Below are 98468 nucleotides of genomic sequence, written 5' to 3'. Positions count from 1 at the left end.
GATTGCAAGAGGACGACCTCGTTTATACAACTAGTGAAAGTGTTCGTTTTGAAGTTTATCCTGGGAGCAAGCAACAATCTCCTTATGATTTCATTGTAAAATTTAGAGAACCAAAAAAGCGGGAGAGAACGCCGGCTCATGTTCACTTGATCGTAGAAATGTATGTTAAACACGCTTACAATCCATCATTGACTCTAAAATTAAAAGAGCACATTCTGACAGTGCTCAGTCAGATTAGGCCTGTGAATTCATTCCCGCCAGCTCTCCAGTTTTTCAAACCTGAACACGTTGAGCCATTCAAAGAATTAGATAAAGTTGGAGAATTTACAGTTGAATTCTTGCTTATTGCAATAGAACTTGTGGCAATACAGGAAAAGACCAATTATCCAACAGGAACTGTAACTGAGAATTTGTATAAGAATTTTGGGGTTAAAGATAGGTTTTCAGTAATTCAAAGCTCGGTATGGAAAGGTAAAAAGTAATAAAGGAAGTAATGTTATTTCTAATAAGAAAAGCCCACCGCATCGCCTAACAGCGGATAAAAGGCTTCGCTATGCTTCGCCCAAATTGCCTTCGGCAACTTCTTTTATCCGCAAAACGTTAGGCGCAATGCCGTGCCGAAATAAAAAAGAGATTTCATGAGAAGGAGCAATAAATACCAAATGAAAAGTTCTGAACCTCAGAAATGGCATCATTCTGGTGGCAAACTTAGAGAACTTGGTCCTGAAAACCTTTCAGATGCTGAACTTCTCGCAATCTTAATTTCCACTGGTATAAAAGGAAAGACCGCGGAAAAGATTGCCGAAGAAGTTCTGGAAAAATTTGGCTCGTTTAAGGGAATGGCGAATCAGCCTTTAAGAAAATTCCTTGAGATAAAAGGATTAGGAGATGTGAAAATCATAAGGCTTGCCGCCGCCTTTGAGATTGCACAAAGAATTTTAAATATAGTTTTAGAAAGTCATTTAGAAGATTATGAAGAGTGGAAAAATGAAAGATTAAAGAATAAAGAGTGAAATATAACAACAAACCAAAAAAGAATCGTAGGGCAATCATTAAGGAATATGACTATGAAAAGTAAAAAATCAGGCGAAATTTCAGACAAAACCACAATAAAAATTATTAAGGCATCTGCATTTGATGTAGATGTCCATAAAACCGAACGCACAGCGGTAGCGGTTCTAATGCACTGGATGAGGGAGATTATTGAGCGTAAACATCTTGACCTCGGCTTGCCTGATGTTGAAACTTCTGGTACGGATAGGAAAATGCCTGATACAGTCATCTATGAGTCCAGGAGAGGTCAAAATATCCTTTGCGTTATTGAAGCAAAGCCTCCGTATTACGATGCCTTTGATGAGAAAGATTTGAAAGAACCTGCCAGAGAGAAGGCATCTCAGAGAAAGGCAAAATACTTCTGCTTAACCAACTTTAAAAAACTTATCTGGTACAACACAGAGAAAGTAAATGCACTAAAACCAGAAGAAGAACAAATCGTTGAAAAATACACTTTCTCAGAACTTGAGAACCTGGATGATATTGAACAGACAAGATACAGTGAGCCAACAAAAAAGGGACTTGAGAATTTTCTTACCAAACTCTATTCTGTGCATTCGGGCAAAGAGCCTGAGCCCAAGCAAGCAATAGATGAGTTTTTAATCTTCAGGATTCAGGAGAAGATAAGGATTCTATCTACCTACTACAGAAGGATTATTGATGACCAATGCCACAAGGATTCTGCTTTCGCTTTAAAACTCAAAAACTGGTTTGTGGACCAGGGGTGGAATTTTGCCTGGCAGCCTCAAGACTTTGATAAGGCGGCAAGACAGACCGCCTATCTCCTCGTCAATAAAATTCTCTTCTATAACCTCCTTCAAGCAAAAAGACCACAGGATCTTGACCCTCTCGAAATTCCAGAGGGGCTCACAAAAGGTGCGATGCTTCAGATAACACTTCAAGGCTATTTCAACCAGGTTCTGAAAATAGACTACGAGACTATATACACCACAGATTTCATAGATAGTATCGCTTTCCCTGAGGTAAAAGAGGTCGTCAAAGAGATAAAAGGACTAATCAATGTCCTCAAAAGATATGACTTTTCCAAGCTTGGCTATGATGTAATCGGCAGAATTTTTGAACGTCTCATTCCGCAGGATGAGCGGCATAATTTAGGTCAGTATTTCACAAGCCCGGATGTGGTGGATTTAATCCTCAGATTCTCTTTGCACAATGAGGACGACAAAATCCTTGACCCTGCCTGTGGGGCTGGAACTTTTCTTGTAAGAGCTTACAAACACAAAAAGGTAATGAACGATAGATTGGAACATGAAAAGATTCTGGAAACTCTGTGGGGCGTTGATATTGCCAAGTTCCCAGCTCACCTTGCCACGATTAACCTTGCAATCAATGACCTGGGCGTGGATAAGAATTATCCTAATATCCTTCAGGAAGATTTCTTTGCCTTTCTTGTTGGAGACGAAGGATTTGACCCTGAAAAATGGAGAAAGACAAGAGCAAAAACCCTTGGGCTTAAGGAAAGGGAAGTTACATATCCCCGATGGTTTGATGTTGTGGTGGGTAATCCTCCTTACACAAGGCAGGAGGAGATTAGTGAAATTTTCACCGAGGACATAGAATACAAAAGCAAACTCATTGGCAAAGCACTTTTAGATTTAAGGGGCAAAAAGGTTGCTGAAATTGGTAAACGGGCTGGAATCCATGCCTACTTTTTTGTTCACGGGGCAAAGCTTTTAAAAGATGGCGGCTACTTTGGCTTTATCGTTTCCAATTCCTGGCTGGATGTGGACTACGGCAAAGGGCTTCAGGAGTTCTTTCTGAAAAACTATAAAATTATTGCCATCATTGAATCCAAAGTGGAACGCTGGTTTGAAGAGGCAGACATAAACACCTGTATTATTATTCTTCAAAAGTGTAAGGATAAAAGGGAGCGAGACCAAAACCCGGTTCGCTTTGTCTATCTCAAAAAACCCTTACGTCACTTTATCCCACCCGCACAAGATATGTGGGAAAAGCAGGTTGAAAGAATAAACTACATAGACAGACTCAAAAAGACCATCCTCGCCCACAGCAATCTTTATGAAAACGATGAATTGAGAATCTATCCCAAAAGCCAGAAAGAATTGTGGGATGAAGGATTTGACTCAACAGAGAAGAGATATGTTGGGGCAAAATGGGGGAAATATTTAAGAGCACCGGAGATTTTCTTTAAGATTCTGGAGAAGGGAAAAAGCAAACTTGTGCCATTGAAAGAGGTGGCAGAAGTTCGCTTTGGAATAAAGACTGGAGCCAATGAGTTCTTCTATCTGACCGAAGAAGAGATACAACGAAAAGGAATCGAGAAAGAGTTTTGGATGCATAAGGAAGCTAATAAATGGGTGCCGAATTATGTAATAAAGAGCCCGAGGGAATGCAAATCTATTGTTGTTAAACCAGAATATTTGAAATATCGAGTGCTTATGATTCATAAAGATAAAAAAGAATTGAAAGGAACTAAAGTTTTGAAATATATTGAGGCAGGTGAAAGAAAAAAATTTAGTAAGAGACCAACTTGTGCGAGTAGGGAAAGATGGTATGAATTATCTGAAATAAAAGCGCCAATACTTTCAAAAAGGTTTGTAGATATGGCATTCGGATACTTTCTCAATCTCCAAAACTTATTTGTAGGTGATACATTTTTTGTTATCACCCCAAAAGATAAAACCAATATATTAAGAATTGTAACCTTTTTAAATTCCACATTGGGTTCTTTTTTTACAGAAGTTTACGGTAGAACTGTTATGGGTGAAGGTGTTTTACTGATATACGGGCCAGAAATTGTCCCTATGCCTGTGGTCCACCCAAAACTTGTTTCAGATGGAAGAGCAAAAACCATTAAAGACTTTTTGTCAGATAAGGTTGTGTCTATTTTTGAAGAACTCGGGTCATCTTCGCCCGAAGAAGTTTCTCTTGACAAAGTCAAACCAGACCGCAGGGAACTGGACAAAATCATTATGGGTGAAATTCTTGGGCTAACGGATGAGGAGCAACTTGAGGTTTACCGGGCGGTAGTGGATTTGGTCAAATCCCGAATTGAGAAGGCAAAGAGTTTTGGGAAAAAGAAGAAGACGAAAGAAAGGATTGATGTAGATGCCTTTAAGAACGCAATTGTTGAAAATATTAAAAAATAAAAATGGCAAATAAAGAAATAAAGATAATTGGTGAATTTTATAAAGTGAAAGTGCTTACTCTGCCTAAGAAATCACTTGTTAAAAGAGAACTGCCCAATAATTCTGGCGAGATTAAAATAGACCGAGATTTATTTGGGTGGAAGCTTTATTCCGGGAAAGATTTTATTGAATGCCGTTCAGAAGAAGAGGCTCGTTATCTAAAGGTCTTTCTTGATGCCGGATTGAGGGAGATTCGTATTCCCAAAGATGATGAATATCTAAAAAATATTCTCCCGGAATTAGAAAAATTGAAAGCAAGGACTGACAAAATAATTAATTCCTATCTTGAAACTGTATTAGACCGTAAAATTAGAGCGCGGGTAAGACATGAAGTCTACATGGAGATTACAAAATGAAAGGCACGGCACAGCGCCTAACACAGTATAAAAGGTTTGTGCTTAGCGGCACTTATTCAAATTTTTGCTTTGTAAAAACTTCTTTTATGCTGAGAACAAAATAACCGAAACCTTGCCACGACTTTAATCGGGGCGGGCTTTATTTTTACACTGAATAAAGATCTAAAAAATCTTATGGAGGAAAAAATGTGCCAGGGAAGTATTTATTTAACTCCGGAAGGATATGGGAAATTAACAGAAGAATTGGGATACTTAAAGAGGGTTCGCCGTAGAGAATTATCTAATGAGATAGAGCAAGCAAGGTCACACGGAGATATAAGCGAAAACGCTGAGTACAGTGCAGCCAAGGAAGCGCAAGTATTAAACGAGAAAAGAATTATGGAACTGGAGGAAAAGTTGTCCCGTGCCCAAATCCTTGATGGCCAAAATATTTCTAAAAGTAAGGCCCTGATAGGCGCAACTGTCAGGATAAAGGATTTAAACTCAGGAGAAGAATTACAGTATACATTAGTCTCAGAGTTAGAAGCTGATTTCTCGCATGGTAAGATTTCTATTGTTTCTCCAGTAGGCAAAGGTTTATTGGGACATAAGCAAAATGAAGTAATTGACATTAAAACCCCTGCGGGTATTTTAAGATATAAAATATTAAAAATATCAAGATGAGGACAGAAATTATAACAGTTAATCCTGATAATATAAATCCGGTTTACATTAAGACTGCGGCCGAAAAAATAAAAGGCGGCGGTCTGGTAGCCTTTCCTACGGAAACGGTTTATGGACTGGGCGCAGATGCATTCAATACACAAGCAATAGCTAAAATATTTGAGACTAAAAAAAGACCCCTGGAAGATCCCTTAATTGTCCATATTGCCCAAAAAGAGAAATTGCATACATTGGCTATAAATATTCCTGATATAGTGGCAAGGTTAACCGATACATTTTGGCCCGGGCCTCTCACACTGGTTCTTAAAAAAGCAGAAAATATTCCTGATATACTTACTGCTGGGCTTGATACCGTAGCAATTAGAATGCCGGCTAATAAAATTGCTTTAAGTTTTATTGAATTTTGCCAAACACCGATTGCCGCCCCGAGCGCTAATCTCTTTGGTAGCCCATCTCCTACTTGTGCTCAGCATGTATTAGATGATTTAACAGGCAGAATTGACCTAATTATTGACGGAGGAAAAACTGAAATAGGAGTAGAGTCAACGGTTTTAGATTTAACCCATAATGAGCCTTCTATACTGCGTCCAGGCGGGGTAAGTATTGAGAGGCTAAACGAAGTAATTAAAACAGTAATAAATTCCAGTTCAAAAAATAAAGTTTTATCACCTGGTATGTATCCCCGCCACTATTCACCCAGGGCGAGACTAATACTTGTTGAATTAGAGGGCAGGGAGCAGGTGGAAAAAGTTAAAAATTTGGCTTTAGAATTTAGTCACAAGGGACAACATATCGGAATAATGGCAAAAGATGAGAACAAAAATAGATATCGTCCATTCAATGTCAAACTGTTAGGACCAGGGGACAATTTAGCCACCTGTGCGGCTAATCTCTTTTCTATCTTAAGAGAGTTTGACAGGCTCGGGGTAAGCGTCATTATTGCCGAAGGTGTTAAAAAAGAGGGATTAGGTTTGGCAATTATGGATAGATTAAGAAAAGCAGCAGGAGAATGAATGTTTTCTCCTCTACTGGAATATGGTAAGAACTAAAATAATCTGTACGCTCGGGCCGGCATCCTCAAACGAAACTGTGGTTAGAAAAATGATGCAAGCTGGAATGGATGTTGCGCGCCTTAACTTTTCACATGGAAAGCCGCAGGAATTACTTCACAGGATAAATCTCATAAGGCTTTTAAATGTAAAATACCGCAGACGCATCAATCTTCTTGGCGATCTTCAAGGCCGCCGGATAAGAATAGGTGGCCTTGTCTCTGCGTTAGAACTTAAAAAGCGCCAGATAGTTTGGCTTGCCCAGCAAAAGATAAAAGGCAAGAATGTCTGCATACTGTTTGATTACCGGGGGCCTCTGAGCGGTATTAAGGTTGGCCAGCAAATATTCATAGACGACGGCAATATCGCCTTAGAGGTCATTGGCCGGTCTGTGCAAGTCTTAAAGACCAAAGTAATATCAGGCGGCATATTAAAAGAGCACAAGGGCGTAAATATTCCGGGGGCAAGGCTTGAATTTGGAGGGATGAGCCAAAAAGATGTACAGGATATATCTTTTTGTGAAAAGTATGGTTTTGCATATATCGCACAGTCATTTGTGCGTACGAAAAGCGATATTTTAGAGGTAAGAAGAATGTTAAAACCAGGTTCGCCATGTCAGGTCATTGCCAAAATTGAGTGCAGAGAAGGGATAAAGAATATTGATGAGATAATCAAGATTTCAGACGGGGTCATGATAGCACGCGGAGATATGGGCATATCTGTGCCTATTTATGAGATCCCCATTATTCAAAAGATGATTATCAAGAAATGTAATCGCTCTCAAAAATTTGTCATAACCGCAACGCAAATGCTTGAGAATATGACTGAAAATCCCCGTCCTACCCGCGCAGAGGTGACAGATGTGGCCAACGCTATAATAGACGGCACCGATTTTGTTATGCTTTCAGCAGAGTCTGCTGTGGGCAAATATCCCGTTTCTGCGGTTGTCATGATGAATAATATAATAAAATTTACTGAAAAGTTTTTATATTCCCACTCTGACCAATCAAAGAAATATCAAATATCAAGTATCTAACGCAGTTGCACCTTAAAGGGGACCTCAATATCAAAAATTTTGGTTTCCGAACTTTTTACAGGAGGTTAGCAAATATGAATAAGAAAATTTTAGTAGGAATAATAATGGGAAGTGATTCTGATTTAGAGACGATGAAAGAGGCTGCCAGGGTTCTTGCGGAATTTGATATACCATATGAGATGACCATTGTTTCTGCTCATCGCACGCCTCAGAGGATGCATGAGTATGCAGCTTCTGCCGCCAGGCGAGGTTTAGAGGTAATTATTGCCGGGGCCGGAGGAGCGGCACATCTTCCTGGAATGACTGCTGCAAGTACCACTCTTGCAGTCATCGGAGTCCCTATTGAATCCGGGGTGCTTAAAGGAGTGGATGCGCTTTTATCTATTGTGCAAATGCCCAAGGGGGTTCCTGTCGCTACAATGGCTATTGGTAAAGATGGGGCGAGAAACGCCGGTATTTTAGCTGCTCAAGTTTTGGGTGTGAAATATCCAGAAATAAGAACAAAAGTCCAAAATTATAAAGAGGGCTTATCTAAAGAAGTTGAGGAAAAGGCAAAAGGATTAATGGAAAATGTATAAAAAAATATATCCTCCTTCAACTATAGGCATCCTTGGGGGAGGGCAATTGGGAAGGATGCTTGCTCAGGAGGCCAAGAAGATGGGCTATAGAGTAATAACCTTGGATCCTACCTTAGGGTGTCCCTGCGCTCAGGTGTGCGATGAGCAGATTGTGGCTGAATTTAGCAACAAAACTCAAGCCCTGAAATTAGCTAAAAAAGTAGATGTTTTGACATATGAGTTTGAGAATATCCCCGCAGAAACAGTTGAGTATTTAGAGAAGCATGGGTTTTCTGTTTTTCCTTGCTCAAAGGCCTTAAAACTTACACAAAATAGAATAAAGGAGAAGGAATTCTTAAGAAGTCAAGGCATTCTGACCGCTGATTTTTATGCTGTAGAAAGGACTTCTGATTTGGAAAAGGCTTTTTTAGAACTTGGGCTGCCGGCTGTGCTTAAAACCTCTACCGGTGGCTATGACGGGAAAGGACAGGTAGTCTTAAAAAACAGGAAGGAGCTAGAAAACGTTTTTTCCAGGTCTTCTTTTGGTCCTTTGATATGGGAGAAGTTTATTCCCTTTGTTAAAGAGATTTCCGTTATCTGCGCCCGAGGAAAGAATGGACAGATAAAGACTTTTCCTGTACCTGAAAATACCCATTGCAACAATATCCTTCATATGTCTATTGTTCCTGCCAGGATACCTGCTGAGGTAGAAAAAAAAGCAGCTAATATTGCTAAAAGGGTTGCGGAAAGGTTAGGGGTAATAGGGGTTATAGGAGTGGAGATGTTTTTACTTAAAGACAGAACAATTTTAGTTAATGAAATTGCCCCGCGGGTGCATAATTCTGGACACTACACCATTGAAGCCTGTTATACTTCTCAATTTGAACAGCACATAAGGGCAATTTGTGGCTTGCCCTTGGGCTCAACCGATCTACTATCGCCAGCAGTAATGGTTAACATTTTGGGAGACGGCCTAATGTGCAAAAAGGATATATTCTCACTGATAGATGGAGTTTTGAAAATTGCAGGAGTAAACCTGCATCTCTATGGCAAAAATGAGATTCGTCCAGGAAGGAAGATGGGACACATTACCGTGTTGGCAAAGTCTGTCTCGGATGCCATTCGGAAAGCAGGAATAGCTCTCAAGAGTTCTTCTTAAAAAAAGGAGAAAACGATCGGAAAAAAAGTTAAAATATTGCTGGGGCTTATGAAGATATCATCATAAATAAAGTTAAAATGTCCTCTTTTTTTTACAGGACATTGTTATATTGGGATCACATAATCTCCTTCTTATGAGTTTCTCAATCTCAACAGCAAAAAAACCAGCTGGTGCAACCAAAAGTATGACCAACCACCACTGTGCAGGAAAAGGTACTGTTTTAAATGGGCTGATTCCAAACAAGGGCAACGAATAAACCATTATAATTTGCAATCCCAAGGTTGTGACAGCGCCTGCGAGTGCCCATTTATTTGAGAACGGACTAAATGTAAATGCCGACTCCTTTATTGATCTAGCAGTAAACAGATAGCAGACCTGTACAAAGATTAGCGTGGTGAATGCAGCTGTTCCTGCCTGTGCCAGGTAGTTTCCCGAACCAGAATCACGCAGCGCTAAATAAACAAGACCAAATATGGTAAATACTGTGGTTACCGTTACAAGAGACACCAATCCAACCCTCTGGAGGAGAAATGTATTAGCCAACGGTTCGTTGATATCACGCGGGGGTCTATCAAGCAGACCCTTTTCCTTGGCCTCTGCAATCAAAGGTATAGCACAGGCTATGGCTATAATTAGATTTACCCACAAGATTTGTATCGGTTCCAAGGGAAGACGCTCGACAAAAATAGGTATAAATGGCGAAAGTAGCACTGCTCCTACCATTACCATCATCTGACCGCCATTTGTAGGAAGCAGATACAAGATAGCCTTCCAGATATTGTTGAAGATATGTCTGCCTTCCTCCACTGCGGCAACGATGCTGGCGAAGTTATCATCAGTCAGGACCATATCAGAAGCCTCCTTGCTTACCTCGGTGCCGGCTATCCCCATAGATATTCCTATGTCAGCTCTTTTTAATGCCGGAGCATCGTTCACCCCATCTCCAGTAACAGCAACAACCTCGCCTTTTTTATGCAATTGCTCTACTATCCTGAACTTATGTTCCGGGGCAACTCTGGCATACACCGATACTTCATTCACCACTTCAGATAATTCCCTGTCGTCCATTCTCTGGACATCTTCCCCTGTTAATGCCTTATCCTTGCCACTGCCTATTTCTAATTGTCTGGCAATAGCCTTTGCTGTCTGTAGATGATCGCCGGTTATCATCGCCACTCTTATCCCGGCTGCCTTACATTGCTTAACTGCTGCTATTGCTTCCTCTCTCGGTGGGTCTATCATTCCCTGGAGCCCAAGGAAAATTAGCCCATCCAATTCTTTTTCGGTAAAAGAGTTTTTCTTTTCATCCACAACCTTATACGCCATACCAAGCACACGCAAGGCGTCTTTGGCCATCTTATCCGAGCTGTCTAATATTTCCCCAGTTCTTAGCCCTTCAATATTTCCATCCACTAACTGATGCCGGCACATTTCTAAAACTTTCTCTGGCGAGCCCTTCACATAGATAATATTTTCCCCTTTACTCTTGTGCAAAGTAGCCATATATTGTTGGTCTGGTTCAAAAGGTATCTCATCTAATTTAGGAAATTTTTCGGTAACATTTGCCTTAGTTGCCGAGACAATCAAGGCTCCTTCTGTAGGATCTCCTTTAATGCTATATAACTTTTGCTCATCTTCCACCAGAGCAGAGTTGCTGCACAGGTAGCCTGCTCGTAGGGTTTCAATCAACTCCTTGTCTTGTGAGATAACTTTTTGTATTTCATGGGACTTTTCTTTTGCCGGTAAAGCATTAAGTCTATTATTAGTTAGAATAAACTCCCCTTTGGGCTCATAACCAACCCCGCTTATCTGATAGTTCTTCCCCCCGCAATATATCTTAGTCACTGTCATCTCGTTTCTGGTAAGAGTGCCAGTCTTATCTGAGCATATAACTGTGGTGCACCCTAATGTCTCTGCTGCTGGGAGCCTGCGTATAAGCGCGTGTCGGCGTGCCATAGCCATAGCACCAAAGGCAAAAGTGGAGATTACTATTGCGGGCAACCCTTCCGGTATTCCAGCAACAATCAGCCCGACCGCGACAAGGAGCATATACCCAACTTCATAGCCAAATATTAATCCTATTATAAAATTAACCACACCAAGCGAGAGGATGATAATGATTAAGAACCTGGTGAAACTATTTATTTTCTTCATTATTGGTGGTGTAATTCTTTCAGTTTCTCGCATCATTCCTGCGATTTTACCTATCTCTGTCTGCTCTCCAGTTCCCACTACAACTCCTTCTCCACGACCTCGTTTAATGAAAGTACCACTGAAGGACATACAGTGTTGTCTCTCAGGGCCCAAATTTGGTTTTGGGGTAGGGTCAACATTTTTATTTACCGGCACCGATTCTCCCGTAAGCATTGATTCATCCGCACTCAGGTTCTTTGCTAAAAATAGACGCAAGTCAGCAGGCACTCTATTGCCGCTTTCAAGTAGAACCACATCACCGGGAACTAATTCCCTCGCAAGAATGACCTCTTTTTCACCATTCCTCCGCACAGTGCATTGCGGTACCATCATTTTTTTTAAGGACTCTAAAGAGGCTTCGGCCTTTCCCTCTTGAATAAAACCTATTATCACTGTGCCAAGAACTACGCCCATAATAACTCCCATATCCATAAATTTACCTAAAAAGATAGAAACAATGGCAGCAAGTATCAAGATATAAAGCAAAGGATTATGGAACTGTAGCAAGAATCTAATAAGAGGACTCTGCTTTTTGACCTCCAGCTCGTTATACCCATATTTTTCCAGCCTTGCTTTTGCATCCATTGGGGTAAGCCCTGTTTGGCCAGATCTTAGGATTTCAAAAACCTGTTCACTTGGCAGATGATACCAATTTTCATCAGTATAACCCATAACTTAATTCTCCTTTTTGAGAGTCTGTGAGCACAGATCCCTGATTATCCGTCAATTCACCCGGTCCTTTGTAGAGCTCTCAGGTGATAAGGTTCACTGTTTATCCGCCACTGTCTGTTGTAGAGGATGAATCGGCTACCCAACTGATCATCTGTCCCCACATCTTAAGTCTTAGGGCAGAGACAGGCGGCAGGTTACCGCATCCGCCTCTTTCTTTTCAACGCAACAGGTGGGCGGGTGATAAGCGTATTATATCTTACAGGGCTAAATTTATCAAATACTTGTTTAATCCTTATTTCGGAATTTCTGATTGGGCTTAATAATCAAGTCTTCTGCATTGCAACACAGTTTCTCTGGTGGGGCGAGGTAACTTATTGCCCAAAATCCGAATTCTGAAAATTGGCGGTGCCTTTTGGTTAAAATTCGAACCTATTTTAACGAAAATCCGGAAATTGATTTCTAAAAAACTTTTCCGCTCGGGCGGGCAAAAATTCCTTCCCCCCGAACCCCCTTTCCACCCGCCTCGCCTTGCCTGCCCGACCGAAGCTGAAAAGTGAAGGCGGGAAGCGGAAGCGAAAAGCCTGCCCCGTAGTGTCCGCCCAAGGCGGACTACTTCGGGGGACGATTTCAAGTTTTTCGCGGGCGGTAGCCCGCAAGGAAAATCATAAATGATTTTCCTCTTTGGCGGCAAATCCTTAAAATTCCTGTTCAGGATTTATCTGCACTTTTATCTCACCTTGATATACAAATTGTCCAACTAACTTCTGTGGTTCAGGTCTCGCCATATATATCATTGTTTTTCGAGTAGTAAGCGTCTAATGTCCCGTGAGGCGTAATCGCGTAATGTAAAACGTGGTGGGGACTACCGGATAACCCTTTTGGCCCTAAATGTTTTGGCGAGTAAACTACAAGCAATTCTTCGTCTTTAACCATAGCCGCCAATTTTGGTTCATCAAATACGCTTGCGGCAAGGAGAAAATCATCACGATGAATAATAGGCAATTTTACACGATTATTCAAAATTGGCGATTCTGCGAGCAAATACCCGTACGGTTGGAGCCGGCTCTTGGCTTTTACCTGATTATTTTCATCAATAGTTGTTTCGTTTCTGTCAAAATCCAAAACGCGGAATGTATGATTTACAATATCTGCCCATGAAATCTCCTTGCCGATTTCTGGGACAATGCTTTTTGGATTAACGCCTGTAACTTCTTTATATTTTGCCTTAGCGCGTTCTTGCGCTGAAGCAAGTATTTTCTCTACCGCTTTATCATTGCCTTTCTGTTTTTCTTTTAGCATTGCAGAAAATTCTTCATCAGTAAGTCCAGAATCTTTTTGAAGTTTCTTGGCGAGACCCTCGTGTTTCCCCATTACCCAAAGAAGCGATATTACCCAAATAAACAAAACGAAGGTAACTATTTTGATTGGAGCCGAAACGTATACAAGAGAAACTAAAGACAATACAAGAAACAAAACGGCAGTAACTTTTTGTGGTTTCCATAATCGGACTACTGCCATAATCGTGAATACCAGCGTTGCCAATGCCGACACCACAATTAAAGCTGTTGGAGCCGTATAATTTCCAGCGAGATCTTTAGCCAAAGACGCAACCGAAAGTATCCAAGTTACTACTCCAAATATTGCGAGTGTTTTGCTTTTTATAGTTTTCATTTTAATAACTCCTCAATCGAAACACCCAACGCTTTGGCAATTTTCGCCATAGTTTGAACGTTTGGTTTATTTCGAAAATAATGTCGTTTGTTCTTGTAAAAATTGTTTTATTCTTCGTTCCGCCAAATCACAATATTGTTTATCAATATCATAACCCACATATTTTCTATTGGTTTTTAGTGCCGCAATGCAAGTAGTTCCGGCGCCAACAAATGGGTCAAGGACAACATCGCCTTCAAAAGTATAAAGTTGGATTAAGCGATAAGGTAGTTCAACTGGAAAAGGAGCGGGGTGGCCTACTTTTGAAGCTCGCTCTGCGGAAAATTTCCAAACACTCTTTGTAAATTCTAAAAATTCTTCTTTTGAAATGGTACTTTTTCTTTTATGCGGATTTAAACGAGTGAATGTATCTTTACAAAAAACAAGAATATATTCATGGACATCCCGCAATACCGGATTGTTTGCTTTTAGATAAGTTCCCCAAGCTGTTGAAGAACTTGCGCTACTTCCTTTGTCCCAAAGCAACTCGCCCCTCATCAAAAAACCAAGAGCGTGCATATCTTCTATGATATAACTGTGAAGTGGCAAATATGGTTTTCTGCCTAAATTTGCTATATTTATACAAGCTCTACCGCCGGGGACCAAAACCCTGTATGTTTCTTTGAATACTCGTTTTAGCAACTCTCTATATTCTTTGAGGGATAAATTTTCATCATACATTTTACCAACATTATAAGGTGGTGAAGTGACCATCAAATGAACACTGTTATCTGGAAGTTCTATCATTGCCTCACTGCTCTTGCAAAAAACTTTGTTTATATTTTGCGGTTCAATTGGATTTTCAACATACTCAACATCTTTTCCATTATTTAACCCCTCATAAAGCTTGCTGTTATAAAATTTTGACGAGTCATGGTTAATTCGACCTGGTGCACCAAAGGCGCTGGTTTGCGTTCCATTTTTTCTTTTATAATTATGGTATATCATACTAATCTTCTTTCCAGTAATCTACCCATCTTTTATATGGGTTAAACTCTATTGTTGTCTTTTTCCATAGTATTTCTATGGTCTTGGCATCTTTGTCTCTAACTAAACTTGATAGCGCTTCTTTAGTAATCTCCGCTCCTCTCGGGTTTGTTCCCGGTTTTGGAAGTTGAATATAATTTTCTCTCCCTATTCGATCGAACAACCTTCGCTGAGATTCCAATGGAATATAGTAAAATCCCCCTACGCTTCCCCAATTAATTTGTATAAACAATATATCGTAACTGGGCTCATAATTTTTACGAAATTCGTCTGCTTTTTTGGCATCAACCGTCCAAACTAGTTTAACTCCTCCGAATCTAGTACCGGTTATTGTTTTAATAGAGATGGGGGCTCCAAAAAGGTTAGCATCAATTTCTGATTCGGTTATGGGGATTTCTGTCTCAACATTTTCTTTCCCAAATTTATAAATAAGCAGTGCAGTAATAATCTTTTCGCGCAAAGAACCGACCTCCATTCCAATTTTCCCAGCTCTTGAGCTTTCTAATTCCGCTAACTGAAATAAATGTGGCAGGCGATTCTTAATTTTATCTATCAACTTTTCATCGTTAAAAATTTCTATTATTTTACTTGACATATTTTTTATTTTATTAAATCCTCAATCGAAACACCCAGTGCTTTGGCGATTTTCGCCATAACAAGCACGGACGGCTTTTTTATTACATTGCTCTCAATTTTAGTCAGGGTAGTATATTTTACGCCTGATTTCTTAGCAAAATCCTCTTGAGATAATCCTTGTTTATTTCGGTATTTCTTTATATTTTCGCCTATGTTGATTTCTGTTGCCATATTTTCAATAATTTGATAGTATGTAAGTGATATATTATCTTTTCAATATAATGATAACAAATATTATAAAAACAATCAAACAAAAAATGAGAAAAAGCCTGCTTCTGGCCAAAATAAAGTTTGAGCCGACATTTTTTCAGGTTTTTCGGCGGTTTGCGCCTCGCACAGCGAGGCGACGATTTCAAGTTTTTCTAATCCGCCTTTGGCGGATTGTTCGGCCCTGCCGATTCTGGTGTCATATTTATTTAAAAAATATTTTTAAAACTTTACACAATTTTTAGTGTTGAAATATCAATAATCGTTGTCTTTGTTTCTGCCCATTTACCAAATTTAAATCATCAATACCAAATCTCTCGATAAAACTTTTAGCGAAAGATTTATAATTATTTTGATAGTTTCTACTAATATGGTTAATGTAAAACTCCATATCTTTTGAGTTTAGATGTTTAGCTAAAAGTTTTAGATCTCCATCGAATTTAATGCAATATCCGGCATAAAAAGTATATTCTTCTTTTTCCCAAACAATAAAATTTGGTTTTAGATTTATTGGCGATGTTAATATTTTTTTACCAAATGAAGTATCAAGACCCTGTGACCTTCCAAATGCATACCAATCAACAGGATTCGGTTTTCCTTTATCGCGATTATCAAGAACTTCTTTTATTGCCTCAAAATATTTATATGTAAAAGGATATTTTTCTTTCAGATCCTTTTCTGGAATAATAGAATGCCTGCTGTTCACTTTTTTATAAGGGAAAATTATAAAACGATTTTGGTTCTCATTAGGATTTTTAAGCACAGAGGCTTTTATTATCGGTTTTAAAATTTCCCGTTCGACTTGGAATACTCTTCCATCTTTTAATTTAATTTCTGCGAAATCGCCATCGATTACAGGGTCCTTAAAAATATAATAATCATCTGCAAGCGTGGTTATCCCGACGTGAATTTTTGCAATTTCATTCAGATGCAATCCTCTTTTTTCAATTTTATTTAATTTTTCAAGAATATCGTTTGAAGTTAAAATCCAATTATCTTTGTTTAAATTTTCAATATTTATCTCATCAATATAATTTATATTTTCTTTATTGCCCTTAAATAAAAAAAAGGTGTTTTTCTTGTGGTTTTTATCTAAAATAGTTATCAAAGAATAAGTCGTAGCGTTATCAAATAATTGATTATGCTCAAAATCAATCAGTGTTTTTAATATTTGGTGGAATTTTATAAAGTTTCTTAAACCTTCGCCTGCTTTTGTTTTAAGATAAGTGTTTGGCGCAATATAACCCAATTTCCCGGTTTTTTTTAACAAATAATAACCGAGCTCAAAAAAGGTAATAAAAATGTCCGTTGACCCCTTTTTACATAATTGCCATTCATTCTGAATTTTTTCCCTTCTTTTTAGACCAAGATGTTGAATCCTAATATATGGTGGATTGCCAACAACGAAATCGAATGAACCAAAAAATCTACTAACGAAAAATTTATCTAAACTATCCGTCTTTAAGATATTCCATTTAATATTTTTTAAGTCATATTTTTTGGCAATACCTTCCAGTATTAAAATACATTTTTTTATAGCATTTTCGTCGATATCAAAGCCGAATATATTGTTTTCTATTTTTTCTTTTATAATCTTATTTTCTATTTTTGCTTTTTTAGCATCTTTAAGAAATCTAACAAGCACTTCGCTTAAAAATGCCCCATCTCCGCAAGCCGGATCAATAATCTTTTTTTGGTAAATATTATTTTTATAATCGAGATTGTCCAAAATTAACTCAACAATCCATTGAGGAGTATAAACAATGCCATTTAATTTTTTTTCGCTAATTTTCATAGTCTAGGATTTTAATTTACACAACGCTATTACTTTCCCAATGAAATTTTCTACTGATAATTGACTTTCTAAAATATTTTTTGTTTCTTCTGTCAGCCCTAAATTTTTTAAGTTTTCAAAATAAGCACATCCTCGTTTATCAAAATCTATTATAGCCATACCTAACACTTCTGGTTTGTGCGGGAAATCCAAATCATTAAAAAGTTTAACATATTTTACTAAATCATTTTCGTTTAAAATTTCTATCTTCTTTTCTTTTCCTCTCAGGCTGCCTTTATTTTTATCATAATAGGGGGTGCGAGCTCGCAAAACTAGAAAATGGGCGAAGCCAACATTTACTCGTCTTATATTTGCGGTTTCTCCAAGTAAGTTTTCGAAATAATTATTTGAGTTCTGTTTATAATTTGAGGTAACAAACTTAAAACTAATTGTCGTAATTATTCTTTGATTTTTAAAAATAGAAATGTCTAGTGTTTTTGGATAGTATTTTCCATCTATTTTAAATTCTCCGTCTTTCCCTAAACTTTTAACCGAATATCCTTTCCCTAATTTATTTTCTATGACCTCGGCAAACCATTTATGTACAGGAATTAATTTTTTATTACTTCTAGCACCGAAAGTATTGTAAGCTCGAAATGTTTTTGAGATTGCTCTTAAAAATGAATTTTTCATAGTTTTATTTTATTAAATCCTCAATCGAAACACCCAGTGCTTTGGCGATTTTTGCCATAACAAAAACCGATGGCTTCTTAATAACGCCGGTTTCAATTTTAGTTAGCGTGGTGTAAGGAATATCAGCTTTTCTGGCAAATTCGTCCTGTGAAAGTTCAAGTTTAAGCCGAAATGATTTTATCTTTTTTCCCAGTTTATTTTCTTGATTATTTTCCATAATTTGATAACATTAAATTGTTCTGCTATAATTCTATACAAGTATATGATAACAAATAAAAACAAAACAATCAAGAAAAAGAAAAGCCCGCTTCTGACGTTCTGCTTTGCGGGACAAAGACAAAAAATTCATCCCGCCCTCTATGCTCATGATAAAGTTTTATAGAATTTATTTCAGAAATATTAAAAACAATAAAGCAACCAATTTTTGTGATGGGCTTAGAGGGCGGGACGGGTGGCGAGCCAAACTTCGCTTTTACCAACTGGCGGTGCCTGTTTGAAAATATCCGAACTGATTTTGTGACAGATTGGCTCCGCCGGGCAGAAAAGCAAAGACCAAACCCTTTTCTGCCTGCCTCGCCTTGCCTGCCCGACCGAAGCAGTGCGTAGGTGGGAAGCGGAGGCGAGAAGGACGATTTTCCGCCAGAGGCGGATCTGCCTCAGGCATGACAAGTTTTTCTTTGGCGGCAAATTTTCTTCTATATTTAATAATACCCTCTTGCTATTATTTTTTCAATTGTGTATACTAAAGTTATCAGAAAAAATATGCCATCGAAACATTATCCACAATCGAAATTGAATTTGTTTCCTTCAGACCCTGTAAAAAATTTAGACTTACAGAGCCCATTTTTTACTTCCCATCTTATTACCTATATTGGCAATAAACGACGGCTACTGCCTTTTCTGTATAAAGGATTTCTGAAAATCAGGGAAAAGTTAGGGAAGCAAAAAATGGTTATACTAGATGGCTTCGTCGGAAGTGGTGCGGCGGCTCGCTTGTTAAAAGCATTTGCGAGCGAACTTCATGTAAACGATTTGGAAGATTACGCCGAAACATTAAATCATGCTTATCTTGCTAATAAATCAGAAATAGATATAAAAGAATTAGAAAAATATATAAATTGGCTCAACGAAAATAAATTAAAACTTAAAGCTAATGATATTGGATTTATAGAAAAAAATTATGCTCCAAAAAATGATAATAATGTCCAACAAGGAGAAAGAGTATTTTACACAAACAAAAACGCAAAAATTATAGATAACTTACGGGAACTGATTGATGAAGTGCCAAGAAAATATAAACATTTTTGTCTCGCCTCGCTTTTGGTAAAAGCGTCTATCCACACAAACACATCAGGCGTGTTTAAGGGATTTCATAAGCACAACGGCAATGGACATTTTGGCGGACGGGGGGAAAACGCTCTTTCTCGTATTAAAAAAGAAATTTCGCTTGATGTGCCTGAATTTTCTGATTTTGAGTGTCCTGTGTTTGTTTGCAAACGAGATGTAAATGAACTGGTGAAAGACAAAAATATTCCATTCTTTGATTTAGTCTATTATGACCCACCCTATAATCAACATCCTTATGGCTCGAATTACTTTATGCTTAATATTATCAATGGCGGTAAGCCAGTGGGAATACAAGATGGTGTAAGCGGTATAGCAAAAGAATGGAACAGATCGGCGTATAACAAAAGAAAGATTGCCGAAGATGCGATGGATCAACTCTTGGCCGGTACTCGGGCAAAATTTATTGCGATTTCCTATAACGACGAGGGAATAATTCCAATTGATGTCTTCAAAAAAATTCTCTCGCAATACGGGAAATGGGAACTAATGGAGCAAGATTATAACACTTATCGCGGCTCAAGAAATCTGCGCGATAGGGATATAAAAGTCAAAGAATTGCTTTGGATTCTTGAAAAGAAAACTGCTTAAATCTCATCAAGTTTGCGTAGACGCGCAAGAGATTTATCGATAACTACTAACATAATTTTCGCGATTTCCTCTGCGCTCCATTTTGACATTCGAGCAAAAATTGTCGCTGGGCAGATTTGGGTATTACCGTGCTGCAAGCAATCAACATATACCCTATTGAGCGGAAGCCAATCATTTCCAGCTATCAACCTCATAAGAATCGAAGAATCTCTGTTTTTGAAACGGGAAGAATGCGGTTGTTTTTCAAAAATCTTGAAATCATCTTTAAGGAAAAAGTCAAACCCTTCAGTAAAAACAATATAAGGATTGTAGCCATAAAAACTGGTTAGTGTTTTTATGGCATTGGCGTTTTTAGCAAATCTCTCTATCGCATTACCTTGTGCTTGAGGCGGTCTTTTCTCTCTTGGAATTGAAGGGTCGCCGCCTTTCTTCTTCCAATCGGCGTCACTAATTGGCGTATATCCGTCATATTCTCCTTGATGTTTTACTTCAAGCGCGCCAATAATATGGTTAAAATTATCTTTTTTTGATTGAACAAAAAATATACCGCCATCAGGTTTAATTCCGTCTGCGGAGTCGAAGGCTTGTAATTCTTTGGGTTTTCTTTCTGGCAAACCGACTAATTTTGTGCCTCGGTTTATATACGCAATAGCATATCCAGCTTTCAAGTCTTTAAGACCCAGTGTCTCAAGATTATTAAAATCTAAGTGTGGGTATTTTTTAAGTATTGTTTCCCACACAATATTCGAAGCCACTTTTGCCGTATCCTCTTGTCCCTTGGATAAAAGGTTAAAGGGCGGACTTTTTCGTGTTTTTAGATGTTGTCGATGTCTCTTTTCCATAAAAGCATTTTTAAAATTTCATAAGGTTGTCTAACGAGATTTCTAGTGCCTTAGCGATTTTTTCAATATTCTCGAGTGTTATATTTTTTTCTGCCCTTTCAATCATTCCGATGTATGTTCTATGAACGCCGGCACGAGAAGATAACTCTTCCTGAGATAAACCTAATTTAAGCCGTCGTCCACGGACTTTATTACCAAACTTTAATAGTATTTCTCGTTTCACATTAGATACTTCTATTATATACACTTGCTATTTTTAGTTCTACATACTATAGTTAGCATAGAGATATTAGAATGAAAATAAAGAAAAGCTCGCTTCTGGCCAAAATAAAGTTCGAGCCGACCCCGAACAAATTTACTTCGCAAATTTAACGGGGCAAGCATTTTTTCAGGCCTGCCCCGTAGGGAAACGAAGTTTCTCCTTCGGGGTTCTTTGGCGGAGGGGAAGGGATTTGAACCCCCGATCCGTTTTAAGACGGATAACGGTTTTCGAGACCGCCGCATTCGTCCACTCTGCCACCCCTCCGAAAATATAGTAGGTAGTAGAGGTGAGGAATTTTTAATTTCCAATTTTGAATAAATTTTAAATTATAAAGATTTAATAAAAAGGTCTCCTATATAATACACAGGACACCTCCACATCACAGAACCTTATGTGTAATGATATTTAATATTTGATATTTGATATTTGACATTTCTATTCTTAAATTACCATATCTTTTATAAGGAGCATTCCAGACAATGTAACAGTGTTATGAAGAGAATGTGCAAATATTGAGGGAAATATAGAACCGGTGTTTTCATAAAGCCAGGCAAATAATATTCCTAAAACAAATATCGGCAATATTGAAGAGATGTTCAGGTGAAGGATAGAAAAAAAACAGGCGCTTAACAAAATACCTAAAACTTTTCCGTTTCTTACTTTTAAAGCAGGATATAAAAATCCTCTAAAAAACAATTCCTCAGAAACAGGCGCTATAATTCCTGCAATTATCCATATATATATAATAACAAAAAAATTTTTTTCTTTAACAAGAAATATGCTGATAGGATGGGGTTCTACATAAAATCCTAATAAGGTTGTAATAATTGCACCAACGATAGCTGCTGCAATAAACAAGGGCAAAGCCGCAATATAAGCCAGAACGGTAAAAACGATTTTTTTTGCCAATCCCTGTTTTATAAAACCCAGTGTCTTATAATGTTCTCTGTATATGAAAACAACATAGTAAATAACAAGCACCAGCAAAACACAAGCAAGGATAGAAGACTGACCAATCTTAAACCATTCTGTATTGGTTGATTTTAGAATTGAAGATTTACTTAAAAGGGCCGTTAAAACCGCCGTTCCTATTATACTGATAGACATTATCTTAAATGAATCAAAAACCTTCCACTTTATATCAAGATTTAAGGCAGGAAATTTTAAAGGCACATCTTTTTTTATAAGAAAACCCCCGATATATGTTGCAAGCAGTATAATGCCTGTTATTATTCCTAAAAACACACCTGCCAAAACTATTGAAATCCTTAAAAGTTGTGAGGATGTCAAATTTTTCCAATTTAATACAAAACTATCTTTTTCAAAAAAACCATTTACATTTGTATCTACATAAGGCAGGATTAAAACAGATGCCGCTATCAGAACAATAACAAGCCAGAATCTTTGTTTTTGAATAAAATTTTTTATTCTATCCCACTTCATCGTATTCTCTTACTCTGAAAACTGTCCCTAATTGGTGAGCAATTTCTTTGCATTTTTCAACATCCACTGTTGGAATTCTAACGACTGTTAGTTCTACATCTATATTAAGTTCAAGGCACCTTTTTGCAAACTCAAGTATTGCATCAAATGTTTTTTCGCCCCAGACAGGTTTGCATATTTTATTGTATGTGATAGAATCGTGAGCATCAAGGCTTATGCTTACCTTGTCAACCCTGCCTGCAATCTCAGGCACTATATCCTTCCCGGCAATAAGGCTGCCATGCCCATTGGTATTCAGTCGGACAGGAACACCCATCTTTTTTAATCTTTCTGCAACCCTTACAACAATATCAAGTCTTAGCGTTGGTTCCCCATATCCACAGAATACAACCTCTTTATATGATTTTGCATCCGCTATAGCATCTATAATCTGTTCTATTGCGGGTTCAGTTTCAAGTCTTAAAAAATGTCCTTTTATAAAATCGGTTTTTGCCCTTATACAAAATGAACAAACATTTGTGCATCTGTTTGTTATATTAAGATACAATGAATCTCTTATTGGATATGCAATGTTTTGTTTTGATTTTTCTTCTCCTATACTGAACAACTGTATTGCATTCAAACTTGTGATTCTTTCAACATCCTGCAGGGATAATTTCTTGATCTCTGTAAGAACCTTTCCAACCTCTATAACATAGCAGGGTTCATTTCTTTTTCCTCGGATACCTTGCGGAGCAAGAAAAGGGGCATCGGTTTCTACCATCATTTTTTCTATTGGAACATAAGAAACAACCTCTCTTAAATGTTTTGCTTTGGGATATGTTATATTTCCGGTAAACGATATATAAAGTCCTAAATCAAGAATAGATTCTGCCTGTTTTATATTTCCTGAAAAACAATGGACAACCCCTTTTACTTTATTTTTTGCGCCAGATTCTGCCCTGCGGGATAGTATAGATATTGCATCCTCAAATGCATCTCTTATGTGGATTATTAACGGAAGGTCAAGGTGTCCAGCAATCTCAATGTGTGCGTTAAAACTTTTTATTTGTTTCCCCTTTTTTGTCTCGGTTCTGTAATAATCAAGACCTGTTTCACCTATTGCAATAACTTTTTCAGATTTTGCAAGATCTTTAATAATCTTAAAATTCAGGGGCGTCCATTCATCTGCATCTATTGGATGGATGCCTATGGCTGCAAACACATTTTTATATCTTGCAGATATATCAATAGCATTCCTGCTGGATTGGATTGATGCTGCCGGATTTATAACTTTCTTTACACCACAAGAAAAAGCTTTTTCAAGAACACCATCCCTGTCCTTGTTGAAATTTTTAAAATCCAAATGACAGTGAGTATCTATCCACATATTACCATATCACCAGAGCACTGGTATTTCGTATCCCGTCGTCTGTTTTTTATGGAATACGATATACGGAATATGGACGACGAAATACGAAATACGGGCGACGGCTTTTACCTGTCACCTATTTTTTATGAAAGAGGAGACATTTCTCTTAATCTTTTTATTATCGGCGGGATTACCTTAATACAGTATTTGATATCTTTTTCTGTGTTCATTCTGCCGACAGAAAATCTTACAGAACCCTGGGATATAACAGGGTCAACGCCCATTGCCGTTAACACATGGGAAGGCTCCAGTGAACCTGATGTGCAGGCACTCCCTGTTGATGCACAAATCCCTTTCATATCAAAATTAAGTATTATAGATTCGCCTTCCACATATTCAAATCCAATATTTAAAACACCCGGGAGTCTTTGCGTGGGATGTCCATTCAAGTGAAGATGTGTAAGACTGGACAAAAGTCCCTGATGTAGCATATCCCTTAAATTTCTTATCCTGTCGGGTTCTTCGCTCATATTCTTCACTGCAATCTCAACTGCTTTACCAAAACCAACTATTAAGGGCACATTTTCTGTTCCAGCCCTTAATTTTCTTTCATGTGGGCCCCCATGCATCATCGGTATAAGGTCTACTTTTTTTCTTACATACAGGATACCTATTCCTTTGGGCCCATAAATCTTATGGGCAGAAAGAGAAAGCAAGTCCACGCCCATTTTTTCAACATCTAGGGGGATTTTACCGAAACTCTGAACAGCATCTGTATGGAATAGGACACCTTTTTCTTTGCAGATATCTGCTATTGCCTGTATTGGCTGGACTGTCCCTACCTCATTATTAGAATGCATAACTGTTGCAAGTATTGTCCTGTCGGTTATTGCATTTTTTACATCTTCAGGACTGACCAACCCGGTTTTATCAACATCTAAATATGTTACGGAAAAACCGTTCTTTTCAAGATACTGACAGGTTTTCAATACTGCAGAATGTTCAACCTTTGTTGTAATGATATGTCTGCCCTTATTCTGGTATGAGTATGCAACACCTTTTATTGCAAAATTATCAGCCTCTGTACCCCCTGAAACAAATATTATATCAACCGGTTCTGTTCCAAGTGCTTCACCTATAACGGTTCTTGCCTTTTCAATTGCAATTTTTGCAGATTGTCCTTTTGAGTATATACCTGATGCGTTGCCGTATTCCTGTTTATAATAGGGAAGCATTGCCTCAAGCACCAGTGGATCTACAGGTGTTGTTGCATTATTATCAAGATATACAATTCTTTTCATAGCCTCCTTCCTACCTGCTTACCTGCCAAGCTCGACAGGTGAACTATTAAATATGTTATCAAATCATAGTTTTTTGTCAAATTACGCCTGCATTAAAAACTTCTTGATAAATTTATTTTTTTATTTAGAATAAAACCTATGGATTTTATTTACGCAATACTTGCAAGTCTGTTGGTAAGTATAATCTCACTGGTTGGGATCTGTACTTTGATTTTTAAAAAAGAACTCTTAGAAAGAATTCTTATATCTCTGGTTGGCCTTTCAGCAGGAGGACTTATAGGTGGGGCTTTCTTTCATCTGCTTCCAGAAGCAATTAAAAATCTGAATTTATTTAAGGTTTTTGTTATTACACTTTTCGGTTTTCTTCTTTTCTTTGTCATTGAAAAATATCTTTTCTGGAGACACTGCCACCGCGGGCAGTGTGATGTTCATATATTTAGATACCTTAACCTGCTCGGTGATGCTGTGCACAATTTTATAGACGGTGTTATAATAGGAACAGGTTTTAGAATAGGGCCTTATATAGGCATTCCAGCAACTGTTTCTATCATTATGCATGAAATTCCGCAGGAAATAGGAGACTTTGGAGTTCTTGTATATGGTGGATTCGGTAAATTTAAGGCTCTTTTCTATAATTTTCTTTCGGCACTAACCTCAGTGCTTGGCACAATATTAGGATTTTATCTATCATCTCACATCCAAGCATTTTCATTCTTTCTCCTGCCATTTGCAGGTGGAGGATTTTTATATATTGCAATCTGCGACCTTATACCAGAAATTTATAAACAAAAAGATACAAAAAGAACTAACACAGCCATGCTGTTTTTTGTGCTCGGCATTTTGGTGATGTTTCTTTTAAGATTTTTTTTCCATATCTGTCCTTAAAGATAATAAAGAAAAAAATGAAAACAGGAAAACAGGTTGAGAAAGATTCTGTATTAGATATCGCAGGATTTATTTTATGCTCCGCAAGGACGGCACCAAAAACAAAGGGGTTGGACAATATAGAAACCATACTCATAGACGATGAACAGACAAGAAGTAAGATTGTAGAAAAAATGAGACAGATCTCAAAGAGTGAACACAGACCTTCTTTTGAAAGAGACGCTAATTCTATTCAGTCTGTTCCTGCTATTGTTGTAATAGGTGTGAAAGCAAATCCTGCGGGACTAAACTGTGGATACTGCGGATATCCGACCTGTGAGGAACTAAAAAAGACAAAGGGTGTCTGTGCATATAATTCAATTGACCTTGGGCTGGCGACTTCTTCTTCTGCAATAATTGCAAACAAGTTCAATGTAGACAACAGAATTATGTTTTCAATAGGAAGAGCCGCACTTGACCTGGGACTTTTTGAAAAAACCTCAGAGACTTCACCATCAGGTAAGGTTGTTCAGGCGCTTGGAATTCCTTTAAGTGTAAGCGGTAAAAATCCATTTTTTGACAGGAAATAACCTTTTTTCTTCTTCCATTCTCCCCTTTCAAACCATATTACCGTAATAATTCCGTTCACGACTGTTGTAAGGACAATTGACCACCATATTCCGTTTGTCCCCCATATTTTGGAAAAAAAGAATGCAAGGGGTATCTGTAGCCCCCAGAGTGAAAAAACCGTAATAACCATTGTTGCAAGTGTATCGCCCGCACCCTGTAAAGCCCTTCCAAGAACAACGCCAAGCGCCGTGAACACATAGGATAGGGGGACTATCCTTAAATAATCGGAACCTATTTGTATAACATCTGTTTCTTTGTTAAATACGGCTATGATAAAAGGAATAACGATTGACCCACAACATGGTTTGCAAAATCATAATTTTTTGAACCGATGTATCTTGAAACAATGGCAATTGTCCCCGATGATATTCCCACAACAATGGGAAATAAAATCATAAGGATTGTTCCGCTTGTCGCAACGGATGCAATTGCAATACTTCCTAATTTCCCTACCCAAAAAAGGTCTATGAGGGTTTGTATATTCTGCAATACGGCGTTTATAAGCATGGGTATAGAAAGGTTTATAAGTGCCCGGACGGTATTTCCGCTTGTTATGGTATCGTTATTGTATTTTAATTGTACTATCTTCAAGTGGTGGTAACAAATCTTTGTTTTACCTGCCCAAAATTTGCTCTTAAATAAGCAAAATTTTGGGCAGGAAAACAATGAAAAAGATTTCTTTGACGCCTACCAGAACCTCCAGTAGAATACCAACAAAAAGGAGGTTCGGGTATAGGAGAAAGAGAGTGTCTTTATAGAATGAGAATGAGGATATTCGAAGAGGCAGATAAAAACCGGGAACCAATAACCTCCCTCTGCAAAAGATATGGAGTGAGCAGAAAGTGGTTCTATAAGTGGAAGAAGAGAAGAGATAAAGAAGGAGATGAAGGTTTAAGATCAAGGACAAGAAGAGCTCCCAGGATGCCCAATAGAGTGCCAGAAGAAATAGAAGAGCAGATTCTAAACTTCATAAATGTTGACTAACGATACATTAAGTATACAACTTAATGTATCGTTAGTCAACACATAAGAATATAAGTGTGCCCTGAAACTGTATACGTTTTTTCATATTAAATCTTTCTTCTCAACGGCCGAACTTAAACGTTATTATATCTCAAGATAGCACGCCTACTAAAAATAGTCAATGAAGTGTATAAGTTATGTCAACAGTTTGATTATATGCTTGGCAAGATAGTCGTCAATTTCATTGTGTCTTGGTACAGGTTGTCTTTTGCCGGTTTTGGGATTCACGTAAAGATCATGATTTCTTCCGTGTCTGACAAAAACGCATCCTGCTTCACCTATCTTTTTGATGAGTTCTTTCAGTCTCATACGGTAAGGGCAAGTTCTTTGATTTGGTGTTCTTTAGGGACTTCGTCCATTGCCATAAGCAGATAGGCGTCCCTTAAGTTTTCTTCCAATTCCTTAAGAGTCTTGCCCTGAGTCATTATCTCCGGATGTTCGAGAAGTTTGCCAACCCAAAACTTTTTCCCTTTCCAATATATCATCTTCATTTTTGTCCTTCTTGCGGTTCTAATGATAGATCTCACCTGCCCGAAAACGCTACTGCGTTTGAGGGTCAGGTGCAGCGCCTTGTTAGACACATTTGTTCACACAACTTGATAGATCAATGGTCGAAAATGAGGGATTGGTATCGGTTTTCCATTAGTACGTGCTGCCTCAAGCCATGCTTCTTTTGCTTTCAATACCTCTTCCAGTGCCTCTTCTGGCGTTTTGCCAAAAGCGGAGCAATGTTTTAAGTCGGGTATATCTGCAATGTACCCCTCGTCTTCGTCACTGTAAAATACATTGACATGGTAATCTTTCATGCTTCATCCTCCATTTGAAGATTATATCGTTCAACAATCTGCAATAATTGTTTCACCTGGTATGACTTTGCTTTTCCTTTAACATCTTGGAGATTTACCAATTCTGGCACGTCGGGATGTACAAAAATATGATGGCTGCTGTTGATACGGTCCAACCGAAATCCAAACATCTTAGCACCCGCTACTGCCTCTGAAAATCTGATATTTTTTGAACCGGAAAGTAGCTTTTGTAGCAGTTTACTTTTATTCATAATCTTTCTCGTGTGTCTAACAATTAATATACGAATTCGTTTTTTATAGTTTTCTGTACTGCCATAAGCATTATTGTAGCAGATTCACTTAATCTTTCAATATAAATTGGTTGACCGCATTTCGTAATTTGCCAGAGTAGAAATGGAGCTGTGCAACAGGCTCACAATACACTTACAGGATCTACATCTATAAAAAAGCGCATCTTTGTTGAATGTTCACATCTTTTTATACATTCCCATATACCGGTTTTTGCACTTTCCCACAATTCTTCTGGAATCCTTACTGTAACAGTCCATCTGTATTTGCTTTTCAAAAAAGATAAAGGCATAGGAGCAGGTCCTACAACGGATGCACCTGTCTTTCTTAAAAATGTCTGGAGTTCATAACAGACTGTATCAGCCGCATCTTTTGCTTTCTGCTCTTTATTCGCTTTTGATATAATCTGAAGAAGTTTTGAAAAAGGAGGCAGGAAAAGTTCTTTTCTGCTTTCTATTTCCCTGCTATAAAAATCTTTATAAGAATGTATTTTTATATCGCGTATTACATAGTGCTGTGGATGATATGTCTGTATAACAACCCTTCCGGGTATAATACCCCTTCCGGCACGGCCTGAGACCTGTGTAAGAAGATGAAATGTTTTTTCAGATGACCGAAAGTCTGCAAAGTTTAGTGCCGTGTCAGCAGATATTATACCGACAAGAGTTACATTCGGAAAATCAAGTCCTTTTGCTATCATCTGTGTTCCTATCAAAACATCAATATTACATTTTGCAAATTCACCCAATATCCTTGAATGTATTCCTTTTGTCTTTGTTATATCAGTGTCCATCCTTTCAACTCTTATATCTTGAAAAACCCTGGCAACCTCTTTTTCAACTCTTTGCGTGCCGACCCCCTGAAATTGTAGATAATCCATTTTGCACTCAGGACAAATTCTTGGCGCTTTCATATTAAAATTACAATAATGGCATATAAGTTTTTTTTCTGTGCTATGAAAAATCAAAGATACATTACATCTTTTGCATTTTATTACACATCCGCACTTCCTGCAAAAAAGATATGTTGAATGGCCTCTTCTGTTTAAAAAAAGAACTACCTGCTGGCGTTTGTCAAGAGTTTCTTCCATTCTTAATATTAAATAATCTGACAGTACAGGGCTTCTGTTTCCTTTTACAATCTCTTTCTTCATATCAACAATATCAATTGCAGGTAGCGGTCTTGATTCAACCCTGTGTGAAAGTGTCAGATGATGGATTTGACCCTGGGATGCCCTATAAAATGTTTCAAGTGAAGGGGTGGCACTACATAGAATAAGAACAGCACCGTGCTGTATTGCTCTGCGTCTTGCAACATCTCTGGCATTATACCTCGGTATATCATCCTGTTTATAAGAATTTTCCTGTTCTTCATCAACTATAATAACCTTAAGATTTTGGACAGGAGCAAATATTGCAGAACGGGCCCCTACAACTATTTTTGCATCTCCTTTGACTATCCTTTCCCATTCTAATCTTCTTTCTGCACAGGTAAGATGACTGTGCAAGACTGCAACATTTCTTTCAAACCTTGACCTGAACCATCCGACCATCTGAGGGGTAAGTGAAATTTCGGGAACAAGGATTATACTTGAAAATCCATTTTCAAGAGCAAATCCGACAGAACGCATTGCCACTTCTGTCTTACCGCTTCCTGTTACACCATAAAGTAAAAACTCGGTATATGATTTTCCTATGCTGTCTGTTATAGATTTAAAAGCAGCATACTGCTCTTCATTTAACTGAACAGATGTTGCTATGGGGTTCCATTCTTCTTTTTTAGTCTTGCGAGTTTTTACTTTTCTTTCAGGAAGTATAGTCCAGGAAGGAACACAGGATAAAAGTGCTTCGCCGATAGAACAGAAATAGTTTTGGGAAATCCATTCTGCAAGTTGCAGGACATTATCATCTAGCACCTTTTTGTTATCCAGAACCTTTTCAATCTGAAGAACCTTTTGTTCCGGAATATTACAGGATATATCCATCCCAACAACAAAACCAATCTTTTTTTTATGTCCGAATGTGACCTTAACCCTGTAACCTGTAAGGTCTCTGCCCATGTCCTCATCTTTGATTTTATAATGATACAATCCTCGCAATGGTAGAGGGATTGCAACTATTGCATATGGTTTTATTTCCATATTTTTCCCGTCTTAACCTGTTTTATTTTCCCTGCCTGTTATATAAAGCAAAAAGTTCTCAAATTTTAATTAGATAGAAAGTCTTATCTAAAGGGGTTTATTTTTTTACTGCCTTATTATATCATACCAGTATGCTCGTAGTCTCTGCCTCTGTATCTTTTAATTATAATAAGGAAAAATTTTTTTCTTGACACCATTAGAAGTTTATGATAAAATTTTTATTGGAGATGGTCGTGTGTGACAAGATTTTGTTGCGTCCCCGACAGAGGGTTCACTTATAATAATTAGCCTCCTGGGAACTGACTGTTTTTAAGGCTTTCGGGGACAATTTAGGATAATTTTATGAGAAAAAAAAGAAATTTCCTGGTGTTATACGGTGGAGCCTATCTCTTTCTTCTGCCTAACCTTTTAGGGTTTCTTGTTTTTACGATAGGGCCCGCCCTCTGGTCCTTGTTCCTTGCTTTTACCGAATGGGATATTCTTACTCCATTGAGGTTTGTCGGTTTTTCCAATTTTGTCGAACTGTTAGGGTTTCATAGTACTCCCACCGGCCTGGTCGCCAATGATCCTCACTTCTGGTATTACCTCTGGAATACCATTTTCTACATGCTCTTTATTCCGGTGGGCATGGCTCTATCTCTGATAATGGCGCTTCTTTTGAATCAGAAAATAAAGGGGATTACCATCTACCGCACCATCTATTTTCTGCCCACGGTATGTTCCGGGGTGGCACTTGCTATTCTATGGCGATGGCTCTATAACCCCGACTTTGGTTTGATCAACACCTTTTTAGCCCGGGTCGGCATCCAGGGACCGGGATGGTTATCCAGTATCGAATGGGCAAAACCGGCTATTGCTTTTATGGGGTTGTGGGCAGGCCTTGGTGGATTTAACACCATCCTTTATCTTGCCGCTTTACAGGGGGTGCCGCGGCATCTCTACGAGGCAGCGGACGTGGACGGTGCCAACTTCTGGCAAAAGTTTCTATACATCACTCTGCCCTGCATTACTCCCACTACATTTTTTATCTTTGTGATGAGCGTCATTGGCGGATTCCAGGGCGGGTTTATGTCCGCCTATATGATGACCGGTGGTGGACCAGCCGGCGCCACCACCACCATCGATTACTATATTTATATTAATGCATACCAGTGGTTTAAGATGGGCTATGCTTCTTCTATCGCATGGGTACTCTTTGCCCTTGTTTTCATCGCCACACTACTGAACTGGAAGTACGGAGGAAAAGGGGTAAAGTATGTTTAAGGGGCAGAATGAAAAACATCTAAGTCGGGCAGAATCCAAGCGTCGGAAGAAAAAGAGGGATATAACCTGGAAAGCCCTGTGGATTTTCATCTTAAGTTTAGGTGCGATAACAATGTTAGTGCCTTTTCTGTGGATGCTTTCCACGTCCTTAAAGGAAGCAGGTGCGGTCTTTACCTTCCCGCCTCAGTGGATTCCCAGTCCCATTGTCTGGAGAAATTACATTGATGCCTGGCGCGCAGTGCCTTTTGGCCGGTTTTATCTTAACTCCATCTTTATTGCTCTCTGTCAGACCGTGGGTGTTCTTCTCACCAGTTCTTTAGCTGCCTTTGCTTTTGCGCGCCTAAAATTCCCAGGCCGGGATAAACTTTTCTTCCTTTATTTGGCTACAATGATGCTGCCGGGCGCGGTTACAATGATTCCCACCTTTATTCTTATGAGACTTTTCGGCTGGATTGACACCTATAAGGCTTTAATTATCCCGGGATTGTTTACTGCTTTCGGAACGTTTCTTTTAAGGCAGTTTTTTATGTCAATTTCCAGCAATTTAGAGGACGCAGCGCGAATTGACGGATGCAATAAATTGGGCATTTACCGCCATGTGGTTATTCCTCTTTCTAAACCCGCACTAGCCACACTCGGCACGGTAACCTTTATTGGTTCCTGGAATAATTTTATGTGGCCCTTAATCGTTACCAACAGTATGGAGATGAGGACTTTGCCGATAGGAGTGGCTTCTTTCCAGGGGCTTCATACGACCGACTGGACTCTCCTGATGGCTGCCTCCATAATTGTGATGCTGCCCACACTGATTGTCTTTATATTTAACCAGCGGTTCTTTGTGGAAGGGATAAAACTGACGGGAACCAAATATTAACCTTAATGAAGAATTGAGTTTTCGGTATCTAAATCAAAGAGTTGTATCTGTTTGGGGTCAAAGGAAATCTTAATTTCCTCCTGTATTTTTCTTATCTCTCCGCTTACAAACCGGCGGCACAAGAGCAAATTTTCTCCGCAACGCAGGTGCAGCAGGGTTTCGTTGCCCAGAGGCTCCACCACTTCAACCTGAACCGAAATCTGGCCATTTTCACCAATGGAAATGTGTTCAGGTCTGATTCCTAAATAGATCTTTTTCTCCCGGTAAGGACTTACCTTTTCTGTAATTTCAGGTGCAAGCAAAATCTTAAACACCTCTGTTTTAAAAAAGAAGCGGACTTCTTCTTTGACAATCTTACCCTCAAAGAAGTTCATTGGGGGTGAACCGATAAAACCGGCCACAAATTTGTTGACCGGGAATTCATACAGGTCCAGGGGTGCGGCAATCTGATGAACCAGGCCGTCTTTCATAACCACAATCCGCTCACCCATGGTCATTGCTTCTACCTGGTCATGAGTGACGTAAATCATAGTTGCCTGAAGCCGCTGATGAAGTTTGATAATTTCCAGCCTCATCTGTACCCGCATCTTGGCATCAAGGTTGCTCAAGGGTTCGTCAAAGAGAAATACCTTGGGTTTGCGGACAATGGCTCTGCCTACCGCCGCTCTTTGTTGTTGTCCTCCGGACAATTCTTTGGGAATGCGGTGGAGCAGGTCATAAATACCTAACATCTGTGCTGCATCCTTAACGCGCTGTTTAATCTCAGGGGCCGGCAATTTTCTTAACCTTAAGCCAAAAGAGAGGTTATCATAGATAGACATATGGGGGTAGAGGGCGTAATTTTGGAAAACCATTGCGATGTCCCTGTCTTTGGCTGGCAGGTCATTAACCAGAAGATTATCAATGTGAATTTCTCCTTCGGTAATGTCCTCCAGACCCGCAATCATCCTTAAAGTGGTAGACTTCCCGCAGCCAGAAGGACCTACCAGGACCACAAACTCTTTATCTTTGACCTCCAGGTTAAAATCCTTGACCGCGATTACTTTACTGCCGTAAGTTTTACCTACTTTCTTCAAAATTACTTTTGCCATTTTACTCCAATGGAAGTATGTGATATGTTATATAAAAAACGCATTAAACACTTAGGTAAATAGACCATAGGTTATTTAGACTGTAAGTATAAACAAAAAATACTAACAGCCTATAGCCCACAGCCTAAATAACCTGAATAGCAACTTAAACAATTATTTATTACACTGCACATATCATATATCATACAAATCCCCACTTGTTATAAGTTTATCATATAACTTAAATTTTGTCAATACTTTTTTATCTTTGTTTGAGAATGGGAAAAACATCCCTGCCTGCGGTACCTGCCCTTAACCTGTCTTGTAGACAGGGATTTTTGAATTTTCTACCCTGTTGTTGAAAATTTATTGTAATATTTCTTCCATAAAATATAATAAATATTGTGAAAGATGTGTTTACTCAACCGAATTTTATTACACAAAAACTATGCCTTAAATGCAGGGTATGTTGTAGATTTTCAAGCCCTGATACACCGATAAGACCATATCTTGATGCAGAAGAGGTCCTTAATCTTTCCCCGTACATACAGGATATATATCTTCCGCATATTGACAATAGAAGGGGAACAAGAATCGGATTGGTTCAAAAAAAAGATGTGTGTGTATGCCCGTTTTTTGACACTGATAAAAGTTCCTGTAATGTCTATAAGAGAAGACCTTTTGATTGCCAGTTGTACCCTTTTGTTGTTATGGAAAATAAACATCGCAATGCCATTGTGGTCGGCGCAGATTTTTCCTGTCCAATCATAAGAAGTATGTGGGGAAAGGAAAGCTTTAAGAAATATGTAGAATACCTTGAAGAATATTTTAATAAAAATCTTACGGAATACCTTGAAAAAAATCATTGTTTCATTATGGAATATCAGGCGTCTGTGCAGAAACTTTTTTCTGTTAAACGCTCAACAGAGAGATTTTTACCCATAGGGTTAAAAAAAATTTGCATCAGAGACAAAGATATTATACAGAACTTTTTTAATAAATATAACTCCTTTTTAAGTTCATATTCTTTTCTGTCCATATTTATATGGAAAGATATTTTGCATATTGCATGGAAAATTATTGAGGACCACCTTTTTATATTTGCAAAAACAGGAGGCTGGTTTTTGCTTTTGCCGCCGATAGGCAACGGCCATCAATTAAGCACAGGGATGGACATTCTTAAGCAGTTAAACGGCAAAGATTCAGCCGTTTCAAGAATAGAAAACCTTGCTCTGCAGGATTGCGAGGAACCTTATTTGGATTTTAAAAAATCTGATTTAGAATATATCTGCCTTACAAAAGAACTTGTAGAATTAAAAGGAGATAGATATAAATCAAAAAGAGCTAACTGTAATTATTTTAATAACAGGTATAAATATACATATAGAAATTTTTCAAGGCATCAAACACAAGAAGCCATTGCTCTGTACTTAAGATGGGCAAAAAAAAGAATAAGAAACAATCAGTCGCAGGACAAATACAATGAGGATGAATACTATAACATGCTTATATCGGATTCTGCTCTGGCACACCAAACAGGAATGCTATATGCAGAAAGGTTAGGGCTTGAAGGAAGGGTTATATATATCAACAATAAAATAGAAGGGTATACATTTGGTTTTCCTTTAAGACAGGATACATTCTGTATTCTTTTTGAAATTGCAGAACCGGAAATAAAAGGACTTGCACAATGGATGTTCAGGGAATTTTGCAAAGAACATATTTCTTATAGATATATAAGTTTGATGGGAGACAGCGGCCTGGAAAATTTAAAAAAAGTAAAAACTTCTTACCGTCCCATAGTAAAAATACCGGTTTTTACAACCTCATATTTTATTTGAAAGAAGTATCATTTTTTACACCCTTTTTAAGCCTTAAAAGATACTCTATAGATAAATCAAGGTCTCTAAATAATTTACTTAAACGTGTCAATGACCTTACCCTTGCAATAAGTTCAAGTCTGTCTATGGGTTTGGTAAGAAATTCATCACAACCGTTTTCTATTGCCCTTTCTCTTTCTTGCGGAAGGGCCGTAATCATTACAACAGGTATAGGAGAGGTTGCATCGCTTCCTTTTAATGCTTTCAAGACTTCAATTCCATCCATAACGGGCATTCTTATATCAAGAAGTATAATATCCGGTTTTTCATTCTGTGCAAGCATAAGTCCCTGTTTTCCATCAACGGCGGTAGATATCTCGTGCCCTTCTTTTTTAAGAATGATACTTATAATCTCTCTTGTAGATTCTTCGTCATCTATTATAAGAACCCTTCCCATGTCCCTCCTTTTTAATAGTTTAAGACAGCTGCACAACCCCAATCCCACTAATTTCAAATGCACCAGTGCACCAGCGCACCAGAGCACCAGGGCACCTGACCTTTGTAGCCTTTTCTAATCTTTTCTAATCTTTCGTATACTTTTTTTTAATTTTTTTTGGGGGATGGAAAAAGACATCCCTCCCCGACAAGTCGGGGCAGGCCCCATTAGAAACTTAAGGAGCAACTGGTGCTCTGGTGACTGGTGCTCTGGTGCTCTGTCCTACCCGACCTTCATTTTTTGAATTTGTTTTTACCTTTACATACACACAATCTTCATTTCTTGCCCTTTTACATTTATATTTTACAAATTTCTTGCCATAAATCAATCTTTTAAACTATAATATTATACATGATTTATGACGAATTTCAAAAAAAGGCAATTGAACATCTCAATAGCGGTTTATCTGTTATAGTTTCTGCACCAACAGGGGCCGGTAAGACTGCTATTGCAGAACATCTTATCTCAAAATGTCTTCAGGATAGAACAGGTATAATATATACAGCCCCATTGAAGGCTCTTTCAAACCAGAAATTCAGGGATTTTAAATCCCAGTTCCCAGGACACGTAGGCATACTTACAGGGGATGTTTCAATAAACCCTCAATCGCTTGTTATGATAATGACAACAGAGATATTCAGGAACAAAGTTCTTGAAGAAGCACATGCGCTTAAACAATATTCCTGGATAATATTTGATGAGGTCCATTACATAGACAATCCTGAAAGAGGAACTGTGTGGGAAGAATCTTTTATATTCCTTCCGGAACATATGAACATACTTGCACTTTCTGCAACAATTCCCAATGTCCACCATCTTGCAAGGTGGATACAAACTATTCATAAAAAAGAAGTAAAAGTTGTAATAGAACATAAGAGGCCTGTTCCTCTTCATTTTTATTTCTATTGTCACAATAAAATATATAACAACATTGAGGTCTTAAAAAAAAGTACAAACAGAGAAGCACCAAACAGGCTTAACTCACTGATTGAATATATACAGAAGGTTGAAGGATTTCCTTGTATATATTTTGTATTCGGAAGAAACAGAGCTGAAAGTCTTGCACTTGAACTTATTCACCATAATTTTCTTAAAACCGATGAAAGCCAGAAGATATCTTCAATGTATAATTTACTGTGTGAAAAATTTTCACTACAAGATGAACCATCGGCAAAACAGATTTATCCGCTTATTCAGAAAGGCATAGCATACCATCATGCAGGGATGCTTCCGACACTTAAAGAAACCATAGAAAGATTATTCACAAGCAGGCTTCTTAAAATAATATTTACAACAGAAACATTTGCACTTGGTATAAATATGCCCAGCAGAACGGTTATATTTGATGAGCTTAAAAAGTTTTACGGCAACAGAATAGAGAACCTGAAAACAAGGGACTTTTATCAGATGGCCGGAAGAGCAGGAAGAAGAGGCATGGACAAACAAGGGTCTGTGTACTGCAGAATAAATCCTCGCTATACAACCCCTGACAATATAAAACGGATAATTTACGGAAATCCCGAAGAGGTAAAAAGCCAGTTTAACGCATCCTATTCAACACTTCTTAACCTTTATCAGAGATATGGAGAAAATTTTTTGAATATATATCCATCTTCGCTTCATTATTTTCAAACCAAAAAATACCAACACAAGGAGACAACCCGCCTTATGAAAGATAAAATAAACTGCCTTAAAGAAAGTCTGAATATAAAAAACGGCACTCTTACCGATAAAGGTATATTTGCCAAAAGTGTTCCGAGTTATGAGATTTTACTTTCTGAATTGTATGAAAAAGGTGCACTTGAAAAATTAGATAAACTCTCTCTCGGGATATTAGCCAATGCCATTGTATTTGAACCAAGAAAACATCAAAAAGAAAAACCTCTATCAAAAAAAATAAACGCCCTAAAACAGATGTGCGATAATTTTTATAAAAAAATAAACTATCTTGAATCAAAATACAGGATCTATCCGAAAAGCAAACAAGCACATTTTCACCTTGCAGAGGCAACACATATGTGGCTTCAAGGGGCAGGATTTCAAAATCTTTTTCAATGGACAGATACAGATGAAGGGGATGTAATAAGATATTTCAGGATGAGTATTCAAGTTTTAAGAGAAATCCATAATTCTCCGATACTTTCAGATGGACTAAAACAAAGATTGAAAGATACAATACACTATTTTAACAGGGATGTTGTGGATGCGGAAAAACAACTTTGTGAGTAAGTCCCTGAATAGAACAGGCGGACATGTGCCTGGGAAAACCTTTGTTCGTATATCGTCGTAAGTATCTTTTATAGAATGCGGTATACGGAATATGGTCCACGGACTATTGGGGCGAGTATAATGTGCTCTTAAGTTTTTATTTCTGGAAGGATAATGGAAAGTTTCTCTGCAAAAACTGTGCCTCTAAATGCCTTCCCTTCTGGATATAAACTTATTGTTGAGTGTAGAAGTGTACCCACAGGAGACCAAAAATACATCGCCTAAATTTATAAAAGGCACACCTAGTTTTTCTCCTCCATTTTATATATTACCTCATTTTTATCAAGAATCTTTAACTCTTCTTTTGCAACACCAATCCTGTAAGAAGGGTCATTTTTAAATTTATCAATATCTTCTTGAAGTTTTCTGTTTTGTTCTTTTATTCTTATGTTTTCCTCAGACAGATGTGTTATAGATTCTTGCATTTTTCTTAGCCTTAAATAACCGGGAAGAAGCATAAGAAGAATAATAAAAAAACATACTGCAACAGTTATTACTACTTTTTTTGCTTCCATAAGATACCGCCGTATATTGCCGAAGAACCAAGCGATTCTTCTATCCTTATCAACTCATTATACTTGGCAACCCTGTCTGTCCTTGAAACAGAGCCAGCCTTTATCTGTCCTGAATTTGTGGCAACTGCAAGATGTGATATTGTTGTATCTTCTGTTTCACCCGAACGATGGGAAATAATTGATGTATAATGATGCTTGTGTGCCATCTCTATTGTATCAAGTGTTTCTGTAAGTGTGCCTATCTGATTTACTTTTACAAGCACTGAATTTGCAACTCCCTTTTCTATTCCCTGTATAAGTCTTTTTGTGTTTGTTACAAAAAGGTCATCCCCGACAATCTGTATCTTACTCTTAAGTTTTTCCGTTAACATCTTCCATCCGTCCCAATCATCTTCTGCAAGTCCGTCTTCTATAGATACTATCGGATACTGTTTCACAAGTGCCTCATAAAAGGCAATCATCTCTTCCGATGTTTTTACGGATTTTTTTTCTGCTTTTAATATATATTTTCCCGGCACCTTGGTTGCACATGTTTTATCTGCGCCATAGAAACTGCTTGCTGCAGGGTCAAGTGCAATGGATATATCTTTGCCGGGCTTATATCCTGCAGAACCTATTGCCTCAACTATTATATCCAATGCCTCGGTGTTAGAAGAAAGATTGGGTGCAAATCCGCCCTCATCACCGACTGCTGTACTTAACGACTTTTTCTTTAATATATTTTTCAGGCAATGAAATGTTTCAGCACCCATCCTTAGGGCATCACCGAAAGATATAGCGCCTATGGGCATAATCATAAACTCCTGTAAGTCCACATTGTTATCTGCATGTTTCCCGCCGTTTAATATATTCATCATAGGTATAGGTATTACCTTTGCATTTAAACCCCCGATATATTTATACAAAGGGATGTCAAGGGAAATTGAAACCGCCTTTGCACAGGCAAGAGATACACTCAGAATTGCATTGCTCCCAAGTTTTTCCTTGTTAGAAGTGCCGTCAAGGTTTTTCATAACCCTGTCAACAGCGACCTGATCTGCGGCATCCATTCCTACAACATGTTTTTTTATAAATATATTAACGCCTGAAACTGCTTTTGTGACCCCCATCCCAAGGTATCTTTCCTTATCGTTGTCCCTTAACTCAACTGCTTCATGCTCACCTGTGGATGCACCACTTGGAACGGATGCTCTCCCCACTGTTCCGTCTTCAAGAATAACATCTGCTTCCACAGTGGGGTTACCTCTTGAATCAAGGATTTCTCTTCCTGCTATATTTACAATGATCTTCTTCATCTGTTCCTTCCGACTGCTCAATTATATACTTAAAACCTTATCTGTCAGTCTATTTTTTGTTCTACTAATGGTGCAGGTGTATTTTCTTCCTGTGCCGCAGAAACAAATTCTGTTTCTTCGCTGTAGCGGAAAATCTTCCCCTCGTAATTTCTTAATGTATACACACCATTAGACTCAGATACAATATAGTTTGGAGCAATAGGTATCTTCCCCCCTCCACCGGGGGCATCAATAACGTATGTAGGGACCGCATAACCTGTGGTATGTCCTCTTAATTTTTCCATCAATTGAATACCCACTGAAACAGGAGCTCTAAAATGACTTGTCCCTCTTGCCAGGTCGCATTGATACATATAGTAAGGTCTTACCCTTATTGCTAAAAGATCATGCATAAGTTTTTTCATTATGTATAGCCTTTCATTAATACCTTTAAGAAGGACGGTCTGGCTTCCCATAGGAATACCCGCATCAACAACATCTGAACAGGCTCTTTTACATCTTTTTGTAATCTCTTTCGGATGATTAAAATGTATGGACATCCACAACAGATTATATTTTTTAAGTATTGAAATTAAATTTCCTGTTATACGCATCGGAAGCGTAACAGGAACACGGCTTCCAATCCTTACAATCTCAACACTTGATATTGAACGGATACCTTTCAGTATTGTTTCTATCCTCTCATCTGGCAGCATAAGAGGGTCTCCACCTGATATAAGAACATCTCTTATCTTTTTATTTGCTCTTATATATTCAAAAGCCTTTTCAAGGTGTTCCGAGATAGAAAAATCACCTTCTCCTACAAGCCTTCTTCTTGTGCAGTGTCTGCAATACATTGCACACTGGTCCGTTGCAAGAAGAAGGACCCTGTCAGGGTATCTGTGGACAAGCCCCGGCACCGGAGAATCCTCATCCTCAGAAAGAGGGTCTGTTGTTTCCTGTGCTGTAACATATGATTCAAGAACGGTAGGGACCGCCTGCCTTCTTATCGGACAGTATGGTTTTTCTTTGTCCATAAGGCTTGCCCAGTATGGAGTAATTGCCATTGCAAGTCTTCCCTTTGACTGCAGTATCCCCTTTTCTTCTTCTTCTGTTACATCAATAACCTTTTTTAATTGTTCAACCGTTGTAATTCTATTTCTTATCTGCCAACCCCAATCCTCCCACTGTTCTTCTTGGACATCTTTCCAGAGTTCACACCGCCTGTAGTCTGTGTACAATTTTCTCCTCCTCCTTCTTATCAGAGCCCGTCAGGTTATACCTTTTACAAGCAAGCTCCAATATTGTATTTATCAGATCCTTATATTTTATGCCGCAGGAATTTGTTATCTTTGTAAAATTACTTTCATCAGGGTCAAGCCCCGGTAACGGATTTATTTCAAGAACATATGGAACACCATTCTTGCTTAAACGAATATCTGTCCTTGATATATCCACACATCCTATTGCCTGGTGAGATTTTAGCGCCACTTCTTTTAATTTTCTTTCCTCTTGTTTTGTTATACTTGCAGGGCATTCAAATTCGGGAACGAGGTATTGTTTTTCATCACCCTGGTATTCCTTTACCCTCCATGAATAAAATGATTCTCCGCCGGCCTTGCATTTTGAAAAATCTATCAACATAGGCGGAAACACATAAGGCTGGCCGTTTCCAAGAACTCCAACAGTAAATTCTTCCCCCTCTATGAACTCTTCAACAAGGGCAGGCTGTTTATATGTTTCTATTACTTCTCTTACCCGGTTAGGCAACTCTTTTTCATTACAAACAACACTTTTTGCAGATATACCCTTTGCCGAACCTTCACAATTGGGTTTTACTATTAAAGGAAATTTTAGTCCAGTATCAAGGGCTTCATCCGCGAGAGTAAAAACCTGAAATTTTGGGGTTGGAATTCCCTCTGTGATAAATATTTTCTTTGACTTAGCCTTATCAAGTGCAAGCGCAAGTGCAAGGACACCTGAGCCGGTATATGGAATACCGAGAAATTCAAGTATAGAGGGAACCTGCGCCTCTCTGCTGGAGCCGCCAACCCCCTCTGAAATATTAAAAACTATGTCCGGCTTTTTCTTTAAAAGATGGGGAAGAAGAACACCGTTTGCCTCCATAACATCAACCCTGTTCCCTCCGTCTTTTAGTGCCTCTGCTATTGAATTAACCGTTTTTATAGAATCAAATTCCGATTCATAATCCTTTGGTTTTGTAGAATCATAGTGTTTTATATTGCATACTAGCGCAACTTTTCTTTTCATATTCTCCTTATATTGTATCTTTCCAATGCCTCATCCAATATCTTCATAATCAAATCCTCGTAACTACATCCTGCTGCTTTTGCAACAACAGGAAAAACATCCTGCGAAGACAAACTCGGAAGAGGATTAATCTCAAGCACATACAAACGGTTATCCTTATCAAGCCTGATATCAACCCTTCCAAAGTCTCTGCACTCTACAGAATGATAAGCAGCAAGGGCAACCTTCTTGATGTCCTCTTCCATCTCAGATGATATTTGAGCAGGACAAACATAATCAAGCGTGGTTGAGTGTATTCTTGAAAATGTATAACACCTGTTCCCAAGTTCAAGTTCTCCGTCTATTTTAATCTGAACAACAGGTAGAGCCCATGCATCATCGTTTCCTATTATTACAACAGTGAATTCTTTTCCTTCAATAAACTCCTCTGCAAGAGCAGGCTGTTTATATGTATCTATAAGCCACTGACATTGCTTTACCAAACCCTGTCTATCTATAAAGATGGAATTATCGTTTATCCCTTTACTTGACCCCTCAAATCTCGGTTTTACAATAATAGGAAATTTCAAGTCTATGCCGTCCAACTTACAGGGATTTTTAACAGAGATAAACTTAGGCGTTGGGATATCATTGGCAATAAATATCTTCTTTGCAAACATCTTATCAAGTGTAAGTCCCAGAGTAAGGGCATCAGAACCAACAAAAGGAATGCCCCTCATTTCAAGCAGGATGGGCACCTGCGATTCCCTGTTTCTTCCACACAAGCCTTCTGCTATATTAAACACAATGTCCACCCCAAGGTTATCAATGGATGAAAGAAGGTTTTTCACATTTCCAATTCTTACAACCTTATAACCAGCGGATGTAAAAACCTTGCTTAATGCATTTATCGTCTGTCCATGATCAAACTCTGCATTTAGATCTTCAGGATCTTCCTTTTTTAAGATATAGTCTGACCTTAAATCGTAAGTTAAACCAATCCTTATAGACATACTGCTTTCTCCTTAAAAACACAAAAAGGGACCTTATAAAAGCCCCTTTTCCATTCCTCTTAGAATACAAAAACCCTGAATATAGTTAAATAGCTTAAAACAGTGCGAAGGCAAGAACAACCCATTTGCAGCGGGAAAACATCCTCCATTATTCATCCTTCAAAATCTGATAATGGATTCTACATTTTAATTTTCAAATACTGTATCCCAAGAGGAAATCTTAAAATCAGTTTGGTTCCACTGTTCTGGGTTTCTCCCTCCATCCCATTATGTTTATTAAAATGATAACTACTACCTATTGTGTCTCTTCTGAATTTCAAATGTACCACATAAATTAAATCTTGTCAAGTACTTTTTTTGGAGATGTAATTAAATAGTCAAGATGTCCGCTTTTTCTAACAAGTGATGTGTCCGCTTTTGGTTAATGTTAGTAGTAGTCCTTTTTCTTTTGGCTACCTTTTCTTTTTGTGAATTGTATGGATATGTGGATAAGCCTTTGGGCGGATAATAACCAAGCGTATGAGGGCCGTATCCTATAGTCACAGAGCCATCTATATGTTCATAGACAGTAACTCTGCATTTGGCGAACGATACCCTAAGTTCTGATGGGCCTATTTGGAGTATCCGGTTGTTAAACGATATGGTGTTATCGTTGTTGACGGTCCTTTCGTGTTTGAAGCAAAAAATCTTGTCTAAATCCGTTGTCTTAGGTACCGGGATAAAGGCGCTGCCTTCGCCTTCTGGCTTTATTGCGAATCTTCTGTTGTGTTCTTTGAGATATTCTGTCTTTAGGTATCTATTGGCGGCTTCCTTTGTTTTTATGCCTCTTAGCCTTAGTTCTTGAGGAATTCTGCCTTGTAGGGTCTCGTTAAGTCTTTCTGATCTGCCTCTTGCCTGCGGCGAATAAGAAGGGATATGCTGGGCGCCTAATTCCTGCAAGGCCCTTCCTATTTGGGTAAGGTTGTCTTTGGAGACGTCTTCTCCTGCCTTTTTAGTAAGGAAGAAGTGGCTTGCCCTGTCTGTGTATAACGAGCAGAATATGCCTTTCTTCTCGATGAGGTTCCTGATAAGAGACATGCAGGTAAGAGAATCCTCCTCGTCTGCCAGTTCTATGCCGTAGAGCTCATTATTTGCGTCATCCGATATAGTGACGATATCATATTCTAAGCCGTTACCGAACCAGTCATGAGGAGAACCGTCCATGTGGAGCATCATGCCTATTAGGGGCTTCCTTGCTCGGCGTTTTCTGTGGGGAGAGCGTCTTTGGCGTCTTTCAACGAGTCCGGCGCCTTGTAAGGCAAGCCTTATCCAGTTATAACTTAATTTTATATTGTGCTCTTTTCGTAACTTATCGTAAAAATGGGACATATTAAAATCGAAGTATTTTTCCCTGTATAAACGCAGGACCTTTTCCACGGTCTCTAAAGGCACTCTTTTGGGGCTTGGTATCTTCCTGCGCCTGTCATATAGGCCGTCATAACCGTGTTTTTCGTAGCGCCATTTCCACCGGCGCATCTGCCGGTCTGATATGCCTAATATCTCTGCCGCTTGAATCCAGTGAATCTGTCCGCTTATAGCCCGTAATATGACCTCCTGAACCTTCATTGCCCGCTCCAGTGCGGGTTTTGGATAATATGTCTGCATACCTAACCTCCTTGATTAGGCCAAACATATTATCATTCCCCGCTTTGAAAGCGGACATTTCATTTGTTAAGAAATAGGACATATCACTATTTTATAACAGTACTTTTTTTGGAGAAATAGAAAAAGACATGGTATAAACTGGTGCCCTGGTGCCCTGGTGCCCTGGTGCACTGGTGCCCTGGTGCTCATTCTTTCGTAACCCCCTCTTGCGATGCTATAACATCAATTTCAAGAAGAGCACCCCTAGGTATGTTTGAAACTTCAATGCAACTTCTTGCCGGATAAGGAGGCTTGAAATATTTTTGATAGATAGTATTTACGGTCGGAAAAAAGGAAAGGGTTTTTAAGTATATCGTGGTTTTAACAACATTTCCTAAACCTAAACCGACTTCTTTTAGTATTGAATGGATATTCTGAAAAACCTGTTCTGCCTGTTCTTCTATATCCTTACCAATAATATCTCCTGTTTTTGGGTCTACTGGGATCTGCCCTGAAACAAATACAAATCCCCCGGACTCTACTGCCTGTGAGTATGGTCCTATGGGCTTTGGTGCATTGGAGTTAAAATTTCTTTTTATCATTCTATCATCTCCAGTGCCTGATTTATAATATTTAAAGATGTGAACCCGAATTTTTCTGCCAGGATTTGGTGTGGCGCACTTTTCCCGAAGCCTTTTATTCCTATTATCTTTCCTTTTTCTCCTGCATATCTTTCCCAGCCGAATGGTGTTGCCGCTTCAACTATAATCCTTGATTTAATAGAAGAAGGCAAAACCTGTTCTTTATATTCTTTGCTCTGCTCTTCAAAAAGTTCCCAGCAGGGCATATTCACAAGCCTTACACTTTTGCCCTGTGCATTAAGTGTTTCTGTTGCTTTTAATGCAATCTCAACCTCAGAGCCTGTTGCGATAATAATCACTTTCGGGCCTTCACAGTCAACCCCGCTTAGAAATTCTTTATTTCTGACGGGGTCAACCATTATATAGGCGCCTTTCTTGAGGTTTTCTGCAGAAGGATATTTTGTTCTATCATACACCGGAAGGTTTTGTCTTGTAAGAAGAAGTGCAACAGGACCTTTTCTCCTTAAAGACACATCCCATGCAACAGCAGTCTCGTTTGCATCAGCAGGTCTTATTACTGTAAGTCCGGGAATTGTCCTCAGTGCCGCATATTGTTCTATCGGTTGATGTGTAGGACCATCTTCGCCTACAAATATGGAGTCATGTGTAAATACATATATTATCTTGATACCCATAATTGCTGCAAGTCTAATAGGAGGCCTCATGTAGTCGGAGAATACAAAAAATGTAGAACCAAAAGGTATGAGCCCTCTGTGAACAGATATACCATTAAGTATTGAACCCATTGCATGTTCTCGGACACCAAAATGGAAATTTCTACCCGAAGGATTATCCTTCTTGAAACAACCCACCTCTTTTATATATGTTTTTGTAGAAGGCGCAAGGTCAGCAGAGCCCCCTACAAGATTTTTTATATAAGGCATAACCTTTGATAAAACCTCGCCGCTTGCATTTCTTGTTGCAATGGCTTTTGATGTATCAAACCTTGGAAGGATGGATGAAAGATCGGGAATCTGTCCACCGAACCAGATGTCCCATTCTTTTGCAATGTCAGGATAAGAGTGTCTATATTTTTGGAATTTCTCATTCCAGAGTTTTTCTTCTTGCAGTGCCTTTTTTTTAAATCTTGCAAAAACTTTCTGGACAATATTGGGCACTATAAACGGTTCAGAGGGACAGGCAAGAAACTGTTTTGTTGCTGCGACCTCTTCTGTGCCTAATGGTTCGCCGTGTGATGCGGAGGTTCCTTGTTTTTTAGGGCTTCCTTTTCCTATTATTGTTCTTCCGATAATAAGTGTAGGCTTCTCGGGTACCCTTTGAGTGCGAGACCTCGCTTTTTTAATTGCCCTTCTTATCTGGTTATGGTTATGCCCGTCTATAATAATCACATTCCAGTTATAACTTTTAAATCTTTTTGCAACATCTTCGGTAAAGGCAAGTTCGGTTGAGCCTTCTATTGTAATCTTGTTGTCATCATAAAAATATATAATTTTTCCAAGCCCAAGATGCCCTGCTAAAGACGCCGCCTCGCAGGATACACCCTCCATTAAATCTCCGTCGCTTACGATGCCATATGTGTGGTGGTCAATTATTTTAAAATCAGGGGTGTTGAATTTTGAGGCAAGAATTTTTTCAGCAATTGCCATTCCGACACCATTTGCAAAACCCTGTCCTAAAGGGCCTGTCGTGGTTTCAACGCCTTGCGTAAGACCATATTCAGGATGACCGGGGGTTTTACTCTCCCATTGACGGAAGTTCTTCAGGTCTTCAATTGTAAGAGAATATCCGAAAAGATAAAGAAGTGAATAAAGAAGCATAGAACCATGACCAGCAGATAGAACAAAGCGGTCTCTGTCTTCCCAGTTTGGATTTAAGGGGCTATGCCTTAAAAATCTTGTCCATAGTATATATGCAAAATCAGCAGTTCCCATAGGCATACCGGGATGCCCTGACCCTGCTTTTTGAACAGCATCCATAGCAAGACACCTTATGGTATTTACCGCAAGTGCCTGTTTTTCTTTTCCTTTTAAGTCCTTACCGAATTCTTTTTCAATATCCATTCTTCTCCAACAGTCTCCAGGGTCCACAGTCCATTGTCCGTAGATTATGGACTATTGACTATGGACTAAATATGTTACCGGTCACCTATATTTTCAGCCACTCTGTATAGCATGTTCTTTTAAAAATGCATGGTATCTTTCTACATAGTATGCATAATTTTTTTCTAAAAGTAAAACCTAAAAATTTAGTCCTCATCAGGAATGAGAAAAAACATTCTGCCCGTTGCGCACGCTGGCGACTACCCAGATTTGTATTAGGAGCAGACAGGAATTTTTACATTTCTAATTGAAATGTTTTAGAAATCATATTATCCCATAATAAGATACCAAGGTGTCCCCATATGTTTTTAATTTAATAAGGAAAATTTTTCCTTCATTTTCAGGAAGTTTTAACCTTTTATAATGTTCAATAATCAATGTCCCGCTTGTTTTTAATATATCTGTTGTTGATACCTGTTTTAGTATTCTTACTGCAAGATCTGTCTGATACGGAGGATCAGCAATAATAAAATCAAAACACTCGGTACTTTTCTTTATATAAGACACAACATCTTTATTAACCAGCACCGAATATTCAATAAGACCAATGTCTGAAAGATGCTTTTTTAATCTTAAAATCCTGTTTCTTTCTATATCTACAAACACAACCTTTCTTGCACCTCTTAAAAGTGCCTCTATCCCAAGACCGCCTGTTCCGCAACAAAGGTCAAGAAGCGTCCTGCCCTGCACATTTGCAATGCTGTTAAATATCGCCATTTTTACCATTGAAGATGTGGGCCTCAGTCCCATGTCTTTTCTTTTAATTCTTTTCATTTATCCTATAAAATCCATCCCACCGGAAAATTTTCTTAGCATTACATCTTTTATCTTTGAAAATTCTGTTGAAACAAGGTTTGGATCTTTTTTAATAACATATGATACAGCATTTCTTGACTGTTCAAGTATTTTTATGTCACTGACAAGATTGCCTATCTTAAGTTCAAAAAATCCATGCTGGCGGCTCCCAAAGAATTCACCCGGACCTCTTATTGAAAGGTCTTTTTCTGCAATCTGAAAGCCATTGTTTGTCTCTACCATTGACTGAAGCCTTTTTCGGGCATTTTCAGATTTCGCATCAGAAAGCAATATACAGTAAGATTCAACGCTTCCCCTTCCCACGCGCCCCCTTAACTGATGAAGTTGTGAAAGTCCGAATCTATCTGCATGTTCTACTATCATAACAGAGGCTTGAGGCACATCAATGCCCACCTCAAGAACAGTTGTAGAAACAAGCATCTTAATATGCCCATCTTCAAACTTTTTCATAACAGATGCCTTTTCAATAGAAGACATTTTCCCATGAACAAGCCCGACCTTAAAATCTTTAAAAATACTTAAAAATTCTTTATACATATTTTCAGCAGCCCTTAAAGACATTTTTTCGGATTTTTCAATAAGCGGATATACAACATATACCCTTTCTCCTGATAACATCTTCTCTTTTAAAAACCCATACATTGCATCCCTTTTTTTATCATCAGTCCAGTATGTTTTTACAGGATGTCTTCCGGGCGGAAGTTCATCTAGGATGGATATATCAAGATCTCCATAAAGTGTAAGTGCAAGTGTTCGTGGTATCGGTGTTGCAGTCATAATAAGAATGTCCGGAAAATTTCCCTTTGTTGCAAGAATCTTCCTCTGTGCAACCCCAAACTTATGCTGTTCATCAATTATAACAAGTCCGAGTCTTTTAAATATTGTTTTATCCTGTATAAGTGAATGTGTGCCGATAATAATGTTTATCTCTCCGCTGTTTATCTTATCCCTGATAGCCTGTTTTGCTTTTTCAGTCATTCCACTTATCAAAAGAGCGGGATGGATACCTGCACCTTCAAAGATGGGTTTTAGTCTGTTATAATGTTGTTGTGCAAGTATTTCGGTAGGCACCATAATCGCAGACTGGTACCCTCCGTCAGCTGCGGCACACAAAGCAAGTATTGCTATTACTGTTTTTCCGCTTCCGACATCACCCTGCAAAAGCCTGTGCATTGGTTTTGGCGATGACAGGTCCTGCTTTATTTCCTTAAAAACCTTTTCTTGCGCATCTGTAAGATTAAAAGGCAAACTTGAAAGAACTTTTTTTAATACTGCCCCATCGGTTTTATGAAAGATACCTTTTACAATTGAACTATATTTGTTTTTTCTTATCCCCAATCCCATCTGTAAAATAAAAAACTCATCAAATACAAGCCTCTTTCGTGCATCAGCAAGCATCTTAAAATCTTCAGGAAAGTGTATATTTTGGATTGCTGATTTTATCTCTGCAAGGCGATTATATGAGATTATAGACTTTGGAAGAAAATCAGCAATATCTTTTAAAGAGGCATCCAATACTTTTTTAACAACAGAACGAAACAGTCTTTGTGAAAGATATTTCTTTGTTGAATATATCGGAACTATCCGTCCCATATGCATGGTATCTTCAGAAGTATTGGTAAGAAACTCATACTCGGGGTTATTCATCTGTAGTGTACCGTGCCTGAGGGTGATAGGGAACTCTACTCTGCCATAAAGTATAACATTTTGTCTTTTTTTAAAAACCTGCCTTACATATGGCTGATTAAACCAGATAGCAGTGATAAAACCTGTCCCGTCTGTAAGAACCACTTTGAATACGGACATCCGCCTGCGAGGAGTTACAAAAAAACCGCACTCAAAAACCTCCCCCTGAACGGTTTCATAAGAATCAGGACAAATATCCTTTATTTTTTTCAAATGACTCCTGTCCTCATATCTTAAAGGAAAATAATAAAAAATATCCTCTACCGTCTGTATTCCTACCTGTTGGAATAATTCAACTTTATGAGGGCCAACACCCTTAACATATTGAATGCTTGACTGAATATTCATTTTTATAAGGGTCTGTTGCTCTACTGGCTCACCCCCCCAGAGAGGGTGCCCGACGAAATTGCGGACTTAGAGGCAGGAAGGTTTTTTCTGGATATCGCAAGGTTAGAGTGTGGAACATCCCAGATCAAACCTGGGCACTTGAAACTTGAATGTTCATTATTGATATTTCTAACATATTTGCATGTGTCCCCAGATTCCGATTTTTTTACCCAATACCACTATACAACCTGTCAAAACCTTTGCTCCTTTTGCAATTTCCAGAACTTGTTCTATATCCTTTTCCCGTTTTACCCTATTGCACAGTGATGTTGCAAATGCATCTGCTACAACACAATCCTCGGCAGTTACAACAACCGCATCTGCCTTGCCAAAACTTAACGAATGTCCAACAGTCCCGCTTGATGTACATATCCCGCAGGGTGTTTGTTCAGGTTTTATCTTAAAAATAATCTTACCCCCAAAAGGACTGTTCCCTGCATATACCGAAAATCTTCTTTCAGTGTTTGATACAATAAATATATCACCGCCATTTTCAATAATTACCTGTCTTGTGTTTTTTAAGAGTCTTTTCCCTACTGCCTGTGCAATTGCTCCTGCAACAGATGCCATAGGACCTACACAAGCCAGTGATGCGGCACTTGCCATATGTTTTATAATAAAATTAGCATTCTTATCTACTTTAACCGGAGCAAGGCTTTCAAGAAATCTCTTATCCTTTTTTATATAGTCCTCAACCTGCCTCCTGTAATGTTTTGCCCAGCGCAGCGAATTGTCTGATAAGTTTTTATCTGCTGCTATCCACAGATCGGTTTCCTTTTCACATACATTAAAACAAACCAGCCCTTGTGCATGCATCCACTTCCTGTAAAATCTTTCCTTATACTCTTTTGTCATTGCCTTTTTTCAAAACTTATGGACACATAGAATGTTGCAGAGGGTTTGTTAAGTTCTTTTGGAAACTGTGAAAACGGGGATGCACGTTTAACGGCGCTTACGGAAATATTATCAAGCAAAAGAACCCCTGAGGATGAATAAACATTTGCATCAATAAGTCTGCCATCTTTTAAAAGAGTAAAAGATACCCTTACTATTCCTTCGCTTTTTATATCCTGCTTGGGATAAGAATCTAATTCTTCTTTTATTTTTCTTCTCAACATTTGAAAATAACCTGCAAGCGCCTTTTTATCCATTGGTACACCTATATCAATAGGGACTGCAACATCAGCAGACGTTATAAGAGAAGAAAAATCGTACTTAAGAACCTCAGCACCGGTGGAAGACTTTAAAGATACCTTCTCAATTGTTTCTTTTTTTACGAAATTTTCAGTAGAAACATAATTTTTAGGCGACAGAAGCAATATGTCTTTGTGTGCCGGTAATTCATTGATATTTTTTTTAAAGATATCTTCACTTTTAGAAATCCTGTTCACCCTCTGGCTTTTTATTTTTACATAAGACACCTCCATTGGCTTTCCTGTATCCCTGTTATTACTTTTTAAAAAAACACCGGACATTAAAATAAACACTATATGAAAAATTACCGAAATAAGCAGTGTCCACTTAAATATTATATTCTCGTCATTGTTCTTAAAAATATTTATTATCTGCATATAATTTTTTCCAATTGTAGGAATGCCTTTTTGACATCTTTTCCTGCTGTATATTTTCCGGCCTTTCTTGAAGATTTAACAATCTTGTATTTATTTTTGCACAAAAAAAACTGCACCGATAACAAGAAACAGAAAATTGACAAGAAAGGCTGAAAGTATCGGATTTATATACCCACCCTTTCCCATTGCAATGCTAAGTGCAAACATTATATAGAAAAGAATTCCAATAACAATTCCTATGCCTATACCCTGAAGTGCACCGATTTTTCTGCTTACAACAGCAACCGAACATGCCATGACTACTAGGATAAAGTTTGCAAACGGAATTGAATATTTTGTATAAAAATCAACAACCAACCTTCTTGGGGTCCTATGTGGATTTCGGCTTATGCTGTATAAATATTCCCTGAATTGTGGTATGGAGGCTACCTCAGGGTTGAACTCAGGTTCAAGTAATTTGCCCGGGCTTATTTCAAGAGACAGATCCATTTCACCTGCCACTACGGGTTCTTCATATGTTGGCAGATATTGAAATATAGATACACCTTTTGCCTTCCAGATATTATTTTCCCATTTTGCAGATTGAACAACTGTTTTTTTTGAAAGTATGTCTTCATCTGTATATTCTGTTATTATCACATTATAAAGTGTCTCTGAATAAATATCATAACTTTCTGCAAACAACATTTTTTTCCTGCTGATATGTTTTGTTAAATTGTTTATTGTTGTTGGCTTTTTCTGTTGTTTTTCTTCAAAATAAATTCTTTTAATTGCCAGTGCCCTGGAATATGTTTGAGGGGCAATAAATTCACTTATAAAAAATGAAACAAAACTTAAAACCATAGAAATTATAACCACAGGCAGTGCAATCCTGAACCTGCTTATTCCACAGGCGAGCATAGCTCCTATTTCACCTTCTTTGTTCATAATACTAAAACCATACAGTGTTGATATCAGGATGCAAAAAGGAATTATTCGGACAAACACATATGGTATCTGGTTTATATAGTATTTAAAAACTATCTCCACAGGCACCTTTGCTCTTATTATCTCATCCAGACGACCGAAAATATCAATAAGTATAAAAAGCACCAGAAAAAGCAAAAACGAAATAAATATTAAAGGCAAAATATTTCTAATTGTATATTTATCTATAATTTTCATAGTTTATAAACAGGATCCCTGCTGCTGTAAACATAATATTTGCAAACCATAGAAAATACGGTTCAATCTTCCCCTCTATCGCAAGCATCTGGCTTAAAAGAAATATCAAGTAATATATTAAAATTATCAGAAGAGAGATTCCGAACGCAACAGATTTTTCTGCTCTTCTTATCCTTACTGCAATAGGCAGAGCTATTATCGCAAAAGGGATACAGGCAAACGAAAGACTCATCTTCCATTGTATTTCTGTTGAAAGAGGAGCTGTATTTATAGATTTTGCTTCTAATTCCTTTATCTGATTTTTTATCTCTTGTATTGTCATTTCACGAGGTTTTTTTTCAATCGTCCCTGAATATGAATCTTCGGGAATATGAAGTGTTATTATATATTCATCAAACATTATCTTAAAGAATGAATTTGGGTCATTGGGATCTGGCTCATCCGTGGCACCGTTATATAGTTTTAATCTTACAGACTGGTCATCGTCGCTGGGGAGGGTTTCTGCTCTGCGTGCAAATATTGTTCTTGTGGGCTTGCCCCGTTCAGGTTGGTATATGCAAACACGGTGCATTATGCCCTTTTTTATTTCACCTATATATATTACATATGGTTCAAACTGTTTTATAAATATACCGGGCTCTAAAAATGCAGTCGGCTCTTTTAAGCCTATTGATTTTATAATCTGTCTTGACTTAAAGCGTGTAGACGGTACTACCCTGTCATGGATATAAAGGCAGACAAAACTTATTAAAACAGATAGATATATCACCGGGATAATAATTTTTGAAAATGATATACCTGAAGAAAGCAATGCACTTATCTCATTGTCAGAAGACATCCTTCCGAATATAAAAATACAACCTGTAAGAAACGCCATAGGTATTGATATTGCAAGCATGTACGGAATAAGAAGCAGAAGAACCCTTGATATGTCAAATATAGAAACCCCTTTGTTTATTATAAGGTCTGCCATACCCACAAATCTTCCGGCAATAAGTACAAATACAAATATAAATATACACACAAAAAATGCTGCAAGTATTTCAAAAATTATATAATTTCTTATAATTCTCATATTATTTTTTCAAGTATCAATGGTCAGGGTGTCCCAGAGCACCAGTTGCTCTTTAATCTTCACGAAGGCAGGTAAGGTTTCACGGCTCAAGGGCAAAACTCCTCACCGGAATTTCCTGTCTGGCTTTGCTGTGGCAATATGCAGTGTCCTTGCCACAACAACGGCACAGATAAATTCTATTCCTGCCTGTCTTAGTGTTCTTGAACATTCGTCCAATGTTGAACCTGTTGTCATTATATCATCCAAGAGTATCACACTTTTTATAGTTTTATCTGTTCTTGCTATAAATGCATCCCGGACATTCTTTCTTCTTTGTTTTTTAGTTAAAAGGATTTGAGACTTTGTAAACCGTTTTCTTTTTAATATGTTTGTTTTTAATGATATATCAAGACTTTTACATACCTCTATTGCAAGAAGCTCTGATTGGTTAAATCCTCTCTCACGCATCCTTGTAATATGAAGCGGAACCGGGATAATACAATCAAATAAATTTTTCTTACCTTCTTCGGAAATATCCGGCAGAGTTTTCAGTATGTTTTCATTTATAAAACTTGAAACCATCCTGCCAAAGGTTTTCTTAAGAGCGGTTTTCCCCTGATACTTAAATTTATGTAAGCACTCTTTTAGTACCCCTTCATATAAACACACTGAAAAACCCCTGTCAAATTGCGGCGGAAATTTTTGACATACCCTGCATATTTTTGCCAGTTCCTGTCTTTCAGCAGGAAGAGGTCTTCCGCATTTTGTACAAAACGGAGCCTTTAGATAATAAAATTTATCAAGGCATTGCTTGCACATCTGGTCACTTGAAAAAACATCAATCCTTTGCCTGCAAACCAAACAATGAAGGGGATAAAACAGATTTATAAAAGCGGCGATTATTTTTTCCACTTTATTTTATCTTCTTCTTTTTGGGGGTATGTCTCGAGCACTTAAGAGCCTGCGGGTGAGCGCGCCTGGCGAACATCCCGAGCCGTACCTAAATAATACACCTTATCACTGAAAGATACTGTATATATTATAGTCTTACAAATTCGCAATGGCAATCCTCTTGAAATCCCATGTGTTATCGCTTAAAATAACTCTAACAAATTATGACAAAAGGATGTCCACTTATCATCTTCTTATCCGTTTTATTGCTATTTTTGCCTGGTTGTGCAACCATATATAATCCTGCCACTGAAAGACAAGAGTTTGTATTTATTGATACACAACAAGAGGTTGCATTAGGTCAAAAATTATCATACCAGATACAAGGAAAATATGTTTTAATACACAACAATGATGAAAAAAGAGTGCAAGAGATTGGAAAAAGAATAGCATCTGTGTCTGACAGAAAAGATATAAACTATAATTTTTTTGTTGTAAAAGATAAAAATATAAATGCGTTTGCATTGCCGGGTGGTTATGTATATGTTCACACAGGGCTTCTTAATTTTATAAAAACAGACGATGAGCTTGCCTGCGTTATAGGGCATGAGATTGGACATATTGCAGCAAGACATCCCATAAAAAGACTTGAAGCAGTATACGGCTATTCACTTATTTCTGCAATTGTATTCAGAGATTCATCAGATTTTTCTTCAATACAAGAAATAACAAATACAGTTTTTAGCCTGATAGTTCTTGGTTACGGTAGAGAAGACGAATTGCTTGCAGACAGACTGGGGATTAAATACAGCAGAAAGGCTGGCTATAATCCTTCTGCAATGGTTGATTTTTTGAAAAGATTGAAGGTAATTGAAAATAAAAAAGTTTTGGTTCCGGTATGGGCAAGAACACACCCTGATATAGATGAGCGTATAAAAATAGCAGAACAAGAGATTCTCATCTACAATGGAAGATAGATGGTATTTTTTATAGTAGTAAAGATAGATATTGAGCGGTTGTTCAATGAGTTGATGTATTTTATAATGACGCAACCCTTTTTTGTTGTGTTTCTTGCGTTTTTTGTGGTGGGTGTTTTAATTGCAGGAATTTGTATAGGGGGGAAGATTCTTTTTCAAAATGCTTTTAGACTCTGAATTTCGTGCTACATTAAAAACCTTAAAAAAAATGGAAAAACCACAGATTCAAGATTTAACAGAGGAAAGAAAAAAGCAGGAGAAGTTATCACAGATAAGGCTAAAGATACAAAACTCTTTTGTTAGCCTTTCAAAAGCAGAAATATGGGGAATAACAGACGACGGAAAAGAAATAAAATGTGAAGTGCAGGGAAATGAACCATTTTTTATAGGAAGGGCTGAGAAAGCAAATCATCTGGTTTTACCGGAACTTACTATTTCCCGTAAACACTGTGTTATTATTCCTACTGTTGATGGCTATATTCTTGAGGATTTAGAAAGTAAGCACGGAACATTTGTTAATGATATGAAGATAGAAAAACTAATACTAAGATCTGGAGATACGATAAAAATAGGAGGGACCAATCTTGTTTTCAGATTAGCCGCTGATAAGAACAGGAGGTGAGTATTTCTGAGATTATGCATAAGAAGCCCCGCTGATGGCTGCTCGCCCAGCAGGAGAAAAGACAAAAACCCGAGATTAAAAGTAAAAACACATGTTGTTTACATAGTTATTATGCAGATTCTATGCAAAAAAACAGGGTGAGATTGAAGATATAAGTTCTGAACAGTGCCTGCATTGTTATGCAGGAATATGAAATTCTGCACATTCTCGGAGGTGGCGCATGTTTTTATGGCTCACCTCTGTATATGGTTCTTATAATGATAAGGATGGTCCTAACTCCAGAGTGGGGCTGTGGCGCAGTTGGGAGCGCGTCTTGTTCGCAACGAGAAGGCCAGGGGTTCGAATCCCCTCAGCTCCACCAAAAAGATAGGAGATAGGAGATAGTAGGTAGTAGGTAGGAAAAAAGATAAAAGATATTGAGTGAAACGCAGAAAATAGATTGCATTGAGTATCCCCCTGACTTGAGAAAGGTTACCACCCCTGACCAGAAAAGGATTGAGAAGAAAGAAGGCTTTCCCCATTGTTTAAGGGGTAATTCAAAGGGGTGAAACCCCTGTGAAATCGCAAGATTGGCCGAGTGGGTTTAACCCCTTGAGCTTTACCAAAACAAATTTGAGGAATGCTCTGTCTTGTCCTGCCGCCCCTGCCCCTAATGAACGCGAAGTGTTCTACTGCTGGGGTTTCTGCTGTGGCAATTTTTCGTGTGGAATTTTCAAGTGGTTCAAAACAGTTTCAAGCCTCCTGAATCCGCCGTCGCTTCTTAGCTTAACCCATTCAACTTTTCGGCTATTTAATTGTTTTTGTTAGTATCTGAAAATTTATCAGCCACAAAAAACCTTGCTGTCTCTGACTATGATTGTATCCTGTCTTGAAATTTTTTAATCAAGTTTTTTGCTTTTGATTTTTCTTATCTATGAATTTATTTTTTGTGCTTATTTTCTATAATTTTATTTTTGATACAAAACTTTTATTTTTCAAATACCAGTCCACCGTTTTTTTTAATCCGCTTTCTATATCTACCCTTGGCGTCCAGCAAAGAAGTTTCTTGGCTTTTTTTATACAGGCGCAGGTTATTTTCATATCTGCTTTATGAAAATTTTTGTAGTCTATTTTTGCTTTTTTACATAAATATTTTTCAATATTTTTTATTATATATTTTAATGATACAGGATTGTTATTGCCTAAATTTATAATCTGGTACCTTAAGTTTTTTAAACCATTTATTGTACCTTCTGCTATGTCATCAATGTATGTCCAATCTCTTCTCTGTGTTCCATCTCCATAAACTGAAATTTTTTTATCTTCATCTATCAATTTTATAAACCTGAAAATACTCATATCTGGACGACCAGCAGGACCATATACGGTAAAGTATCTTAATATTGTTACATCAATGTTATAAAGATAATGGTATGTATATGATATGGTTTCTGCAGACCTCTTAGATGCGGCATAAGGAGAGATGGGTTTGTTCACTTCCATACACTCCTTAAAAGGGACTGGAAGTCCGGCATACAATGAGGATGTAGAAGCAAGAACAAACTTTTTTATACCAAATTTTCTCATACATTCAAGAAGATTAAGGCAACCGATTGAATTGGTTGTAAAATATACATAAGGATTTTTTAAACTGTATCGGACACCTGCTCTTGCTGCAAGGTTTATAACTGCATCAAATCTATATTTTTTAAGTATCCTGTTAAGGCAGACACTGTCTTCTATGTCTGTTTTTTCAAATCGGAGGTTTTTGTGTTTTTCAATATCGTTTAGCCTATAATTTTTTAGCCTTATATCATAGTAGTTGTTTATATTGTCTATTCCAAATACGAAGAACCCTTTTTCAAGAAGCATCTGTGCTGTTTTCCATCCTATAAATCCACAACAACCTGTTAGAAGTATCCTTTTCATTCAACATTTTTTTGTTATAACGAAAATAATTTTCTCTGTGGTATTAAGTGGAAGCCTGTCAAGTATATAAGTAGCTGACAAAAACTTACAGGCTCTCGCCTTTTTTATAAAGGGAATCTTAAAAACTCTACTTTTCAAGTCTTGAAATTTTGTTGACTATGTCAAGATATGCCAAAGCGGAGGCTTCAACAATATCTGTGCTTGAACCTCTGCCATGATACTTTTTATCTTTATACACACCTATTGCAGAAACCTGTCCTACAGCCTCTGCTCCTCCTGGCATTGCAGAAAGTTTATAATCCTCTAACTTAATGTTAAAACCTGTGATTCTTTCTATGGCATAGATTGTTGCACTCACAGGACCATCTCCTGTTGCAGCTTCTTGAACAACCCTTGTCTTTTTCCCTTCCATTATAGAAAGTCTTACTGTTGCAGTAGGAATTATGTTTTTACCTGATACTGCATTTAGATATAAAAGGTCGTATTTATTTTTTATGTCTATCTGACGAAGTTCCACAAGTGCAATAAGATCATCATCATATACCGTTCCTTTTTTATCAGCCAGTGCCTTAAACCTTTCATAAAGTTTATTTATATCAAAATCTTTTTCACTGTATCCTAGTTCCATAAGACGAGTCCTCACCATATGGCTACCAGACCTTCCTGTAAGTCTCATCTGGCTTCCTTTAAGTCCTACTGACTGAGGCGTCATTATCTCGTAGGTTCTTCTCTCTTTCAGCACCCCATCCTGATGTATGCCAGAAGAGTGTGCAAAAGCATTCGCCCCCACAACTGCCTTATTGGGCTGCACCGGGACATTACATATCTGGCTTACAAGTTTACTTGTTGTATAAATTTGTTCCGTTTTGATACTGCTGAAAATATCGGGGAATATATCTTTCCTTGTATTTAATATCATTACTATTTCTTCAAGTGCAGCATTTCCGGCTCTTTCACCAAGACCATTTATTGTACATTCAACCTGACGCGCCCCATATTTAACAGCGGTGATAGAATTTGCAGATGCCATGCCAAGGTCATTATGACAGTGAACAGATACAATTGCCTTATTAATATTGGGAACATTATTTATAACACCTGATACAATGCTACCAAACTCTTCAGGATATGTATAACCCACAGTATCTGGAAGATTTATAGTTGTTGCCCCCTCTTTTATTGCACATTCTACTATTCTGTAAAGAAAATCTCTTTCTGTTCTTCCTGTATCTTCTGATGAGAATTCAACATCACTACAAAATCTTCTTGCCAGCCTTACAGAATCTTTTGCCATTTGAAGAATTTCTTCGTCTGTTTTTCTTAATTTCTTCTCCCTGTGTATGCGGGAGGTTCCTACGAATATATGGATACGCGGACATCTTGCATATTGAAGAGCATCTTTGCAAGTCTCTATATCTTTTTTAACACATCTTGCAAGACCGCATATAATGGGTTTTCTAATCTGTCTTGCCATCGTTGATACAGACTCAAAATCGCCCATTGAAGAAACAGGGAACCCTGCCTCTATAACATCTACCCCAAGTCTTTCAAGCTGCTTTGCAATAACAATCTTTTCTTTAACAGAAAGGCTTGCCGGAAGAGCCTGCTCTCCATCTCTCAGTGTGGTATCAAATATAATAATCTTTTCAGCCATAGTTAATATATTATCATTTACTATCTAAATGTCAAAAACAAAAATAAGAAGATGTGAATTTTTTGTTGACATTAAACCATTGCCGGTTATAATTATGCGCAGGAAAGACAAGCTAATAACTGACAGAAAGAAACACAAAAAGAGGGTAGAAAATAGACCTGTGGAGGAATTATTTGTTCTGTTAAAAATTCATTAGCAAAAAAGATAAAATCTAAGATAAGATGAAAGAGGTGAAATGAAAACATTGGTTATATATTATTCGTTAACTGGCGCAACAAAAATGGTTGCAGATTTAATTGCAGAACGCCTAAATTGCAAATCTATAGAAATATTAGAAAAAGAAAATAGAAAAGGAATAAAGGAATTTTTGTCTGGTGGGAAGGATGCTATGTTTAAAAAATATTCCCAGATTAAACTATCAGAACAGGCTGATATTTCATCGTTTGATACTGTCATTGTAGGAACACCTGTATGGGCATTTACAATGACACCTGCGGTAAGAAGTTTTCTTATGTTTAATAAGAAAAAACTCAAAAACACTGCCTTCTTTTGTACGCTTGGTGGTAGGGGGGGGCAGGAAAAACATTTAAGAGTATGGAAGAACTATCAGGACTAGAGCCAAAAACTACGGTTGCCATAAAAAGAAACAAAATCAAAAATAAAGTCTTTATTGAAAAAAATTAAATCTTTTACAAGCAAAGCACTATAAACCCTTAGAGAATAAATTAAAAGAAACAGGGTTTTCTATCATTCTACTTTCATAAAAAATGCTGTTTTTTATCATCTAAACAAGCCTGCTTGACATATACCCTCTATAAGCTGGCCCAGCTTTGTTGGATACCCTGATGCTCCCTGGTGAAACTTTTTTCCCACTTTCACCTAAAAAATTCCTACCATTTACAAAGAGAATTAGATTATCCTGCTTAATCCTTAATTGTTACATCGGGATTTATTAAAATTTCTACACAATAAAATGTGCCAGATAAAGATTTTTTATAAATTTTCTAAAAAGATTTAATAATAATCTGTCTTGTCTAAAATATTTTTTATGCTTTGTTTTTAATCCTAACAATTTCCAGTTTTCAAGACTGCTGTATTTTTTATACACATTTTTAAGTTCTACATCTGTTTATTATCTTAAGTTCTTTAACAGGGGTAAGTCTGTCAAACTCACCAGCAACTGAAAAATGAAACCTTGGCATTATAAGTAAATTAATACTTGCTGTTGTAAAAAATTTCAAATATCGGCAAAGCTCCCCACCCAAAAAATGGGCAAGGTTTTAAGCACCATAGGCAAGAAGGAGGCGAGGGCGAGATTTTCAACGCCGCAGACGGACAAGCACAAACACCACACCCCCAAGTGGGTACCTGTTTCTACTTTTTAGTTTAAAATTGCACTTCCGACCACTTTTTCCCTTCATAGTTTTAATAGATTATACGCTGCGCATACTTGTCCCCGTCGAGCGCAAGGATAAGTCTGTGGCTTCTGCTTCTGATAACATCTTTTTTACTTCCTTGTTGCTGTAATGTTTTTAAGTAAGGGTTGTGTCATTTTCTAATATTGTTCCAGAGGCTTAATTTTACACTTATTTATTCTTCCTTACATGCTTTTACAAATGCCACTATATTTTCTACTGAAACATCAGGTTCAAGTATATGTGTAGGCGCAAGTATTAATGCCCCATCATATCCAACTGTTTTTTTCATTTCGTCTACAACCTTTCTGATATCTTCAGGCGTTCCAAATGGCATTGTGGTTTGGGTCCCTATTGTTCCATCTAATACAAGTTGCTTCCCAAATCTCTTTTTTACCTCTATGGGGGACATACATTCAGGTTGGACAGGATTAAGTATGGTTATTCCAATTTCTATTAAGTCAGGTATAATTTCTGTGATATTGCCGTCACTGTGATACCATATCTGGATATCAGGTTTTATCTTCCTTGCCGCACTATAAATCTTTGCCCATCTTGGTTTAAGAAAATTTCTCCATACAGATGGCGAAAACATCATTGCTTTCTGGCTCGCAACATCATCGCCTGTTGCAATAACATCTGCTCCTGCCTCTGCCAAAAATGTCGCAAGTTCAAGATTCTTTTCTGCAAATTTATCCAATATGTATTCACACCACTGTGGCTGTTCAAATAAATCTATCAAAAATTCTTCATATCCTCTGACCTGCCAACTGTCTTCGTACATATGCCCCACAAAGCAGGAAGCAACCCTTCCTTCTTTATGAACATTATCTATTTTTTCTTTTATTCTAACTTTCTCAAATTCTTTTGAAGGGTATGGGAATCTTTGTATATCAGAAAAGCTTTTTGCGTTTCTTAAAGGACTTATATATCCAGTAAAATGATAGAATTTTGCAGGAATTTCAAGCACACCTAACTCATTTATAAATGAACCTTCTGGTTTTTCTACATCCTCAAAATATACATCGAAATCCGGCTTCTGTTTTTGAATCGCCTCTGGGAATATATTGTTACGATGATATATACCAAAAAAATCCCGTAGGTCGACATTTTTATCAAGTTTATACTTCTCTCTGATTTTTTTATCAACCTCAGGCGTAAACTCTGCATAAAATAAAAATTCTTTGTTCCCCCTGTGTTCAACTGTAGATTTAAATAATTCAAGATGTGTCACTGTTCTTCCTTGTATATTTCGTAAAGACACACAAACACTGATTGTCTTTGTCTTTTTTATCTTTATCTTGCTTTCATCTCCTAATCTAAGTTTAAAAATACTCTATACAATAAACCCAAGCCCTTCTGTCTTTTCCTGAAATTCCAACACAATGATTATAAGGATTAAACAGGCATTTCATTCCCCTGCCAGAATTTTAGGGACAGGGCACCACTATCTTTGTATTGCTCTTTTTATGACCTTCTGAATATTTCTTAAGTAGTATTTTATATCAAAACAATTGTTTAGTTCATTTTCTGTAAGAAGGGTTTTTACTTCTTGATCTTGCATAAGCAGGTTTTTAAAATCAAGACCTTGTTCTCGTGATTTCATTGCATTTTTTTGAACAACCTCATATGCTTTTTCTCTTGAAAGTCCTTTTTCAGAAAGTTTTAGCATCACCCTTTGTGAAAATATAAGCCCCCTTGTGTGACTTATGTTTTTTAACATATTTTCAGGGTATATATTTAGATTTTCAAGAACCTCCCTTAATTTAACAATTATATAGTCAAGTGCAATACAGGCATCAGGCAGTATGATTCTTTCAGCAGATGAGTTTGTAAGATCTCTTTCATGCCATAGTGAGACTGTTTCCATAGAGGTTAAAGCATACCCCCTGAGCACTCTTGCAAGCCCTGTTATTCTTTCAGATATAATCGGATTTCTTTTATGGGGCATTGCACTTGAGCCTTTCTGTGTTTTACCGAAAAACTCCTCTACTTCAAGTATTTCTGTTCTTTGCAGGTTTCTTATTTCTGTTGCAAATTTTTCCAATGATGCTCCTATTAATGCAAGTGTTGTAACAAAATATGCATGCCTGTCTCTTTGTATAATCTGTGTTGAGATTAAATCAGCATCAAGTCCTAGTTTTTTGCATACAATCTTTTCTATTCTTGTGTCTATATTAGAGAATGTGCCAACTGCGCCTGAAATTTTGCCCACAGATATTGTTTTTTTTGCAAGATACAACCTTTCTATGTGTCTTTTTATTTCCTGATACCATACTGCCATCTTAAAACCAAATGTTATGGGTTCTGCATGAACACCATGTGTTCTTCCAATCATTGGGGTGATGGTATATTTTTTTGAAAGTGTTTTTAACAAAGAAGATAGTTTGTTTAAATTTTTCAGAATTAGATCGGAAGATGCTTTAAGCCTGATTGCAAGAGCAGTATCTTCTATATCATAGGAGGTTAAACCGACGTGAATGTACCTTAAGTCTTCTTTTACATATTCAGAAAGGTTTTTAAGAAATGCAAGTAAGTCGTGACCTGTTCCTCCTTTGCCGAACTCAATCTCTTCTATTTTTTTGACATCAAATTTGACATTTTTCTTTATCCTTTCTACAACATTTTTAGGAATACTTCCAATCTCGCACTGTGCCTCAAGTGCTGCAATTTCTACATCAAGCCAGGTTTTGAATTTATTCTGTTCAGACCATATATTTCCCATCTGTGGCAGTGTATATCTTGATATCATTTCCTCCCCCCTTTAACACAATAAAAGCCCGTCAACCTCACCTCAGCTGATGGGCTTTTATTGTTCCCGCAGGACTCTTGTCCTACTTTTTTTTGGGTTTTTTCTTTGAACATCCTCCGTCCATACACCCTCCTTTCCAACAAATATTATATCAATAATTGTTATCCTGTCAAACTTGTTAAACTGATAAATTTACAGGTAGTGCTCAGGTCTTTGTGCCTGTATTATTGAGGTATTTCCCACTTTTGATGAGATTCTAATTTTTTAATTGGGCCACTTCATTTTTCAGCCATTGGTTTAGGTAGTTTTTCACCCAGTCCTTTTTTTAAGAAGTCAGTCCAGCCCCCTTGAAAAATATTTTTTAGGGAAGGCCCAAGGTTATCAATTTTTAAAATGCTCATAACCCATTGCCTGTATCTTAATACTTTCCCCTTTTTCAAATTCTAAATACATCCCCTTGCTTTTAGGCAGGATTTCGCCTATATCTGTAATTTTAACTTCAATTTTATCTTTTGCCTGTTTAATAATGTTTTTTGCCTGTTCCTGATCTGCTGTGAACAGAAGTTCAAAATCTTCTCCATCGTTCAATGCCGAGTGAACATCTTTTGCATCCTTTGACAGAGGAATACTTTTTGCGTATATCCTGCAACCGGTTTTGCTTTCTTCGCATATCCTTTTAATATCAGAACCAAGTCCGTCTGAGATGTCTATCATAGAATTTATTTTAAAATTCTTAACAAGGCTCTGGGCCTCTTTCAAGCGGGGGATAAATTTAAGATGACGCCCTTTTATTGAACCACCCAGGGAACCTGTTACGAGGATTCTGTCTGCAATTTTTGCGCCTTTTCTTGTGATAAATTTTTTATTTTTTGTTTTCCCGATTATTGCAATTGTTATCTGCAAATATTTGCCTGAGGATAGGTCCCCGCCGACTACTTGGACATCAAATTGATCGGCAATATGTTTTATTCCTTTTGCAATCTTTTTTAAAATCTGCCACCCATATTTATCTGGAAGAACAACACCGACAACGCAATACAGCGGAATCCCGGACATTGCGGCAATATCACTTAAATTTATTGCCAGTGATTTTCTCCCGGCAAGAAATGCGTCGTTTTTATTCCTTATCTTAAAATCAATACCCTCTACAATCATATCTGTGGCAAAAACAAGATGTTCGCTTGCATCCAGACCTATAACAGCCGCATCGTCTCCTATACCCACAAGGATATTTCTATCCTTTGTCTTAAATATGTTTCTTATTTTTGAGAGCATTTCAAATTCTTGCATATAATTCTTATTGCCTGTTCAGGAGTATCAACGATATGAAACAGTCTTAAATCGTCTTTACTTATCTTTCCCTGTTTTAGGGTTGTATCTGTGAGCCATTGTATAAGCCCATTCCAATACTTTTTGTTCACCAATACAATTGTTACAGGGGAAAGTCTTTTTGTCTGAAACAGTGTGAGTATTTCAAAAAATTCGTCTAATGTTCCATATCCGCCGGGTAAAAATACAAATGCCACCGCATATTTTACAAACATAACCTTTCTTACAAAAAAATATCTGAACCGCAAAAGATGTTTTACATAAGGGTTGGGTTTTTGCTGTGTTGGAAGTTCTATGTTCAGCCCTATTGATTCACCGCCTGCATTAAATGCGCCCTTGTTTGCCGCTTCCATAATCCCTGGACCTGCTCCTGTTATAACAGCAAGTCCTTTTTTTACGGCAATTGCGGCTATTTTTTGTGCAGTCTGGTAATCAGCATCAGATGGCACTGCCTTTGTTGAACCAAATATAGATACTGCAGGAGGAAGCACTGCAAGGGTTTCAAAACCATCTATAAATTCACTCATTATCCTGAATACTCTCCATGTATCTTCTGCCCTAAAATCTGACGAAGGTTTTATCTTTGACATATGCCCCCTACTTAAATCTAAAACAAATTTTTGCCTTTACCGCCCCCCTGGGACAAATCTCTTGACAACAAAGACAGGATATACACCTGTGGACATCAAGAGATAGAAAGTTTTTCTTAAAAACAATTGCACCTTTCGGACAACTCTTTACACAAAGACCGCACTTAGAACAAACCTGTTTTTTAAAAACGGGCATAATACTTATAAACCTGCCAACTAACTTTAATGTTGCCGAAGGTATTTTCAATATTATACCTGATTTTGGTAAAATAAAACCAGGGATAGGTTTTGCAAAAGTGCTTTCGCCATCTATTTCTATATCTTCCATTTTACAGTTTCCGATGCCTCTTACATCTGCAATTCTTAACATCGGGATATGCAAGGGGTCAAGTCCCATCATAACAGCCATAACGGTATCTAATGCCACAACATCTCTTGAACACAATATTAATCCTATGTTCCGTGCTTTGCCGGCTGAACCGGGTCCGTCGCCTTCAAGCCCTATTATACCATCCATAATTGTAAGGTGTGGCTTTACTTTTTCAAGTATATCTATTAAAAGTTTTGAAAATTCTTGTATTGAAGGATAGTCGCTGTGGTAATTTATTTTCTGCGTACCGGGTACGATACCAAACATATTTTTTATTCCACCTGTAAGTATTGTAAGATTATGTGTCTTGAATTTAGGAAGATTTATAATAACATCTGATTCAAGAGCAATACTTGCCAGGGGTATTTTCCAGTCTGTCACCTTATTGAAAAATATACATTCTGCATTTTCCTGCTCACATATCCTTTTTACCCCCGTTTTTTCATACACCTCTTCCATCCTTACACTTCCATAGCATGAATCTCCAATAATTGCTTTTGCACCCACACGGTGGACTATTCTTACAACCGCTCTTATAAATTCCGGATGTGTTGTAATGGCTAAAAATGGCTCTGATGCGGAAAGCAGGTTTGGTTTAATAAGGACCCTGTTGTGTTTTTTAACAATACTTTCTATACCCCCGATATCAGTTAAACACCTTTCAACTGCCTGTTGCACATCGTCTATGTGATATGTTGGACACCTGTGTATAGAAACAATACTTTTCATAATGCTCATATGTCCTTGCAAAGTCTATAGCCCACATTGTGAGTTGTTTCTATGTATGTTTTACCTGTGGTTTCTATTTTACTTCTTATCCTTCTTACAGGGGCATCAACTGTTCCTGTGTCTTTGTAGAGGCAAAGTCCCAGACCTTGCTCAATAATGCTTCACAGACATACCATCAAGTCCTACGCTTAAAAATATTATAACAGAATTTCAATAAAAAAGCCTCCTGTGTTAAAAAAGGAGAAATTAAATATTTATCATATATTTTTTGTAATGTGTTATAATTTGAATATGCTCCAGAGGCTTCTTATTAAAAATCTTGCCATTATTGAGTCTCTGAACATAAAATTCTATCCAGGATATTGTCATATATTTAAGAAACTACATAGAGAATATCTCATTTGACCCACACAAGATTGATGGCGTGATATCCTCTAAATTTCAAATTAAGAGTGTTGTATAGCCACAAGTGTTTGCAGGAGAACAGATGAACCCAACTGTGAGGGTAACAGTACTTCCAGAGGAAAAGGAAATATTTGTAATCCCAGGGACAAGTATTCTTGAGGCGGCGGCATCGGCAAATATAGTAATGGAAGCCCCCTGCGGCGGTAAGGGACTGTGTGGAAAATGCAAGATAAAGATTATTGAAGGGCAGATGTCTGCAAGCCCAACAGAGGAAAAGGTATTGGGAAAGGAAGCTGTATCTTCCGGTTTCAGGATGTCCTGCCAGTCTAAAATAAATTCGGATTGTAAAATACTAATCCCGGCACAAACAAGGTTGTCGGCACAGAAGATACTTACCCTGGGTATAGAGGGCGAAAAACAGATACATCCAAGCGTATGGAAAAAGTACACAGAACTTCCCCCCGCCACACTTGATAACCAGATATCCGACCTTGACCTTATCAGGAAAAATGTGGGTGAAAAATTCTGTGTAGATATTTACATATTAAGAAAGATTCGCAATTTTTTAAAAAAACAGGATTACAAATGCACCTGTGTGTTTTCAGACGGAGAACTTATAAACCTTGAACCGGGCGATACAACGGGGATTAACTACGGCGTTGCATTTGACATAGGGACATCAACAGTTGTTTCTGCACTTCTTGATGCTAATACAGGAAAAGAGATTGCACTTACTGCAAGAATGAATCCGCAAGCAATATACGGGGATGATGTTGTATCAAGAATCCAGTTTATAATCAATAATAAAGACGGTCTTGAAAGACTTCACCTTTCAATTATAGGGACAATGAATGAGATGATACAGGAAATGGCTTCTTCTGCGGGTATATCAGTTGAACAGATATACAAAATAGTTCTGTGCGGTAATTCAACAATGCAACACATAGTATTAAAAATATCCCCCGAAGGACTTGGTTTTGTTCCATTTTCTCTTGTGTTTCGTGAAGGCACAGATGTAAAAGCAAAAAAGTTAGGACTCCAGATAAGTCCCAATGGAACAGTATGTGTATTTCCTAATATAGGGGGATTTGTAGGAGGAGACACAGTCTCTGTGATACTTTCCACAAGACAGCATGAGTCAGAAAAAATAAGGCTCTCGGTTGATATAGGAACAAACGGAGAAATAGTTCTTGGCAACAGAAAAAGACTTATCTCTGCCTCAACAGCAGCAGGCCCTGCATTTGAAGGGGCACGGATATCACAGGGGATGAGAGCATCTGCTGGTGCAATAGAAAAGGTTATTTTTGCAGAAGATGTCCTTGTTAATACAATAGCAAACCAGCCCCCTTGTGGTATATGTGGCTCAGGGCTTATAGATGCGGTTGCAGAGATGGTCCGAACAGGTGTTATAGATAAAACAGGGAGAATACAGTCGCCGGATGTTCTGAAAGGAAAGATTCCTGAAAAAATTGCTGAAAGGATAATTTCTTCAAAAAAGGGGTTTGATTTCAGACTTGTTAATGCAGAAAACACAAGAGCAGGGCATCCTGTGTATATAACACAGAAAGATATAAGAGAATTACAGCTTGGGAAAGCTGCAATATTTGCAGGTATAAAGATACTTGAAAAACAATATGGTATAACAGATGAAGACATATCGGAGGTATTTCTTGCAGGCGGGTTCGGAAATTTTATAAGAAGAAGCAACGCAAAAAGGATTGGTCTTATCCCTGATATTGCTTCTGAGAGGATAAGGTTTGTAGGCAATGCCGCACTATCGGGGGCAAGGTTGCTCCTTCTTTCAAGAAAGCTTCACGGTGTTGTTGAGGATATATCAACAGAGACAGAGTATATAGAGCTTTCTGTTTCAAGGGATTTTCAAGACAAGTTTGCAGATGCAATGTTGTTTTCTGCCTGTTGAAAAGAATGCAGGGAAATAAAAGAAATTTAAAAGGGTGGTTTGATAAGTGGTGCTGATTTTGACAATCCTGTAGTAAGTTTGTGTAACAGAGCCCATTGCACAACCCCAATCCCACTAATTTCAAATGCACCAGAACACCAGAGCACCAGTGCACCCTGCCTGTGCTGTGCTACAGCACGCAGACAGGCAGAACACCAGAACACCAGAGCATTAGAACACCAGAGCATCAGAGCACCAGTAGTGCATCAGTTGCTTTTTAAGTTTCACGAGCCTGCCCGCGACAGGTAGGTCTAATGGGGTTAGGTGGGGCGGTCATGCAAGAGGCTCTCCTAAGAAAAAACAGCCAAAATTTTCTTGCCCGGTAGTGTAATGGTAACACAGCGGCCTTTGGAGCCGTTACTCGAGGTCCGAGTCCTCGCCGGGCAGCCAATTTCTGGTTTGAAGAAGGTAGGCCCACTAATGTGTGTGGCGGGAATCCAGTATTTTCACTCCGCCCTTCATTAGTTAATTTAAAAGAGGGAATATGCTCGGTATGACAGAATATAAAGTTTTGGAAAAACAACAACTAAAGACCAACAACATTGCGATCAGTGTTCGGACCATAGAAAGGTTCTTAACCAGCGCAGGATTTCCCAAATTACACCGTCGTAGTTATCAGAAGATAGGTATCAGCAGAAAGAGAAGTATTATTCCGGCACGTTCTCAAAATATAGATACAGCCAGACCAGAGCTATTTCGGGCTAAGTGTCAGATTGCCGGTGCATTTTTTTTCCTTCCCTACATTTTAGAAAGCGGCATCTATGGATATTGTAGAATTGGCGGAAATACCATCTTTCCCCTGTCTCACTTACCTCTCATCCTTACTTCCTAATATGGGTATATTCTGTCTTCTCCCATTCTTAAAATTATTACTAAATTTTGTTGCAAAAGTTATAAATAAATATAAAATAACATAGTGGATAGATTTTGAATCTTATTTATGCTGGTGTAGCTCAGGGGCAGAGCAGGGGTTTTGTAAACCTCTGGTCGGGGGTTCAAATCCCTCCACCAGCTCCATAAATTAAAGGATTAGAACCCTTATGAAGGGAAAAACAGGAAGTAAAGCGGATAAAGCAAGACACAGATCAGAACATAATATGCCTTTTTGTTTTTAAGGTACAGGAAAAAGATTGGACAAATCTCTTTTATTACATATATGTTGTGCACCCTGTATAATAATACCGTTGAAGTTTTTTAAGGCAGAACAGTGGCAGGTTAAGGGCTTGTTCTATAATCCAAATATATAACTGGAAGGTGAATATAATATAAGAAATCTATAATTGAAATATTATTATCTCTTGAACAGCTTGATGTAGAATATACGGCATATAGTCAATAGGAACATCTGAATTTTGTTAAGGGGTTGACCCCCCCTTGAAAGATGTAAGAACTGTTATGCCTTAAAATTAGAATATACAACAAGAATGGCTTGTAAAACGAAGTGCCCGGTTTTCTTTACAACTTTGCTTGTAAGTTTGTATCAATATCGTAATTTATTGAAACAGGTAACAGAACTTATAACAAAAAAATATAGTATAGGATTTATTTATAAGAATTTTAGAAATGATTTTTATAATTCTAAAAATATTGCAAGAGAAAGGAAATACTATATTCAAAATTATTGTGGATGTTATGCTTAAGAAGTAAAGAGTCGAGAGAAAGTTAGATGAAAAAAGCCGCAATTATATTTGGTTTGTATTTTTTTGTTTTATCTTTTTTGCGTTGCTATGGCCAGCAGATTGCATCAGAACTTCCAACAGACATTAGGGTTGCGGTTGTAATTGATGCAAACCAGATTTCAGTTCAGGTTCCGTCCGCCTATAGGCTTGAACTGCCATATACGGGTGAGCTTCTCAGGTCAGGTCCTTCTTTACATAAGACAATGGTTTACCCTGAGACTGTGGGTGTAAGAATTGGTTCTTTTAACCCGATGGTATTTGGTGTGAAAATTATTGCACCTCCTGAAAAGGGCCTTTATGTAAATGAAAATAAAATAAGAGGCACACTAAATATTATCAGAAATAAAAATATAAAATTAACAGCAATCAACACACTTTCATTAGAGGATTATATAAGAAGTGTGGTTCCGTCAGAAATACCCAAAGACTGGCCAGCAGAGGCGATAAAAGCTCAAGCAATTGCTTCAAGAACATTTGCTATGTATAAAATGTATGTGAACAGAGACAAAGACTTTGATGTAAGGAGCGATATATTCTCACAGGTTTATAAGGGAAAATCTGTTGAATATGAAAGCACAAGTGTAGCAATTAAAGAGACGCAGGGGCTTGTTTTGGTATCTGAAAGCACTATTTTCCCCAGTTTTTTCCATGCACTTTGTGCAGGTAAAACAGAAAATGTAATGCAGATATGGGGCAAAAAATTTATAAAAACATTAGAAGGAACGGAGTGTGCATTCTGTAGGCAAGCCCCAAGATTTTTTTGGGAAGCCTCATTCACTCCTTCACAGATAACCTCATCTCTTAACAAGGCAGGTATTCGCTGTAGTCTTATAAATGGTATAGATATATCAGAACACACACCTTCCGGAAGGGTTAAAGAGTTAATTTTAAAATCCAAAGGCAAGGAGATTTTGGTAGAGGCAACAAAATTCAGGATTGCAGTAGGCCCCGATGTTTTAAGAAGCACAAATTTTTCAGTCCAAAAAAAAGACAGCAGGTATATTTTCAAAGGTCAGGGATGGGGGCACGGTGTAGGGCTTTGTCAGTGGGGAGCATATTTTATGGCAAAACAAGGATATAATGCAAAACAGATACTTCAATTTTATTATCCTTCCAGCCAGGTAGTTCACTTTTCAAAAGCAATGCTTCCCTAAAATCCCATAAACTTAAAGCCCCTGCAAGCAAAAGTTAGATAAATCTATGAATACGGCTATTTGTCTAAAAGACATAGACTATCATCTTCCTCTTAAACTTATAACACAAAAGCCCTGCGCTTTGAGAGATACATCAAGACTACTTGTATTAGATACAGGTTCGGGCAATGTCCAGCATACAACATTTTGCAAGATAAGCGTTTATTCAGTCAAAACATCCTGATAAAGACTGGAGGTTTACTGAAGATATGCTTGTGTTTGCATATACTTCAGCGATAAATCTGGGATATAGATTTTATTCATATGGCGATGCAATGTTGATTATGTAGAGAATGTTCATAGACAAAACAGAAAGGAAGAATATATGATAAAAGTTCCCTTATCAAACCCAAAGCCAGATATTGACAATTTTATAAAAGTTATAAAAGGTGAAATAATTCCTCAAAAGCCTCCACTTGTAGAACTTTTTTTAGATTATGAAATTGTAAGGGACATATCTAAGAATTTTTTAAACAAGCAGTGGGTAGAAACATCCGAAGACAAAGAACAGCAGAAGAAGTACTTGACAAACTGGATTGAGGTCTACTGGAGAACCGGTTATGATTTTGTCCGAATGAGCGGAGGACTTGAATTTCAGACTAAATCAAGGCAGGCAGAAGATGCTTCAAGTATGTCTGGAAAAAGAAACTGGGCAGAGGAAGGTAAAGGACCCATCTCAACCTGGGAGGAGTTTGAAAAGTATCCCTGGCCGGATGTAAAGAAAGCAGATCTATGGCAGTACGAGTCTGTTGCAAAAAATATCCCCCAGGGTATGGGACTTTTTGTATGCCCTACTTCCGGATTTCTTGAGATACCCCTGGACATTCTTTTCGGATATGAAAATCTTTGCTATCTTTTATATGACCAGCCGGAACTTGTAGAGGCGGTTTTTAAGAAGGCTGGAGAAACTATCTATCAATTTTATGAAAGGCTTTTGGGACTTCCGAATCTTGTCGGATTTTTTCAAGGCGATGATATGGGGTATAAAACAGGGACTCTTATTTCAGCAGAACACTTAAAAAGGCTTTCTTTACCCTGGCATAAAAAACTTGCTCATCTTGCTCACAAAAATAGTTTAATCTACATACTTCACTCCTGCGGACAATTAGATGAGATAATGAACAATTTGATAGATGATGTAAAGATAGATGCAAGACATTCATTTGAAGATGAAGGAAATCCTGTAATTGAGTTTAAGAAAAAATATGGCAAAAAGATAGGGGTTCTTGGCGGTATAGATGTGGATAAACTTTGCAGACTTTCTGAGGATAGATTGAGGGTGCATATCAGGAATATTATAAAAGAATGCCTCCCGGATGGAAGGTTTGCAGTTGGTTCAGGTAATACAGTTGCAAACTATGTTCCTGTTGCAAATTATATTGCAATGGTGGAAGAGGCTTTGAATTTTTTTTGACATAAATTTTAATCATTGACAGAATGATATTTCATTGATATATAAAACGCAATAAATATTTGTATAAACATTAAACATATGCTATAATCGGAATAGTCTAATTTGAAAGAAGGGCTATTCCGATGAGAAGACTTGAGATTCCCGACGTTGAAACATTTATTGCTGCAATCCAGGATGAAATATCCCGGACCCAAAAGGTTTTGGCCCTGACCAGGATTGTTGTTGATCCTGATGCCAAGATACTGGTAACTACTGCTCTGGAAACCTTAAGCAAAGAGGCGGCAAGGTCTGGCCTTTCGTCAGGAGCAAATTCTCTTATTCTTATGCTTAGTTATCCCTTTACCTTATCGGCCGCTCTGCTTTTTATATCCTGACCGCACTCATCAGTTTGAAGATATTTCAACACAGATAGAGTCTACAATTTCTCTTCTTCGCTCATTAGGACGCTCTCCTACGGACCTGGAAACATTTTAACCCAGTGCACCAGAACACCAGTTTATAATGTGTTTTTAAATTGACAGAATTATAGCAATATTTTATACTAAACTTAATTTGCCGAAGTGGCGGAACTGGCATACGCGCTACGTTCAGGGCGTAGTTCCCGTAAGGGATTGGGGGTTCAACTCCCCCCTTCGGCACCAGTATAACAAACAAAACCCTGCAACGGAAAACACCAAAACAATGTAAAACAGTAAAGGAGTTGAACACAAAAGGGGTTAGGGGAAAATGTTAATTTTCCCCTTTTTTAATAAATTAGACTCTTGCAGCTGTTTAGAATACTGCTTTGAAGAATATGCTAAGGAAATGGTCTTTCTAAAGACTTGAGAAGATTCTTACTGCAGGCTATTTAAGGAAAAGAGACCACCACACTTGAAATTACCACTATCGCCTGGGGTAATGGGTAAGCCTGAACAACAGGTATCTTGGGTAGCCTCTTCGGGGGCAATATGCTACTTATAATTACAATCATCCTGTCCTATTATCTATCATCTGTAATGTAAGTTTTTTGGAAAATTCATAACAGGTCAGGGGTATCTTTTGTCTTTTTTCCATTATTAGAAAAGCGATGAATAAGAAGTTGACTTGTGAGATTCAGAAGGAATAAATAGATAAGGTTGACGGGGTTCAGTGAACTTTCTCCCCGAATTTCTTCACTGCCTTGAATGTATCCAGCATCTTTCTTGACTGCCCATCTGGTTTTGATGTATCCCAGATAATTTTCTCCCTGAATCCAGTCAGTTTAGCAATCAACTCAACAAAATCGTTACAGGGATGTTTCTATCTTGACTTTAAATTTATTGTAAGTATCATTTAATTTTAAACAGAGCGGTTTAATTCTCGCCCACTTCAATTCGAAACCATATATATTTCTAAAAAGATGACGAAACCGCAAGAATTCCTTCAAATCTTGCACAAATTCAGAATCCATAACAGCAGTTTTTCTTTTATTCATCGGTTGTGTCATTTGTAAAAGAAGTTTTGTATGCCAATCTTCACCTTTCGGCATACTACCATCTATATTTACAGCAATTCTCTCAAATATTTTTTCAACTCCACAATAAAAATCATGAATGATACTTGCTGATGCTCTAGTGGTGATAAAATCTGGCTCATTTTTTACTTTATTTACAATTTCTTTCATTTCACTAACTAAACGTTCAAGATTTTTCAATTCTACTTCCATGTCTTTCTTAAGTTTCCTATCCATATATAACTTTCCCTTCTTGGAGTGCTTTTTGCTTGAGAGTTTCAAAAGCATCCTCAAATGGAATAAGATTAACATCTACACCAACGGGCAAAAAGTCACATAATTCAGTTAAAGACTTAACATAAATCTCTGGCGGTAACCCTTCCACAACCAAATCAATGTCAGATTTTTCGTGAAGCTTGCCACTGATTAAAGAGCCAATAAGAGTGACTTTTTTAACTTTGTATTTATTTCCCAAAAATACAGCGCACTTATTTGCTATCTTTCGCAGGTCTTTTTTTCTATTCATAATCTAAATCTCTCCTTGAAGCTGTGTAGTTCTATACCACTCAATTGTCTTTTTGACTCTTTGCTCTTTGCGCTTTGCTTTTTGCATCTATGCATTTCTTTATCAAAGCGGGGATTACATGAGAAGAATCAGGGTCAAAATTATCTCCCGGTCCATATAAATTAACCTGCAATAAGTTGATGGAATTGAATCCGTATTGCTGGCGATATGCCTGCGATTGAACAATAAGCATCTTTTTGGCTAAACCATATGGAGCATTTGTCTCCTCTGGATAACCATTCCACAAGTCGTTTTCTTTAAAGGGCACCGGAGTAAATTTTGGATAGGAGCAAATAGTCCCTATCGCAACAAATTTCTTTATTCCAAATTTTCTTCCCTCTTCCATCATTTGAACTCCCATTATTAGATTATCATAGAAAAATTTTCCGGGATTTTCTCGGTTTGCGCCAATCCCTCCTACCTGTGATGCTAAATGAATAACCGTATCGGGGATAGAATCCCTATAAAGCTTTTTAACTGCTTCCATTTGCACCAGGTTATAATCTTTGCTTCGCGGAACAAAGATATTTTTGCATCCTTGCCGTTGCAGTTTCTCAATTACATAAGAACCTAAAAAACCTGCGCCACCGGTTACTAAAACTCTCTTATTATGCCAAAAACTCACATTACACATCAGGTTAAGGTTAAATGTTATTTCTCAAAGATGCAATTAAAAAGAATTTAATTCTTTCCATATTTCTTCAAATGAGTTATACTGCATTCTGTTAACCTTAGCCTTTTCCAACTATGTCTCTATTGTGGAAAAAGGGGACAGATTTATTTTCTCTGCCCTATTTGTTAAATATGGTTTTACTGTATTATACTAGTATTTTAAAAATTGGTCAAAAGTAAAAGGGGACAGCACACTGGTGGATAAGCGACAGACATAAAAGATAAAAGTAAGGATGGGGCACAGGTGAAGGTAAAGTATTATTTGTTATATAAAATGCATTAAATACCCATCTTGGCTTTACAATTAAATTCACCAAAGATTTTAGCAATACACATACTCTTTATAATTTATTAAGAAAATCTTCTATTTCCTTCTGTTTCAATCCACGCCCTCGCACGGAGAGCGACTGGTCTTATTTTTTTAACTCCTATGGTCATCTGATAATGAAGTTTTTTCCTGTGAATAAGTGATTACTTATTGCGCTTAAATTTTTCCCTTCTTCCAGAACTCCTGAAAGAATGCCACAAACACCCCTAAAAATAATCCCAAAACCCCGGAGATTGATACATTCAACATTTTTCTTGGGTATATGGGACGTTTTGGCTCGGTAGCGGGAGAGACAATTTTAACCTCACCCAATTCCATGGCCTTGGCAATGCGTACCTCTTCAATTCTAACGGCTAAATTCTCATATGTTCTTTTATAGATTTCTGCCTGGCGGGTTAACTGGGTTAATTCAAATTCTTTCTGATGGATGACTCTTCCCAATTCATCTATTTCTTTTGCGGTCAACTCTACTGACTTATCTAAATGCCCGAGCCTTGCCTCTAAGGTATTCAGCTCTATTTGAATATTCACGATACGGGTTTTAAGGTCTTGATAAAGGGGATTTATATTCTCACTCATGAGTTTTTTCTCAGCTAAATTGCCAAGGCGTCCCTCTTTATCTATCTTTTGCCATAAAGCATCATCAGTTATGGCCTTGGAAATAATAACGAATTTTTCCTCTCCTTCTATCCCTTTTTTTAGTTCTTTTAAAGAATCCTCCTTTGTTTTTAAAGCGATTCCTGAATTGATAAGTTCCTCCTTCTCTCTCTTTAATTTCTCCTTCTTAATGCTTAACTCGGCTTGCATTAAATCTAATCTGTATTTATTTTTAAATTCCTTAATTTTCTCCTCTGCCCGAGTAAGACTTTCTAGAACAATCTCAAATTGCTCGGTAACAAAATCGCCGGCGCCTTTTACTGTTCCGGAGATGAGCTCCCCGCTATATTTTATATATTCTTGTGCCCAGGCATTGGTTATTTCCCTGGCCATCTTGGAGTCATTATCTTTTGCCTCCAGTTGAAGAATATTTGTCCCGGTTATCTCTTTAACATTTAATCTTTTAATTAGATCATCAAAGATAAGAGGCTGGCCCAATTTATCCGTCAGCCTTAATTTATCGATTACTTTTTCTAAAACTGGGCTTGCCCTTAATAATGTCTTATGAGTGGAGAGGGATATGGCTGGCTGTAGAGTCACACCTGCACTTGTTCTCCCCTCTATATCCAGGGAAGCGTCCGCGGGCGAAAGGAGTGCTTGCACCCGGGAAGGGGTAATCATTATAGAAGTGGTTGATTGATAAACCTTAGGCAGATATAAACTCACAATTGCTGTCGTGATTATAAAGATAAAAAATACACTTAAAATTATCTTCTTTCTTTTAATCAGTACTTCAATGTAGTTGTGTAGGTTAATTTCATCTTCATATTTTTCTTCCATATTTTCCTCCAGTTTTTTAGAGACTCATATATTTTACCTTTTCCTCTGCTTCGCTTATTCTTTACATAAGAGATAATGGTAAGGGCGAGAAGAGCTTAAATATCTTTGTCTTGCTTTATACATTCTACCACATATTTTTGTTGTTCTTCTGTTAGTTCCGGATATATGGGAAGTGCAAGTGTGGTTCTTGCCGATTCTTCTGCAACAGGACAGTCTCGTTCTTTATATCCTAACCCCTTAAAGCATCCTTGCAGATGTAGAGGGACAGAATAATATATCTCTGTTCCAATTCCTTTTTCTTTTAACCCTGCCTGCAATTTATCCCTGTTTTTAAGCCTTATTACATACTGATTGAATATATGTCTGTTCTGTTTTATTACAGGTATTTGGATATTGTCTGTCAATCCGGATTCTTCAAACAGTCTATTGTATCTATTAGCATTTTCCTGTCTTGCCATTGTCCATTTATCCAGATGCCTTAATTTTACAATTAAAACAGCCGCCTGTATTGTATCAAGCCTAAAATTGCCTCCAACAATGTTATGATAATATTTAGGTTTTGAACCGTGCGTCCTTAGTGTCCTTATCTTTTCTGCAATTGCAGGATCGTTTGTTGTTACCATCCCGCCGTCTCCAAAGCCCCCTAAATTTTTACTCGGGAAAAATGAAAAACAGCCTGTATCTGACATACTGCCTGCTCTTTTCCCGTCGGACTCGCTACCTATTGCCTGGGCTGCATCTTCTATTGTTTTAAGGTTATACTTTTGCGCAATTTTTAATATGGGCTCCATTTCTGCACACTGGCCATATAGATGGACAGGGATAATTGCCCTTGTTTTTTCTGTAATTTTTTTTTCTATAAGATCTGGGTTGATATTATATGTGCTCTTCTCTATATCAACAAAAACCGGTTTTGCTCCAAGTCTTGAAACAGAACCCGCTGTTGCAAAAAATGTGTATGTCGGAACGATTACCTCATCTTTTGCTTCGATACCAAGCGCCATCAATGAAGTAAGAAGAGCATCCGTTCCTGAGGATACACCAATTGCAAACTTGCAATGACAGTATTCTGCAACCTGTTTTTCAAGTTCTGAAACCTCTGCCCCAAGTATAAAATGTTGACCTTCTATCACAGACTGAATAGCGGTATCTACTTCGGATTTTATCGTTTTATACTGCGCTTTTAAGTCAAGAAAAGGCACCTGCATATATTTCCCTTTATAGTCTCCAATATCTGAATCCGGCAGATTTTAACACATCCCTATTATATATACATTTTACATCTATAAGAACAGGATTTTTAATGGAAATTCTTTTAAGAAAATCTAATTCTATTTTTCTATATGCCATATGTGCAACCGCAACAATAATACAGGATGCCTTTTTAAGTTCTTCCACAGGGATAAGTTTTATACCATATTCTTTTAACACCTCTTTGGGGGTTGCTATGGAATCGCAAACCTGAACATTTATTCCATAGTCTTGAAGTTCAAATATAATATCCACCGCTTTTGAGTTTCTTATATCTTTGCAATCTTCCTTGAATGTTATTCCAAGGACTGTAACCGTTGCCCCGCTAATGTTATGCCCTGAGTGTATCATCTCTTTTATTGCCTTGTGTGCAATAAATTTTCCCATCCCATCGTTTATTCTTCTACCTGCAAGAATAATCTGAGGAATATATCCTATCTTTTCTGCCTTGTGTGTAAGATAGTAAGGGTCCACTCCTATGCAGTGTCCTCCTACAAGACCAGGTTTAAATCTTAGAAAGTTCCATTTTGTACCGGCAGCTTCTAATACATCGTTTGTGTCTATCCCCATTTTATCAAATAAAACAGCGAGTTCATTCATCAGTGCAATATTTAAATCCCTTTGTGTGTTTTCTATTACTTTTGCAGCCTCAGCAACCTTTATACTTGGCGCAAGGTGCACACCCGGCTCAACTATAGAACTGTACATCTTTGCAATAATTTCCAGTGTTTGTTCATCCTGAGCCGATACAACCTTTTTTATCTTTGTAAATATGTGTTCTTTATCACCAGGATTTATTCTCTCGGGACTATAACCAATCTTAAAATCTTTGCCACACTTCAACCCTGAAACTCTTTCAAGAACAGGAACACACTCTTCTTCTGTTGCACCGGGATAGACTGTGGACTCATAAACAACAATAGATTCTTTTTTTAAAGCCTTACCAACTGTTTCTGAAGCCTTATATAAAGATGTTAAATCAGGCTGGTTTGCATCATTTACGGGGGTAGGAACAGCAACAATAAAAAAATTTACTTTTTTTAAGTCTTCTATATTATCTGTAAAGTAAAGATTGGGGGATTTTAAATCTGCAGAGGGCACATCATCATTGCGGTCAAAAGCGCTTCTTAGTTCTTTTATACGTTGTTTTTTGACGTCAAAACCGAATGTTTTATATAACTTCCCGAAAGATGTCGCAACAGGCAGTCCCACATATCCAAGTCCAACTACACCTACTATTTTTTGTTTATCCATTATCATCCAAATCTACCGGTAATATAGTTTTCGGTTCTTTTGTCCTCGGGATGGGTAAAAATTTTATCTGTCCTGTTAAACTCAATGAGCTTTCCTAAAAGGAGAAAAGCAGAAAAGTCTGAAATTCTGGCCGCCTGTTGCATATTATGAGTCACGATAACAATGGTATATTTCTTCTTTAGTTCTTGAATTAACTCTTCAATCTTTGCTGTAGCAGTTGGATCTAAAGAAGAACAGGGTTCATCAAAAAGAATCACTTCAGGCTCAATAGCTAATGCTCGGGCAATGCATAGACGCTGCTGTTGACCTCCGGATAAATCCAGGGCCGAATCACCCAACCTATCTTTAACCTCGCTCCATAAGGCAGCGTCTTTCAAGGCCTGCTCAATCTTTTCTATCAATTCTTCCTTCTTTTTAATAAGTCCGTTGATTTTAAGTCCATAAGCCACGTTTTCAAAGACCGACTTAGGAAAAGGATTGGGGCGCTGAAAGACCATTCCTATCCTTCTTCTTATTCCAACAACATCTATATCTTCACCATAAATATTTTCCCCATCTAATAAAATCTCCCCTTTAACTTTTACCGAGGGGATAATATCGTTCATCCGGTTCATCGCTCGGATAAGTGTGGACTTGCCACAACCTGAAGGGCCAATAATAGCAGTAACCTTATTTTTCTCAATATCAAGACTTACATCCTCTATTGCCTGTGTGTCTGTATACCAGATATTTAAACTGCAAATGGAAATTTTAATTTCTTTTTGACTGATGAATGATGACTGGCAACTGGCAACTGGCAACTGGCAACTGGTGATTATATCTACCATTTTTTTCTCCTGCGAAAACGATTGCGCATCACAATGGATAAGGCACTCATACTCAACACTAAAAATAATAGCACCGTGGCAGTGCCATATGCAATGGGAATCTGGGCCTGAGCGTGCGTCCCTTCAGTGAGAAGCCCATAGATGTGATAGGGAAGCGCCTGGACCTCACTAAACACAGAGTTTGGCAGATGCATAATATAGAAAGTAGCCGCGGTAAAAAGAATAGAGGCAGTATCCCCGGCCGCTCTACCGATACCTAAAATAGAGCCTGTAAGGATAGAAGAAATAGAATTAGGCATTACAATACGGTAAATTGTCTGCCACTTGGTTGCCCCTAAGGCGAAAGATGCCTCACGGAAACCTTGAGGAATAGCAAGAAGCGCCTCCTCACTTGTGCGGATAACAGTGGGAAGAATCATTATTCCTAGGGTGAGCCCCCCGGAAAGAATAGAAACTCCAAAACCAAAGAATCTGACAAAGATAACCATACCAAAAAGACCAAAGACAACAGAGGGCACTCCGGCCAAGGTGCTAACACCGATTCTGATGGTCTGCACTATCCCCCCCTGTCGGGTATATTCTACTAAATAAATTGCGGCCATAACTCCTAAGGGAAGGGCAAAAAAAACTGCCACCAGGACTAAATAAAATGTGCCCACAATAGCCGGGAAAATTCCGCCAGCGGTCATAGCATCCCGGGGCATCTGTGTGAGAAACTCCCAGTTTATTACCATCGCTCCCCGGCTAATAATAAAAAAAATAACACTAAAAAGGGCAATTAACGGCAAGGCAGTGGCGGTATGCAAAAATACACTAAACACAAGTTCTTTAAATTTTCTCATATTCCTACCTGCCGGCGAAATCTTATAGAAAACCGCTCAGCCGCAATACTAAAAAGAAGTGTCAGGACAAACAGCACACATCCTATACCAAAAAGAGCGTGCATGTGAGGACTACCGCTGGCCGCTTCTCCCATCTCCAGACCAATGGTGGCGGTCATTGCCCGCACGGGCTGAAGGAAGGAGCGTGGAATAATTGCCGAGCCGCCAGCTACCATCATCACCACCATTGTTTCCCCGATGGCTCTACCCATACCCAAGATTATAGCGGTAACTATGCCTGGAAAAGCCGCAGGAAAAACTACCTTGGCTGCGGTCTCTAATTTAGTGGCCCCCAAGGCATAAGAAGCCTCCCTATAAAGGACAGGAACAGAAGAAATGACATCCTCAGATATAGTCACGATAGTAGGAAGTGCCATCAGTCCCAATAAGATGGAGGCGGTAAGGGCGGTAAACCCAATCGGCAAATCAAAGAGGCGCATTATAAAAGGGGCCAATGCCACTACACCAAAAAACCCATAAACTACCGAAGGGATAGCGCCCAATAGCTCTATTACCGGCTTTAATATTTCCTTTAATTGCGGAGAGGCCACCTCGGCAATATATACCGCTGCTCCTACTCCTAAGGGAATAGCAATACACATTGCTCCTAAGGTTACCCAAAAAGAACCAAGGATGATAGGAAGGATACCATATGCCGGTGGTTCATAAAAGAGGGGATGCCAATATCTTCCTAAGATAAACTCTCTTAATGTCACTGTCCTTAAAATGAGAAGCCCGGAGCTGAAAAGGACAACAACGATGCCGGCCAAAAAAAATACAGAAGCCAGGGCAAAAAAAAGAAATAAAAACTCAATCCCTTTACCTCGCCGGAAGAATTTTTTCATGGTTTTTTTATTATCTCCGCATCTATCCTATCTTAAGGGGGGCTCTTGTGTCAAGGTCAAAAAAAAATCTTCTTCCCCCTTTACACCACATTGGGAAAGGGGGAAGAAGAAACAGAAACTTAACATTTAACCCCGCTAAAAAAATTCTAATTGGGGCTCACTTGACCGGAACAAACCCCTGCTCGGCAACTATTTCCTGTCCACGCGGACTAAAGACAAAGTCAATGTACTGTTTAGCCAGTCCCCGGGGTTCTCCATCTGTATAAAAGAAAAGCGGTCTGCTGATGGGATATATTCCACTGACCACATTTTCCACAGTAGGAGAGATGCCGTCTACATCTACCGCCTTTGTCCTTTCATCCAAGAATCCCATACCTACATAGCCGATGGCGTGTGGAGAACCAGATACTGCCTCCACCACCGCGCCACTTGAGGCTTGAAAGATGGCTCCCGGATGGATTGCCTCTTTTTTCATCACAATGTCTACAAAAGAACCAAAGGTACCACTGCCAATATCGCGGGAGACAATCACAATCCTTCCCGGCGTGCCACCTACATCTTTCCAATCAGTTATTCGGCCGGCATAGATGTCCCGGACCTGCTTCATCGTAAGCCCTGTCACCAAATTATTGGGATGAACAATAATGGCCATCCCGTCCAGACCGATGGTATGTTCTACCGGATTTCTTCCAGCGGCCTGCATAGTCATTTTTTCCTTATGTCTCATTGGCCGAGAAGACTGGGCAACAATTCGGCCTCCTTCTACCAAAGCCCTGACACCGCCGCCTGAACCGCCACCTCTGACCGAGATATCGGCTCCGGGGTTGTCCCTCATAAAGGCTTCGGCAGTAGCCACTGTGATGGGAAAAACTGTGGTTGAGCCCTGAATAACCAGCCGCTCTGCTTTTACCTGGGCGGGAAAAATACCGGCCAGGGCAATACTTAAAACAGGGACACTTAATCCTAACATTGATAATTTTTTCATTATCTTATCTCCTTTCTAGATTCCACCCTTTTTTAAATCCCTCCCACTTGCATATATGCAAGTGGGAGGGAGAGGGTGGGAGTAATGTTACCACCTTGTCCTTAACTGGGCACGAAACTCATCATTACCTATACCTCTGCCGCCAGTCCTCTCATCGTTTATGTCACATTCAAGCCTCAAAGAGACATTCTTGGTAATGTCACAAAGAAGCGCCAAAGTTAACTGCTCACGGTCCCAGGTAAGAGGGTCTCTAAAAACCTTGGCTGTATCCACATCATACTCGCCATAGCGGATAAGCGGCTCTACAGCTGTGAAGAACCTTCCCCCGATTAAAGGGTCAGGGAACTCAACCTTGTGCGAAGCCTGCAAATACCAGGCGTCACGATCCAGTCTTCCGTCCTTGGCATCAATATACTCTGCCATGAACATAGATGCTCCCGGACGGTAGACCACTCTTCCGCCGATACGTTGCTGGTCCTTTTCTTTAGGCCAACCAATAAGTCCTCTTACATCTGCATGTGGACTATTTGCTCGACTCCAGATACCGAAACCGACTAAATCTAATGTATCCTTTTCACCAAAATGGTAACGGTAGCCTAAGCCTAAACCAATCTCATCCCCAAGCTGGCCGTGGTCATCATCATGGATGAGCCTATCTTCCACTCTCACACCGGGGTCAGTAAACCTATGATCCCCAGGGCGTCTTCTACCCAGAATTAAACCACTCCCGTAGGAGAGCCGATACCTTATATCGCCACCCATAACCTCGGGGAACATACCACCAAAGGTAAGGTTATACTGCTCATCCCGCCAGAAGGCTATCCCACCGAGTGGATAACCCGCTGTCTTGCGGTCACCTAAGTCCAGATCCCTGGGCTTAATAAAGCGGTCGGTAAGCCCTGCCTTTAACCAGTGGTCCTCCAGACTGAACCGGGTATACCACTCATCTACCTCAACCCTTGTCTCTTCAAACTTGAGCGTCCCTTTACTATAGACGCCCTCGGTTATAGTGGCTTTAAGGTCAATCTCCACCCGGTCCAGGCCAGCGTAAGAGTCGGCTTTCTCAGGGACGATAAGCTCCAGCCGTTTCTCTCCGCCAAATTCTAACCACTCGGCCCTATCAGGGCGAAAACCCCACTTCTCCTCCTCCAATGCCTTTATTCTCTTCTCCAGTTCCCTGATTTCTCTGTCACTGGCATCTACCGAAGCCGGACAGACAAGGACAGAGAAGACCAACATAAAACCTAAAACCCATATTCCTTTCTTCATTACTTTTTCCTCCTTTTTGAAATTTAATTTATTCTACGGTTATATCCTGCCCACCCATAACCCAATATAGGGAGCAGTTTTAAAAGGCTGGGTATTTTATTCTCTTCACCTCCTTGTCTTCCCTTTATTACCTTGTTATCATAAACAATTATACTTTTTGATTGTGATAAAAATATGGCGAAATTGTGAAATATATGTGAAATTTCAGGCAGGGTTAAAACAAGGTGAGAGATGACAGGTGCTCTGGTGTTCCAGTGCACTGGTGCTCTGAAATTAGGGTCTGCTGAAAAACTCATCAGACCCTGATTCCACAGATTAAAAAGCAGATTACACAGATTAAAACCCGACAACAAAATCGGTGTAATCTTTCAAAAATCTGTGTAATCAGGGCTTACTGAAAAATTTACATCTGTCAAAAGTGCAAGGTTTGGACATAAAAAGAACAAAAAATCGTGCATTTTTAGCGCTATTTTTGTGGTTTAAATTTATTAATTTCTGTCATAGTATTCAAGTTTTTAGCATTTTTCAGTAAGCCCTAATGTGGATGGTAGGACAGGTGGATACAATCTTCAGGCAGCATTTTCAACGGGATGGTTAGCAGGACAAGAATCAGCCAAGATTCTACAAGCAGAAGCAATAAAATGACGCTTTTTAAAACAAGGGAACAGTCTGATGAAAGATTTACCCATTACATTATTTTTTTACTCTCCTTAAATCCTTCCTTTAAGCATCCAATGTTTTTTTAGTGCCGAAGGGGGGAGATGAACCCGCCCTACGCTCTTTAAGGGGAAACCAAGTTTTCACCTTAATATTCCCCATCCTTTTTAAAAAGGGGAAAATTGACATTTTCCCCTTAACCCCTTTTGTGTTCAACTCCCTTACTGTTTTATATTGTTTTAGTGTTTTCCGTTGCGGGGTTTGAGCTTGTTATACTGGTGCTGGAGGTGGGAGTTGAACCCACACGGGAGTTGCCCCATCGGTTTTTGAGACCGACGTGTATGCCATTCCACCACTCCAGCGCTTTGAGCTTATTCTTTCACCACCCCTTTAATTATCGCTTCTTCTGCAGTCTCGTAAGAAAATCCTTTTTGAATTAAAAATCTTATCCAGTATGCTTTTTCTTTAATACTTGCTTGCGCCTGTGCTTTTTCTTTAATTAATCCTTTTGCAATATCCAAGTCAGATAGTTCTCTTGAAAATTCATCCAGAACATCATCTATAATATTTTTAGAAATACCAAACCCTGTAAGTTCATATCTTAATGCAGAAAATGAACGGGGAGACTTTCTTAATCTTTCTTCTATCCAGTCTTTTGCAAATTTTTTATCATCAATATAACCCAGACTTTTAAGCTTCTTTATACAGTCTTGAACTGTGTTTTTATCTTTTATTCTTTTAACAAGTCTGTCTGATAATTCTATTTCTGACCTCTGTCTTACAGAAAGAAGCCTCACTGCATAATCCATCGCAATATCTTTGCCTGTTTGACAAAAGAGATAGGGTTTATTCTTTTGTTTCTTGTTTCTTTGCCTGCTGTTTAACATTTTCTTCCAATTGTTTTAAAATTTTAGGGTTTTGCCTTAAGAAAAGTCTTGCTGATTCTCTTCCCTGTCCTAATTTTTCTGTTCCAATTGTATACCAGGAACCTGTCTTCTGAATAATCCCGTACTGAACTGCCATATCAAGAACATTTCCTTCAACAGATATGCCCTCCTCATGTAAAAGATCAAATTCTGCCTGTCTGAAAGGCGGAGCAACCTTATTCTTTACAACTTTTACTCGGACATGGGTCCCAATTACCTTATCTCCTTCTTTAATCTGTTCTATCTTTCTTATGTCAAGTCTTACGGATGAATAAAACTTCAGTGCCCTGCCACCCGGTGTAACCTCAGGATTTCCGAACATAACACCAATTTTTTCTCTTATCTGATTTATAAATATGACACAGGTTTTTGACCTGCTTATTGCGGCAGTAAGTTTTCTAAGCGCCTGCGACATAAGTCTTGCCTGAAGCCCAACATGCGCATCACCCATCTCTCCTTCTATTTCTGCCTTTGGTGTAAGCGCAGCAACAGAGTCTATAACAACTGCATCTACTGCATTTGACCTTACGAGAGTTTCTACAATCTCAAGTGCTTGTTCACCTGTATCGGGCTGGCTTATAAGAAGTTCATCAAGATTTATACCTAATTTTTTTGCATAAATTGAATCAAAGGCATGTTCTGCATCAATAAACGCACCAACACCGCCTGCCTTTTGTGCCTGTGCAAGGACACACAGTGAAAGTGTTGTCTTGCCGGATGCCTCAGGGCCAAATATTTCAATAACACGTCCCCTTGGGACTCCTCCCACACCAAGTGCAATATCAAGTGAAAGCGCTCCTGTTGAAATTGCAGGAACATCCGCCGATGTTTCATAACCAAGCCTCATAATTGAACCCTTCCCAAACTGCTTTTCAATATGGGCAAGAGCAAGCTCAAGCGCCTTTTTTCTTTCAGATTTGCCAATGTCTTTCACCTCTTTCTTTTCTTCTGCCATTTTTTTCCCTCCTCTTCTGTTGCCCGTATTTCGTCGCCTGTCCATGACCATCTGTCTTCCGTTTTTTTACCAGTATACAGGTGACGGCTTTTGCGGACGACGGAATACAATATACAGCTTTTTAATTATACCACAAGAAAATATCTCGCACACCATATTTTACGGTGTTTCGGATAAACCCAATAATGTTTGATATAAGTCTACCAATTTTGAACAAGAATTTTGTATTGAAAAATTTTCCCTTACATATTCAAACGCATCTTTGCTTATCTTTTCTGCTTCTTTCGGACTTTTAATGTATGTATTTATGGCATCTGCAATTGCTCTGGGGTTTTTGGGCTCAACCAGCAGACCTGTTTGTTTGTTTTTTATAATATCCTGTATGCCACCCACCCTTGTTCCTATAACAGGAACACCTGATGAAATTGCCTCAAGTACTGAAAGACCTAACCCCTCAGATATGCTGGGAGCAACATATATATCAAATAACGGAAGAATATGTTCAGGTTCAAAGTTTTTTTCAATAAATATTATACGGTTTTCAATATTTAGTTTTTTGACAAGTCTTTTTAAAGACTCTTTTTCAGGACCATCTCCTGCAATAACACATCCTGCATCACAGGGTATAAGGGGGATTGCTTCTATTAACCATCTTATCCCTTTTACAGGAGAAAGCCTTCCAAGAGTTCCAACAGTATACTTCCATTTATCAAAACCAAACCTTGTTTTTAACCCCTTTTTGCCATTACTGTCTGTTGGCTTAAATCTTGATGTATCTATTCCGGTGCTTATCAATTTTATTTTTTCTTCTCTTAAATGCCAATTATTTATAAGCGTACTCTTCACAGCAGGGCTTATGGCAACCACATACTTACCCCAACAGGGGAAAAGTCTTCTTCCTATATTCTTTCTGAAAAAACCATGACAGGTTGATAGATGGGGAATATGACATATCTTGCTTACAATACTTGAACAAACCTGTGTGGTATGTGTATGTGAATGGATTACCTGAATTTTATTTTCCTTTACCATGTTAGAAATCTTTATCGCACTTATAATTATCTTTGGATGTAAAATGGATTTTGTATTTAAAGGGACATAAAAATGTTGAACATCATTTTTTATTAATTCTTTTTCAACATCTCCTCCAGAAGAACATACCCATACATTATGGTTATCTTTTTTCAAAAAAACAGCATAATCTCTCACATATGATGAAATACCCCCAACCTTTAGATGATTTGTTATATGAACAATCTTCATTTTATCCTTTATTCACTGCCCCATTACTTTTTTCACTTCTTCCATAACCATTGGGACTGTTACACCTTGCATACATTTGATATTTTTGCATTTCTTTCTATAACAATTTATACATTTGATATCTGATTGAAGAACGGATATATTTTTATTTACTATATGCCATCTTGGGTTTGTAGGTCCAAATATTGCAATTGTTGGAACACCCACCGCAGATGCAAGATGCATAGATGCAGAATCTACTGTTACAACAACCTTGCATTTTTTAAATATCGCAGCAAGCCGAGATACAGTTGTTTTACCAACAAGATTTATCGGTTTTGTTTGAATCAAACCTGCAAGAAGCCTTGCATCTTTCTCTCTATCTTTTGTTCCTGTAATAAGAACCCTGCCATTAAACTCTTTTCCAAGCCTGTTTGCAAGTTCTGCATAGTTTTCAATCTTCCATATTTTTGTTTTCCAGTCAGAACTTGCCCATGCGGATATACCGAAAAGTATCTGCCCTTCTGTAAGCCATGCATCTTTTAGAATCATATCCGCAAACTCTTCATCATAATTTGTAGTCCAGAATTCAAGAGCATCGTATTTAGGTATTATACCTATCTGTTTTAGTATCTCCCACTGATGTTCTATAGGACCTGAATTAGAAGGCTTAAATGTAATCCCTTTATTAAGTAAAACCCTGCCCCATCCTCTTTTATATCCATACCTTGAACCGATAAAACTTAAAAATGAGATAATATGTGTAGTCTTGTTGTTTTGAAAATCAATACTCATATCATAACACTGAGGCTTTATTTTTTGGACAATCTCCATAAGATTTTTTATTTTTGGCTTACGGGTATCCCAGACCAAACAATTATTTATATAGGGACATCTCTGAAATACATCTACATATCTTTTATCAACAAGCACATCTATCCTTGCATGGGGAAGATTTTCTCTTAAAGCCCTTATAGAAGGAATAGAAAGAAGGACATCCCCAAGAGCACTGAGTTTTAATATAAGGATTCTTTTTTCTTTCAAAACCTCTTCATATACCTTTATTGTGTTTTCAGCCATATGTTCAAGTGTGAACCTCTGCTCTACATTTTTTCTTGCATTTATTGAAATTTGCTTTGCAATATCAGGATTTTTTATAAGTTTTATTATTGCCTCTGCCATTGCTGTCGGATCTTCAGAAGGAATAATCAAACCGGTTTTTTCATTCTCAACTATATCCAGCACCCCTCCTGAATGGACAGCAATAACAGGAACGCCTGACGCCTGTGCCTCAATGATAACCCTTCCAAATGCTTCGGGTCTTCTTGATGCAAGAACAAGAGCATCTATCTTTTGCATAATATCTGATATATTATATTGTGAGCATATAAAATGAACATTGTTTGATATACTTAACTGTTTAGAAATCTCTTCAAGTTCTCTTTTGTATGGCTTGCCCTCAGGAGCATCTCCTACGATTATTCCCTCTATATCATTGCAAGATAGGGTTTGGTATTTTAAGTTTTTAAAATTTTGAACAACTATTTTTAATCCTTGCAAAAAATCTTTATGCCCTTTTAAGGGAGTGATCCTGCCTATCATTGCAACCTTAAAACTTTTTGTCTTTGGATAATCAGTTAAAGGGAAATAGGGGAACCTTTCTATATCAACCCCTCTGTGGACAAGTCTTACTCTGTCAGGAGGGACATTAAATGTCTCAATAATGTATCTTCCCATAAAAGTACTTGGGACAATAACCCTTTTCCCCAGTGTCATGATAAAACTACCCGGATGGTATGAGTAGTATCCATGACAGGTTGTAATAAATTCTACACCTGTTTTTCTTGCAGCTATATAGCCTATTATTGCTGGAACTCTGCTTCTTGCATGCACAATCTGAATCTGCTCGTCTTTTATAATTTTTACAATTTTTTTTATAAGGGAGTGCCACAGAAAAGGATTTTTTACGCCTATGGGTAATTCATAGTGTTTCACACTGTGGTTTTCAAGCTCAAAGGTAAGCAGCCCCCCTCCACTTGCAACAACACATCTGTGACCTTTTTTAACAAGATATTTTGAAAGGTCTAATGTGCCTGTTTCAACCCCTCCTACATTCATTTGGGGCAATAATTGAAGTATATTCATAATATCTTTTTTAAGCCTTCTTTTATTCTTATGCTATCTTGAATCTTTCTTTGTTCTAAATTAAATTCTATTGCTTCTTTTATTGTGCTATAAATATCTTCCGGCTTTGATATTTTTAAAAATCTCTGCTTTTCTAATTTTTCAATAGCCTTTTCATATTTTGTTTTTAAAAGTGCAATCCTTTCTGGCAAAAATGCAATAACATAACGAGCAGAGGATTTGGCTTCCGAAAGCATTGACATACTTTCACCCGATACTACGACAATCTTTGATGTCCCAAGAATTGCCGGTATAATGTTTTTTCTGTTGTTCCTGTTTGCAATAATAAGCATCTTGCAACCTTTAACATCTTTAAATATGTCAATTAAAACATCTTCTATATCTCTTGAGGTCCTTCTTGAAGTTGTTACAAGCATATACAAGCCTTTTTCTTTTGCAATATCTAAAATCCCCTTACAAACCTTTCTAATAATATCCACAGACATTTTAGAATTTTTTGTATCTCCTCCTATAAGAAGTCCTATACAATCCTTATCTATACAAATTTCATCTTTCAGTGTTAAAGATGATGCTTTTAAAATTTCTTCATCAATAGAACTGATGGCAGTTCTTGTAATGATAATGTTACTTTTTTTAGGAGGATTATCGTGTTGAGGGACAATTGAAAGTGTGAAATTCTTAAAAGGCAAAAATGAGGGTTTCATAATAACAATATTTTTTGAAAGATTTTCTTTTGTCAGGATAAGGTTTATACCTGCCAAAGAACTACCTGCTGATATAACAATGTCTGAACATTCGGAATATATTTTTGAATAGGCTTCTTGAGCAAGAAAGTGCCTTAAAAAACCCATCTGCCCCTGTCTATAAAATAGAGAAATAATTGTAATAAGTGTTTTATAGAATGGCTTTTTATATCTTACAGGTATCTCATGGATACTGATATTTTCATTCTTAAGCCCGGCCATCTTTGTTGGGACAGAGATGTTTTTTATCTGTTTTATAATTTCCAAACACTGATTTCTGTGTCCGGCTTTTTCATCTGTAAGAAGGGTAATCTTAAAAGTTTTTTTTGTTTTCCATCTTTTATGCATCCATAGCCATTGCTGTGGATTTTTTCTTATAAATTGTTCAAATACTTTTACAAATTTTTTCAAAGAGTCTGCTTCTGTCTTTCTCTCTATTTCAGGCAGGATAAAAAGTTTATGGTAAGGACCCCTTTCTCTTATAATAAAAATTGGCAATATAGAACAGCCTGTTTTTTCTGAAATTTGAAAAGCGCCTGTGTGCCAGGAACACAGCCTTCCAAAAAATTCAACAAACTCCCCCTTTTTTCCTGCATCCTGGTCTGCAAGTATGCCTATGGCTTTGTTTTCCCTTAAACCCTTTATGATTTCTCTGACCAGTATTCCCTTCCTTATTACCTTACACCCCTTGCTTTCTCTAAACCTGTTGACAATTTTGTAAAGAACTTTCGGTTTCTGGTCTCTTGCAAGAACAAGCAAAGGATAGCCCATCATACACAAACATACAGATGCAAGTTCCCAGTTTCCGAAATGTCCCGTAAGAAGTATCAGACCCTGTTTCTTATCAAGCGCACACTCTATATTTTCTTTTCCTTCAACCTCTATATACTTATTAAAATAATTATTGTCTATCAATGGGAAACGGAGCATCTCAACGACATTCATTCCAATGTTTTCGTATGTCTTTTTTATGATGGCAAACTTTTCAAAAGGAGATTTCTCCGGAAAAGAAGCCCTCAGGTTTGCATATGCAATTTTTACCCTTTTTCTTGTGAACAGATACCCTATCCTTCCAAATAATTTACCTGTATACATTGCAGCAGATAACGGAATTTTTTGTCCAACAAATATAATAAACTCAAGCAAGTATTTCAATAAACCTCTCCTTGCCAAATGTCCAGCACACATCTACAAGAAGGATATAAACAGGAAGTAATTGAGCAGATGAGGGAAGCCTTACCCCATCTTTCTGGGTTGTTAAAATGAGCTGCCCTTTCTGCGCCGACCTGTAAATCTTCTCTATATCTCTGTCGGTGTATGCATAGTGGTCAGGGAACCTGAAAAACTGAACAATCTCTGCTTTATTTTCTTTTAACATATCTTCAAATCTTTTAGGACCTGCAATGCCGCAGAAGACTACGGTCTTTTTTTCTTTTATAAAATCTACGGGATAGAATTTATCTTCCCCGAAGGAATAGATAGCAGATGGTTTATAAGAAAAACCTGCAAGGATATCCATATTAAACCTCTGCCATTTTTCTGCCTGTTCCTGATTCCCTTTTATAACAACCGCTGATGCCCTTTTCATAGAAGAGAGCGGCTCTCTTTTCCATAAATATCTCATCTCATCCACGACTGGAACAGTAGTAATATCAATATCTTTTTTAAGCCTTCTGTGTTGGAATCCGTCATCAAGTAGAATAACATCGGGCTTAAATTTTTCATACCCAAGAAATGCGGTTTGAACTCTGTTTCTTCCTACGATAATGGGAACATTAGGGTTTCTCTTCTTTAACATTAAAGGCTCATCTCCTATTGTTTTAAAATCATAAGATTCAGAACCTGCGCCATGGGGATTAACAAAAACAATCTCTTTTGTTTTCCTTCCGTATCCTCTTGATAAAAGAACAACCTTTTTTCCGTTGTGGGTAAGATGTTTTATAATCCAATCCGAAAGAGGTGTTTTCCCTGTCCCGCCTGCAAATATGCTCCCAACGCTTATAACCTTACAATGCGGTTTTTTCGCCCCCCCGGCGGTATCATAATACATTCTATGAAGCATTGAAAAAGGCAGATAAATAGAGTTGACAATTTTAAGTATCATTCAAGCCTTTTTTATTTTTTCTAGATATTCTTTAATCTTTTTTTCGTATCCTATTTCGGTGGGAATATAATATTTTTTTTCCTCGGGTATGTATTCCTGCTGGACATAGTGGTTTTTATAATTATGCGCATATTTATAATTTTTACCTCTCCCTAATTTTTCTGCTCCACTATACGAGGCACTTTTAAGTGCGTCTGGAACCTGCATTATTCTTGACTTTTGAACATCTTTTATCGCCTTTTCTATGGCACAATAACAGGCATTTGATTTTGGAGCGCAGGCTACATATATAACTGCCTGCGCAAGAGGAATCCTGCATTCCGGAAGTCCTACAAATTCAGAAATCCCAAGCGCAGCATTTGCAACAACTATTGCCATAGGGTCGGCATTGCCCACATCTTCGCTTGCACATATAACAATTCTTCTTGCAATAAAACGAGGGTCCTCGCCTGCTTCTAACATCTTCGCCATCCAGTAAATAGCAGCATCAGGATCAGAGCCGCGCATACTTTTTATAAATGCAGAAGCAGTATCATAATGCTCATCTTCATCTGTGTCATATCTTATAGCCCTTTTCTGTATGGACTCTTCTGCAACTGCAAGCGTAAAATGTATTTTGTCATCTTTATCGGCTTGTGTGGTAAGGACACCAATCTCAAGTGCATTTAGCGCCCTTCTTGCATCTCCATCGCAGACCTTGCATAAAAATTCTTCTGCATCGTCAGAGAGTATAACCGAAATATTTCCCAATCCTCTTTCTTTGTCTTTTAATGCATTATTTATTATCTTCCCAATCTCATCTTCAGAAAGAGGGTTTAATTGAAATATCATAGAGCGGGATATAAGAGGAGAGATTATTGAGAAAAAAGGATTGTGTATTGTAGCACCTATAAGTATAAGGTTCCCGTTTTCAACATCAGGCATCAGAACATCCTGTTGAGCCTTGTTAAACCTGTGGAGTTCGTCTATAAAAAGTATTGTCTTTTTGCCCTCATACTGTTTTCTTTTTTTTGCAAGCAAGATTATTTCTCTTATCTGCGATATATTTGATTCAACTGCATTTATATCTTCAAAATGTGCCTTTGTAATCTCTGCAATAAGATATGCAAGGGCGGTCTTTCCACATCCGGCAGGTCCATACAATATAAGAGACATTATCCTGTCTGCCTCTATTGCCCTTCTTAAAAGTTTGCCCTTTCCCAATATATGTTCCTGTCCTATCCATTCCTGCAGGTTTCTCGGACGCATACGGTATGCAAGAGGAATCTGGTCCTTGTTATTTTTATTAAATAAATTTTTCATATCAGTTAATATGTTATTAATGTTTATCGTAGAGGCCGCTCCCCGTTCCCCGAAATGTCAGAACACCGGAGCGCAAGTCACCTGTCACATAGAGCAATATTATCAATAAGCCTTGTCCTGCCTATCCTTACAGCAACTATGGCAATTGCCCTTTTTTCAATTTTTGAAAGAACATCAAAACTATCACGGTCAATTATATTTGCATACTGCAATTTTACACCTTTTTCTCTTAATATTCTTTTTTTCATTGCAGATTCTATAAACATACAATCTTTTACACCCTGTTCTACCATCTTTTTGCTAATATTTAACGCATCATACAGGCACAGTGCTTTTTGATGTTCTTCTGGTGTAAGATACGCATTTCTTGAACTTATTGCAAGACCATCTTTTTCACGAACTGTCGGAAGAATTTTAATTTTTATATCTATATTCAGGTCTTTTACCATCCTTTTTATAACAGAACACTGCTGTCTGTCCTTCTGTCCAAAATAGGCTACATCCGCTTTTAGTATGTTAAAAAATTTTATAACAACTGTTGCTACACCCTTGAAATGCCCCGGTCTTATACTACCTTCAAAACATTCAAGTGAACCTTCAACCTGTATATATGTGGAAAAACCTTCAGGATACATCTGTTTTGCATAGGGATAAAAAAGTGCATCTATACAAAATGGTTTAAGCATATTTATATCCCTGGATATGTTCCTCGGATATTGCTTAAAGTCTTCATTTGGACCAAACTGCGCCGGATTTACAAATATACTTACCACTGTAAAATCTGTTTCTTTCTTTGACTGTCTTACCAGGGAAAGATGCCCCTCATGAAGACACCCCATGGTCGGGACAAAACCAATCTTTCCTTTTAATTTATACTGGTTTGATAATTTTTGCATTTCAATAATTGAACGAATTATTTTCATATATTGTTTAGTTATAAGTCTGTTGCACAATTTTCCCGTCACCTGTTACCGGTCACATAATTCTATGGAAGTGAGTGCAACCTCATAAGATTGGAGTTTTGGAAGTTGTTACACAAGATATTATAAGTCTTTTTGATAATTAAACAAGATGTCCTAATTTTTATATAGATTTTTATGTGAGGTAATGATATAATTTCATATAGATTTTTGATGGGGCAATTCGTAAGGAAAAATGATAATCAGGAAAAATATACAATTAACCGGGATAGTAACAGTCCTTTGTCTTACAACCGTTTTTTCTTTCACCCACACTACCAATAAGGAAAACGGGAAACGGGAAAGAACTATAAAAGAAGCTCAGGAACTATCCTTCGGGGAAAAAAACTGGCAGATAGAGGAAACAAAACACTTCATCATCTTCTCCCATCGGGGAGTAAGCCATATAAGGAAGAAACTGGATAAAGAACTAAAAAGTTCTGCCCTGCAGATAGCCAGGAGGATCGGTTATGAAGATTTCCAGTTATACCGAGGTAAGGGCGACGACTGGGATAAGAAATTTAAGTTTTTCATCTACGGCAGCCATGAGAGCTGGTTGGAGGCACAGAAAAAGTTTGGAAGAAGCGAAAGGGTATCTGACGAATGACACTGCCTCAACTGAAGAAACAATCATAGAGGAATACGACCACAGGTGGCGTATTGAATGTCTGTTTAAAGAGCTGGAGTTTCTAGGTTTTCACAAGCTCCCCTCGACAGAGCTAAATCAGGCGACAATGTCTCTGGGGACAAAGCTTGTGGCTTGCAACATCCTAAGTTCTTTCCGCAGAGACATAGGCGGAGAATTTTCTTCCAGGGAGCTTAAAGGAATCCTGAAAGAATTCTTGAGAGAACAAGCATTCGTCAAAGCAGAGGGAAGGACAGTGCATGTTACTTTCTACGGTCACCGACACGAGGACATCCTTCGTCCCCTTTTCAGCGGATTGAACGAGAGGCTTGCCGAGAAAGGGATTGACGAAAGAGTGCCCTGGTTAGGGTATCGGAAGTTGGAGTTCCACTTCAACTGAAGAAAAAAATCGCAAAAAATTTGACAGCCCTGGCATCATGTGGTATAATTGCAAAAAGAGAGTGCTTCTTTGGAATCCCAGGATGAGCGAAA

General features: G+C 38.0%; 97 protein-coding genes, 6 tRNA genes and 1 pseudogene. 33 read left to right on the top strand and 71 right to left on the bottom strand.

The genetic code is table 11. The annotated features are described in order from the left end of the window. The first annotated feature begins 2 nt into the window (after positions 1–2). The 9 genes from B9J78_03470 (at position 3) to B9J78_03430 (ending at position 9043) form a co-directional block, all read left to right on the top strand. Positions 3–482, top strand: coding sequence for a hypothetical protein (locus tag B9J78_03470; GenBank protein ID MBA2123981.1), 480 nt, complete (start codon positions 3–5; stop codon positions 480–482). Between the two features lie 156 nt (positions 483–638). Beyond that, positions 639–1013, top strand: coding sequence for a hypothetical protein (locus B9J78_03465; protein MBA2123980.1), 375 nt, complete (start codon positions 639–641; stop codon positions 1011–1013). Between the two features lie 48 nt (positions 1014–1061). Continuing rightward, a complete protein-coding gene (locus B9J78_03460) occupies positions 1062–4184 on the top strand; it encodes a hypothetical protein (protein MBA2123979.1) in 3123 nt (1040 codons plus the stop codon). 2 nt (positions 4185–4186) lie between these two features. Continuing rightward, the gene (locus B9J78_03455) at positions 4187–4579 is read left to right on the top strand and encodes a hypothetical protein (GenBank protein MBA2123978.1); all 393 of its coding nucleotides are present in this window, start codon (positions 4187–4189) and stop codon (positions 4577–4579) included. A gap of 186 nt (positions 4580–4765) precedes the next feature. Further along, positions 4766–5242, top strand: coding sequence for a transcription elongation factor GreA (locus B9J78_03450; GenBank protein MBA2123977.1), 477 nt, complete (start codon positions 4766–4768; stop codon positions 5240–5242). Then, positions 5239–6255, top strand: a complete 1017-nt coding sequence (locus B9J78_03445; protein MBA2123976.1) for a threonylcarbamoyl-AMP synthase — start codon at positions 5239–5241, stop codon at positions 6253–6255. Before B9J78_03450 ends, B9J78_03445 begins: the two co-directional genes overlap by 4 nt. A 22-nt stretch (positions 6256–6277) precedes the next feature. Further along, positions 6278–7327 carry a pyruvate kinase gene (locus B9J78_03440; GenBank protein ID MBA2123975.1) on the top strand — a complete coding sequence of 350 codons (1050 nt, stop codon included), beginning with the start codon at positions 6278–6280 and terminating at the stop codon, positions 7325–7327. 74 nt (positions 7328–7401) lie between these two features. Further along, complete coding sequence (locus tag B9J78_03435; protein MBA2123974.1) at positions 7402–7905, top strand: 5-(carboxyamino)imidazole ribonucleotide mutase; 504 nt, start codon at positions 7402–7404, stop codon at positions 7903–7905. Further along, the gene (locus tag B9J78_03430) at positions 7898–9043 is read left to right on the top strand and encodes a 5-(carboxyamino)imidazole ribonucleotide synthase (protein MBA2123973.1); all 1146 of its coding nucleotides are present in this window, start codon (positions 7898–7900) and stop codon (positions 9041–9043) included. Before B9J78_03435 ends, B9J78_03430 begins: the two co-directional genes overlap by 8 nt. A 72-nt stretch (positions 9044–9115) precedes the next feature. On the opposite strand, the gene B9J78_03425 is transcribed toward B9J78_03430, so the two are convergent. From B9J78_03425 to B9J78_03375, 11 genes are all read right to left on the bottom strand, one after another. Beyond that, on the bottom strand, positions 9116–11908 hold the full coding sequence (locus B9J78_03425; protein ID MBA2123972.1) for a hypothetical protein: 2793 nt from the start codon (positions 11906–11908) through the stop codon (positions 9116–9118). Positions 11909–12342: 434 nt separating this feature from the next. Beyond that, positions 12343–12564, bottom strand: a complete 222-nt coding sequence (locus B9J78_03420) for a hypothetical protein (protein ID MBA2123971.1) — start codon at positions 12562–12564, stop codon at positions 12343–12345. 115 nt (positions 12565–12679) lie between these two features. Further along, the gene (locus B9J78_03415) at positions 12680–13579 is read right to left on the bottom strand and encodes a hypothetical protein (GenBank protein ID MBA2123970.1); all 900 of its coding nucleotides are present in this window, start codon (positions 13577–13579) and stop codon (positions 12680–12682) included. 66 nt (positions 13580–13645) lie between these two features. Then, positions 13646–14566 (bottom strand): SAM-dependent methyltransferase, encoded by a 921-nt coding sequence (locus tag B9J78_03410; protein MBA2123969.1) that lies wholly within the window; start codon positions 14564–14566, stop codon positions 13646–13648. A 1-nt stretch (position 14567) separates the two neighbouring features. Continuing rightward, positions 14568–15200, bottom strand: a complete 633-nt coding sequence (locus tag B9J78_03405; GenBank protein MBA2123968.1) for a type II restriction endonuclease subunit R — start codon at positions 15198–15200, stop codon at positions 14568–14570. A 5-nt stretch (positions 15201–15205) separates the two neighbouring features. Further along, the gene (locus B9J78_03400) at positions 15206–15421 is read right to left on the bottom strand and encodes a hypothetical protein (GenBank protein ID MBA2123967.1); all 216 of its coding nucleotides are present in this window, start codon (positions 15419–15421) and stop codon (positions 15206–15208) included. A 268-nt stretch (positions 15422–15689) separates the two neighbouring features. Further along, a complete protein-coding gene (locus tag B9J78_03395) occupies positions 15690–17243 on the bottom strand; it encodes a hypothetical protein (protein ID MBA2123966.1) in 1554 nt (517 codons plus the stop codon). A 3-nt stretch (positions 17244–17246) separates the two neighbouring features. Beyond that, positions 17247–17915: a hypothetical protein gene (locus tag B9J78_03390; GenBank protein MBA2123965.1), complete on the bottom strand. Its 669-nt coding sequence runs from the start codon at positions 17913–17915 to the stop codon at positions 17247–17249. 4 nt (positions 17916–17919) lie between these two features. Beyond that, positions 17920–18132 (bottom strand): hypothetical protein, encoded by a 213-nt coding sequence (locus tag B9J78_03385; protein MBA2123964.1) that lies wholly within the window; start codon positions 18130–18132, stop codon positions 17920–17922. Between the two features lie 70 nt (positions 18133–18202). Then, complete coding sequence (locus tag B9J78_03380) at positions 18203–18394, bottom strand: hypothetical protein (GenBank protein MBA2123963.1); 192 nt, start codon at positions 18392–18394, stop codon at positions 18203–18205. Then, entirely contained in the window at positions 18388–18579 is a 192-nt protein-coding gene (locus B9J78_03375; GenBank protein MBA2123962.1) for a hypothetical protein, read from the bottom strand. Before B9J78_03375 ends, B9J78_03380 begins: the two co-directional genes overlap by 7 nt. Positions 18580–18677: 98 nt before the next feature. Between B9J78_03375 and B9J78_03370 the strand changes: the two genes are divergently transcribed. Then, positions 18678–19850: a hypothetical protein gene (locus B9J78_03370; protein MBA2123961.1), complete on the top strand. Its 1173-nt coding sequence runs from the start codon at positions 18678–18680 to the stop codon at positions 19848–19850. Here B9J78_03370 and B9J78_03365 read toward each other — a convergent pair. From B9J78_03365 to B9J78_03340, 6 genes are all read right to left on the bottom strand, one after another. Then, positions 19847–20692, bottom strand: coding sequence for a hypothetical protein (locus B9J78_03365; protein ID MBA2123960.1), 846 nt, complete (start codon positions 20690–20692; stop codon positions 19847–19849). The genes B9J78_03370 and B9J78_03365 overlap by 4 nt on opposite strands. A gap of 10 nt (positions 20693–20702) precedes the next feature. Further along, positions 20703–20915 carry a transcriptional regulator gene (locus B9J78_03360; GenBank protein MBA2123959.1) on the bottom strand — a complete coding sequence of 71 codons (213 nt, stop codon included), beginning with the start codon at positions 20913–20915 and terminating at the stop codon, positions 20703–20705. A 211-nt stretch (positions 20916–21126) separates the two neighbouring features. Further along, a tRNA-Ser gene (locus tag B9J78_03355) sits at positions 21127–21218 on the bottom strand. Between the two features lie 177 nt (positions 21219–21395). Then, entirely contained in the window at positions 21396–22397 is a 1002-nt protein-coding gene (locus tag B9J78_03350; GenBank protein MBA2123958.1) for a hypothetical protein, read from the bottom strand. Continuing rightward, positions 22384–23766, bottom strand: a complete 1383-nt coding sequence (locus tag B9J78_03345; GenBank protein ID MBA2123957.1) for a hypothetical protein — start codon at positions 23764–23766, stop codon at positions 22384–22386. Before B9J78_03345 ends, B9J78_03350 begins: the two co-directional genes overlap by 14 nt. Positions 23767–23891: 125 nt before the next feature. Then, positions 23892–25049, bottom strand: coding sequence for a cysteine desulfurase NifS (locus B9J78_03340; protein MBA2123956.1), 1158 nt, complete (start codon positions 25047–25049; stop codon positions 23892–23894). Positions 25050–25187: 138 nt separating this feature from the next. Here B9J78_03340 and B9J78_03335 point away from each other — a divergent pair, with 138 nt between their 5' ends. After that, positions 25188–25934, top strand: coding sequence for a hypothetical protein (locus B9J78_03335; GenBank protein MBA2123955.1), 747 nt, complete (start codon positions 25188–25190; stop codon positions 25932–25934). 17 nt (positions 25935–25951) lie between these two features. Then, complete coding sequence (locus B9J78_03330; GenBank protein MBA2123954.1) at positions 25952–26503, top strand: hypothetical protein; 552 nt, start codon at positions 25952–25954, stop codon at positions 26501–26503. Here B9J78_03330 and B9J78_03325 read toward each other — a convergent pair. Together B9J78_03325 and B9J78_03320 are read right to left on the bottom strand one after the other, a co-directional pair. Continuing rightward, positions 26443–26832 (bottom strand): hypothetical protein, encoded by a 390-nt coding sequence (locus tag B9J78_03325; protein ID MBA2123953.1) that lies wholly within the window; start codon positions 26830–26832, stop codon positions 26443–26445. The two genes, B9J78_03330 and B9J78_03325, sit on opposite strands and share 61 nt — an antisense overlap. Continuing rightward, positions 26811–27209 carry a hypothetical protein gene (locus B9J78_03320; protein MBA2123952.1) on the bottom strand — a complete coding sequence of 133 codons (399 nt, stop codon included), beginning with the start codon at positions 27207–27209 and terminating at the stop codon, positions 26811–26813. The genes B9J78_03325 and B9J78_03320 overlap by 22 nt, the downstream gene beginning before the upstream one ends. 93 nt (positions 27210–27302) lie before the next feature. Between B9J78_03320 and B9J78_03315 the strand changes: the two genes are divergently transcribed. Further along, a complete protein-coding gene (locus B9J78_03315) occupies positions 27303–27527 on the top strand; it encodes a hypothetical protein (GenBank protein MBA2123951.1) in 225 nt (74 codons plus the stop codon). 174 nt (positions 27528–27701) lie between these two features. Here B9J78_03315 and B9J78_03310 read toward each other — a convergent pair whose 3' ends face one another. From B9J78_03310 to B9J78_03290, 5 genes are all read right to left on the bottom strand, one after another. Then, complete coding sequence (locus B9J78_03310) at positions 27702–27875, bottom strand: addiction module toxin, HicA family (protein ID MBA2123950.1); 174 nt, start codon at positions 27873–27875, stop codon at positions 27702–27704. Then, positions 27872–28057, bottom strand: a complete 186-nt coding sequence (locus tag B9J78_03305; GenBank protein ID MBA2123949.1) for a HicB family protein — start codon at positions 28055–28057, stop codon at positions 27872–27874. The genes B9J78_03310 and B9J78_03305 overlap by 4 nt, the downstream gene beginning before the upstream one ends. Positions 28058–28153: 96 nt before the next feature. Beyond that, entirely contained in the window at positions 28154–28372 is a 219-nt protein-coding gene (locus B9J78_03300) for a HicB family protein (protein ID MBA2123948.1), read from the bottom strand. Continuing rightward, on the bottom strand, positions 28369–28623 hold the full coding sequence (locus B9J78_03295) for a hypothetical protein (protein ID MBA2123947.1): 255 nt from the start codon (positions 28621–28623) through the stop codon (positions 28369–28371). The genes B9J78_03300 and B9J78_03295 overlap by 4 nt, the downstream gene beginning before the upstream one ends. 161 nt (positions 28624–28784) lie before the next feature. Next, positions 28785–30800, bottom strand: a complete 2016-nt coding sequence (locus tag B9J78_03290) for a primosomal protein N' (protein MBA2123946.1) — start codon at positions 30798–30800, stop codon at positions 28785–28787. 342 nt (positions 30801–31142) lie between these two features. Between B9J78_03290 and B9J78_03285 the strand changes: the two genes are divergently transcribed. After that, on the top strand, positions 31143–32063 hold the full coding sequence (locus B9J78_03285) for a hypothetical protein (GenBank protein MBA2123945.1): 921 nt from the start codon (positions 31143–31145) through the stop codon (positions 32061–32063). Positions 32064–32175: 112 nt separating this feature from the next. Further along, positions 32176–32937, top strand: a complete 762-nt coding sequence (locus B9J78_03280; GenBank protein ID MBA2123944.1) for a sugar ABC transporter permease — start codon at positions 32176–32178, stop codon at positions 32935–32937. 2 nt (positions 32938–32939) lie between these two features. Here B9J78_03280 and B9J78_03275 read toward each other — a convergent pair whose 3' ends face one another. Continuing rightward, positions 32940–34028 carry a glycerol-3-phosphate ABC transporter ATP-binding protein gene (locus B9J78_03275; GenBank protein ID MBA2123943.1) on the bottom strand — a complete coding sequence of 363 codons (1089 nt, stop codon included), beginning with the start codon at positions 34026–34028 and terminating at the stop codon, positions 32940–32942. 383 nt (positions 34029–34411) lie between these two features. Between B9J78_03275 and B9J78_03270 the strand changes: the two genes are divergently transcribed. Further along, positions 34412–35848 (top strand): hypothetical protein, encoded by a 1437-nt coding sequence (locus B9J78_03270; GenBank protein ID MBA2123942.1) that lies wholly within the window; start codon positions 34412–34414, stop codon positions 35846–35848. On the opposite strand, the gene B9J78_03265 is transcribed toward B9J78_03270, so the two are convergent. Continuing rightward, the gene (locus B9J78_03265; protein ID MBA2123941.1) at positions 35841–36284 is read right to left on the bottom strand and encodes a hypothetical protein; all 444 of its coding nucleotides are present in this window, start codon (positions 36282–36284) and stop codon (positions 35841–35843) included. The two genes, B9J78_03270 and B9J78_03265, sit on opposite strands and share 8 nt — an antisense overlap. A gap of 390 nt (positions 36285–36674) precedes the next feature. Here B9J78_03265 and B9J78_03260 point away from each other — a divergent pair, with 390 nt between their 5' ends. Then, positions 36675–38552 carry a hypothetical protein gene (locus B9J78_03260; GenBank protein MBA2123940.1) on the top strand — a complete coding sequence of 626 codons (1878 nt, stop codon included), beginning with the start codon at positions 36675–36677 and terminating at the stop codon, positions 38550–38552. 281 nt (positions 38553–38833) lie between these two features. On the opposite strand, the gene B9J78_03255 is transcribed toward B9J78_03260, so the two are convergent. The 15 genes and pseudogenes from B9J78_03255 to B9J78_03185 form a co-directional block, all read right to left on the bottom strand. Continuing rightward, positions 38834–39106 carry a hypothetical protein gene (locus B9J78_03255; protein MBA2123939.1) on the bottom strand — a complete coding sequence of 91 codons (273 nt, stop codon included), beginning with the start codon at positions 39104–39106 and terminating at the stop codon, positions 38834–38836. Next, positions 39088–40401, bottom strand: a complete 1314-nt coding sequence (locus tag B9J78_03250; protein MBA2123938.1) for a phosphopyruvate hydratase — start codon at positions 40399–40401, stop codon at positions 39088–39090. Before B9J78_03250 ends, B9J78_03255 begins: the two co-directional genes overlap by 19 nt. 44 nt (positions 40402–40445) lie before the next feature. Next, a complete protein-coding gene (locus B9J78_03245) occupies positions 40446–41621 on the bottom strand; it encodes a lysine 2,3-aminomutase (protein MBA2123937.1) in 1176 nt (391 codons plus the stop codon). Beyond that, entirely contained in the window at positions 41596–42651 is a 1056-nt protein-coding gene (locus B9J78_03240) for a hypothetical protein (GenBank protein ID MBA2123936.1), read from the bottom strand. Before B9J78_03240 ends, B9J78_03245 begins: the two co-directional genes overlap by 26 nt. Next, the gene (locus B9J78_03235) at positions 42648–43643 is read right to left on the bottom strand and encodes a hypothetical protein (protein MBA2123935.1); all 996 of its coding nucleotides are present in this window, start codon (positions 43641–43643) and stop codon (positions 42648–42650) included. Before B9J78_03235 ends, B9J78_03240 begins: the two co-directional genes overlap by 4 nt. A gap of 468 nt (positions 43644–44111) precedes the next feature. Beyond that, positions 44112–45287 (bottom strand): annotated as a pseudogene (locus tag B9J78_03230) (transposase). Positions 45288–45472: 185 nt separating this feature from the next. Then, the gene (locus tag B9J78_03225; GenBank protein ID MBA2123934.1) at positions 45473–45868 is read right to left on the bottom strand and encodes a hypothetical protein; all 396 of its coding nucleotides are present in this window, start codon (positions 45866–45868) and stop codon (positions 45473–45475) included. Further along, entirely contained in the window at positions 45865–47928 is a 2064-nt protein-coding gene (locus B9J78_03220) for a transketolase (GenBank protein MBA2123933.1), read from the bottom strand. The genes B9J78_03225 and B9J78_03220 overlap by 4 nt, the downstream gene beginning before the upstream one ends. Positions 47929–48231: 303 nt before the next feature. Beyond that, complete coding sequence (locus tag B9J78_03215) at positions 48232–48741, bottom strand: hypothetical protein (protein MBA2123932.1); 510 nt, start codon at positions 48739–48741, stop codon at positions 48232–48234. Beyond that, entirely contained in the window at positions 48742–50817 is a 2076-nt protein-coding gene (locus B9J78_03210; protein MBA2123931.1) for a hypothetical protein, read from the bottom strand. Between the two features lie 168 nt (positions 50818–50985). After that, positions 50986–51711, bottom strand: coding sequence for a hypothetical protein (locus B9J78_03205; GenBank protein ID MBA2123930.1), 726 nt, complete (start codon positions 51709–51711; stop codon positions 50986–50988). Then, on the bottom strand, positions 51708–52427 hold the full coding sequence (locus tag B9J78_03200) for a hypothetical protein (GenBank protein MBA2123929.1): 720 nt from the start codon (positions 52425–52427) through the stop codon (positions 51708–51710). Before B9J78_03200 ends, B9J78_03205 begins: the two co-directional genes overlap by 4 nt. A 90-nt stretch (positions 52428–52517) precedes the next feature. Then, on the bottom strand, positions 52518–53591 hold the full coding sequence (locus B9J78_03195; protein ID MBA2123928.1) for a hypothetical protein: 1074 nt from the start codon (positions 53589–53591) through the stop codon (positions 52518–52520). Continuing rightward, complete coding sequence (locus tag B9J78_03190; GenBank protein ID MBA2123927.1) at positions 53575–54666, bottom strand: hypothetical protein; 1092 nt, start codon at positions 54664–54666, stop codon at positions 53575–53577. The genes B9J78_03195 and B9J78_03190 overlap by 17 nt, the downstream gene beginning before the upstream one ends. Before the next feature lie 102 nt (positions 54667–54768). Continuing rightward, complete coding sequence (locus B9J78_03185; protein MBA2123926.1) at positions 54769–55557, bottom strand: hypothetical protein; 789 nt, start codon at positions 55555–55557, stop codon at positions 54769–54771. 203 nt (positions 55558–55760) lie between these two features. On the opposite strand from B9J78_03185, the gene B9J78_03180 reads away from it, so the two are divergent. The 3 genes from B9J78_03180 (at position 55761) to B9J78_03170 (ending at position 57496) form a co-directional block, all read left to right on the top strand. Next, on the top strand, positions 55761–56513 hold the full coding sequence (locus tag B9J78_03180) for a hypothetical protein (GenBank protein MBA2123925.1): 753 nt from the start codon (positions 55761–55763) through the stop codon (positions 56511–56513). 160 nt (positions 56514–56673) lie between these two features. Beyond that, positions 56674–57135 (top strand): hypothetical protein, encoded by a 462-nt coding sequence (locus tag B9J78_03175; protein MBA2123924.1) that lies wholly within the window; start codon positions 56674–56676, stop codon positions 57133–57135. A 285-nt stretch (positions 57136–57420) separates the two neighbouring features. Then, positions 57421–57496, top strand: a tRNA-Ala gene (locus tag B9J78_03170). 578 nt (positions 57497–58074) lie between these two features. Here the strand turns inward: B9J78_03170 and B9J78_03165 are convergent. Beyond that, positions 58075–59043 (bottom strand): nucleotide sugar epimerase, encoded by a 969-nt coding sequence (locus B9J78_03165; protein MBA2123923.1) that lies wholly within the window; start codon positions 59041–59043, stop codon positions 58075–58077. 127 nt (positions 59044–59170) lie between these two features. Beyond that, positions 59171–60697 (bottom strand): 2-isopropylmalate synthase, encoded by a 1527-nt coding sequence (locus B9J78_03160; GenBank protein MBA2123922.1) that lies wholly within the window; start codon positions 60695–60697, stop codon positions 59171–59173. A 235-nt stretch (positions 60698–60932) separates the two neighbouring features. Between B9J78_03160 and B9J78_03155 the strand changes: the two genes are divergently transcribed. Next, complete coding sequence (locus B9J78_03155; GenBank protein MBA2123921.1) at positions 60933–61313, top strand: hypothetical protein; 381 nt, start codon at positions 60933–60935, stop codon at positions 61311–61313. A gap of 974 nt (positions 61314–62287) precedes the next feature. On the opposite strand, the gene B9J78_03150 is transcribed toward B9J78_03155, so the two are convergent. From B9J78_03150 to B9J78_03125, 6 genes are all read right to left on the bottom strand, one after another. Then, positions 62288–63346 (bottom strand): hypothetical protein, encoded by a 1059-nt coding sequence (locus B9J78_03150; GenBank protein MBA2123920.1) that lies wholly within the window; start codon positions 63344–63346, stop codon positions 62288–62290. Positions 63347–63559: 213 nt separating this feature from the next. Beyond that, positions 63560–64864 (bottom strand): adenylosuccinate lyase, encoded by a 1305-nt coding sequence (locus tag B9J78_03145; protein MBA2123919.1) that lies wholly within the window; start codon positions 64862–64864, stop codon positions 63560–63562. 381 nt (positions 64865–65245) lie between these two features. Next, entirely contained in the window at positions 65246–66154 is a 909-nt protein-coding gene (locus B9J78_03140; protein ID MBA2123918.1) for a thiamine-phosphate kinase, read from the bottom strand. Then, complete coding sequence (locus B9J78_03135) at positions 66124–66783, bottom strand: Rossman fold protein, TIGR00730 family (protein ID MBA2123917.1); 660 nt, start codon at positions 66781–66783, stop codon at positions 66124–66126. Before B9J78_03135 ends, B9J78_03140 begins: the two co-directional genes overlap by 31 nt. Before the next feature lie 7 nt (positions 66784–66790). Then, positions 66791–67891, bottom strand: a complete 1101-nt coding sequence (locus B9J78_03130; protein ID MBA2123916.1) for a hypothetical protein — start codon at positions 67889–67891, stop codon at positions 66791–66793. Continuing rightward, positions 67888–68040, bottom strand: coding sequence for a hypothetical protein (locus tag B9J78_03125; protein MBA2123915.1), 153 nt, complete (start codon positions 68038–68040; stop codon positions 67888–67890). Before B9J78_03125 ends, B9J78_03130 begins: the two co-directional genes overlap by 4 nt. 329 nt (positions 68041–68369) lie before the next feature. Here B9J78_03125 and B9J78_03120 point away from each other — a divergent pair, with 329 nt between their 5' ends. Further along, positions 68370–70208 (top strand): hypothetical protein, encoded by a 1839-nt coding sequence (locus B9J78_03120; protein MBA2123914.1) that lies wholly within the window; start codon positions 68370–68372, stop codon positions 70206–70208. Between the two features lie 26 nt (positions 70209–70234). Here the strand turns inward: B9J78_03120 and B9J78_03115 are convergent, their stop codons facing one another. Beyond that, positions 70235–70435 carry a hypothetical protein gene (locus tag B9J78_03115; protein MBA2123913.1) on the bottom strand — a complete coding sequence of 67 codons (201 nt, stop codon included), beginning with the start codon at positions 70433–70435 and terminating at the stop codon, positions 70235–70237. A 128-nt stretch (positions 70436–70563) separates the two neighbouring features. On the opposite strand from B9J78_03115, the gene B9J78_03110 reads away from it, so the two are divergent. The 9 genes from B9J78_03110 (at position 70564) to B9J78_03070 (ending at position 75174) form a co-directional block, all read left to right on the top strand. Beyond that, a tRNA-Gln gene (locus tag B9J78_03110) sits at positions 70564–70637 on the top strand. A gap of 94 nt (positions 70638–70731) precedes the next feature. Further along, positions 70732–71079, top strand: a complete 348-nt coding sequence (locus B9J78_03105; GenBank protein ID MBA2123912.1) for a hypothetical protein — start codon at positions 70732–70734, stop codon at positions 71077–71079. A 110-nt stretch (positions 71080–71189) separates the two neighbouring features. Further along, a tRNA-Thr gene (locus B9J78_03100) sits at positions 71190–71264 on the top strand. A gap of 113 nt (positions 71265–71377) precedes the next feature. After that, positions 71378–71494 (top strand): hypothetical protein, encoded by a 117-nt coding sequence (locus B9J78_03095; protein MBA2123911.1) that lies wholly within the window; start codon positions 71378–71380, stop codon positions 71492–71494. 177 nt (positions 71495–71671) lie between these two features. Further along, positions 71672–71887, top strand: a complete 216-nt coding sequence (locus B9J78_03090) for a hypothetical protein (GenBank protein MBA2123910.1) — start codon at positions 71672–71674, stop codon at positions 71885–71887. 26 nt (positions 71888–71913) lie between these two features. Then, complete coding sequence (locus tag B9J78_03085) at positions 71914–73080, top strand: hypothetical protein (GenBank protein ID MBA2123909.1); 1167 nt, start codon at positions 71914–71916, stop codon at positions 73078–73080. A 364-nt stretch (positions 73081–73444) separates the two neighbouring features. Beyond that, on the top strand, positions 73445–74533 hold the full coding sequence (locus tag B9J78_03080; protein MBA2123908.1) for a hypothetical protein: 1089 nt from the start codon (positions 73445–73447) through the stop codon (positions 74531–74533). Between the two features lie 122 nt (positions 74534–74655). Then, complete coding sequence (locus B9J78_03075; protein ID MBA2123907.1) at positions 74656–74907, top strand: hypothetical protein; 252 nt, start codon at positions 74656–74658, stop codon at positions 74905–74907. Positions 74908–75087: 180 nt separating this feature from the next. Further along, positions 75088–75174, top strand: a tRNA-Leu gene (locus B9J78_03070). Positions 75175–75797: 623 nt separating this feature from the next. Here the strand turns inward: B9J78_03070 and B9J78_03065 are convergent. The 21 genes from B9J78_03065 to B9J78_02965 form a co-directional block, all read right to left on the bottom strand. Beyond that, entirely contained in the window at positions 75798–76241 is a 444-nt protein-coding gene (locus tag B9J78_03065; protein ID MBA2123906.1) for a hypothetical protein, read from the bottom strand. Next, a complete protein-coding gene (locus B9J78_03060) occupies positions 76234–76530 on the bottom strand; it encodes a hypothetical protein (GenBank protein ID MBA2123905.1) in 297 nt (98 codons plus the stop codon). The genes B9J78_03065 and B9J78_03060 overlap by 8 nt, the downstream gene beginning before the upstream one ends. Before the next feature lie 40 nt (positions 76531–76570). Further along, the gene (locus B9J78_03055; protein MBA2123904.1) at positions 76571–77194 is read right to left on the bottom strand and encodes a hypothetical protein; all 624 of its coding nucleotides are present in this window, start codon (positions 77192–77194) and stop codon (positions 76571–76573) included. 531 nt (positions 77195–77725) lie between these two features. After that, on the bottom strand, positions 77726–79006 hold the full coding sequence (locus B9J78_03050; GenBank protein MBA2123903.1) for a hypothetical protein: 1281 nt from the start codon (positions 79004–79006) through the stop codon (positions 77726–77728). Between the two features lie 95 nt (positions 79007–79101). Beyond that, positions 79102–80214: a transcriptional regulator gene (locus B9J78_03045; GenBank protein ID MBA2123902.1), complete on the bottom strand. Its 1113-nt coding sequence runs from the start codon at positions 80212–80214 to the stop codon at positions 79102–79104. Positions 80215–80224: 10 nt separating this feature from the next. Then, complete coding sequence (locus B9J78_03040; GenBank protein ID MBA2123901.1) at positions 80225–81511, bottom strand: GDP-mannose dehydrogenase; 1287 nt, start codon at positions 81509–81511, stop codon at positions 80225–80227. A gap of 2 nt (positions 81512–81513) precedes the next feature. Then, positions 81514–82338, bottom strand: a complete 825-nt coding sequence (locus B9J78_03035) for a phosphate ABC transporter ATP-binding protein (GenBank protein MBA2123900.1) — start codon at positions 82336–82338, stop codon at positions 81514–81516. Further along, entirely contained in the window at positions 82332–83180 is an 849-nt protein-coding gene (locus B9J78_03030) for a phosphate ABC transporter, permease protein PstA (GenBank protein MBA2123899.1), read from the bottom strand. Before B9J78_03030 ends, B9J78_03035 begins: the two co-directional genes overlap by 7 nt. After that, positions 83177–84064: a phosphate ABC transporter permease subunit PstC gene (locus B9J78_03025; protein ID MBA2123898.1), complete on the bottom strand. Its 888-nt coding sequence runs from the start codon at positions 84062–84064 to the stop codon at positions 83177–83179. The genes B9J78_03030 and B9J78_03025 overlap by 4 nt, the downstream gene beginning before the upstream one ends. A gap of 157 nt (positions 84065–84221) precedes the next feature. Further along, complete coding sequence (locus B9J78_03020) at positions 84222–85049, bottom strand: hypothetical protein (GenBank protein ID MBA2123897.1); 828 nt, start codon at positions 85047–85049, stop codon at positions 84222–84224. 87 nt (positions 85050–85136) lie between these two features. Beyond that, complete coding sequence (locus tag B9J78_03015) at positions 85137–86318, bottom strand: hypothetical protein (protein MBA2123896.1); 1182 nt, start codon at positions 86316–86318, stop codon at positions 85137–85139. Between the two features lie 23 nt (positions 86319–86341). Continuing rightward, complete coding sequence (locus B9J78_03010; GenBank protein ID MBA2123895.1) at positions 86342–86614, bottom strand: hypothetical protein; 273 nt, start codon at positions 86612–86614, stop codon at positions 86342–86344. 637 nt (positions 86615–87251) lie between these two features. Then, positions 87252–87337: transfer RNA gene (locus B9J78_03005), tRNA-Leu, on the bottom strand. 9 nt (positions 87338–87346) lie between these two features. Further along, a complete protein-coding gene (locus tag B9J78_03000) occupies positions 87347–87862 on the bottom strand; it encodes a hypothetical protein (GenBank protein ID MBA2123894.1) in 516 nt (171 codons plus the stop codon). Then, entirely contained in the window at positions 87822–88856 is a 1035-nt protein-coding gene (locus tag B9J78_02995) for a recombinase RecA (protein ID MBA2123893.1), read from the bottom strand. Before B9J78_02995 ends, B9J78_03000 begins: the two co-directional genes overlap by 41 nt. Before the next feature lie 159 nt (positions 88857–89015). Next, a complete protein-coding gene (locus B9J78_02990) occupies positions 89016–90119 on the bottom strand; it encodes a hypothetical protein (protein ID MBA2123892.1) in 1104 nt (367 codons plus the stop codon). Between the two features lie 12 nt (positions 90120–90131). Beyond that, on the bottom strand, positions 90132–92243 hold the full coding sequence (locus B9J78_02985) for a hypothetical protein (GenBank protein MBA2123891.1): 2112 nt from the start codon (positions 92241–92243) through the stop codon (positions 90132–90134). Next, positions 92240–94174, bottom strand: coding sequence for a hypothetical protein (locus tag B9J78_02980; protein ID MBA2123890.1), 1935 nt, complete (start codon positions 94172–94174; stop codon positions 92240–92242). The genes B9J78_02985 and B9J78_02980 overlap by 4 nt, the downstream gene beginning before the upstream one ends. Further along, positions 94125–95090: a tetraacyldisaccharide 4'-kinase gene (locus tag B9J78_02975; protein MBA2123889.1), complete on the bottom strand. Its 966-nt coding sequence runs from the start codon at positions 95088–95090 to the stop codon at positions 94125–94127. Before B9J78_02975 ends, B9J78_02980 begins: the two co-directional genes overlap by 50 nt. Continuing rightward, entirely contained in the window at positions 95091–96392 is a 1302-nt protein-coding gene (locus tag B9J78_02970; GenBank protein ID MBA2123888.1) for an AAA family ATPase, read from the bottom strand. It abuts the gene before it with no gap. A gap of 77 nt (positions 96393–96469) precedes the next feature. Then, positions 96470–97315, bottom strand: a complete 846-nt coding sequence (locus B9J78_02965; GenBank protein MBA2123887.1) for a pantoate--beta-alanine ligase — start codon at positions 97313–97315, stop codon at positions 96470–96472. 232 nt (positions 97316–97547) lie between these two features. Between B9J78_02965 and B9J78_02960 the strand changes: the two genes are divergently transcribed. Further along, positions 97548–97958 carry a hypothetical protein gene (locus B9J78_02960; GenBank protein ID MBA2123886.1) on the top strand — a complete coding sequence of 137 codons (411 nt, stop codon included), beginning with the start codon at positions 97548–97550 and terminating at the stop codon, positions 97956–97958. Then, positions 97927–98376, top strand: coding sequence for a hypothetical protein (locus B9J78_02955; GenBank protein MBA2123885.1), 450 nt, complete (start codon positions 97927–97929; stop codon positions 98374–98376). The genes B9J78_02960 and B9J78_02955 overlap by 32 nt, the downstream gene beginning before the upstream one ends. Positions 98377–98468 lie beyond the last annotated feature (92 nt).

It is taken from the genome of bacterium Unc6 (assembly GCA_013626165.1).
Classification (GTDB): Bacteria; Omnitrophota; Gorgyraeia; order Velesiimonadales; family Velesiimonadaceae; genus Velesiimonas; species Velesiimonas alkalicola.
Note: the sequence above shows the minus strand (reverse complement) of the source record. Positions and strands in the feature narration are given on the sequence as shown.

What these genes read in the sequence shown, in the direction of transcription:
- B9J78_03220 (MBA2123933.1), bottom strand. Translation starts at nt 47,928, where the DNA reads ATGGATATTGAAAAAGAATTCGGTAAGGACTTAAAAGGAAAAGAAAAA.
- B9J78_03045 (MBA2123902.1), bottom strand. Translation starts at nt 80,214, where the DNA reads ATGCAGGTGCCTTTTCTTGACTTAAAAGCGCAGTATAAAACGATAAAA.
- B9J78_03335 (MBA2123955.1), top strand. Translation starts at nt 25,188, where the DNA reads ATGGATTTTATTTACGCAATACTTGCAAGTCTGTTGGTAAGTATAATC.
- B9J78_03405 (MBA2123968.1), bottom strand. Translation starts at nt 15,200, where the DNA reads ATGTCAAGTAAAATAATAGAAATTTTTAACGATGAAAAGTTGATAGAT.
- B9J78_03440 (MBA2123975.1), top strand. Translation starts at nt 6,278, where the DNA reads ATGGTAAGAACTAAAATAATCTGTACGCTCGGGCCGGCATCCTCAAAC.
- B9J78_03075 (MBA2123907.1), top strand. Translation starts at nt 74,656, where the DNA reads ATGAGAAGACTTGAGATTCCCGACGTTGAAACATTTATTGCTGCAATC.
- B9J78_03000 (MBA2123894.1), bottom strand. Translation starts at nt 87,862, where the DNA reads ATGTTAAACAGCAGGCAAAGAAACAAGAAACAAAAGAATAAACCCTAT.
- B9J78_03350 (MBA2123958.1), bottom strand. Translation starts at nt 22,397, where the DNA reads ATGAAGTGGGATAGAATAAAAAATTTTATTCAAAAACAAAGATTCTGG.
- B9J78_03165 (MBA2123923.1), bottom strand. Translation starts at nt 59,043, where the DNA reads ATGAAAAGGATACTTCTAACAGGTTGTTGTGGATTTATAGGATGGAAA.
- B9J78_03410 (MBA2123969.1), bottom strand. Translation starts at nt 14,566, where the DNA reads ATGATATACCATAATTATAAAAGAAAAAATGGAACGCAAACCAGCGCC.
- B9J78_03425 (MBA2123972.1), bottom strand. Translation starts at nt 11,908, where the DNA reads ATGGGTTATACTGATGAAAATTGGTATCATCTGCCAAGTGAACAGGTT.
- B9J78_03435 (MBA2123974.1), top strand. Translation starts at nt 7,402, where the DNA reads ATGAATAAGAAAATTTTAGTAGGAATAATAATGGGAAGTGATTCTGAT.
- B9J78_03010 (MBA2123895.1), bottom strand. Translation starts at nt 86,614, where the DNA reads ATGAGTTTTTCAGCAGACCCTAATTTCAGAGCACCAGTGCACTGGAAC.
- B9J78_03285 (MBA2123945.1), top strand. Translation starts at nt 31,143, where the DNA reads ATGAGAAAAAAAAGAAATTTCCTGGTGTTATACGGTGGAGCCTATCTC.
- B9J78_02980 (MBA2123890.1), bottom strand. Translation starts at nt 94,174, where the DNA reads ATGTGTGCTGGACATTTGGCAAGGAGAGGTTTATTGAAATACTTGCTT.
- B9J78_03330 (MBA2123954.1), top strand. Translation starts at nt 25,952, where the DNA reads ATGAAAACAGGAAAACAGGTTGAGAAAGATTCTGTATTAGATATCGCA.
- B9J78_03085 (MBA2123909.1), top strand. Translation starts at nt 71,914, where the DNA reads ATGAAAAAAGCCGCAATTATATTTGGTTTGTATTTTTTTGTTTTATCT.
- B9J78_03175 (MBA2123924.1), top strand. Translation starts at nt 56,674, where the DNA reads ATGCTTTTAGACTCTGAATTTCGTGCTACATTAAAAACCTTAAAAAAA.
- B9J78_03235 (MBA2123935.1), bottom strand. Translation starts at nt 43,643, where the DNA reads ATGTCTATAAGGATTGGTTTAACTTACGATTTAAGGTCAGACTATATC.
- B9J78_03195 (MBA2123928.1), bottom strand. Translation starts at nt 53,591, where the DNA reads ATGAAAATTATAGATAAATATACAATTAGAAATATTTTGCCTTTAATA.
- B9J78_03385 (MBA2123964.1), bottom strand. Translation starts at nt 18,132, where the DNA reads ATGGAAAATAATCAAGAAAATAAACTGGGAAAAAAGATAAAATCATTT.
- B9J78_03415 (MBA2123970.1), bottom strand. Translation starts at nt 13,579, where the DNA reads ATGAAAACTATAAAAAGCAAAACACTCGCAATATTTGGAGTAGTAACT.
- B9J78_03365 (MBA2123960.1), bottom strand. Translation starts at nt 20,692, where the DNA reads ATGGAAAAGAGACATCGACAACATCTAAAAACACGAAAAAGTCCGCCC.
- B9J78_03105 (MBA2123912.1), top strand. Translation starts at nt 70,732, where the DNA reads ATGCTCGGTATGACAGAATATAAAGTTTTGGAAAAACAACAACTAAAG.
- B9J78_03120 (MBA2123914.1), top strand. Translation starts at nt 68,370, where the DNA reads ATGAACCCAACTGTGAGGGTAACAGTACTTCCAGAGGAAAAGGAAATA.
- B9J78_02985 (MBA2123891.1), bottom strand. Translation starts at nt 92,243, where the DNA reads ATGAATATACTTCAATTATTGCCCCAAATGAATGTAGGAGGGGTTGAA.
- B9J78_03030 (MBA2123899.1), bottom strand. Translation starts at nt 83,180, where the DNA reads ATGAGAAAATTTAAAGAACTTGTGTTTAGTGTATTTTTGCATACCGCC.
- B9J78_03275 (MBA2123943.1), bottom strand. Translation starts at nt 34,028, where the DNA reads ATGGCAAAAGTAATTTTGAAGAAAGTAGGTAAAACTTACGGCAGTAAA.
- B9J78_02960 (MBA2123886.1), top strand. Translation starts at nt 97,548, where the DNA reads ATGATAATCAGGAAAAATATACAATTAACCGGGATAGTAACAGTCCTT.
- B9J78_03160 (MBA2123922.1), bottom strand. Translation starts at nt 60,697, where the DNA reads ATGGCTGAAAAGATTATTATATTTGATACCACACTGAGAGATGGAGAG.
- B9J78_03020 (MBA2123897.1), bottom strand. Translation starts at nt 85,049, where the DNA reads ATGAAAAAATTATCAATGTTAGGATTAAGTGTCCCTGTTTTAAGTATT.
- B9J78_02990 (MBA2123892.1), bottom strand. Translation starts at nt 90,119, where the DNA reads ATGAAGATTGTTCATATAACAAATCATCTAAAGGTTGGGGGTATTTCA.
- B9J78_03015 (MBA2123896.1), bottom strand. Translation starts at nt 86,318, where the DNA reads ATGAAGAAAGGAATATGGGTTTTAGGTTTTATGTTGGTCTTCTCTGTC.
- B9J78_03310 (MBA2123950.1), bottom strand. Translation starts at nt 27,875, where the DNA reads ATGAGACTGAAAGAACTCATCAAAAAGATAGGTGAAGCAGGATGCGTT.
- B9J78_03465 (MBA2123980.1), top strand. Translation starts at nt 639, where the DNA reads ATGAGAAGGAGCAATAAATACCAAATGAAAAGTTCTGAACCTCAGAAA.
- B9J78_03260 (MBA2123940.1), top strand. Translation starts at nt 36,675, where the DNA reads ATGATTTATGACGAATTTCAAAAAAAGGCAATTGAACATCTCAATAGC.
- B9J78_02995 (MBA2123893.1), bottom strand. Translation starts at nt 88,856, where the DNA reads ATGGCAGAAGAAAAGAAAGAGGTGAAAGACATTGGCAAATCTGAAAGA.
- B9J78_03250 (MBA2123938.1), bottom strand. Translation starts at nt 40,401, where the DNA reads ATGAAGAAGATCATTGTAAATATAGCAGGAAGAGAAATCCTTGATTCA.
- B9J78_03025 (MBA2123898.1), bottom strand. Translation starts at nt 84,064, where the DNA reads ATGAAAAAATTCTTCCGGCGAGGTAAAGGGATTGAGTTTTTATTTCTT.
- B9J78_03060 (MBA2123905.1), bottom strand. Translation starts at nt 76,530, where the DNA reads ATGAATAGAAAAAAAGACCTGCGAAAGATAGCAAATAAGTGCGCTGTA.
- B9J78_03395 (MBA2123966.1), bottom strand. Translation starts at nt 17,243, where the DNA reads ATGAAAATTAGCGAAAAAAAATTAAATGGCATTGTTTATACTCCTCAA.
- B9J78_03315 (MBA2123951.1), top strand. Translation starts at nt 27,303, where the DNA reads ATGAGAATGAGGATATTCGAAGAGGCAGATAAAAACCGGGAACCAATA.
- B9J78_03090 (MBA2123910.1), top strand. Translation starts at nt 71,672, where the DNA reads ATGGCTTGTAAAACGAAGTGCCCGGTTTTCTTTACAACTTTGCTTGTA.
- B9J78_03280 (MBA2123944.1), top strand. Translation starts at nt 32,176, where the DNA reads ATGTTAGTGCCTTTTCTGTGGATGCTTTCCACGTCCTTAAAGGAAGCA.
- B9J78_03240 (MBA2123936.1), bottom strand. Translation starts at nt 42,651, where the DNA reads ATGAAAAGAAAAGTTGCGCTAGTATGCAATATAAAACACTATGATTCT.
- B9J78_03135 (MBA2123917.1), bottom strand. Translation starts at nt 66,783, where the DNA reads ATGTCAAAGATAAAACCTTCGTCAGATTTTAGGGCAGAAGATACATGG.
- B9J78_03200 (MBA2123929.1), bottom strand. Translation starts at nt 52,427, where the DNA reads ATGCAGATAATAAATATTTTTAAGAACAATGACGAGAATATAATATTT.
- B9J78_03065 (MBA2123906.1), bottom strand. Translation starts at nt 76,241, where the DNA reads ATGGATAGGAAACTTAAGAAAGACATGGAAGTAGAATTGAAAAATCTT.
- B9J78_03455 (MBA2123978.1), top strand. Translation starts at nt 4,187, where the DNA reads ATGGCAAATAAAGAAATAAAGATAATTGGTGAATTTTATAAAGTGAAA.
- B9J78_03305 (MBA2123949.1), bottom strand. Translation starts at nt 28,057, where the DNA reads ATGAAGATGATATATTGGAAAGGGAAAAAGTTTTGGGTTGGCAAACTT.
- B9J78_03215 (MBA2123932.1), bottom strand. Translation starts at nt 48,741, where the DNA reads ATGAAAAGAATTAAAAGAAAAGACATGGGACTGAGGCCCACATCTTCA.
- B9J78_03450 (MBA2123977.1), top strand. Translation starts at nt 4,766, where the DNA reads ATGTGCCAGGGAAGTATTTATTTAACTCCGGAAGGATATGGGAAATTA.
- B9J78_03140 (MBA2123918.1), bottom strand. Translation starts at nt 66,154, where the DNA reads ATGCAAGAATTTGAAATGCTCTCAAAAATAAGAAACATATTTAAGACA.
- B9J78_03460 (MBA2123979.1), top strand. Translation starts at nt 1,062, where the DNA reads ATGACTATGAAAAGTAAAAAATCAGGCGAAATTTCAGACAAAACCACA.
- B9J78_03370 (MBA2123961.1), top strand. Translation starts at nt 18,678, where the DNA reads ATGCCATCGAAACATTATCCACAATCGAAATTGAATTTGTTTCCTTCA.
- B9J78_03180 (MBA2123925.1), top strand. Translation starts at nt 55,761, where the DNA reads ATGACAAAAGGATGTCCACTTATCATCTTCTTATCCGTTTTATTGCTA.
- B9J78_03430 (MBA2123973.1), top strand. Translation starts at nt 7,898, where the DNA reads ATGTATAAAAAAATATATCCTCCTTCAACTATAGGCATCCTTGGGGGA.
- B9J78_03080 (MBA2123908.1), top strand. Translation starts at nt 73,445, where the DNA reads ATGATAAAAGTTCCCTTATCAAACCCAAAGCCAGATATTGACAATTTT.
- B9J78_03265 (MBA2123941.1), bottom strand. Translation starts at nt 36,284, where the DNA reads ATGGGAAGGGTTCTTATAATAGATGACGAAGAATCTACAAGAGAGATT.
- B9J78_03300 (MBA2123948.1), bottom strand. Translation starts at nt 28,372, where the DNA reads ATGAAAGATTACCATGTCAATGTATTTTACAGTGACGAAGACGAGGGG.
- B9J78_03375 (MBA2123962.1), bottom strand. Translation starts at nt 18,579, where the DNA reads ATGCCTGAGGCAGATCCGCCTCTGGCGGAAAATCGTCCTTCTCGCCTC.
- B9J78_03145 (MBA2123919.1), bottom strand. Translation starts at nt 64,864, where the DNA reads ATGATATCAAGATATACACTGCCACAGATGGGAAATATATGGTCTGAA.
- B9J78_03130 (MBA2123916.1), bottom strand. Translation starts at nt 67,891, where the DNA reads ATGAGCATTATGAAAAGTATTGTTTCTATACACAGGTGTCCAACATAT.
- B9J78_02975 (MBA2123889.1), bottom strand. Translation starts at nt 95,090, where the DNA reads ATGATACTTAAAATTGTCAACTCTATTTATCTGCCTTTTTCAATGCTT.
- B9J78_03040 (MBA2123901.1), bottom strand. Translation starts at nt 81,511, where the DNA reads ATGGATAAACAAAAAATAGTAGGTGTAGTTGGACTTGGATATGTGGGA.
- B9J78_03050 (MBA2123903.1), bottom strand. Translation starts at nt 79,006, where the DNA reads ATGGAAGAAAAATATGAAGATGAAATTAACCTACACAACTACATTGAA.
- B9J78_03290 (MBA2123946.1), bottom strand. Translation starts at nt 30,800, where the DNA reads ATGGAAATAAAACCATATGCAATAGTTGCAATCCCTCTACCATTGCGA.
- B9J78_03295 (MBA2123947.1), bottom strand. Translation starts at nt 28,623, where the DNA reads ATGAATAAAAGTAAACTGCTACAAAAGCTACTTTCCGGTTCAAAAAAT.
- B9J78_03340 (MBA2123956.1), bottom strand. Translation starts at nt 25,049, where the DNA reads ATGAAAAGAATTGTATATCTTGATAATAATGCAACAACACCTGTAGAT.
- B9J78_03445 (MBA2123976.1), top strand. Translation starts at nt 5,239, where the DNA reads ATGAGGACAGAAATTATAACAGTTAATCCTGATAATATAAATCCGGTT.
- B9J78_03225 (MBA2123934.1), bottom strand. Translation starts at nt 45,868, where the DNA reads ATGATAAAAAGAAATTTTAACTCCAATGCACCAAAGCCCATAGGACCA.
- B9J78_03345 (MBA2123957.1), bottom strand. Translation starts at nt 23,766, where the DNA reads ATGTGGATAGATACTCACTGTCATTTGGATTTTAAAAATTTCAACAAG.
- B9J78_03390 (MBA2123965.1), bottom strand. Translation starts at nt 17,915, where the DNA reads ATGAAAAATTCATTTTTAAGAGCAATCTCAAAAACATTTCGAGCTTAC.
- B9J78_02970 (MBA2123888.1), bottom strand. Translation starts at nt 96,392, where the DNA reads ATGAAAAATTTATTTAATAAAAATAACAAGGACCAGATTCCTCTTGCA.
- B9J78_03210 (MBA2123931.1), bottom strand. Translation starts at nt 50,817, where the DNA reads ATGAATATTCAGTCAAGCATTCAATATGTTAAGGGTGTTGGCCCTCAT.
- B9J78_03035 (MBA2123900.1), bottom strand. Translation starts at nt 82,338, where the DNA reads ATGGTAGATATAATCACCAGTTGCCAGTTGCCAGTTGCCAGTTGCCAG.
- B9J78_02965 (MBA2123887.1), bottom strand. Translation starts at nt 97,315, where the DNA reads ATGAAAATAATTCGTTCAATTATTGAAATGCAAAAATTATCAAACCAG.
- B9J78_03190 (MBA2123927.1), bottom strand. Translation starts at nt 54,666, where the DNA reads ATGAGAATTATAAGAAATTATATAATTTTTGAAATACTTGCAGCATTT.
- B9J78_03155 (MBA2123921.1), top strand. Translation starts at nt 60,933, where the DNA reads ATGAAAACATTGGTTATATATTATTCGTTAACTGGCGCAACAAAAATG.
- B9J78_03255 (MBA2123939.1), bottom strand. Translation starts at nt 39,106, where the DNA reads ATGGAAGCAAAAAAAGTAGTAATAACTGTTGCAGTATGTTTTTTTATT.
- B9J78_03115 (MBA2123913.1), bottom strand. Translation starts at nt 70,435, where the DNA reads ATGCTCTGGTGTTCTAATGCTCTGGTGTTCTGGTGTTCTGCCTGTCTG.
- B9J78_03205 (MBA2123930.1), bottom strand. Translation starts at nt 51,711, where the DNA reads ATGACAAAAGAGTATAAGGAAAGATTTTACAGGAAGTGGATGCATGCA.